The sequence below is a fragment of the Shewanella sp. MF05960 genome, from assembly GCF_050849305.1.
In the GTDB taxonomy this organism is placed as follows: domain Bacteria; phylum Pseudomonadota; class Gammaproteobacteria; order Enterobacterales; family Shewanellaceae; genus Shewanella.
Genome location: NZ_JBOZPS010000004.1, coordinates 115344 through 230686, shown reverse-complemented (window position 1 = coordinate 230686; position 115343 = coordinate 115344). Strand labels below are relative to the sequence as shown.

General features: G+C 41.2%; 101 protein-coding genes, 3 tRNA genes and 1 pseudogene (1 of these 105 only partly in view). 56 read left to right on the top strand and 49 right to left on the bottom strand.

The features are described 5' to 3' along the window. The first annotated feature begins 464 nt into the window (after positions 1-464). Together ACROAE_RS05855 and udp are read left to right on the top strand one after the other, a co-directional pair. The gene (locus ACROAE_RS05855; RefSeq protein ID WP_432400064.1) at positions 465-1640 is read left to right on the top strand and encodes a type III PLP-dependent enzyme; all 1176 of its coding nucleotides are present in this window, start codon (positions 465-467) and stop codon (positions 1638-1640) included. A 335-nt stretch (positions 1641-1975) separates the two neighbouring features. Continuing rightward, a complete protein-coding gene (gene udp, locus ACROAE_RS05850) occupies positions 1976-2734 on the top strand; it encodes a uridine phosphorylase (protein ID WP_432400063.1) in 759 nt (252 codons plus the stop codon). A 95-nt stretch (positions 2735-2829) separates the two neighbouring features. Here udp and ACROAE_RS05845 read toward each other — a convergent pair whose 3' ends face one another. Further along, the gene (locus ACROAE_RS05845) at positions 2830-3582 is read right to left on the bottom strand and encodes an outer membrane protein OmpK (RefSeq protein WP_432400062.1); all 753 of its coding nucleotides are present in this window, start codon (positions 3580-3582) and stop codon (positions 2830-2832) included. A gap of 375 nt (positions 3583-3957) precedes the next feature. Here ACROAE_RS05845 and ACROAE_RS05840 point away from each other — a divergent pair, with 375 nt between their 5' ends. The 3 genes from ACROAE_RS05840 (at position 3958) to ACROAE_RS05830 (ending at position 6414) form a co-directional block, all read left to right on the top strand. Then, on the top strand, positions 3958-4419 hold the full coding sequence (locus ACROAE_RS05840; protein ID WP_432400061.1) for an NfeD family protein: 462 nt from the start codon (positions 3958-3960) through the stop codon (positions 4417-4419). A gap of 127 nt (positions 4420-4546) precedes the next feature. Further along, the gene (locus ACROAE_RS05835) at positions 4547-5476 is read left to right on the top strand and encodes an SPFH domain-containing protein (RefSeq protein WP_432400060.1); all 930 of its coding nucleotides are present in this window, start codon (positions 4547-4549) and stop codon (positions 5474-5476) included. After that, entirely contained in the window at positions 5476-6414 is a 939-nt protein-coding gene (locus tag ACROAE_RS05830) for an SPFH domain-containing protein (protein WP_432400059.1), read from the top strand. Before ACROAE_RS05835 ends, ACROAE_RS05830 begins: the two co-directional genes overlap by 1 nt. Before the next feature lie 263 nt (positions 6415-6677). Here the strand turns inward: ACROAE_RS05830 and ACROAE_RS05825 are convergent, their stop codons facing one another. Beyond that, positions 6678-7550 carry a LysR family transcriptional regulator gene (locus ACROAE_RS05825; RefSeq protein ID WP_432400058.1) on the bottom strand — a complete coding sequence of 291 codons (873 nt, stop codon included), beginning with the start codon at positions 7548-7550 and terminating at the stop codon, positions 6678-6680. A gap of 191 nt (positions 7551-7741) precedes the next feature. Between ACROAE_RS05825 and uvrD the strand changes: the two genes are divergently transcribed. The 4 genes from uvrD to ACROAE_RS05805 all read left to right on the top strand — a co-directional run bounded on the left by uvrD (position 7742) and on the right by ACROAE_RS05805 (position 13187). Next, positions 7742-9931, top strand: a complete 2190-nt coding sequence (gene uvrD / locus ACROAE_RS05820) for a DNA helicase II (RefSeq protein ID WP_432400057.1) — start codon at positions 7742-7744, stop codon at positions 9929-9931. A 36-nt stretch (positions 9932-9967) separates the two neighbouring features. Continuing rightward, the gene (ubiA, locus tag ACROAE_RS05815) at positions 9968-10828 is read left to right on the top strand and encodes a 4-hydroxybenzoate octaprenyltransferase (protein WP_432400056.1); all 861 of its coding nucleotides are present in this window, start codon (positions 9968-9970) and stop codon (positions 10826-10828) included. Positions 10829-11069: 241 nt separating this feature from the next. Next, entirely contained in the window at positions 11070-11990 is a 921-nt protein-coding gene (locus ACROAE_RS05810) for an alpha/beta hydrolase (protein WP_432400055.1), read from the top strand. Between the two features lie 186 nt (positions 11991-12176). Then, a complete protein-coding gene (locus ACROAE_RS05805; RefSeq protein WP_432400054.1) occupies positions 12177-13187 on the top strand; it encodes a hypothetical protein in 1011 nt (336 codons plus the stop codon). Between the two features lie 93 nt (positions 13188-13280). Here the strand turns inward: ACROAE_RS05805 and ACROAE_RS05800 are convergent, their stop codons facing one another. The 3 genes from ACROAE_RS05800 to ubiD all read right to left on the bottom strand — a co-directional run bounded on the left by ACROAE_RS05800 (position 13281) and on the right by ubiD (position 16272). Next, positions 13281-13862, bottom strand: a complete 582-nt coding sequence (locus tag ACROAE_RS05800; RefSeq protein WP_432400053.1) for a nucleoside triphosphate pyrophosphohydrolase family protein — start codon at positions 13860-13862, stop codon at positions 13281-13283. Between the two features lie 151 nt (positions 13863-14013). Continuing rightward, on the bottom strand, positions 14014-14712 hold the full coding sequence (gene fre, locus ACROAE_RS05795) for an NAD(P)H-flavin reductase (RefSeq protein WP_432400052.1): 699 nt from the start codon (positions 14710-14712) through the stop codon (positions 14014-14016). Between the two features lie 78 nt (positions 14713-14790). After that, positions 14791-16272: a 4-hydroxy-3-polyprenylbenzoate decarboxylase gene (ubiD, locus tag ACROAE_RS05790; protein ID WP_432400051.1), complete on the bottom strand. Its 1482-nt coding sequence runs from the start codon at positions 16270-16272 to the stop codon at positions 14791-14793. 141 nt (positions 16273-16413) lie between these two features. Here ubiD and ACROAE_RS05785 point away from each other — a divergent pair, with 141 nt between their 5' ends. Next, positions 16414-17031: a hypothetical protein gene (locus tag ACROAE_RS05785; RefSeq protein WP_432400050.1), complete on the top strand. Its 618-nt coding sequence runs from the start codon at positions 16414-16416 to the stop codon at positions 17029-17031. Here ACROAE_RS05785 and ACROAE_RS05780 read toward each other — a convergent pair. The 3 genes from ACROAE_RS05780 to ACROAE_RS05770 all read right to left on the bottom strand — a co-directional run bounded on the left by ACROAE_RS05780 (position 17001) and on the right by ACROAE_RS05770 (position 22644). Continuing rightward, positions 17001-18329, bottom strand: coding sequence for a diguanylate cyclase domain-containing protein (locus tag ACROAE_RS05780; RefSeq protein ID WP_432400049.1), 1329 nt, complete (start codon positions 18327-18329; stop codon positions 17001-17003). The two genes, ACROAE_RS05785 and ACROAE_RS05780, sit on opposite strands and share 31 nt — an antisense overlap. Positions 18330-18332: 3 nt before the next feature. After that, on the bottom strand, positions 18333-19340 hold the full coding sequence (locus ACROAE_RS05775) for an ABC transporter substrate-binding protein (RefSeq protein WP_432400048.1): 1008 nt from the start codon (positions 19338-19340) through the stop codon (positions 18333-18335). 214 nt (positions 19341-19554) lie between these two features. After that, complete coding sequence (locus tag ACROAE_RS05770) at positions 19555-22644, bottom strand: CHASE domain-containing protein (protein WP_432400047.1); 3090 nt, start codon at positions 22642-22644, stop codon at positions 19555-19557. A gap of 174 nt (positions 22645-22818) precedes the next feature. On the opposite strand from ACROAE_RS05770, the gene ACROAE_RS05765 reads away from it, so the two are divergent. Together ACROAE_RS05765 and ACROAE_RS05760 are read left to right on the top strand one after the other, a co-directional pair. After that, positions 22819-25278 carry an EAL domain-containing protein gene (locus tag ACROAE_RS05765; RefSeq protein ID WP_432400046.1) on the top strand — a complete coding sequence of 820 codons (2460 nt, stop codon included), beginning with the start codon at positions 22819-22821 and terminating at the stop codon, positions 25276-25278. 9 nt (positions 25279-25287) lie between these two features. Further along, positions 25288-28407: an ATP-binding protein gene (locus ACROAE_RS05760; RefSeq protein ID WP_432400045.1), complete on the top strand. Its 3120-nt coding sequence runs from the start codon at positions 25288-25290 to the stop codon at positions 28405-28407. A gap of 1467 nt (positions 28408-29874) precedes the next feature. Here the strand turns inward: ACROAE_RS05760 and ACROAE_RS05755 are convergent. The 13 genes from ACROAE_RS05755 to ACROAE_RS05695 all read right to left on the bottom strand — a co-directional run bounded on the left by ACROAE_RS05755 (position 29875) and on the right by ACROAE_RS05695 (position 39187). Continuing rightward, positions 29875-30126 carry a transposase gene (locus ACROAE_RS05755; RefSeq protein ID WP_432400044.1) on the bottom strand — a complete coding sequence of 84 codons (252 nt, stop codon included), beginning with the start codon at positions 30124-30126 and terminating at the stop codon, positions 29875-29877. 20 nt (positions 30127-30146) lie between these two features. Further along, on the bottom strand, positions 30147-30299 hold the full coding sequence (locus tag ACROAE_RS05750; RefSeq protein WP_432400043.1) for a hypothetical protein: 153 nt from the start codon (positions 30297-30299) through the stop codon (positions 30147-30149). 683 nt (positions 30300-30982) lie between these two features. Continuing rightward, positions 30983-31252, bottom strand: a complete 270-nt coding sequence (locus ACROAE_RS05745; RefSeq protein WP_432400042.1) for an HPr family phosphocarrier protein — start codon at positions 31250-31252, stop codon at positions 30983-30985. 20 nt (positions 31253-31272) lie between these two features. Then, the gene (gene rapZ / locus ACROAE_RS05740; protein ID WP_432400041.1) at positions 31273-32136 is read right to left on the bottom strand and encodes an RNase adapter RapZ; all 864 of its coding nucleotides are present in this window, start codon (positions 32134-32136) and stop codon (positions 31273-31275) included. Further along, on the bottom strand, positions 32133-32576 hold the full coding sequence (gene ptsN / locus ACROAE_RS05735) for a PTS IIA-like nitrogen regulatory protein PtsN (RefSeq protein WP_432400040.1): 444 nt from the start codon (positions 32574-32576) through the stop codon (positions 32133-32135). Before ptsN ends, rapZ begins: the two co-directional genes overlap by 4 nt. A 2-nt stretch (positions 32577-32578) precedes the next feature. Next, the gene (gene hpf / locus ACROAE_RS05730) at positions 32579-32866 is read right to left on the bottom strand and encodes a ribosome hibernation promoting factor (protein WP_188953525.1); all 288 of its coding nucleotides are present in this window, start codon (positions 32864-32866) and stop codon (positions 32579-32581) included. 24 nt (positions 32867-32890) lie between these two features. Beyond that, positions 32891-34375 carry an RNA polymerase factor sigma-54 gene (locus tag ACROAE_RS05725; RefSeq protein ID WP_432400039.1) on the bottom strand — a complete coding sequence of 495 codons (1485 nt, stop codon included), beginning with the start codon at positions 34373-34375 and terminating at the stop codon, positions 32891-32893. Between the two features lie 408 nt (positions 34376-34783). Further along, entirely contained in the window at positions 34784-35515 is a 732-nt protein-coding gene (gene lptB / locus ACROAE_RS05720) for an LPS export ABC transporter ATP-binding protein (protein ID WP_160052698.1), read from the bottom strand. Next, positions 35512-36093, bottom strand: coding sequence for a lipopolysaccharide transport periplasmic protein LptA (gene lptA, locus ACROAE_RS05715; protein WP_432400038.1), 582 nt, complete (start codon positions 36091-36093; stop codon positions 35512-35514). Before lptA ends, lptB begins: the two co-directional genes overlap by 4 nt. Then, positions 36080-36640, bottom strand: coding sequence for an LPS export ABC transporter periplasmic protein LptC (gene lptC / locus ACROAE_RS05710; protein WP_432400037.1), 561 nt, complete (start codon positions 36638-36640; stop codon positions 36080-36082). The genes lptA and lptC overlap by 14 nt, the downstream gene beginning before the upstream one ends. Further along, complete coding sequence (gene kdsC / locus ACROAE_RS05705; protein ID WP_432400036.1) at positions 36637-37200, bottom strand: 3-deoxy-manno-octulosonate-8-phosphatase KdsC; 564 nt, start codon at positions 37198-37200, stop codon at positions 36637-36639. Before kdsC ends, lptC begins: the two co-directional genes overlap by 4 nt. A gap of 2 nt (positions 37201-37202) precedes the next feature. Beyond that, positions 37203-38180, bottom strand: coding sequence for a KpsF/GutQ family sugar-phosphate isomerase (locus ACROAE_RS05700; RefSeq protein WP_432400035.1), 978 nt, complete (start codon positions 38178-38180; stop codon positions 37203-37205). Positions 38181-38224: 44 nt separating this feature from the next. Continuing rightward, complete coding sequence (locus ACROAE_RS05695) at positions 38225-39187, bottom strand: calcium/sodium antiporter (RefSeq protein ID WP_432400034.1); 963 nt, start codon at positions 39185-39187, stop codon at positions 38225-38227. A gap of 188 nt (positions 39188-39375) precedes the next feature. Here ACROAE_RS05695 and ACROAE_RS05690 point away from each other — a divergent pair, with 188 nt between their 5' ends. From ACROAE_RS05690 to murA, 7 genes are all read left to right on the top strand, one after another. Then, the gene (locus ACROAE_RS05690) at positions 39376-40200 is read left to right on the top strand and encodes an ATP-binding cassette domain-containing protein (RefSeq protein ID WP_428848133.1); all 825 of its coding nucleotides are present in this window, start codon (positions 39376-39378) and stop codon (positions 40198-40200) included. Beyond that, a complete protein-coding gene (mlaE, locus tag ACROAE_RS05685; protein WP_432400033.1) occupies positions 40187-40972 on the top strand; it encodes a lipid asymmetry maintenance ABC transporter permease subunit MlaE in 786 nt (261 codons plus the stop codon). The genes ACROAE_RS05690 and mlaE overlap by 14 nt, the downstream gene beginning before the upstream one ends. A gap of 41 nt (positions 40973-41013) precedes the next feature. Continuing rightward, positions 41014-41487 (top strand): outer membrane lipid asymmetry maintenance protein MlaD, encoded by a 474-nt coding sequence (gene mlaD / locus ACROAE_RS05680; RefSeq protein WP_432400032.1) that lies wholly within the window; start codon positions 41014-41016, stop codon positions 41485-41487. Between the two features lie 10 nt (positions 41488-41497). Beyond that, positions 41498-42166, top strand: coding sequence for an MlaC/ttg2D family ABC transporter substrate-binding protein (locus ACROAE_RS05675; RefSeq protein WP_432400031.1), 669 nt, complete (start codon positions 41498-41500; stop codon positions 42164-42166). Beyond that, complete coding sequence (locus tag ACROAE_RS05670; protein WP_432400030.1) at positions 42163-42462, top strand: STAS domain-containing protein; 300 nt, start codon at positions 42163-42165, stop codon at positions 42460-42462. Before ACROAE_RS05675 ends, ACROAE_RS05670 begins: the two co-directional genes overlap by 4 nt. A 163-nt stretch (positions 42463-42625) precedes the next feature. Beyond that, positions 42626-42877, top strand: coding sequence for a BolA family protein (locus tag ACROAE_RS05665; protein WP_188953551.1), 252 nt, complete (start codon positions 42626-42628; stop codon positions 42875-42877). 15 nt (positions 42878-42892) lie between these two features. Further along, a complete protein-coding gene (murA, locus tag ACROAE_RS05660; protein WP_432400029.1) occupies positions 42893-44152 on the top strand; it encodes a UDP-N-acetylglucosamine 1-carboxyvinyltransferase in 1260 nt (419 codons plus the stop codon). Between the two features lie 102 nt (positions 44153-44254). Here murA and degS read toward each other — a convergent pair whose 3' ends face one another. Both degS and degQ read right to left on the bottom strand, forming a co-directional pair. Beyond that, the gene (degS, locus tag ACROAE_RS05655; protein ID WP_432400028.1) at positions 44255-45334 is read right to left on the bottom strand and encodes an outer membrane-stress sensor serine endopeptidase DegS; all 1080 of its coding nucleotides are present in this window, start codon (positions 45332-45334) and stop codon (positions 44255-44257) included. A gap of 176 nt (positions 45335-45510) precedes the next feature. After that, positions 45511-46860: a Do family serine endopeptidase DegQ gene (gene degQ / locus ACROAE_RS05650; protein WP_432400027.1), complete on the bottom strand. Its 1350-nt coding sequence runs from the start codon at positions 46858-46860 to the stop codon at positions 45511-45513. Between the two features lie 315 nt (positions 46861-47175). Here degQ and zapE point away from each other — a divergent pair, with 315 nt between their 5' ends. The 8 genes from zapE to rlmB all read left to right on the top strand — a co-directional run bounded on the left by zapE (position 47176) and on the right by rlmB (position 55109). Beyond that, entirely contained in the window at positions 47176-48288 is a 1113-nt protein-coding gene (gene zapE, locus ACROAE_RS05645) for a cell division protein ZapE (protein ID WP_432400026.1), read from the top strand. A gap of 259 nt (positions 48289-48547) precedes the next feature. Next, a complete protein-coding gene (rplM, locus tag ACROAE_RS05640) occupies positions 48548-48976 on the top strand; it encodes a 50S ribosomal protein L13 (protein WP_011638797.1) in 429 nt (142 codons plus the stop codon). A 17-nt stretch (positions 48977-48993) separates the two neighbouring features. Further along, complete coding sequence (gene rpsI, locus ACROAE_RS05635; RefSeq protein ID WP_432400025.1) at positions 48994-49386, top strand: 30S ribosomal protein S9; 393 nt, start codon at positions 48994-48996, stop codon at positions 49384-49386. A gap of 146 nt (positions 49387-49532) precedes the next feature. Further along, positions 49533-49718 (top strand): DUF2065 domain-containing protein, encoded by a 186-nt coding sequence (locus ACROAE_RS05630; RefSeq protein ID WP_432400024.1) that lies wholly within the window; start codon positions 49533-49535, stop codon positions 49716-49718. 72 nt (positions 49719-49790) lie between these two features. Then, the gene (locus tag ACROAE_RS05625; RefSeq protein ID WP_432400023.1) at positions 49791-51086 is read left to right on the top strand and encodes an adenylosuccinate synthase; all 1296 of its coding nucleotides are present in this window, start codon (positions 49791-49793) and stop codon (positions 51084-51086) included. A 146-nt stretch (positions 51087-51232) separates the two neighbouring features. Then, positions 51233-51850, top strand: a complete 618-nt coding sequence (locus ACROAE_RS05620; RefSeq protein ID WP_432400022.1) for a tetratricopeptide repeat protein — start codon at positions 51233-51235, stop codon at positions 51848-51850. A gap of 36 nt (positions 51851-51886) precedes the next feature. Continuing rightward, a complete protein-coding gene (gene rnr / locus ACROAE_RS05615; protein WP_432400021.1) occupies positions 51887-54361 on the top strand; it encodes a ribonuclease R in 2475 nt (824 codons plus the stop codon). A gap of 4 nt (positions 54362-54365) precedes the next feature. Beyond that, entirely contained in the window at positions 54366-55109 is a 744-nt protein-coding gene (gene rlmB, locus ACROAE_RS05610) for a 23S rRNA (guanosine(2251)-2'-O)-methyltransferase RlmB (protein WP_432400019.1), read from the top strand. 73 nt (positions 55110-55182) lie between these two features. On the opposite strand, the gene ACROAE_RS05605 is transcribed toward rlmB, so the two are convergent. Then, positions 55183-56616, bottom strand: coding sequence for an MFS transporter (locus tag ACROAE_RS05605; RefSeq protein ID WP_432400017.1), 1434 nt, complete (start codon positions 56614-56616; stop codon positions 55183-55185). Positions 56617-56913: 297 nt separating this feature from the next. Further along, positions 56914-57666 carry a DUF481 domain-containing protein gene (locus tag ACROAE_RS05600; RefSeq protein WP_432400016.1) on the bottom strand — a complete coding sequence of 251 codons (753 nt, stop codon included), beginning with the start codon at positions 57664-57666 and terminating at the stop codon, positions 56914-56916. A gap of 215 nt (positions 57667-57881) precedes the next feature. Between ACROAE_RS05600 and rpsF the strand changes: the two genes are divergently transcribed. Genes rpsF through rplI form a run of 4 tightly spaced genes read left to right on the top strand, consistent with a single transcriptional unit; the run spans position 57882 to position 59323 of the window. Continuing rightward, positions 57882-58277 carry a 30S ribosomal protein S6 gene (gene rpsF, locus ACROAE_RS05595; protein WP_432400015.1) on the top strand — a complete coding sequence of 132 codons (396 nt, stop codon included), beginning with the start codon at positions 57882-57884 and terminating at the stop codon, positions 58275-58277. Between the two features lie 8 nt (positions 58278-58285). Further along, positions 58286-58588: a primosomal replication protein N gene (priB, locus tag ACROAE_RS05590; RefSeq protein WP_160052670.1), complete on the top strand. Its 303-nt coding sequence runs from the start codon at positions 58286-58288 to the stop codon at positions 58586-58588. 12 nt (positions 58589-58600) lie between these two features. Further along, positions 58601-58828: a 30S ribosomal protein S18 gene (rpsR, locus tag ACROAE_RS05585; RefSeq protein WP_006083042.1), complete on the top strand. Its 228-nt coding sequence runs from the start codon at positions 58601-58603 to the stop codon at positions 58826-58828. Between the two features lie 42 nt (positions 58829-58870). Continuing rightward, the gene (gene rplI, locus ACROAE_RS05580; protein WP_432400013.1) at positions 58871-59323 is read left to right on the top strand and encodes a 50S ribosomal protein L9; all 453 of its coding nucleotides are present in this window, start codon (positions 58871-58873) and stop codon (positions 59321-59323) included. A 1332-nt stretch (positions 59324-60655) separates the two neighbouring features. Here the strand turns inward: rplI and ACROAE_RS05575 are convergent. Continuing rightward, positions 60656-62845: pseudogene (locus ACROAE_RS05575) on the bottom strand (S46 family peptidase); the annotation flags it as partial. Positions 62846-62975: 130 nt separating this feature from the next. On the opposite strand from ACROAE_RS05575, the gene dnaB reads away from it, so the two are divergent. Both dnaB and alr read left to right on the top strand, forming a co-directional pair. Next, on the top strand, positions 62976-64382 hold the full coding sequence (gene dnaB / locus ACROAE_RS05570) for a replicative DNA helicase (protein ID WP_432400011.1): 1407 nt from the start codon (positions 62976-62978) through the stop codon (positions 64380-64382). 122 nt (positions 64383-64504) lie between these two features. Continuing rightward, a complete protein-coding gene (gene alr, locus ACROAE_RS05565) occupies positions 64505-65623 on the top strand; it encodes an alanine racemase (protein WP_432400010.1) in 1119 nt (372 codons plus the stop codon). A 352-nt stretch (positions 65624-65975) separates the two neighbouring features. Here the strand turns inward: alr and ACROAE_RS05560 are convergent, their stop codons facing one another. The 13 genes from ACROAE_RS05560 to mobC all read right to left on the bottom strand — a co-directional run bounded on the left by ACROAE_RS05560 (position 65976) and on the right by mobC (position 84030). After that, entirely contained in the window at positions 65976-66446 is a 471-nt protein-coding gene (locus tag ACROAE_RS05560; RefSeq protein WP_432400009.1) for a chemotaxis protein CheX, read from the bottom strand. A gap of 358 nt (positions 66447-66804) precedes the next feature. Beyond that, positions 66805-67698 (bottom strand): sensor domain-containing diguanylate cyclase, encoded by an 894-nt coding sequence (locus ACROAE_RS05555; protein WP_432400136.1) that lies wholly within the window; start codon positions 67696-67698, stop codon positions 66805-66807. Continuing rightward, the gene (locus ACROAE_RS05550; RefSeq protein ID WP_432400008.1) at positions 67695-68123 is read right to left on the bottom strand and encodes a hypothetical protein; all 429 of its coding nucleotides are present in this window, start codon (positions 68121-68123) and stop codon (positions 67695-67697) included. Before ACROAE_RS05550 ends, ACROAE_RS05555 begins: the two co-directional genes overlap by 4 nt. Before the next feature lie 678 nt (positions 68124-68801). Next, positions 68802-69089 (bottom strand): pyocin activator PrtN family protein, encoded by a 288-nt coding sequence (locus ACROAE_RS05545; RefSeq protein ID WP_432337833.1) that lies wholly within the window; start codon positions 69087-69089, stop codon positions 68802-68804. 267 nt (positions 69090-69356) lie between these two features. Then, the gene (locus tag ACROAE_RS05540) at positions 69357-70775 is read right to left on the bottom strand and encodes a zincin-like metallopeptidase domain-containing protein (protein WP_432400007.1); all 1419 of its coding nucleotides are present in this window, start codon (positions 70773-70775) and stop codon (positions 69357-69359) included. Between the two features lie 251 nt (positions 70776-71026). Then, positions 71027-72085: a hypothetical protein gene (locus ACROAE_RS05535; RefSeq protein WP_432400006.1), complete on the bottom strand. Its 1059-nt coding sequence runs from the start codon at positions 72083-72085 to the stop codon at positions 71027-71029. Between the two features lie 424 nt (positions 72086-72509). After that, on the bottom strand, positions 72510-75764 hold the full coding sequence (locus ACROAE_RS05530; protein ID WP_432400005.1) for a type I restriction endonuclease subunit R: 3255 nt from the start codon (positions 75762-75764) through the stop codon (positions 72510-72512). 41 nt (positions 75765-75805) lie between these two features. Further along, positions 75806-76411, bottom strand: coding sequence for a hypothetical protein (locus ACROAE_RS05525; protein ID WP_432400004.1), 606 nt, complete (start codon positions 76409-76411; stop codon positions 75806-75808). 9 nt (positions 76412-76420) lie between these two features. Then, positions 76421-78256 carry a DUF262 domain-containing protein gene (locus tag ACROAE_RS05520; RefSeq protein WP_432400002.1) on the bottom strand — a complete coding sequence of 612 codons (1836 nt, stop codon included), beginning with the start codon at positions 78254-78256 and terminating at the stop codon, positions 76421-76423. After that, positions 78253-79611, bottom strand: coding sequence for a restriction endonuclease subunit S (locus ACROAE_RS05515; protein ID WP_432400001.1), 1359 nt, complete (start codon positions 79609-79611; stop codon positions 78253-78255). The genes ACROAE_RS05520 and ACROAE_RS05515 overlap by 4 nt, the downstream gene beginning before the upstream one ends. Then, a complete protein-coding gene (locus tag ACROAE_RS05510) occupies positions 79611-81680 on the bottom strand; it encodes a type I restriction-modification system subunit M (RefSeq protein ID WP_432400000.1) in 2070 nt (689 codons plus the stop codon). Before ACROAE_RS05510 ends, ACROAE_RS05515 begins: the two co-directional genes overlap by 1 nt. A 143-nt stretch (positions 81681-81823) precedes the next feature. Beyond that, the gene (locus ACROAE_RS05505; RefSeq protein WP_432399999.1) at positions 81824-83671 is read right to left on the bottom strand and encodes a relaxase/mobilization nuclease domain-containing protein; all 1848 of its coding nucleotides are present in this window, start codon (positions 83669-83671) and stop codon (positions 81824-81826) included. Further along, on the bottom strand, positions 83671-84030 hold the full coding sequence (mobC, locus tag ACROAE_RS05500; protein ID WP_432399998.1) for a plasmid mobilization relaxosome protein MobC: 360 nt from the start codon (positions 84028-84030) through the stop codon (positions 83671-83673). Before mobC ends, ACROAE_RS05505 begins: the two co-directional genes overlap by 1 nt. A 368-nt stretch (positions 84031-84398) precedes the next feature. Between mobC and ACROAE_RS05495 the strand changes: the two genes are divergently transcribed. Further along, on the top strand, positions 84399-84809 hold the full coding sequence (locus tag ACROAE_RS05495; protein WP_432399996.1) for a hypothetical protein: 411 nt from the start codon (positions 84399-84401) through the stop codon (positions 84807-84809). Here the strand turns inward: ACROAE_RS05495 and ACROAE_RS05490 are convergent. Further along, a complete protein-coding gene (locus tag ACROAE_RS05490) occupies positions 84798-85703 on the bottom strand; it encodes an Abi family protein (protein ID WP_432399995.1) in 906 nt (301 codons plus the stop codon). The two genes, ACROAE_RS05495 and ACROAE_RS05490, sit on opposite strands and share 12 nt — an antisense overlap. Positions 85704-85828: 125 nt before the next feature. Next, positions 85829-86989 (bottom strand): site-specific integrase, encoded by a 1161-nt coding sequence (locus ACROAE_RS05485; RefSeq protein ID WP_432399994.1) that lies wholly within the window; start codon positions 86987-86989, stop codon positions 85829-85831. A gap of 175 nt (positions 86990-87164) precedes the next feature. Between ACROAE_RS05485 and dusA the strand changes: the two genes are divergently transcribed. The 4 genes from dusA to ACROAE_RS05465 all read left to right on the top strand — a co-directional run bounded on the left by dusA (position 87165) and on the right by ACROAE_RS05465 (position 89362). Further along, positions 87165-88163, top strand: coding sequence for a tRNA dihydrouridine(20/20a) synthase DusA (gene dusA, locus ACROAE_RS05480; RefSeq protein WP_432399993.1), 999 nt, complete (start codon positions 87165-87167; stop codon positions 88161-88163). A 423-nt stretch (positions 88164-88586) separates the two neighbouring features. Continuing rightward, positions 88587-88904, top strand: a complete 318-nt coding sequence (locus tag ACROAE_RS05475; protein ID WP_432399992.1) for a hypothetical protein — start codon at positions 88587-88589, stop codon at positions 88902-88904. Continuing rightward, complete coding sequence (locus tag ACROAE_RS05470) at positions 88904-89035, top strand: hypothetical protein (RefSeq protein WP_432399991.1); 132 nt, start codon at positions 88904-88906, stop codon at positions 89033-89035. The genes ACROAE_RS05475 and ACROAE_RS05470 overlap by 1 nt, the downstream gene beginning before the upstream one ends. Positions 89036-89161: 126 nt before the next feature. Continuing rightward, positions 89162-89362 carry a PspC domain-containing protein gene (locus ACROAE_RS05465; protein ID WP_160052655.1) on the top strand — a complete coding sequence of 67 codons (201 nt, stop codon included), beginning with the start codon at positions 89162-89164 and terminating at the stop codon, positions 89360-89362. 80 nt (positions 89363-89442) lie between these two features. Here the strand turns inward: ACROAE_RS05465 and ACROAE_RS05460 are convergent, their stop codons facing one another. Beyond that, positions 89443-90180, bottom strand: coding sequence for an enoyl-CoA hydratase-related protein (locus ACROAE_RS05460; protein WP_432399990.1), 738 nt, complete (start codon positions 90178-90180; stop codon positions 89443-89445). A 36-nt stretch (positions 90181-90216) separates the two neighbouring features. Here ACROAE_RS05460 and ACROAE_RS05455 point away from each other — a divergent pair, with 36 nt between their 5' ends. From ACROAE_RS05455 to ACROAE_RS05445, 3 genes are read left to right on the top strand one after another with little or no spacing between them, the layout of a single operon-like run. Next, positions 90217-90705 carry a copper chaperone PCu(A)C gene (locus tag ACROAE_RS05455; RefSeq protein WP_432399989.1) on the top strand — a complete coding sequence of 163 codons (489 nt, stop codon included), beginning with the start codon at positions 90217-90219 and terminating at the stop codon, positions 90703-90705. Between the two features lie 12 nt (positions 90706-90717). Then, positions 90718-91689: a DUF2333 family protein gene (locus tag ACROAE_RS05450; RefSeq protein ID WP_432399988.1), complete on the top strand. Its 972-nt coding sequence runs from the start codon at positions 90718-90720 to the stop codon at positions 91687-91689. 2 nt (positions 91690-91691) lie between these two features. After that, a complete protein-coding gene (locus ACROAE_RS05445) occupies positions 91692-92426 on the top strand; it encodes a TIGR04219 family outer membrane beta-barrel protein (protein WP_432399987.1) in 735 nt (244 codons plus the stop codon). A gap of 70 nt (positions 92427-92496) precedes the next feature. Here the strand turns inward: ACROAE_RS05445 and tolC are convergent, their stop codons facing one another. Continuing rightward, positions 92497-93792, bottom strand: a complete 1296-nt coding sequence (gene tolC, locus ACROAE_RS05440) for an outer membrane channel protein TolC (protein ID WP_432399986.1) — start codon at positions 93790-93792, stop codon at positions 92497-92499. 386 nt (positions 93793-94178) lie between these two features. Between tolC and nudF the strand changes: the two genes are divergently transcribed. From nudF to parC, 7 genes are all read left to right on the top strand, one after another. Beyond that, positions 94179-94805 carry an ADP-ribose diphosphatase gene (nudF, locus tag ACROAE_RS05435; RefSeq protein ID WP_432399985.1) on the top strand — a complete coding sequence of 209 codons (627 nt, stop codon included), beginning with the start codon at positions 94179-94181 and terminating at the stop codon, positions 94803-94805. A gap of 39 nt (positions 94806-94844) precedes the next feature. Next, complete coding sequence (locus ACROAE_RS05430) at positions 94845-95282, top strand: DUF1249 domain-containing protein (RefSeq protein ID WP_432399984.1); 438 nt, start codon at positions 94845-94847, stop codon at positions 95280-95282. 34 nt (positions 95283-95316) lie between these two features. Next, positions 95317-96156 (top strand): 3',5'-cyclic-AMP phosphodiesterase, encoded by an 840-nt coding sequence (gene cpdA / locus ACROAE_RS05425; protein ID WP_432399983.1) that lies wholly within the window; start codon positions 95317-95319, stop codon positions 96154-96156. A gap of 32 nt (positions 96157-96188) precedes the next feature. After that, positions 96189-96761, top strand: coding sequence for a YqiA/YcfP family alpha/beta fold hydrolase (locus ACROAE_RS05420; RefSeq protein WP_432399982.1), 573 nt, complete (start codon positions 96189-96191; stop codon positions 96759-96761). A gap of 69 nt (positions 96762-96830) precedes the next feature. After that, positions 96831-98717 (top strand): DNA topoisomerase IV subunit B, encoded by a 1887-nt coding sequence (gene parE, locus ACROAE_RS05415; RefSeq protein ID WP_432399981.1) that lies wholly within the window; start codon positions 96831-96833, stop codon positions 98715-98717. 129 nt (positions 98718-98846) lie between these two features. Then, positions 98847-99938, top strand: a complete 1092-nt coding sequence (locus ACROAE_RS05410) for a PQQ-dependent sugar dehydrogenase (protein WP_432400135.1) — start codon at positions 98847-98849, stop codon at positions 99936-99938. After that, positions 99939-102242: a DNA topoisomerase IV subunit A gene (gene parC / locus ACROAE_RS05405; protein ID WP_432399980.1), complete on the top strand. Its 2304-nt coding sequence runs from the start codon at positions 99939-99941 to the stop codon at positions 102240-102242. 186 nt (positions 102243-102428) lie between these two features. On the opposite strand, the gene ACROAE_RS05400 is transcribed toward parC, so the two are convergent. From ACROAE_RS05400 to rsgA, 6 genes are all read right to left on the bottom strand, one after another. Beyond that, positions 102429-102620: a bacterioferritin-associated ferredoxin gene (locus ACROAE_RS05400; protein ID WP_160052643.1), complete on the bottom strand. Its 192-nt coding sequence runs from the start codon at positions 102618-102620 to the stop codon at positions 102429-102431. 194 nt (positions 102621-102814) lie between these two features. Then, entirely contained in the window at positions 102815-103774 is a 960-nt protein-coding gene (locus ACROAE_RS05395; RefSeq protein ID WP_432399979.1) for a D-2-hydroxyacid dehydrogenase, read from the bottom strand. Positions 103775-103798: 24 nt separating this feature from the next. Beyond that, complete coding sequence (locus ACROAE_RS05390) at positions 103799-104533, bottom strand: glycerophosphodiester phosphodiesterase (protein WP_432399978.1); 735 nt, start codon at positions 104531-104533, stop codon at positions 103799-103801. A gap of 42 nt (positions 104534-104575) precedes the next feature. Further along, the gene (locus ACROAE_RS05385) at positions 104576-107782 is read right to left on the bottom strand and encodes a mechanosensitive ion channel domain-containing protein (RefSeq protein WP_432399977.1); all 3207 of its coding nucleotides are present in this window, start codon (positions 107780-107782) and stop codon (positions 104576-104578) included. A 198-nt stretch (positions 107783-107980) separates the two neighbouring features. Then, a complete protein-coding gene (gene asd, locus ACROAE_RS05380) occupies positions 107981-108889 on the bottom strand; it encodes an archaetidylserine decarboxylase (RefSeq protein WP_432399976.1) in 909 nt (302 codons plus the stop codon). A gap of 55 nt (positions 108890-108944) precedes the next feature. Next, positions 108945-110003, bottom strand: coding sequence for a small ribosomal subunit biogenesis GTPase RsgA (gene rsgA, locus ACROAE_RS05375; protein WP_432399975.1), 1059 nt, complete (start codon positions 110001-110003; stop codon positions 108945-108947). 112 nt (positions 110004-110115) lie between these two features. Here rsgA and orn point away from each other — a divergent pair, with 112 nt between their 5' ends. The 8 genes from orn to mutL all read left to right on the top strand — a co-directional run. Next, positions 110116-110661 carry an oligoribonuclease gene (gene orn, locus ACROAE_RS05370; RefSeq protein ID WP_432399974.1) on the top strand — a complete coding sequence of 182 codons (546 nt, stop codon included), beginning with the start codon at positions 110116-110118 and terminating at the stop codon, positions 110659-110661. 130 nt (positions 110662-110791) lie between these two features. Continuing rightward, positions 110792-110867 (top strand) — tRNA-Gly (locus ACROAE_RS05365). Between the two features lie 249 nt (positions 110868-111116). Continuing rightward, a tRNA-Gly gene (locus ACROAE_RS05360) sits at positions 111117-111192 on the top strand. A gap of 525 nt (positions 111193-111717) precedes the next feature. Further along, a tRNA-Gly gene (locus ACROAE_RS05355) sits at positions 111718-111793 on the top strand. A gap of 713 nt (positions 111794-112506) precedes the next feature. Further along, a complete protein-coding gene (locus tag ACROAE_RS05350; protein WP_432399973.1) occupies positions 112507-112962 on the top strand; it encodes a hypothetical protein in 456 nt (151 codons plus the stop codon). 173 nt (positions 112963-113135) lie between these two features. After that, on the top strand, positions 113136-113594 hold the full coding sequence (gene tsaE, locus ACROAE_RS05345) for a tRNA (adenosine(37)-N6)-threonylcarbamoyltransferase complex ATPase subunit type 1 TsaE (RefSeq protein WP_432399972.1): 459 nt from the start codon (positions 113136-113138) through the stop codon (positions 113592-113594). A 7-nt stretch (positions 113595-113601) separates the two neighbouring features. Next, on the top strand, positions 113602-114942 hold the full coding sequence (locus ACROAE_RS05340; protein ID WP_432399971.1) for an N-acetylmuramoyl-L-alanine amidase: 1341 nt from the start codon (positions 113602-113604) through the stop codon (positions 114940-114942). A gap of 1 nt (position 114943) precedes the next feature. After that, positions 114944-115343: the 5' portion of a DNA mismatch repair endonuclease MutL gene (gene mutL / locus ACROAE_RS05335; protein WP_432399970.1), read on the top strand. Its footprint extends 1478 nt past the window's final position; the window shows 400 of its 1878 coding nt (coding positions 1-400); its start codon is at positions 114944-114946; its stop codon lies beyond the right edge, outside the window.

The following is a 115343-nucleotide window of genomic DNA, read 5'->3' as shown; positions in this document are numbered from 1 at the left end:
GCATAAGTTAGTGATCTAAGTATGGTTGGTTTTTGTGACTGATTCATACTTGATAATGATAGGTTATTACATTTGTTTCAATGTGTTATTGATTCATGCGGGTTGTTTGGTAAATATGGTTCAGGCATCAATTTTTGGATTTTATTTAAAGTAAATGTAATAATTGTGTTAATCTGGTCGCAGTAAAACAAAAAAAGAGTTGCTACTTTTAGCGAATATTTCGTTGTTTTAAAATCTATTTTATTGAACAGAGTCTATACTTTTTAAGGTTGTTGAACTCGGCATTAATTTTGTTGACTAATTAAATAGGTTATTGAGTGTTATGACATTTATGCAGGAATAAAAAAGTAGAGTTTTTGCATAAAAATTCGTTGCGTATCGGTTAAAAATATCGTTTACTGCGCATGTTTTTATAAACCAGAAAACGCACTTTTATTGCCCAACTAACAGGAGGCACTGGCCTAATGAGCCAATTTCAATCGATTGATGTTGCAGATTATTATGACAAGGACACGTTTGAGCGCATTAAGGCATTTGCTGAAGATAAGCCAACGCCGTTTGTAGTTATTGACACCCAAATCGTTGCGAAACAATACGATGACATGGTTAATAATTTTCCTTTCGCAAACGTTTATTATGCGGTTAAGGCAAATCCGGCCAAAGAAATTCTTACTTTGCTGCGTGACAAAGGCTCAAACTTTGACATCGCCTCTATTTATGAGCTTGAGATGGTCACATCGATTGGTGTTTCTGCTGACCGTATCAGTTACGGCAACACCATTAAAAAGCGCGTAGATGTGCGTTCTTTTTACGAGCAAGGCGTGCGCATGTTCGCTTCAGATTCTGAAGCTGATTTACGCATGATTGCAGAAGAAGCTCCAGGCGCTAAAGTGTATGTGCGTATTTTAACTGAAGGCACACACACCGCCGATTGGCCTTTATCGCGTAAGTTTGGTTGCCAAAACGAAATGGCATACGATTTATTGGTATTAGCTAAAGAGCTTGGATTACAACCGCATGGTATTTCGTTCCATGTTGGCTCACAGCAACGTGATATCGGTGCGTGGGATTCGGCGATTGGTAAAGTGAAAAGTATTTATGACCGTTTAAAAGAAGAACACGGCATTGTGCTTAAAATGATCAATTTAGGTGGTGGTTTTCCTGCCAACTATATGGATAAAACCAATGAACTTGGTGTTTATGCACAACAGATTAAGCACTTTCTAGAAGAAGATTTTGGTGATGAATTGCCAGAGATTATTTTAGAGCCTGGTCGTTCATTATTGTCAAATGCCGGTGTATTGATCTCTGAAGTGGTATTGATTTCTCGTAAATCAAATACAGCACTAGAGCGTTGGGTATTTACTGATGTGGGTAAATTTTCAGGGTTAATTGAAACCATGGATGAAGCCATTAAGTTCCCTATCTATACTGATCGTAATGGTGAGTTAGATAAGTGTGTTATTGCTGGCCCAACCTGTGACAGTGCCGATATTATGTATGAGCACTACAGTTATGGTTTACCGGTTGATTTAGCCATTGGTGATCGTATGTATTGGTTAACAGCCGGTGCTTATACTACAACTTATTCAGCTGTGTGTTTTAATGGTTTCCCACCGTTAAAAGATTACTATTTGTAATCAGTCTGGTCGCTATTAAAAAAGGACGCTTAGCGTCCTTTTTTGTTTTAGCGAATGAATCACGGTTTAATTCAAATTGTGTTACAAGGTTAATTTGATGTGAATCACGTTAATGGTTTTTAAGTTAGATAAATAGCTTGTTGTTTTTCACCGTATTCAACTATGCTCAAAGCCATGATTTTTGTGGGTTTTGGTCATATATTGGTAATAATTTAACGAAACTATATTAACTATTATGAATTTATATGTGATCAAGTTAACCTTATCCTCCTAAAGACTAGGTTAAAGTCTGGAATATAAGAATTTAATATTCAAAAATGAAAGGGGTTTTCAAAATGTCCGATGTATTTCACTTAGGATTAACTAAAAAAATGTTAGATGGCGCTACCTTAGCAATCGTTCCTGGTGATCCAGAACGTGTTAAGCGTATTGCTGAGCTAATGGATAATGCAACGTTCCTAGCTAGCCATCGTGAATACACAAGCTACTTAGCTTATATTGATGGTAAGCCAGTTGTTGTTTGTTCAACAGGTATCGGTGGACCGTCGACTTCTATTGCTGTTGAAGAGTTAGCACAATTAGGTGTGAGAACGTTCCTACGCGTAGGTACCACAGGTGCAATTCAACCACATGTTAACGTGGGTGATGTGATTGTGACTCAAGCTTCAGTGCGTTTAGATGGCGCAAGCTTGCATTTTGCTCCGCTTGAGTTCCCTGCAGCCGCCAACTTTGATTGTACTACCGCTATGGTTGCAGCATGTCGCGATGCCGGTTTAGAACCGCATATCGGTATTACAGCTTCTTCTGACACGTTCTATCCTGGTCAAGAGCGTTACGATACCGTTTCAGGTCGCATTACTCAGCGTTATGTTGGCTCTATGAAAGAGTGGCAGTCAATGGGCGTGCTTAACTATGAAATGGAGTCAGCCACATTATTCACTATGTGTGCAACTCAAGGCTGGCGTGCAGCATGTGTAGCAGGTGTGATTGTTAACCGTACACAACAAGAAATTCCTGATGAAGCGACAATGAAGAAAACTGAAGTGAGTGCAGTTTCTATTGTTGTTGCAGCAGCGAAAAAATTATTAGCATAATGTTATTGAGTCATACGTTTACCATGCTTGCTAAGGCTAGCGTAAACAGTAAAAAAGGTGCCTAGGCACCTTTTTTGTTATCTTATTTTCGCCATTTAGAAATGATACTGGGCAATAATAGAGTATGTATTTTGATCAACACCATTCACACCGTACTTGCTTTGCCAGTAATCGTATTCAAATCCGACTAGCAATTTGTCCTTTTTGTGCTCGCCAAATAAACTTTTACCTAAATCGTATTTAATCTGTGGATTAATGTGTAGGTTTTCATCGTAACCAGTGTTGTCTGCAACAAATACCCAATCAATAAAGCCATCGATAATGATGTTTGCATCACCGATTGGCATGTCGATTCTAAATACTGGCGTAAACTGCCAACCATCGCTGATATTGCCATTGCTAATAGCATCACGGCGATAAGTATTGAGCTGCAAGTAAGTGAAAAATGGCACATCAAAGTCAAGCCCCACACCGTAAAGCATGCTTTCTACAGGGCCATCGCCATGCTCGTACGTTAAGGCAACAGACATATCCTTAATCGCACCAAACTCTACTGGCTGACCAAGGATTTTACTGGCACTAAAACGCGGTGAAATTTCACCATAATGGCTGTTATCGTCACCACCATTGTTGCCGTTAAAGTTAATAAAATCGTGAAACACAAACCAATCGCCATATGTCCAGCCACCTGCGGTTTCTAATGTAATCGTGGTTTGTCTTTCTGATGGTGCGAGGTCATAGTTTTCGCCATGCAAGACAGTTGCACTTACATCCCACCACTGGATAACATCATTTGCAAACACGTTTGGTGAAAGTACTAGCGTGGCTAAAAGGCAGATTTTTTTCATTTTTATTCCGGTTCGTAACATGGTTGTGATGCCATAATGATTGTAAATTCAGCTTAATCGAGATGAAAAGGCAACTGGTATTATTCCCGATCGTGCACAATGGGACGCAATATATTCAAAATTGATAATCAGCACAATAAAAACTAAGGAAGCACAGCTGATTTCAGCGTTTTGTAGACAGAAACATCTTACTTTACACTTTTTACTATTGCGATGTGATGTGAAACATTGGACTAAATTATTGATACTGTTATGTTAACGGTGATTGATTTATTAGATGAGCTGTTTGTGATGAACTTTGACATATTATGTCGCAATAATAAAACGCAACTGATATAGTAAATGCACGGCATACTCATTTATTGAGGAGGATTTATGGAGCTTTCTAATCCGATCACAGTCTGGTTAGTGCTTGGGCTGTTATTAATGATATCGGAAATTATTGTTCCGGGCGGCATCGTCATTTTGCTTGGCGCTGCTTGTATTATTGTTGCATCGTCATTAGCGTTAGGGATTATCGACGGCTTTGTACAAAGCATGACGCTATGGTTTATGGCATCAATGGTGCTACTACTTAGTTTTCGTCATGTCACTCAACGCCTTGTCGGCGGTGATGCTCATGTGGCCAATACTGACGAAGAAGTTGATTTGTATAATCAGGTTGCCACGGTTAAAGAAGCTATAGGGCCAGGGCAGCAAACTGGGCGAATTCATTGCCTAGGTTCTGATTGGACTGCTTTGGGTGACGGTACAGAAATAAAAGTGGGCACCAAGGTCAGAATTATATGTCGCGATAATATTGGGTTTGTGGTTGAGCCTATTATCGATTCAGTTTAGAAGTGACTGTTTAGTTATGGTTGTTTAGTTATGATCGTTAGAAGTGACTGTTTAGTTATGGTTGTTTAGTTATGATCGTTAGAAGTGATTGTTTAGGGATTCGTCAAATTACAAAAAGGAAGTGGATATGTTTGTGTTAACCATCGCATTTTTATTTATTATTTTCATATTATTCAAATTGATGCTCATAGTGCCCATGCGCGAAGTGCATGTGATTGAGCGCTTAGGTAAGTTTCGTACCGTGTTAGCTCCTGGGTTTCATTTTTTAGTGCCATTTGTAGACAGAGTGGCTTATCGACACGATACCCGTGAAGAGGTACTTGATGTACCGCCACAAAGCTGTATCTCTAAAGATAACACTCAGCTAGAAGTTGATGGGCTGGTGTATCTTAAAGTGATGGACGGCAAACTAGCCAGCTACGGTATTGAAAACTATCGCCGCGCGGCAGTAAATCTAGCGCAAACTACCATGCGTTCTGAAATTGGTAAGTTAACCTTATCGCAAACTTTTTCAGAGCGTGACAGTTTAAACGAATCGATAGTGCGTGAAATTGATAAAGCTTCAGACCCTTGGGGGATTAAAGTATTGCGTTATGAGATTAAAAATATTACTCCATCGCATAATGTTATTCATACCCTTGAAAAACAAATGGAAGCAGAGCGTCGTAAGCGTGCTGAGATTACCTTAGCCAACGCTGAAAAAGCGGCGATGATCAATATGTCGCAAGGCGAGCGTCAAGAAGCGATTAACCTGTCAGAAGGTCAAAAACAAAGACGTATTAACGAGGCCATTGGTACCGGACAAGAAATATCAATTGTGGCCAATGCTAAAGCTGAAGGCATGGAAATGATATGCAAAGCGTTGACCATCAATGGCGGTAATGATGCCATGAACATGTTGCTTAAAGAGCAGTTTATTGGTCAAGTCGGCAAGATTTTATCTGAGGCCCAAGTGTCTGTTGTGCCTGCTGAGATGGCCAAACTTGAAGGTTTTTTTGAAGGCATGGAGCAAGTCACTCATGCGGTAAGTCATTCACCAGCGAAAGGAGCACGCTAATGTCGATTAACGGAATTGATACTGATTTTATTGTGATGGTGATTTGGGGTATTATTTTTGCTATTTTCGTGTTGAAACTATTTCAATCGATTCGTTTAGTGCCCACTAAATCTGCCTATATTGTAGAGCGTCTAGGTAAGTACCACAGCACCTTAGATGCTGGTTTTCATACCCTTATCCCTTTTGTTGATAAAGTGGCTTACATTCATGATTTGAAAGAAGAAACCATTGATGTTCCACCGCAGGAATGTTTTTCGAGTGACGAAGTCAACGTCGAAGTAGACGGCGTGATTTATATTTCGGTTACCGATCCAGTTAAAGCCAGTTATGGCATTACTGACTACCGTTACGCTGCGATTCAGCTCGCTCAAACAACAACCCGTTCGGTTATTGGTACGCTAGATTTAGACCGTACTTTTGAAGAGCGTGATTTAATCTCGGCTAAAGTCGTCGAAGTGCTAGATGAAGCCGGTTCTATGTGGGGAATGCGCGTTCACCGCTACGAGATTAAAAATATTACGCCACCAGAAACCGTTAAAAACGCCATGGAAATGCAGGTTAATGCCGAGCGTGAGCGCCGTGCGTTACTCGCTAAAAGTGAAGGTGATAAACAAAGCAAAATTAACCGTTCAGAAGGTGTGATGGCAGAAACAATTAACCGATCTGAGGGTGAAATGCAGCGCCGCATAAACGAAGCTGAAGGTAAGGCGCAAGAGATTTTAACCTTAGCTAAAGCTACCTCAGAGTCGATTGAGCGTTTAGCGGTAGTGATTTCATCTGAAGGCGGACAAAGTGCATTGCGTATGCAGCTCGGTGAGCAATACATGAAGCAATTAGATGGTCTAAGCAAAAAAGATAGCCGCATTGTATTACCAGGCAACTTGGTCAACTTTGAATACTGGATGGACAGCATTGGTTTAAAAGACGATAAAAAATAGGTTGTTAAAAAATAGGTGGTTACGATGCACCATTCAGTAGGTTATCCGCTCGGTACAAACGCTGTATTGTACTGATGATATTGTACTGAGGATATTGCACCAATGAAGCTATTTAAGCTGATGTGATGAATGTTGTCACAGAATGATAAAAAGGGGCCAGCAGCAATGCTGACCCCTTTTTTGTATTTTTAAGCCCCCGTTTTAATCCCTTAGTTTTCGATACGTTGACCTTACTGGGTTAAGCTGGGTTTAGCCGAGGTGTACTATTTAACGATATCGCCAAGATGTTCAACAAACACTTTGGCAACCGGCGAGGGGGCGCTATCTTTGGGTGAGAGAATATTAATATCGGTAAATCCAGCGCTTAACTCAGGCAGTACGTTAATGAGTTGCTGATTTTCTACGGCATCCACAGCAATAACTTGGGGTAGGAGAGTAATCCCAGCACCGCCGAGACAAAAGTGATACAAAGAATTGTAATCACTGCAAATAATTTTGTAGTTGGCACTCACGTTTGTGTGCTGGAAATTCCATTGATGCTCTAAAACACCTTCGGTATCACGATAACCAAGTAATGAGTGGTAATGTAAATCGTCAATGGTTTCTATCACAGATGATTTTTCTAGGTAAAGGCTGCTGGCATACATTTTTCGCTCAAACGTCATGAGCTTTTGTTTGCTAATATTGCCTTTAGTGACTTCTCCTGCATTAATCATGCAGTCTAAATTTAAGCGTTTTATGTCTTGATGCTGTCCTGGCACAATAAAGACTTCTAATTGAACCTGTGGATAGGCATGCACAAAATGGGCGATGTGTTTGTCCATCAACTTATCAACAAACGGTTGTAAGCCAATTCTTAATTTGCCTTGTACGTCGTCGTGACGATGTTTAAATACGTCTCCAGCATGGTTAAGTTGACTAACCAGTGGCGTTATTTGGGCCAAATAACGTTTGCCCGAGGCGGTTAGGTTCATCACTCGAGTGGTACGGGTAAATAGTGGGGCGCCAAGTTGTTTTTCTAAATCAGCAATGCGCCGACTCACCAGAGCGCGGCGGGTATCAAGTGATTTGGCCGCCTTAGTAAAGCTACCTAGTTTAGCCACGGCAATAAACAGTTCTAAATCTTTGATGTTCAATGTGTCAGCCTAAGTCAGTCTCTTATTTTGTATAGTAATTTTCGTGATTGTCATTGTCAATTTAGTCCTAATGCAGCTTTAAGCCTTATCACTCGCTGTATTCTAGGTTTCTCGCCCCAAATAGGTAAACTATTGCACGGCTTTCCAACGCTAATTGATATATAATACATCGCAGATTTCTGGGAGGAAAAATGGACGTATCATCATTATTAGACGGCCTAAACGATAAGCAGCGTGAGGCAGTTGGCGCGCCACTTTCAAATATGTTGGTGTTAGCGGGTGCCGGCAGTGGTAAAACCCGTGTATTAACTCATCGTATTGCGTGGTTAATGCAAGTAGAACAACAAAGTCCATATTCTATTTTGGCAGTCACCTTTACCAATAAAGCGGCAGCAGAAATGCGTGAGCGCGTGGAAAAAGTGGTCGGTACTAACATGGGCCGCATGTGGATAGGCACCTTCCATGGGTTGGCCCACCGTTTATTGCGTACCCATTATCAAGATGCTAATTTACCGCAAACTTTCCAGATTATTGATTCTGACGACCAGTTACGTTTGCTTAAACGTATTCTTAAGAGCCTTAACTTAGATGAGAAGCAATATCCTCCTCGTCAGGCTCAAGGTTACATTAACGGTAAAAAAGACCAAGGTTTACGCCCTAAGCATATTGATGCGGGTGGATTTCCTATTGAGCAAAATTTACTGAATATTTATAAAGTTTATCAAGAGTCGTGCGATCGCGCAGGCTTGGTTGATTTTGCTGAAATTCTGTTACGTGCTCATGAGTTATGGCTCAATAAGCCACACTTATTAGCGCATTATCAAGAGCGTTTCCGCCATATTTTGGTTGACGAATTTCAAGATACTAACGCCATTCAATATGCTTGGATCCGCGTATTAGCGGGTAATACGGCTAACGTGATGATTGTCGGTGATGACGATCAGTCTATTTACGGATGGCGCGGCGCACAAATTGAAAACTTGCACCGTTTCTTGAAAGACTTTTCTGGTGCACAAACTATCCGCTTAGAGCAAAACTATCGTTCAACAGCGAATATTTTGAACGCCTCTAACGCCGTGATTGCCAATAACCCTGACCGTTTAGGTAAAGAGTTATGGACCGAAGATAAAGATGGCGAACCTATTTCAGTTTATTGTGCCTTTAATGAAATGGACGAAGCCAAATTTATTGTAGCGCGCATTAGTGACTGGCAAGAAAAAGGCGGCAGCTTAAGTGAATGCGCTATTTTATATCGCTCAAATGCGCAATCACGAGTGCTCGAAGAAGCCTTTTTACACAAAGGCTTAGCTTACCGCATTTACGGTGGTTTACGCTTCTTCGAACGCCAGGAAATTAAAGATGCGATGGGCTATATGCGTCTTATCAATAATAAAGATGATGATGCCGCATTTGAACGTGTGGTGAATACACCAGCACGTGGAATTGGCGATCGCACCTTAGATATTTTGCGCTCTACTGCCAAACAGCATCAGTTAACGTTGTGGCAAGCCAGTGTGCACTTAATTGAAGAAAAAGTATTAGCCGGCCGTGCAGCAAATGCAGTGCGTGGCTTTATGGAACTCATTATTTCGATGCGCACAGATACTGCCGATATGTTGCTGTATCGAATGGCTGATAGCGTGATTGAACGTTCCGGTTTACGGACCATGTACGAAGCTGAAAAAGGCGAAAAAGCCCAAGCGCGTATTGAAAACTTAAACGAATTAGTGACTGCTGCCCGCAGTTTTGAAATGCCAGAAGAGCTTGAAGATATGGGCGAGCTTAATGCCTTCTTATCACATGCGGCATTAGAAGCTGGTGAAGGACAGGCCGATGCCTTTACTGATGCTGTGCAATTAATGACATTGCATTCAGCCAAAGGACTTGAATTCCCGATGGTCTTTATGGCGGGTGTTGAAGAAGGCTTATTCCCGAGCAAGATGGCGTTAGATGAGGGCGATCGCTTAGATGAAGAGCGCCGCTTGTGCTATGTGGGCATGACTCGTGCGATGAAAAAACTGTACATCAGTTATGCAGAATCTCGCCGTATTTATGGTCGTGAAGATTATGCTAGCCCATCACGCTTTATCAATGAAATTCCTGAAAAGTTTGTTGAGCAAATTCGTATCCGTGCTCAGGTTAAGCCTTCTGTTAGCCAGCGTTTCCCATCGCGAGCGGCAGATGCAGTGGCGACTAAAAAACCTCATGGGTTTAATGACACCGGTCATAAAGTGGGTTCTAGAGTGAAGCACTTTAAGTTTGGTGAAGGCATTGTCACAAGCTTTGAAGGCTCGGGTGAAAAAGGCCGTGTACAAGTCAATTTTGTTGATTTCGGCAGTAAATGGTTATTGGTATCACTCGCTAAGTTAGAGCGTTGTTAAGCTGTCAACATGCGAAATCATGGAGATATGACATCGATGTCATTGCAAGACAAACTTCGTGCTTATGCACGATTAATGCGAATCGATAGACCCATAGGTACGTTGCTTTTACTCTGGCCTTGTTTAATGGCGTTAGTATTAGCAGCGCAAGGCATGCCTTATATTACTGTACTGCTTATTTTTATTGTGGGTGTGGTCATAATGCGAGCCAACGGCTGCATTATTAATGACTATGCTGATCGCAATTTAGATGCACATGTGGAGCGCACCAATATGCGCCCATTGGTGTCGGGCGAAGTCAGTATCAAAGAGGCGCTTTGCTTATTTGTGGTGCTTGGGTTAGCCGCATTTAGCTTAGTGTTATGGCTTAATCCGTTGGTAGTACAGTTGTCGGTCGTTGGCATTATACTGACGATTATGTACCCGTTTATGAAACGGATTACCAATATGCCGCAGATGTTTTTAGGCATAGTGTGGAGCTGGTCTATACCGATGGCCTATGCCGCACAGCTGGGAGAAGTCCCCGTTGAGGCATGGTGGTTATTTATGGCTAACTGGTGTTGGACGGTGGCTTACGACACCATGTATGCCATGGTCGATCGTGATGACGATTTAAAGGTCGGGATTAAGTCTACTGCGATTTTATTTGGCCGATTCGATAGGCAGATTATTGGTTTATTTCAACTTGCTGCGTTAGGGTGTTTTATTATGGCTGGCGTGTTGGCTGAGCGTGGTGTGATTTACGCTTTAGGCATTGTGAGCTTTATTGGCTTTGCCGTTTACCAACAAGGGCTTATTTATCGTCGTGAGCGCGCGCCCTGTTTTAAAGCCTTTTTAAATAACAACTGGGCTGGAATGATACTGTTTATTTCGCTATCGCTGGACTACATGCTTTAACGTAATGTGGTAGATGGATTATGGCAGGGATGCTAAATAACCTGAGCTCGGGATAATAAACGCCTTTCAAACAGTCCTTTGCCCTGCTAACTGCGTTGAATCGACTTACAATAGGCTAGCTATTGACGCGTCAGTTCGCCTTGTTAGCAGAACAAATGACAAGCTTGAAAGAGAGAAGGGGTAACATGTTGATTTTGAGTAGTATAAGTTCATCCCTTAATCCGAGCTCAGGTTAAATAACATGATATACCGCTTTATTGGCCTCTTGCTGTGTGGCTATTGCTTAACTAATAGCTCATTTGCAAGTGCTGACGGCAGCGACAATGTGCAATCAAAACCAGCGAGTCAGTGGGTCGATGCTTATGCTTCGGCCGCTGCGGTTAATATTCCTCGCACCCTTCAGTTTACCCTTAAAGATGGTGGCCGTGATTATCAGGTGATGATCAAATTACCTAAAGATTATCAAAAAAATAGCACTCACTTTTATCCTGTTATCTACATGACCGATGGCATGTACAGTATGCAAGTGGTTTCCGGCGCAACACGATTTCCGATGAACAGTAATATGATGCATCAAGCCATTTTAGTCGTAATAGGCTATCAAAAGGGCAGTAAAGGGGCGTCTAGTCGTATTCGAGATTATACTCCAAGCCATGATCCGAGTTGGAAACTCAACACCGGTGAGGCAAAACGGCATGTTCGCTTTATACGCGACACTGTCATGCCTTTTGTTGAGCATTATTATCGTGTTGATACCCAGCAAAATACCTTTATGGGGAATTCGCTCGGAGGGTTATTTGGTGCATATGTGTTACTGGAGCAACCTACATTATTTACCAACTATGTGCTGGGCAGCCCTTCTTTGTGGTTTGATAACAAGCACTTGTTACAACAATTTACTCAAGGCTTTAGCCAAATACCCGCCATATCCGCTAAGGTCTTTATTGGTATTGGCGAATTAGAAAGGCCGCCTTATACTCACGATAATCATCACATGGTGGCCGATGCTCAGGCGTTTTATCAAATACTCCTCTCTCATCCCTCTGTCGAAGCGGACACATTGCAGCTAAAACTCTTGGTGATCCCTGAAGCCGATCATTCAATGGCGTTTCCAACAACAGCTATCCATGGTTTATCTTGGTTATTTAAACGCGCTGATTAGCTCAAGCGACTAGATAAAAAACTCATTTGTATTGGTCATTTCCTGTAACAACTTTGTATGCAATCAAAATCCTTACTGGTCACTTTTATTGTTATGTTAATAACTTGTTTAAATAGATGTTGCCCCAATATCTATACTTAGCACACAGTATTAATGTGATTAAAATAGACCAAGGAAGAGTATTGAATGAGAGCAGCTGTAAAGTACCGGTTAATTTTTTTAGTCTTAATGATATTCAGTTTCGTGATAGGTGTTAACTGGACGCCAGAGACGTTAGCTAGCGATGCTGACAAAAGAGCTTTGTACTTTATTTGTGCACTGTATTTTGTATTTCTGCCCTTAAGTTATTGGTATTGCATTATTAAAAAGGGCGCCCAAAAACTGTGGAAGTTGATTGTTGTTTTCAGTTTAAGCAGCCTTGTTGCGCGGTTAAGTTTCCCAGCTGAAATTGCCCATTACTTTGAATTTATTGCCTGGTTACGCTACCCGATTATTGCCGTGTTGCTGGTGATTGAATTATATTTGATTGTGAGTGTGGTGCGCGGGTTATTAAAGGTACGTAAGCTTAAAGGAGATCCACGAGTTGGCGCCGTTGAAACTTATCGTGAAGGCGATGATAAAAGTTTAACGATTGCGCTTATTATGGCGAGCGAAGCGACAAACTGGTTTTATTCTATTCCGTGGTTTTCACGCAATCATCCGCCAGCAATTGCCAACATTAACCTTAAGAGTGCCGTGCGCTGGCATGTGTGGTTGATGTTAACCGGCTGTATTATTGCATCATGTAGCAGTTATTTTTTACTGGTGTCGTGGAGCGAGTGGGTGGCCATTATTGTCTCGAGTATTATCGGCTACACCTTAATGTCGATAGTTGCTAATCATAGGCTGTCGCGTTATTACTCGTTGTATTTAATGAGAGATAATCTGGTTATTAATAACTCATTATGGGGATTTATGGTGGTTAATATAGCGGATATTGCTGATGTTACTGAGCAAAAACCAACAGAGTTAAACCAAGATGGAGCGGAGACAATGAGTATCGGCCGCGGACAAAGTAATGTCACTGTTACGCTAAACCGTCCGGTTATTTATCATGGCGGTATGGGGCAGTTACCCGAACCGATGACAGTGATACATTTGAGTGTAGATGAGCCGCAGCGCCTAATTAACACACTCAACGATGCTAAATTGTCGTAAGCGGCATAGCACTAAATTTCCATAAAAAATGCGCTTTTAAAGCGCATTTTTATGGTTAATTCTACAAGACTGAATAAACGAGTCTTGAATATTTTACTCATTAACCACTAACGTCGTTAAGTCTGCTGGGCGGTAATAAACAGATTTCAGCACCTTACCTTGACGCACAACTTTACCGGCCATATCAACATCTTTAGCGCACTTGGCAATAATAAACTCACCTTTCACACTGCCCACAATTTCGACACCTTGCTTAGCATAGTGAGCAATTGTTTCATCTAGCTCTTGCTGGTTACGGCACACTTTACTCATGTTGCTAGAGTGAACTTCATCCCAGCATTGAATGAAGTCGATTTCACGGTTTTTAGCCACGTTAAGCAGTATATCTATAAGATAGCTTATCTCGATGCGATCGCTTACCTGAGCCGCGCCTAGGTGGACTAGACGGCCCATTAACACATACACCGAGTCTACAATCGCATCGGCTTGCTCAATGCGCGAGTCTGCTTCAGCTAACTCGGTCATTTCTTCAATAATTAATGAGGTGTGCAGCGTATCGGCTTTATCATCTAAGCTAGCACTGTCGTTAACCGGTAAATCAAAGGTGCTGCGAAACTCAAAAATATCGCGATATAAATGGTCATAGATTGGTTGAGTTAATTGACTGAGTTTCATAGGATTACCTTAATGATAAATGTGACATAATTTTAAATAAATGAGTCGTGGAATACAAAGCGTTAATCGAATAAAAAAACCGGCAAGTTTGCCGGTTCTATGACGATTTACTGACAGGTTTAGTTAACCTTAATGCTTATCCGGATATAGCTTACTTAATGAATGCGAAAGCATCGCCGTATAAGTGGGCTTCTTCAACACCAAGTTCGCGGAATAACTCACGTGCTGCGCCAACCATATCAAAGCGACCAGCGATGTAGATGTCGTAACCGTTTAAGCTAATAAAATCATGCTTAATTTGTTCTAGCAGGTTGGCTTGTTTGCCCTGCCAAGTGTCGCTAACTATTTCAACAATTGGGATAAACTCTAACCATTCGTGGTCTGCATGCCATTGACGTGCAATGTCTTGGTAGTACATGGCCTCTTCGTTACGACAACCCCAATACAATTTTGTATTAATGGTTTCGCCGTTAGCAATTTGCTGTTCAACAATACTTTTTATGTATGAAAAACCCGTGCCGCCAGCAATTAAAATGCGAGGTCTGTGGCTGTCGCTGCGTAAGTATGCATCACCAGCAGGTGCTTCAATGTCGATATGCGTTGATGTCTTTAAGCGTTCTACCACTTGCATTGGGTAGCTTTCACTTACTGCTGCACCGATATGTAATTCGATTAACGCAGAATTAGGCGCAGAAGCGATAGAAAAAGGACGTTTGTCTTTTTCACCCATGACTACACACAAGTATTGACCAGCCTTGAAGTCAAAGGCGGTTTCTGGTTTTAGCAACACTTGATAAACAGCGTCATTAAACGGGGTGACTTTTTCAATCTGACAACGAATGGTTTTCATCTAACGTCCTTTAAGGCCTTTTTAATTTTTATCAATCACTTATTTATAGCCAATAGCATCCTAATTGGATCACTCTGGTTACAGCGTAGGTCTTTCATCAATGCCAAGATCATCCCAAATTTGGTCTACTTTTTGTTTGACCTCAGGGTCCATCACAATAGGCGTGCCCCATTCTCGGGTGGTTTCACCTGGCCACTTATTCGTTGCATCTAAGCCCATTTTTGAGCCTAAACCAGCCACTGGAGAAGCAAAATCTAAATAATCGATGGGGGTGTTATCAACTAGCATCGTGTCGCGCGTAGGATCCATACGGGTCGTAATGGCCCAAATAACATCTTGCCAGTCACGGCAGTTAACATCTTCGTCAACGACAACAATGAATTTAGTGTACATAAATTGACGCAAGAAAGACCATGCGCCCATCATGACTCGTTTAGCATGCCCAGGATATTGTTTGCGAATTGATATTACCGCCATACGATACGAACAACCTTCTGGCGGTAAGTAAAAGTCGATAATCTCAGGGTACTGTTTGCGTAAAATAGGCACAAATACTTCGTTTAATGCCACGCCCAACATGGCTGGCTCATCGGGTGGACGACCTGTATAGGTACTGTGATAAATCGCATCTTTACGATGAGTAATGTGAGTTACGGTAAATACTGGGAATGAGTCGGTTTCGTTATAGTAGCCAGTGTGATCGCCGTATGGACCTTCTACTGCGGTCTCATCTGGGTCAATATAGCCTTCAAGAATAATTTCACTGGTGGCTGGTACTTCAAGATCGCAACTAATAGCTTTACACACTTCTGTACGTTCGCCGCGCAGTAAACCCGCAAAAGCATATTCACTCATGGAATCTGGCACGGGAGTCACAGCACCTAAAATAGTGACAGGATCGCTGCCCAATGCCACTACGACAGGATAACGCTCACCAGGATGGAGCTGTTTAAAGTCTTTAAAATCTAACGCGCCGCCACGATGATCTAACCAGCGCATAATGAGCTTATTTTTGCCCAACAGCTGCTGACGATAAATGCCTAGGTTTTGACGTTTTTGACGTGGGCCTTTGGTAATCGTTAATCCCCATGTTACCAGCGGGGCAACATCTCCTGGCCAACAATGTTGTATAGGTAAACTGGTGAGGTCGACTTCATCGCCGGTTTTAACCACTTGTTGGCAAGGTGGATTACGTACTGTTTTAGGCGGCATGTTGAGTGCTTGCTTAAACATGGGGATTTTAGCTATAGCATCTTTAAAGCCGCTTGGCGGTTCTGGCTCTTTTAAAAAAGCCAGTAATTCGCCTACTTCACGCAGTGCCAATGGATCGTCTTTGCCCAATGCCATGGCAACGCGTTTGGGGGTACCAAATAAGTTTACCAATACTGGCATGGTGTTATTTTTAGGATTTTCAAATAGCAGCGCGGGACCGCCCGATCGTAAAACGCGATCAGCAATCTCAGTCATTTCTAAATAAGGGTCAACAGGGTAGCTAATACGTTTTAGCTCGCCATTTGCTTCTAAATGATCGATGAAGCTGCGTAAGTCCTTAAAACTCATGTTTACCGCCTGAATATCAAATCCAATATGGCGCGCACTATAGCATTTTTCTAATTTAGGGTTAAGCCAAAATGGAGGATATCGACTTTATCTCGACTTAGCGTAAAATGAATGCAGTCGATGACGACGTTGAGGTGACCCATGCAAAGAATTAAATCCCCATTATTGCTGAGTGTTGTAGCGGTAAGTGCTTGTTTATTAACTAGCGTATTAGTACCTGTTCATGCAAAAGCGCCTGTCGATAATGATCGACTTACCCGCGAGTCACATTCGGTAGGTAACCAACATGATGGACGACGCCATTCACAGCATCGTTCTCGCCATCGAGATCCCTGGCGTTTGGGCTTAGGCCTAGGGTTAAGTCATGCCTGGGGATGGAGTAATGGTATGGGTGTTCACAGTGGCTGGGGCATTAACAGTGGTTGGGGCCCTACTATTGGGGTGAGTTGGCCTTATGGTGTTAACTCTCGCTATGATTATCGTCGACAAAACGAAGGTTTTTATCCTTACCGTAGCGTTAATATTGTGCCAACAACAGGTTATCGGGTCGTTGATGAGCCTATTATTGTGCCTACTCGCGTGTCTGCGCCACAACAAACAACCATAGTCACTCAGGTCAATAAAGGTTTACGTAGTTTGCCGCAGAACGCTAAAGTCATTCAACGCGACAGTGGCACAGTGTATGAGTGGCAAGGGGTAGAGTATTATTTTGACTGGAATACGCAAACTTACGAACTGGCTAACGTTGATATGCCATGATCGTCCGCGTAATAACAATACTCTATACTGTTGTCTGCTTTAGCTTGGTACATGGCCGTATCTGCTGCGCTGATTAATTCTCTGCTACTTAATCCGTGTTTTGGTAGCACGCTAACGCCAATGCTGGCGCCCACTTCTAAGGTGTGAGGCCCAATGTTTATCGGCTGTTTGATGAGATTTAAAAGCTGAGTTAATTTTTGGTCGATATCGATAGGTTCAGCAATCAAATCTAGCCATACCACAAACTCATCGCCGCCGAGCCGGCCAACAATATCGGTGGTTCTTAGGTTGCTCATTAACCGCTGAGCGAGGGTAACAATGACTTCATCTCCTACGCTATGGCCTAACGTGTCATTGATCTGTTTAAACTTATTTAAATCGATAAACAGTAATGCTGCTTGATCGTCGGAACGTAAATCTCTGGCAATGGCACTGTCGATTTTTTTAATAAAAGCGCGTCGATTATAGATACCGGTTAACTCGTCATGTTCAGCCAGAAAAATAAGCCTGTCTTGCTGCTCTATCAGTTTATGAGTTTGCCGGTCGACCTCTTGTTTCAGGCTGTCTTTTTTGACTGTAATTTGAGTGAGCGAGTGTTTCATATTATTAAAATTCCCCGCTAATGCAGACAATTCATCATCGTCACTAAATACAATCCGGCTGGTTAAATCACCAGACGCAAGCGCCTCCATACCTTGATTTAATGAATATAATCCGTTTCTAAAGCGGATTAAGGTCATAAACGACCATGCTGTGATTAATGTTGTTAATAACAATAAAATAGCACCAACCATCCACAATAAGCTTTGTTGTTTAATCTTTGCTTGTTTAATCGATAACTGATGTAGGCTAAACATCTCTTCTGTCATCTCTTCAATAATCATGCTGTATTTTGTTTTAAATAATCGCTCTGCTGTGGGGTTGACTGCATCATCGAGTTGTTTGCTGTGATGAGTATTTTGTGTGTTAATCAATACTCTGACATTGGTGTTGAGTCGATTGATATTTTGGATGATGATTTTTTGCTGCACATCCCAATCAATATCTTGCGATAACTCCGCGGCGAGCTCTGCTTGACGGTTATTGAGTTCAATAAGCCCTTGTTTATCTGAATATTCTTGATATAACCACAATTGACTGCGTAAGCTGTCGATACTGAGTTGCAGCTTCATTGAGTAATTAAGTTGACGATAAATTTTTTGCTGATAATTATGAACTTGAATAAGCGACAAACCAACAATCAATGTCAAGATTGAGCATAATATGGCGGTCCATTTAAGGCGCTTTGATAACATCATAACTTACCAGCCTGCCTCTTGATTATTAAAGGTTTCAAGTAGTTGCCGGTCAAATACTTGTCTGAAATCGACTCGGTTTTCTTTAGGCACTAATTGGTTATCAATCGCCCACTGACTTTGAGTTTGAATGTTAGAAAACAATGCGTTACTGAGTGACAATCTAAAAGTATAGTCGGCCCATGAGTATTCGAGTTGCGATGGTGTAATATTCAAGACTTGGCTAAGGATCTTTTGAGCCTGTTTTGGGTGTGTGTGAATATATACCGTGGCATCAGTAATCGCTTTAAGCAGTGCAAGTTTATGATGTGTATCAACACTGGTATTTTTAAGTCCAATTAAATTAAATGACAGATGATATAAACCACGGCTATTAATCATTTCTGGGTTTTGCGAAAGATGTTCTGACAGCATATAACTCGATGGCTCCCAAGCCGAAATAATGTCTACTCTATTATTGAGCAATGCAGGTATGAGTTGGTCTGAGGTTAAATATACGCGCTCGATAGGCAGGTGAGTTTTATTATACATAATTAATAGACTGTCTAAAAAAAACTCACTGGCACTGCCTTTAATAATGCCAATACGGGTATTGGCAATATTATCAAGTTGTCGATACTTTTCTGGGGTTAAGCTGAGTAATTTAACGTCATTATCAGATTCAACAAAGCTCGCAATTACCGAAAAATCAGTGCGGTTAAAACTATTAAACATCACTACCGTTTCAGACGATGTTGCAAAATCAACCTGTTCGTTAATTAAGGCATTAAAGCAATTTACTCCGCCATCAAATCGGACCAGTTCAACATTGAGATTATTATCTGCAAAAAAGCCCATTTTCTCAGCAATAAAAAAAGGCGCTGATAATGGAGTATTAGATACGGCAATTGTGATGGTTTCTTTTGACGTAGCCTTTAGCGATGTTGATTTAGCTGAAAAATCACAGCTAACGATACAACATAAGGCGCTAATGCTAATAATGATAAAGACACACTTTTTAAATGCTACGGTCATTAATTATGTTCAATCAGTATGGGGTATGATTAAGTGTAGTAATGGTAACAATTTTTGTGGGTAAATATTTGTGTTATTTAGTCTTTATTAATAAAACCAAACAACAACACTAATACTTTAGTATTGGTTAGCTATCATATTATGCGACTTATTGATTTTTATCCGTCTGTGGAATTGTAAAAGCCCTAGCTGGCAGTGTTATCGTCGCTTCATTTTATGACTTTGTCTGATACTTTTGCAGTAACGTTGGCTGAATATTATTGAGGATCGCTTCTGCTTGTTGGAATTTAAGGTTTTTGATTGAATGTGCTAATAACTCATAATCAGTTGGCTCAAGTATTTTAAGAATATGAGCTATTTGAGGGAAAGTATTGGTCGCATTCATATTAAATGTGCCAATCTCTTCTCGTAATATGTTAAATAACCTCAATACGTCATCGCTAATGTCTGTTGACGGTTTAACGCCTGACTCGTTTGCTACAGGCTGTTTGTCTTGCAGTTGAGTGAGTAAACCCTGCGCGATAGGCAATGTAAGGTTTATTTGCCCAACAAGAGCGCTGTAGCCTTGTGCTAAATCGTAATTTTCAGTGGTTTTTATCTCTGTTTCCTGTTGCTTGGCAAAGTGGGCTAGTTCAGTAAAGCCCAATGTGGCAGATGAGCTTTTAAGGGTATGAAACATCATTTTGAATTCAGTGTTAGCCTCTGTCGATAACACATCTAATGCTGCATATTGAGTGATATCTTCCATAAACAGCTCTAGTGCTTTCAGATAGACAGTTTTGTTATAGCTGAGGCGAGATAACGCGCCCTGATAGTCGATGTTCTGCTGCTCGCAATAGCTTTCAATACTGTTATTACTAACATCTTCAATACTGATATTACTCGTGTTTTCTACAATGTCATCACTAGGGTCATTATTAGCGGTTAAGATGCTGGCGGAGTCACTCGGTGCAATGGGTAATACGTGCTTAGCACTTAATTCTTTTACTGTTGTGGTCATCAAAGGTAAATTGGTGTGTCTTACTGCGATACTTTTAATTTCAATAAAAACAAATTCAACATCGTCAATACGGATTAATGTGGCCGACATCCGCACGGGTAGTGATGGGATATTCATGGTATGAATATTATATTCAAGTTCCTTATTGCTGCCATTAAGCAAATTGAGTTTTAAGTCTTGCCACGTTTGCTCGCTGTTGTGCACCAATATACTGTCGATATTTTGGCTTTGCATGTCTTTACTGCTGTAACCTAAAATCTGCTCAGCATATGTGTTGCTGTGAACAATATAGCCCTCTCTATTGACCCACAATAAAATGTTCTGCGAACAATCTACTGCACTGTTGATTAAATGCAGCTGCTTTAATAAGCCCTTTTTTTCGGTTAAGTCTTCTACAACAAATACAAACCCCGTTATGCCTAATGTGCGTTGTTTTATTGCTGAGACATGCAAATATATCTGTTTATGGTCGCCATACTTTTGCTTTATCGCGCACGACAAGGTGAGATGCTCTTGCAGTTGTAAATGCTGATGTAAAAAACTGAATATTTTTTTACTGTCTTGAGGGATAACCTCTGGCGCTTTGGTGTTGCCATTTTCATTATTGAGTTTTTCATTATTGAGTAATCCAACGTCCTTTATCAGCGTCGTTAGGTTGCAACTACCGACCATTTCATCGTGACTAAAACGCAGGGTTTTTTCTGCACCGCGACTAAAAAAGGACATTAGCCCAGATGAGTCGGTGGCAATAATAATCACGTTGCTGTTGTTTAAAATATTTTGTTGAAATAAAGCTGCTTGCTCAATTTCTAAATTACTTTCATCTACTTGGTTTTTCAGCTCACTGTTATGTTGTTGCAATTGACCTTGTAGTAATTTGAAGTTGGACACATCGTTGATAGTAAAGCTAGCACCTAAAAAATGATTGTTTTTTAATAGTGGTGTAATGGTTAACTCAAGCGACCGAGCTTCAGTTTCGTTGTTGAGCTGGTAGCTAAACTCAATGTTACCGACTTGCTGACCGCGGGCTACTTTTTTAAAATAGGCAATTAACGTGGCTGGCGATATGCTTTCCCTTAAGTAGTTAATGATAGGCTTTTTGGAAGACCCCGCCTCTAAACCAAAAATAGTTGCAGCAGAATGGTTCCAATTTAAGATGGCAAAACTACTGTCTACACCGATTAAACACTCTGAGGAGTTGTCGATAAAGGAAGATAAGGATATTTTTTGTCTAATATTGTCCATTCTTCGTGTGATATAGCGTAAAAAACCGTGGAGTATCACAATCAATAATAGCGTGGAGCCCAGTGTAATCATCAACACTCGTTCTGGGTCTGCTAAGTTAAGATCTGTTATCCATTGTGTCGATGGGGTGAACGTGATTTGCCAATGGCGACCATAAATTTGTATTTGTTGTTGGTGCATATGGCTATTGTCTATTGCTGGCGGCTCTATTGCTAATGATGCTGATGAATCACTTGTATCGGCTAAAGAAGACGTGAAAAATTGCACATTGTTGGTTGGGCTAATATCGGTTATATCAAGTTTTATACCATTATGTTGATCCGTTAATGTCGCTAGAATTTCATTGATCAGCAAAGGTGTATAGACCCAACCAAGCACTTCTGGTGGCGCTAAACTAGGTGTATTAAGCGGTTCAAAAATAGGCAGTAATAATAAAAAACCATGGTTCACTTTATTGTCTGCTTGCACTAGGGTGATGGGAGCTGAGAGTGTTGCACTGCCTGCAATAGCTGAAGATAATGCTGCTCTGCGGCGCTTTTGCTCTGAACCAATATCTAACCCTAGCGATTCTATATTAGGGCGTTCTGGCTCAATATATTGCACAATAAATAAAGGGTCTTGTGGCTCGTCTAGCTGTTTAAATGTGAACGCTTGTTTTCGATCAAGCTTTGCTTGCTGTAAAAAAATATTTAAATCTTTTTTGGCCACAACTTTTATCACACCAAAACCCCGAGCGCCAGGGAACTCCCTGGCATAATCTCGACTTTGGAAGTAAGCTAAGTTTTGTGAGTAGTGAAAGTTATCCAGGCCAACAGTATTGATTGCACCTCGTAATCCTTGTAAGCCATATTCAAATTTATTAACTCGTTCGACCACCTCTTGACTGACTTTATTTAGGTGTTGAGTTAAGCTGTTTTGTAGCAATACAGTATTACGTTGCTCGGTATTGTGTTTAAGCGTAAAAGCGATAAACAAGCCAATAATTAAGAGTAAAATAGAGGTTAGGTTTGCCCATTTGTATGTATTGAACTGTGCATCCATTTTAAACGTATTAGGCATAATGCTACCTGTTTTGAATGTGCATTGCTGAATGAATGCTGAAAAAGCTTAATGGATTTAACCCTAACCGTTTTCTACTGACTAATACAATGTAAAAATAGACTAAGTCGTTAAAAACCTAACAATATGTATAGGGTAAATGGATGTTAAGTCACCAAATGGAGAAAGGCGATCATGTTGTTGTCGGGTTTAGCTAACACCGTATATCGAATTTTGATTATCGATGACGATATTCAAAATATCTTTGTTTTAGAAGATATTTTATCACCTCTTGGCAATATTTATTTCTCGGAGTCTGGCAGCAATGCTTTGGCTTTAGTGGATAAAATTAAGCCTGATGTCATTTTGCTTGATATTGAAATGCCCGATATGGATGGTTGGCAAGTTTGTCGCGCCCTCAAATCTAATCCGCTTTACAGTGATATTCCGATTATCTTCATTACGGGTCATACTGAACCAGAATTCGAAAAGCTGGCACTAGAAAGTGGTGGAGTCGACTTTATCACCAAACCCTTTAATGCCTCTATTTGTTGCCTGCGAGTGCATACTCAACTTAAATTTAGGCAGCAAAACCACCTGATTATTAAAGCAAAAGAAGAGTTACAGCAACTGGTTAACCAAGTGCCTATGCTGATTACCTATTGGGATGATGAAGGTAATAACTTATTTAGTAATGATTATTCTGGCGCATGGTTTGACAACTTAGCTGGCGAGGTCAATGGCAAACACATTTCCAGTCTATTTCCAAACGAGCTCAGTCGTGCTGTGCTGATGCATCAGCGAGAAGTCACTACCGAACCATTGAAATATATCGTAACCGTGACGGATAAACCGGGCATGAGTTTTTATGAAGTCTTTCAGTCCAAAATGAAATCAAGCGCTGGCGTCGATGGTTACTTGGTTACAGTGGTTGATGTGTCCGAAGTTAAACATGCAAAACAAGCCTTATACTCAGAAAAAGAACGTTTACGGGTCACGTTAAATTCTATCGGCGACGCTGTGATTGCCACAGATACTAAAGGGCTCATTACCTTTATGAACCCGATAGCTGAACGCATGACAGGCTGGCGCATTAAAGATGCGCTGCACCAAAAGATTGAAAATGTGATGCAATTGCGTGACGCCAATACTCGGCATACGTTGCTCAATCCACTTTACATTGCGCTGCGTGAACAGCGTATTGTGGCGATGGCATTAAACAGTCAGCTAACGGCCAGAGGCGGTCAAGTCTTTGCTGTTGAAGATTCCGCAGCACCTATTCGTAATGAAAATGGAGAAGTGATCGGCGCCATTATGGTATTTCATGATGTGAGTGAAACGATGGCGATGGCGATGAAAATGAGCCATTTGGCAAACCATGATCAACTCACCGATTTACCCAACCGGATTTTATTGCAAGACCGCTTAAGTGTAGCCTGCTCTACAGCGCAGTCTTTTGGCACCAAAGCGGCGGCATTACTCGTCGATATCGACCACTTTAAATACTTAAATGATTCACTTGGGCACCAACTGGGTGATGAAATGATTTGTTTAATGGCGCAACGTCTGCGCTCGTTAATTCCGCCTTCGTATACACTTGCAAGACTGGGTGGCGATGAATTTGTGATTTTGATGAGTGACACTCACTCTGTAGAAGCGTCATCGGTGTTGGCCTCTAAATTAGTCGAGGCCATGCATGAGCCCTTTACCTTGGCGGGACAAAAATTCAGTGTGTCGATCAGTATCGGCATTAGTGTTTACCCAAATGATGCTGCCGATGCCGAAGAGTTAATGCGTCATGCTGATGTAGCGATGTACAGAGCCAAACAAGAAGGCCGAAATCGGTTTAGCTTTTTCTCACATGACTTAGAAAGTAGCATTCGCGAACGGCACCAGTTAGAAACCTGCTTACGAAATGCCATCGCAAATGATGAACTGCTTGTGCATTATCAGCCCAAGTTTGATTTAGCCACTAAACAGATTGTTGGCGCCGAAGCCTTAGTCAGGCTGGTGGGCGCAGATGGCGTCTATATTTCACCGATAGAATTTATTCCGTTAGCCGAAGAGACGGGACTGATTATTAAGCTGGGTAAGCAAGTGTTATTTAAAGCCTGTGCAGAAGCAAAGCGCTGGCTTGATATGGGGCGAATAATCCCTGTCTCGGTTAACGTTGCCGTGGCACAATTTTCCGATCCTAATCTTGCCAATATGATTGAAAAAGCCTTAACAGATTATCAGTTACCTGCCGATTTACTCGAACTTGAAATCACAGAAACGGCGTTAATGATTGATGCCGCTGAAATGCAAACCAAATTAAGTCAGTTAAAGTCGTTAGGTATTAAGATTTCGATTGATGATTTTGGTACTGGGTATTCGAGTTTATCTTATTTGAAAAAGTTTAATGTTGATGTAATGAAAATTGACATGTCATTTGTGAAAGACATGCTCAATAATAAACATGATTATGAAATTGTAAAAACGATTATTTCATTAGGAAAATCAATGTCACTGGCGTTAATTGCTGAAGGTGTAGAAACTGAAGGGCAGCGTCAGGCACTACTTGAGCTTGAATGCACTATGGGGCAGGGTTATTTATTGAGCCGTCCCTTATCTGCAAAGGATTTTAATGCGTTTTTGGTAGCAAACGAAAGCTAAAGGAAGACTATGTTCAAACAATGGTTTGATAGGAGTAATACGGCGAGATACCAAACATTGTCTTACTTAGGTTATTTTGTTATTGGCTGCTGTTGTTTGATGTTTTATTTGGTGTTTTCTCATTTTGCCAAACAAACGATTATCGATAACAATAAAAAAACGTTAGTACAGTTGAGCCATACCGCTTCACAAGAAATGACCAATGTTTTTGATGTTTATGCTAATAAGGTGTCATTTTTACATTCTACTTCCTCTGTTATTGGTATCAGTCGAACCATGCAGCATGGTGATATCGACCCAATAGATGGCACCACTACAGCGCAATGGACGCGCCGTTTGCAAGATATGTTTACCGCATTTATTGAAACTAACCCAGAAGTACGTCAATTACGCTTTATTAGCCGTTCAAACAATGGCCATGAAGTCGTTAGAGTTGAGCGGCGTAATGGCAAGATTGTAGTCGTGCCTGAAGGCTTGTTACAAGAGAAAGGCAATACTGATTATTATTCGGATATTGCAGCATTAAATGCTAATGAACATTATATTTCTGATATCAGTTTAAACCGCGAGTATGGGGTAATTGAAACGCCAATTTGGCCAACTTTTAGAGTCGCAAGGTCAATGTTTGACGATAACGGTGATTTTTTTGGTTTTGTTATCGCTAATATTGACGCCAGTTTATTGCTTGAACAGCTACAAAGAGATTTTAAACATTCGTTGTTTGACCTGGTTATTTTGAACTCAAATGGTTACTTTATTTCGTCACCGAATCAGGCACTGCGGTTTGGTTTTGACTTACAGATCCCTCATGCCACATGGCAAGCACAAACCGGCAATACTCCATTACCGACGTTAGGCAACATTCAATCCGTTAAAATGGGCAAACAACATTATTGGTCTATTGGTGAAACCATTTCTTTATCGAGTGGTGAAGATCGGCAGTTAACGGTTATAGGCTTATTTCCAGAAACAGCCGTTGATACATTATGGCAACCGCAACGCAATATCATGCTGCTGTTGATGCTGGTTATTTATGGCATTATTGTGGCAATTATTCTGGTATATCAAAAATACGTGAATAAAATTATTGTGCTGTATGACAATCAGTCATTGTATCAAGCGATTATTGCCGGCTCGTCAGATGCCATTATTAGTATTGATCGCCAAGGGCTGATACTCAGCTGGAATGAGTCGGCAACATTTTTGTTTGGTATTGCACAAAGCCAGGCAATCAAGAGCAATTTATTAGATATTATTGATGAAACTGCAAATGAGACCGGTGATGAAAAGAAGCTAAGCCCACGTTTAATTGCTGAGGTGTTTGATGCCAAAGAACATACGATGGTTACGGTAGAATCGGCATTTAACGGGTTGCAAAGTAAAGTGCTGACAGTGAGTTTATCACCTGTGATTGCCATTAACTCAAAGCAAATAAGCAGTATCTCTGCGATCATTCGTGATGTAACTGATTCGCGGCGCAGTGAGAAAAAAATTCTGCAGATGAACGAGTCCTTAGAACAACAAGTCATTTCACGGACTCAAGAACTTGAAGCCGCTACGGCGGAAGCTATTTCTGCTAATCGACTTAAGAGTGAGTTTGTGGCCAATATTAGCCACGAAATACGCACGCCATTGAATGGTATTGGCGGCTTGGTTGAATTACTCAAACGTGATTATTTATCTGAGAAACAGCTCAGTTATTTAATGATGGCTAAAAATAGTATTGCCACACTAACAGTGTTGATAAATGACTTACTGGATTTATCTAAAATTGAGTCGGGTAATTTACAGGTTGAACTGGATTCTTTTGATTTACTCGAAAACGTCTGCGGCGTCATTAATATGATGTCGATTAGAGCAGAAGAGAAAGGCTTGATTTTATTGCTCGACAGCGTTGAGCTAAGGCACAGGAAGTTAATTTGTGACCCTTATCGAATCAAGCAGGTTTTGGTTAACCTTATTGGCAATGCGATTAAGTTTTCTGTGCAAGGGCATGTGATTGTAAAGGTCAGTACGCGTGCTTTTGATGACCAACCCGACAATATTAATGTTGAATTTTCAATTACTGATAATGGTATTGGTATCACGAAAGAGCAGCAGAAAAAATTATTTAAACCTTTTATTCAAGCTAACGGCTCAATTACGCGTGATTTTGGCGGTACTGGATTAGGCTTATCTATTTCTAAGCAATTAGTCACCTTGCTGGGTGGCGATATTGGCGTGAGTAGCGTGTTGGACCAAGGAAGTACCTTCACGTTTAACGTGTGTGCTAAACAAAATCGCGACCTATACAACAACCCCATAGTGTTACCAATGGCTAATCAAGCTGTGCTGATTTTTATTGCTGATAAACTAACGGCCAGCATGATGCAAAAACATTGTGAGTCGTGGTCTGCCAATGCGACCCTCATTCAATCGTATCAGCACCTTGTCGATGAATATGCACTACAACATGCAGATGTAGTGATTGTTGATAACAGTTTAGTGACGGGAAAAACGAAGCAATGGCTCGAACATTACCAAGCCTCAAAAGGTGCTTTGTTGCTAATGATTGGTCGCGATGAAGTAGACGTTACAATGCTTGAAAATGCTCATTGTAAGCACCTAATTAAACCTGTACTACCGATTCAACTGATGGATGTTTACCGTAAACTGTTAAGTGAAAACAGTGAAAATACTTCTTTATTGGCACAACCTGATGACAATCATACTCCGGTAGTCAAAGATAAAAAGTACAGCGTTTTAGTGGTTGATGATAACCAAATTAATCGGATTGTAGCCGAAGGGTTGTTAGAAGAATTACCGGTTATTGTCCATACTGCTAATAATGGCGCCGAAGCAATAACCTTTTTGCAGAACATCAAACATAAAAATGAGTTGCAGTTAGTCTTAATGGATGGACAAATGCCGATATTGGATGGCTATAAAGCTACAGAGCTTATCCGCAACGGAGATGCTGGCGACGTTATGGCTGAAGTGACTATTATTGCGATGACAGCTGATGCAATGGCTGGCGATCGCGAAAGGTGCTTAACCATAGGGATGAATGATTTTATTTCTAAGCCGATAGACAAAGGGGCCTTTTTACATAAAGTGATGTATTGGCTAGAACAAACAGAAACGCATTAGCGAGTATTGAAATTGACTATTTTTAAGGGGATTAACACCCCTTTATAGAGTGATAAAAATAAAAGCCCCAGAGCATCCTTTGCTTTGGGGCTTTTGTTTGCATTGCTTGCGCTTTTTTGTCGTTATTGCTCAAGTCTCTTTATCCTTCTTAGAGGATATTATTGATGACCTAAAGCTCAATTCTGCCAATGGCATGAATAAAAATGACGATATTGGATATAGAGTCTGGGGACCCAATAACGCCTGAACTGTCTCATTAATGACTCGTGTTCGTTACAGCAACACACGGCGTTAACGGTAAAAAATAAAGCGGCAATGATGCAAGATATTGTGCGCTTATTATTAGTTTGTTTGCTGTGTTATCGACATGCTGGGGGCGAGTTGATAATACGGTCAAACATCCTTGCCATAACATGGGTAGAGCGGCGTTAAATGAACCTCACTGCATCTACTCGAATAAAAATGACGTTATTGGATATAGAGTCTGGGGACCCAATAACGCCTGAACTGTTGCGTTAGTGACTGTGTTCGTTACAGCAACACACGGCATTAACGGTAAAAAATAAAGCGGCAAGGATGCAAGATGTTGTGCGCTTATTATTAGTTTGTTTGCTGTGTTATCGACATGCTGGGGGCGAGTTGATAATACGGTCAAACATCCTTGCCATAACATGGGTAGAGCGGCGTTAAATGAATCGCACTGCATCTACTCGAATAAAAATGACGTTATTGGATATAGAGTCTGGGGACCCAATAACGCCTGAACTGTACCGTTAATGACTATGTTCGTTACAGCAACACACGGCATTAACGGTAAAAAATAAAGCGGCAAGGATGCAAGATATTGTGCGCTTATTATTAGTTTGTTTGCTGTGTTATCGACATGCTGTGGGCGAGTGATAATACGGTCAAACATCCTTGCCATAACATGGGTAGAGCGGCGTTAAATGAATCGCACTGCATCTACTCGAATAAAAATGACGTTATTGGATATAGAGTCTGGGGACCCAATAACGCCTGAACTGTAGCGTTAATGACTGTGTTCGTTACAACAACACACGGCATTAACGGTAAAAAATAAAGCGGCAAGGATGCAAGATGTTGTGCGCTTATTGTTAGTTTGTTTGCTGTGTTATCGACATGCTGGGGGCGAGTGATAATACGGTCAAACATCCTTGCCATAACATGGGTAGAGCGGCGTTAAATGAACCTCACTGCATCTACTCGAATAAAAATGACGTTATTGGATATAGAGTCTGGGGACCCAATAACGCCTGAACTGTCGCGTTAATGACTGTGTTCGTTACAACAACACACGGCATTAACGGTAAAAAATAAAGCGGCAAGGATGCAAGATGTTGTGCGCTTATTATTAGTATGATGTTGTTGCTATTTGCTTTGTATTATCAGTTCGCTGGGGGACCAACCGACAACACACTCATACATCCTTGCCAAAACGGTTTTGGCTTAACTTGCCATTGTTTGTAATTGTTGACTTAACTGAGTAATTTTTTCCTGTAAAAGAGCGATCTCTGACATTATTGCACCGCGTTTTTCAGTTTTATGGCTTTCGCTATATTTGACCCATTTATATACAGTTTTTGATGACACACCATATTGTTTGGCGACATCAGATAATAGGCGGTTATGTACCTTAACTTCGCTAATCACTTGATGTTGAAAGTCCATTGGATAGTGTCTCGCAGTTGAAATACTCATCTTATTTATTCCTTAATGCTTTATTTGTATTTGCTTGAACGGGATTCAACTTCATCCCACTGGCTGCAACCAAGATGCGCTAAGAAAAAAATGTTTTGACGGCATTGTCCAATCAGCTTAGCGACCATGCCATTAACTGATTTGATGTTCTGACCTAGGTTCATTTTACTCATCGCTATCTCCTACAAATGACAATGGACTGCTTAAAAATTAAACTACTACTTAGTAGGTATCTTCTCTCTATATGAAAACTGTGTGCCAACTGTTTAAATTAATTTAAATTGTTTAAAAACAAGTGTTTATAGTTATTATTGTGTTTTGCAATATTGGGTTGTTTGTTTTAATTGGTGCAATTGCACTAATTTGGTGAACTAGCCTTTGGGTGATGGCTGTTTATTGAGAGGCATTATGGCGGTAATTTATGGCAGTAAAAGGTTATGTAAATGACAAAATGAGGACATTACGTTTGTCATTCATATGAGGATAAATAACAGTGCGCCAAGGTTCCTTGAAGACACGCTTAAAAACTGCTTAAGAGCGTCATTCTCAACGTTAAAGAATAAGTGTACTTTAGTCGGCGCACGACTGAAGAGGGGGAAATACTAATCCGCATTAACAAGTGACCACACTGAATGTTTCCAGCGGTTTTTGATTAATTTAAAAGGCATTATATTCAATTTGAGCGGTTAATCATTTACCGTGAAATGTGAGTCGTATGCAATGAATGGTAATTGATGAATAGTGGGCTGTAAGCGGTTAAATAAATTCAGTTTAACTTGAATATCATTGTCAAAAAATGCCACGAGAGAGTACAACTGACGTTTGTTAAGTGCTGTTAGATAATCAGTGCGACGCGTTAGCCGCCTTCATCGAATTTATCGTTAATCAAATTACACACCGCCTCTAATGCCACTGCTGCGTCTGGACCTGTTGCTGTGACAGTGATCATTTTTCCGATGCCACTTTCCAACATGAGCAGTCCTAACACGCTAGCGGCACTGGCTTGTTTGTCTGCTTGAATTAGGGTGATTTCAGCATCAAAGTCAGCAGCCAGTATCGCTAGTTTTGTGGCTGCTCGTGCATGTAAACCTAATTTATTTGAGATGGTGACTTGGCGCTCAAGCATGGCTAGCACTCCACATAGGACTAAAGCTGATCTTCACTGATATTTAGCTCTCTGTGGCGGGCGTTGACTGTGTGTTTACTGCCTTGTCTAAATCGCTTAGCGAGTTGGTCTGTGATATAAACTGAGCGATGTTGTCCGCCTGTACAGCCGATGGCGATGGTTAAATAACTGCGATTATTACGCTCTAAATGTGGCATCCAGGTTTCGAATAGATTTTCGATTTGCCAAATAAACTTATTCACCAGAGGCTGACGGCCAAGAAACTCTTGCACAGGCTCATCAAGACCTGTTAATGGTCTTAATTCTATTTCCCAGTGCGGGTTAGGTAAAAAGCGCACGTCGAACATAAAGTCTGCTTCGGTCGGCATACCGTGTTTAAAGCCAAACGATTCAAAATTAATCACTAACTCTTTATCAACACTGCCAAGCAATATTTGTCTTACTTGATCGCTTAGCTCGTAAATATTGAGTGCCGATGTATCGACATAGTGATCAACCATTTTGGCGATAGGTTCGAGTAAGCGGCCTTCTAATTTAATCGCTTCTTGTAATGAAATATGGTTTTTAGATAGTGGGTGTAATCTGCGTGTTTCGCTGTAGCGTTTAAGTAAAACTTTGTCGCTAGAGTTTAAGAAAAAACTGGTAATTTCGGTATCAGGTTGCAGTATTTCAAGTTGTTCTTGAAGCACTTTGCCTTGTTCGGCAATATTGCGCACATCAACACTAATCGCTACTAGGTCATTATTGCCTTTTAACTGAGCCAATAAGGTGCCAATTAGCGGCAATGGCAGGTTATCAACACAGTAATAGCCTAGGTCTTCTAGTACTCTTAATGCTACTGATTTACCTGAGCCTGACCGTCCTGATACGATAACAAGTTTCATGCCGTAATTACCTGATAGAGTTCTGTTGAATCGTGGATTTTACGCAGCTGTTTTAGTACTTGTTTGTCGCTGAGTTTTTGGGCCATCGAAGATAAGGTGCTTAAGTGTTGTTGGCACTGATCTGCAGGAACTAATAATGCAAATAAGATATCGACAGGTTGTTTATCGATGGCATCGAACGAAATGGGTTCTTCGCATTTTACAAAGATCGCAATAGGGTGATCGATTGTCGTTAATCGGCCATGAGGTATTGCAATACCATTACCTATACCTGTGCTACCCATTTTTTCTCTTGCGATAAGGCTTTCAAACACCTCTTGCGAAGACAGGGTCGGGTACTGGGCAGCGACTAAATCGCTGATAAGTTCCAGTACCTTTTTCTTACTGCCCGGTGTGGCACAGGTGGTGCATTCCGGCTGCAGGATGGTACAAAGTTCCATCGTTAGTGTTTTGTATACTTCTCTTTGTGTTTAATTACCTGACGATCGAGCTTATCTATCAGGGCGTCTATTGCTGCATACATGTCTGTATGTTCTGACATTGCAAAAATTTCTCCGCCCTTTAGGCTGACTTTAGCTTCTGCTTTTTGTTGTAATTTTTCTACGTTGAGTACAACGTGAACATTATTGATCTGATCGAAGTGCCGTTCAAGCTTTGAAAACTTTTCCTGAACGTATTCACGTAAAGATTCGGTTATTTCAACATGATGCCCTGATAAATTGATCTGCATTACACTTCTCCATTGTTGAGTGATTTATAAACTCTTACGTTGGTTTGAGGGCGGTATCATCATTGCCTCACGGTATTTTGCAATCGTACGACGAGCAACGTTTATGCCCTGTTCGGCCAGTAGTTGAGCCATTTTGCTGTCGCTAAGCGGCTTTTTCTGGTTTTCTGCAGCAACCAACTTTTTAATAAATGCACGGATTGCTGTCGATGAGCACTCTCCGCCATCATCAGTGCTGACATGACTAGAGAAAAAGTATTTTAATTCAAACAACCCTCGTGGGGTGTGCATGTATTTTTGAGTGGTCACGCGCGAAATGGTCGATTCATGCATTTCTACGGCTTCAGCAATGTCATTTAATACCATAGGTTTCATGGCTTCTTCGCCATATTCGAAAAAACCTTGTTGGAATTGCACAATGCAATTGGCTACTTTTAACAAGGTATCGTTACGGCTTTCAATGCTTTTGATAAACCATTTAGCTTCTTGCAAATGACCTCGTATAAACTGAGTATCAGATGGGTTTTTACTGCTGCGAGCCATTGCTGCATATTGCTGATTAACACCGATTTTAGGCATGTTATCTGGATTGAGTTCAACAACCCAACGGCCATTCTTTTTAAATACTGTGACATCAGGGATCACGTATTCGTCATCGACGGCAGTGATCAATAAGCCAGGACGCGGATTAAGAGATTGAATTAAGGTAATGGCATCACGTAACTCATCTTCTTTTAAACGCGTTTTACGCATTAATAATCTAAAGTCACGCCCAGCGATTAAATCCAAATAATCTTTGATGAGCATTCGCGCATTTTCAATGTGCGGAGTTGAGTCTGCATATTGTGACAGTTGAATGAGTAGACATTCACTAAGGTCACGTGCAGCAACACCTACGGGGTCAAAATGTTGAATTCGCTTTAACACCGCTTGAACCTCATCAAGCTCAACATTTTCATCGCCCATAGCTTCTAGTATTTCTTCAGTGCTTTGGGTTAGATAGCCGCGTTCATCTATTGCGTCAATGATGGCTGTTGCGATGGCAAGGTCGGTGTCTGAAAATGGCGTTAAGTTTTTTTGCCACTCTAAATGTTCATATAAGCCTTCGGTGGTTTCCCCTTGAAAAGGCATATCATCGTCACGCATGCTGGCACTACCAGACCCTGACATCGGTGAGGCGGTATAGACTTCATCCCAGGTCGTGTCCATGGGCATGTCGTCCATAGTTTCTTTACTGATGGATTCTGTGGTGTCGATGGTTGAAGTATCTTTTTCGACACTCACATTACTGTTGTCACTGAAGTCTGTGTCTGATTGATCGCGACTTTCTTTTAAGGGATCTTTAGCTTGAGAAAATTCATCTTCTATTTCAAGCAATGGATTTGAGTCCAGCGCCTGTTGGATTTCTTGCTGTAGCTCCAATGAAGATAATTGCAGCAAGCGGATGGCTTGCTGCAATTGAGGGGTCATAGTGAGATGCTGACCCATTTTAAGTTGGAGTGACGCTTTCATTTACCGCTTATCCCTAGATGATTTCCATAAAAATAACAATCTCGAAAAACTGTAATGGGGTGTCACGTACGTCAATGACATTTCACGCAATTTAGGTATCGTTCAATGGAATGAATTAGATAGGCTAAAAGGCGTATACCCAATCAACTTGAAGATACGTGTTTCAGAGCTTCACCGTGTTTTCAATACTAGGCGCGTTAATGCGGTAATGTAGGCACCTTATAAATTAACGCAACAACGTAGTGGGAACACGGTGAAACTCCCAAGGGGCAAGTTTTACACGCGTTCATGCTGTGTTATTGATTTTGGAAAGGGAACGACCATTAACCGCAATCAATGCCTTGCCTAAACGCGTGTAAATTCTTGCTGAAATCGAGTATCTTCAGGTTGTTTGGGTATATAACTTAACTATAGCTTGAATTGTTCACCTAAGTACACAGCTCGAACTTGTTGATTGCTCAAGATCTCTTCAGGTGTTCCTTCGGCAATTAAATTACCTTGGCTTACGATGTAAGCTCTTTCACATACATCGAGTGTTTCGCGAACATTATGGTCAGTGATCAGTACACCTAATCCACGACTTTTTAGCTGCTGGATAATTTTTTTAATGTCGATAACCGAAATCGGATCAACCCCCGCAAAAGGTTCATCAAGCAAAATGAATTTAGGGTTAGCAGCGAGTGCTCGGGCAATTTCGACTCGACGGCGTTCACCGCCAGACAATGACATGCCTTGGCTGTCGCGAATGTGAGTAATGTGAAACTCTTCCAGTAAATGCTGGAGCTGTTCAATACGTTCGTCATTACTGAGTTCTTTGCGGGTTTGTAACACCGCCATGATATTGTCGTGCACGGTGAGTTTTCGAAAAATACTGGCTTCTTGTGGTAAATAACCAATCCCTTTACGGGCTCTAAGATGCATTGGGTCAGCGGTGAGGTCGTCATTATCAATTAATATACGGCCTTTATCACTTTTGACTAACCCTACAACCATGTAAAACGTGGTTGTTTTACCGGCACCATTAGGGCCAAGTAAACCGACAATTTGCCCCGTTTTTACAGTTAAGCTGACGTCTTTTACGACTTGACGCGCTTTATAGCTTTTGGCTAGGTTTTCAGCTGTTAAGGTAATTTGGCTCATGGTTTTATCTGCTTGTTGACAGGGATCTCAGGCAGCTTTTGTTTTGGCGCTGACTCGTCTTGGAAATTTTCTGGTTGAATAATCGTGATGACGCGATCTTGGCCTTTACCGGTACTCTCAGCAATTAACTCTTGGGCTTTAATGTTGTATTTAATTAGGTTGCCCGTGACTTGGCTGCCTGCTTGGTCTAGCTTGGCATTACCGGTTAACGTCAGAGTTGTTGTGGCGAGATCGTAACTGATTTCGTTGGCACTGGCGGTACCGATGTTACCGTCGTCGAGTTCTTGAGAAAATGTCGCGGGTTTGCCCGTCGCGATTAAGCGTTTTGATACGCCGTTTTTGGGGGTAAATGCGCGTAATTCGTCGGCATTAATATTAATCGTGCCTTGCACAATAGTCACGGGGCCATTAAAGACAATTTGATTGTTTTTAATGTCGGCAGATTGGCTCACTGCAGCAATTTTCAATTCTTGTTTGAGATCACCTTGTTTTGCCATTGCTGGAATGCTCAGCATGCAAAGTAAGCCACTTAATAGTAATGCGGCATTGGCGCGAGGATGTCGATTATTGTGACTCATATGTTCCTTCTACTTTGCTTAGTAGCGATAATTTTTGCGTATTCAAGTCAGCATGTAGGCCTAAGCCTTGGATCATAAACCCTTTACCTTTGATATACACCATCTCTTGTGAGCTGCCTATCATGGTCGTTAAATCTAGGGTGACTGCTTGTGTGGTCACTGACTGTAACGGTTCTTCAATATCAATTGCATCGATAATAACATTATTTTCTAAGCTGACTTTATTGCTCTGTTTATTTAATTGTCCTTTGTCAGCACTGAGTTGCCACTGTGCTTTACCATTTTCTGGGTAAATTAAATAAACGGGATCAGTAAAGTGGGTGATATCGCTGGAAGCATAATGCTCCATATGCTTCGCGGTGACTTTACTGGCAATCAAACCTTGTTCATTGTATTCGGTTGTGCGTAAGTCGTTGGCGACAAAGTCCGGACGCTCAATACCTATCACTTTTACGGCATCCATTTCACTGCGTTTTACTTGCGTTTGCCAATACAACACAAGGGCAAGGCCGAAAAATGCCGCTATCGCGATGGTAACTCTGTTCATATACTCATACCGTGGGCACTGGTGAATTTGTCTTGGCTTAATAATAGTAAATCTGTGAGTTCACGCAATGCACCATGGCCACCATTGAGACTCGTCGTCATATGGCAATGTTGTTTAACAAATGGGTGACCGTCGGCCACACAAACCGCAAGACCCGCGGCTTTCATCACAGGTAAATCGACCATGTCATCACCAATGTAAGCCACTTCGTCTGGGGTGACATTATATAAAGACAATAACGCTTCAAATGGTTCAAACTTATTATCGATGCCTTGATAAATGTGTTTAACCCCCAGTGCAGTCATACGGGTTTCAACAATTTTAGATTTACGGCCTGTTATCACGGCGACATGAATGCCGCTAGTGAGGGCAGATCGCACGCCATAACCATCGCGAGTGTGGAAAGCTTTTAACTCTTCGCCGGCATTACTAAGGTAAATTCGGCCGTCAGAAAACACGCCATCAACATCGCATATTAACAATTTGATTTTTTTAGCACGTTGCCAAATATCATCGCTGATTGGTCCGTAAAAACCTGAGTGAGTGGTTGTGTCTGACATGGTTAAATAACTCCTGCTTTAACCATATCGAGCATATTTAGCGCGCCGATCGGTTGATGTTGTGGGTTAACGACAATCAGTCCGTTAATATTTCGTTCTTCCATGATTTGCAGTGCTTGTGCCGCTAAAATACCGCTAGGGCTAGTGACACAATTTTTGGTCATTACCTGCGAAATAGGTGTGGTGCGTAAGTTAACTTCGGCATCGATAATGCGGCGCAAATCACCATCAGTAAAAATACCGACTAGGGTGTTCGTTTTATCGACTATGGCGGTCATGCCAAGGCCTTTTTTCGATATTTCGTACAGTGCTTCAGTAATGCAGATGTCATCGCTGACGCTCGGTAAGCTTTCACCCTGATGCATCACATCTTCAACTTTTAATAATAATTTACGGCCTAATGAACCACCCGGATGCGATAGGGCAAAATCATCTCGAGTAAATCCTTTTGCTTGCAGTAATGCAATGGCGAGTGCATCACCCATCGCCAAGGTCGCGGTGGTACTTGACGTTGGCGCTAATCCAAGTGGGCATGCTTCTTCTTGGACTTGAATACAAAGATGGATTTTTGAGAGCCTTGCCATATTGGATTCTGGTTTACCAGTAATCGCGATGACCGGAACGCCCATGCGTTGAATTACAGGCAATAAGGTCAGGATTTCGCTTGATTCACCAGAGTTTGAGATGGCCAATACGATGTCATTTCTGTCTAATGCGCCTAAATCGCCATGACTTGCTTCGCCAGGGTGTACAAAAAAGGCTGGTGTGCCTGTGCTGGCAAATGTCGCCGATATTTTATTACCAATATGGCCTGATTTACCCATGCCCATGACAATAACTTTGCCCTTGCATTGCATAATGAGTTCGCAAGCCTGGCCAAACTCTACCGAGTCAACATATTGATATAAATTATCTAATGCCGCTTTTTCAATATCGATGACTTTGCGGCCCCATTGGCGAAACTGAGTTTGATCTACCATGCTTGTCTCTCTTTTGGCTTAATACCTAACCTTTATGCTCCAACTTAATGGGATTGAAATACAACAATTTGGTACGCAATAAAGGTGATTAATAATAGGACGCCATGCCAACGAGTCAGTTGTTTTTTGGCGCCACTGGATAAGACTAAAACGGCTAACGCTGCGCTTGTGCCTAATACCATGTAGAAATCTCTCCCACTGGCTTGTGCATCTATCACCCCAGGGGCGATAAGCCCTGGTATCGCGAGTACCGCTAATATATTAAATAAGTTAGATCCAACGATATTGCCTATTGCTAAATCATCTTCTTTTTTTAATACCCCAGCAATACAGGCGGCAAGTTCTGGCAAACTGGTCCCCACAGCAATAATGGTTAAGCCAATGACCAAATCAGAGAGCCCATAAAATTTGGCAATCCCGACTGCACCATCTACCATCCAACCGGCTGATAGTGGGAGTAATATAATACCAACTATAAGCCAAATGATAGCACGAAAGGTGGGGACGTTTTTAGGGATCTCAGATTCGATATCGTCATCTAAAGCATCTGGGGTTTTATTGTGAGTGGCTTGCCAAATGAAATAGCCCATTAATGCAAAAAATAATATCGTGAGCATGATGCCTTCTGCACGAGTTAACAAGCCATCATGTAAGGTGTAACCGGCAAAGACGGTGGCGGCTAACATTAATGGGATTTCACGTTTAAGTGTTTTGGAACCGACGCTAATCGCGCCCAGTAATGCGGTTAATCCTAAAATTAAGGTAATGTTGGCAATGTTTGAGCCCAAAACGTTACCGACAGCGGTATCACGCATGCCGTCCATTGAGGCTGTTGCAGCCACGAACATTTCCGGGGCTGAGCTGCCCATCGCGACGATAGTCAGTCCAATCAACATGGGTGGCAAGCCTAAATTACGTGCAAATGCTGCTGCTCCGTAAACAAATCTATCCGCGCTCCACACTAAAACAGCAAGGCCTGCAATTAACATTAGGATATTAACTAACATGAGATTCCTATGATGATAAATAATTAGCGGGCATTTTCGCTGGATTTTCACTAAATTGAAAGCATTGCACACTAATTGTATTAACAATGAGCATTGGTTATATGGATATAGTTGTCGCTTAGTGGACAATTACAGTACAATTTGCGCTTCATCTTTTTCTAAGGAAGGTTGTTATCTCCTCAACACCGATGCCTGATATGAGTAAATCAAATAATTCCCCTTTGGTCGAAATAAACCATTTGGCGTTTAGCCATGGTTCGCGAGTGATCTATAAAGATATTTCGCTAACGATACCTAAAGGTAAAGTGACGGCCATTATGGGCCCAAGTGGGATAGGTAAAACTACCTTATTAAAATTGATTGGTGGGCAACTCAGACCTGACAGCGGCCAAATTTTATTTGATGGCCATGATGTTCATAAATTAAAGCGCGAAGAACTCTTTGAGCTGCGCAAGCGTATGAGTATGTTGTTTCAAAGTGGTGCTATGTTTACCGACCTTAACGTGTTCGATAACGTCGCATTTGCATTACGAGAGCATTCGGGATTACCTGAAGACATCATTCGCTCGATTGTATTGATGAAACTGCAAGCGGTAGGTTTACGCGGCGCAGCATATTTAATGCCAAACGAGTTGTCTGGTGGTATGCAACGCCGAGCTGCATTGGCGCGTGCCATTGCGCTTGAGCCCGAAATGATTTTGTATGATGAGCCTTTTGCAGGGCAAGACCCGATTTCTATGGGGATGCTGGTGAAATTAATTCGTGAGCTTTCAGATACGTTAAAGCTCACCTCTGTTGTGGTATCGCACGATGTAGATGAAGTGTTGGGTATTGCTGATTACGTTTACGTCATCGCAGAGAAAAAAGTCATTGCACACGGAACACCAGAGCAACTTCGTTTGTCTGATAACCCGCAATTAATTCAGTTTATCCAAGGCGCGCCAGATGGTCCGGTGCCATTTCATTATCCTGCCGAGGATTATCAAGAGGAGTTATTGCGTGGGCGTAATTGATTACATTGCCGACATCGGCAAATACGCACTAAAAATGGTGTCAGGCCTTGGCCGTGCGGGCTTAATGCTGTGGGGCGCTATTGTACGAGTGCCTAATATCAAGAAAGGTTTACCATTATTAATCAAGCAAATTTATGTGCTTGGTGTTCGTTCAATGGTGATCATACTGGTATCGGGTTTATTTATTGGTATGGTGCTGGCATTGCAGGGATATAACATTCTTGTTGGTTTTGGCACTGAAGAAAGCTTAGGTCCAATGGTCGCGCTGAGTTTACTTCGTGAATTGGGTCCGGTGGTTGCTGCACTGTTGTTTGCTGGTCGTGCCGGTTCTGCACTCACCGCAGAAATCGGTCTAATGAAATCCACCGAACAGCTATCGAGTTTAGAAATGATGGCCATCGATCCACTGAGGCAAATTATCGCACCGCGATTTTGGGCTGGGGTCATCAGTATGCCTTTGCTTGCATTAATGTTCAGTCTAGTGGGCATTTTTGGTGGTCACCTGGTGGGTGTCGAATGGAAAGGTATCGATAGCGGTGCTTTTTGGTCTATTCTTCAAGCATCGGTAGAGTGGGAGCAAGATATTGTTAATAGCTTGATTAAAAGTGTGATTTTTGGCGTAGTTGTCACTTGGATAGCCTTATACAGAGGTTATGAAGTACAACCGAATCCAGAAGGCATTAGCCGTGCAACAACATCTACCGTTGTACAGGCCAGTTTAGCTGTTTTAGCGCTGGACTTTTTGCTAACCGCAATCATGTTCGGAAATTAAGGTTTTTTCATTGTTTAGTTTAATTGAAGTGGTTTAAGAGTATGTTGACACGGAAAATTGAGTTACTAGTAGGCGTGTTTTTATTGTCTGGTTTGTTGGCTTTTTGTGGGTTGGTATTTAACGTTGCCAATGTCGAAGTAAAGTCAAATGACCAAACTTACACATTAGTTGCCGAGTTTAATAACATCGGCGGGTTAAAAGTACGCTCTCCTGTGAAAGTCGGTGGTGTGGTGGTCGGTCGAGTGACAGACATTACCCTTGATACCCGTAAATTGATCCCTGTGGTCACATTGACTATGGATAAGCGCTTTGATCAGTTTCCTGAAACCAGTAGCTTAGCTATTTTGACATCAGGGTTATTGGGCGAGCAATTTATTGGCTTAACCCCAGGCTTTATGGATGATGACATTGTTATGCTTGCGAATGGCGATAAAGTTCACGACACGCGTGGTGCATTGATTTTAGAAGATTTAATCGGTCAGCTTTTGTACAGTATGTCGTCTAAAGATAAATAGGAGCTCTATAATGAAAGCACTTTTTAGTCGTGTAATTGCGTTATGTTTGGTGGGCAGTGCGGTAATAAGCTCTGCAGCGATAGCGGCCAATGACGAGATAGATACCACAAATCCATATGTGATGATCAAGCAAGTTGCCAATAAAACCTTTGATCGTTTTAAAACAGACAGAGCAATCATTGACACTGATTTAAGTCACCTGAAGGTGATTGTTAACGAAGAATTAATGCCATATGTTGATTATAAATATGCTGCATACAAAGTGATGGGACAGTATTTACGTGACACCACGCCAGATCAGCGTGATCGCTTTGTTGAAGCATTTGAAGGCTATCTTGTGGCAACCTACGCGCAAGCGTTGACTGAATACACCAACCAAGCTGTTGAGTTCGATCCTGCCAGTGATTTCAGCGAAGAAAAAATTGTTGAAATTAATGTGCAAATTATTGAAAAAGGTCGCCCACCGATCAAAATCCAATTTAAAGCACGTCGTTTAAAAGACAACACCTGGAAAGCATTTGACCTCGTGGCCGAAGGCGTAAGTTTGCTTGCGTCTAAGCAATCTGAGATCTCTAATTTGATCCGTCAACAGGGTATTGAAGCTGTTATTTCAATGTTAAATGACAAAACTAAACAACAAATTGACCGTCAACCAGCTAAAGAAGCCGCTGCAGCGTGATTACCTTTAATCAACAAGAGCAGCAGTGCTTTGTTAGCGGCCGCTTAACGCAGGTTGAAGTAAAACAATTATGGCCAAAACGCCAAGAGTTGTTTACTGCTTCAACCCAAGTGATAGACTTGGCCGCCTTAGAATACGTCGACAGTGCTGGAGTAGCATTACTGCTGGCATTTGTTAGATTACATCACTCTGGTAATAACGAACAAAGCGCATCTCGCCAACTGGTTAATCCCAGTGAACAGCTCATCAAAATGATAGAGCTATATGATTTAGACGCTTTTTTTGGCAAGGCTTAGTGAGTTAGCACTGATTGTTGCATCACTCCCATTGCTGAATAATCAGTTATACAACTGGCCAGTTTTATCTGTATTCGTTTGATAAGTAATAGTCTGATAAATATTAGGTTTATAAGCACGAGTCTTATAAACAAGAGTTTTATAAGTAAAGGTAATAGATTTCATGGATTGCAAAGTTATTGAACAAATTTTGACAGAAGCACTGTCTTTGACAGAAGCTCATGTAACGTCAGACGGAAGCCATTATAAAGTGGTAGCAGTAGGAGAGTGCTTTGATGGCCTGAGCCGAGTTAAGCAGCAGCAAGCGATTTATGCTCCATTATCAGAGCAAATTTCCAGTGGCGAATTACACGCACTCACTATCAAAACGTTTACGCCGACCCAGTGGAAGCGTGAAAAACTTTTTAACATGTAAGTACTGAGATTCACTGTGGATAAATTAACAATTATAGCCAGCAAACCGCTTGCTGGTGAAGTCGTGATCTCTGGTGCAAAAAATGCTGCCTTGCCTATTTTGATGGCTGGCGTATTAGCTGAAACAGATTTTATTGTTTCAAACGTGCCTAATTTACGTGACGTCAACACCAGTTGTGAGCTTTTACGCTGTCTTGGTGCAGAGGTTGAGCAACTAGAGGGGAGTCGTGTTCGTATTTCAACGACCAACTTAAATGAGTATTGCGCACCGTATGACCTAGTCAAAACCATGCGTGCTTCAATCCTTATTTTAGGGCCATTATTGGCCCGTTATGGTACTGCTGACGTCTCTTTACCTGGAGGTTGTGCTATTGGCGCTCGCCCGGTTAACCTTCATTTACACGGTTTAGAGCTTATGGGCGCTAAAATCGAAGTCAAAGAGGGCTACATAAAAGCGCGTGTTGATGGTCGCCTCAAAGGTGCTCATATCTTTATGGATATGGTGAGCGTTGGCGCTACTGAAAACTTATTAATGGCAGCGGCATTAGCAGACGGCACCACCGTGATTGAAAATGCTGCCCGCGAACCTGAAGTGACCGATTTAGCCAATTGCTTAATTGCCATGGGCGCTAAAATTACTGGTATAGGCACAGCAACGTTAAAAATTGAAGGTGTTGAGCGTTTATCGGGTTGTGAATACCGTGTAATGCCAGACCGGATTGAAACCGGTTCTTTCCTTGTTGCTGCTGCGGTAACTCGCGGTAAAATTCGTTGTGTATCTGCAGACCCAAGTGCATTAGAGGCTGTGCTTTCTAAGCTTGAGGATGCCGGCGCGACGATTACAACAGGTGAAGATTGGATTGAGCTTGATATGCACGGTAAGCGTCCAAAAGCTGTGAATATTAAAACTGCACCTTATCCTGCTTTTCCGACAGACATGCAAGCACAGTTTTGTGTATTAAATGCTCTGGCAGAAGGAACGGGTAGAGTCACTGAAACGATTTTTGAAAACCGTTTTATGCATGTTCCAGAAATGAGCCGTATGGGTGCCAATATCGAGCTTGAAGGCAATACTTGTATTATTCATGGTATTGAACGTTTAAACGGTGCTCAAGTCATGGCGACCGATTTACGTGCTTCAGCCAGTTTAGTGATAGCAGGGTTAATGGCCGACGGCATGACAACGGTAGATCGTATTTATCATCTCGACCGCGGTTATGAACATATTGAAGCTAAGTTCCAAGGCCTTGGTGCTGAAGTCGTTCGTGTGAAGTAACAGGTTCTATTGCTGTACTAAAACGCGACTAAAAAACTGCCACAAAAAAGCCATTCACTGAAAAGTTGAATGGCTTTTTTATTGCTAGGGCAATGGTTGCAATTATTCCGGTTCGTCAGCTTTCTCGGCAATTATCACCGGTAAAGTCTGCTTTTTTCCTTCACGAATAATCGTCATGTTCACTTTTGTACCTGGAGTGGTTTCTGCAATACGGTCCAGTAGCATTTCTACACCGGGTACATCTTCTTCATTATATTGAGTTATCACATCTCGTGGTGCTAAACGTGCGCGAGCGGCAGGACCATCGGGGTCAATACCAGTCACTAATACACCTTTTAAATCAGGCAAGTTAAGAATTTGCGCCACCACAGGGTTTAATGGTTCGCCAGAAATCCCTAGGGCACCACGGATAACGCGTCCATGTTTAATTAATTTATCCATAATGCTGTGAGCTAACTTTATCGGAATAGCAAAACTAATCCCATTACCGCCGTTATCACCGCCAACCTGAAATGCAGCGGTATTGATACCGATTAACTCACCGCTAGTATCAATTAATGCACCGCCAGAGTTACCAGCATTAATCGCGGCATCAGTTTGTAAAAAGTCTAAATAACCTGAGCTTAAGCCATTACGACCTGTCGCGCTAATAATGCCTTGAGTAATGGTTTGGCCAATATTGTATGGATTGCCAATGGCCAATACCACGTCACCAACTTGAGCGGGGTTATAAAGATTAAAGGGTACGACAGGTAAATTGTCACCTTCGATTTTAAGCACTGCTAAGTCTGTTACGGGATCAGAACCAACGACTTCGGCGGTAAACTTACGGCCGTCTTGCAGCGCAATCACAATCTCATCTGCTTTTTTTATCACGTGATAATTGGTTAGCACATAACCATCTTTACTCATAATAACCCCAGAGCCTAAGCCCTGCAGTGAACTTGAATTTAATGGGTTACGCTGATCAATGCTTAGGCTATAAATATTAGCGACTGCGGGTGCCGCACGGCGAACCGCTTTGGCAAATGACAGTTCTGAACCGCCACTATGTACCGTTGATAAACCACTATTGAGGGCGTTATTGGGTAACACTGATGTAATAACTAAAAAAACAGCTGCCATGATGAGGCCAAATACCGCAGCTTTAACTATATAGATGCATGTGTCTTTAAAATTCATGGCCTGAGATTTGTTGAAGAAAATGAACTTTATATTAACATAACTCAAAAAATTAAGCATCGACCAAACTGGGGCTGATGCTTAATTATTCAAGTCACATCACAGTCATTAACACCTTGATAGTTAATGACTGTAGACAGAAACGTGCTCGCTACATTTGTGTCAGTTGATTAAGACTAACGTAACACTAGGTAGAGTAAGTTATTGTCGCGAAGTATCTTTAATGCCACTGAACTTTGGTTTTCTTTCAGCGCCTCTTTTAATGCTTTTAAGCTCGAAATTTTACTGCGATTTAAGCCGACAATTAAATCTCCTTTTTGTAATCCACTCAATGCTGCGGGTGAGCCTTGGGCAATATCTGTGATCTCAATACCTTTCTTACTGTCTTCTAAAGTTGCACCTTGTAGCATAGGGTGCACATTGCCCGCTTCAGCTTCTACTTTGTCAGCTTCACCTAGAGTCGCTTTAATCGTTTTATTATCGCCATCACGGATAATACCAAATTCGACTTGTGCTCCAGCGCCCATGGTGGCAACTTTGGCGCGAAGTTCTTGGAAGGTTTTAATACTGCGGCCATTAAGGCTAACAATAATATCACCTGCTTTTAATCCAGCTTTGTCTGCTGCACTCTTTGGAATGACTTCATTAACAAATCCACCATGTTGAGTATCTAAGCCAAACGCTTTAGCCAGTTCATTATCAAGATCTCGCCCTGAGACACCTAATACTCCGCGACGCACTTCGCCGTGTTCGATGATTTGCTCAACGAGGTTGTTAACCATATTTGCTGGTATCGCAAAACCAATGCCGACATTACCGCCATTAGGTGCAACAATGGCAGTGTTAATCCCAATGAGTTCACCTTTTAAGTTCACTAATGCGCCGCCAGAGTTGCCACTGTTAATGGCCGCATCTGTTTGAATAAAGTTTTCGAGCATTTCAATGCCTAAACCGCTGCGACCTAATGCACTGACAATACCTGAGGTGACGGTTTGCCCTAAACCAAAGGGATTACCAATGGCCACGGCAAAATCACCCACGCGGATATTGTCTGAGTCAGTTTGACTAATGGCGGTCAGATTTTTGGCTTCGATTTGCAGCAATGCAATGTCAGACTCTTTATCTGCGCCAATCAGCTTTGCTTTAACTTCACGGCCATCATGTAAACCAATTTGAATATCATCCGCGCCATTAATGACGTGATTATTGGTGATAATGTATCCTTTCGCTGCATCGATGATGACACCAGAACCTAACCCTCTAAAAGGGCGCTCTTGCACTTGTTCCTGCGGAGCGTTAGGCCCAAAAAAGTAACGAAATACATCGGGTACGCGTTGTTTTGATACTTGAGTACCTGAAACCGCAACAGATACCACAGCAGGAGTAGTGCGTTCTAACATAGGTGCAAGACTTGGCATTGCCTGGCCATCAACAGATTGTGGAATCGCGGCTTGAGACACTGCTGGAAACATCGTTAGCGATGCGGTCAATAATGCTGCAGAAAGTAAGCTTAATTTGGTTTTCATGTATTGGTAGCTCCTAGATGCCTTCAGTTTGATACTTAAAATATGTGGTTTGAAAGCATGATTTCAAAGTTAAATATCGTTAATCAATTTGGTTGTTGTTCATTCGGTTGTTTGTGCTGGCTGTTTAATCAATAGTGATGCTTAAATAGCGGCAAATAAATTCGGTTATGCTGAGTTATTTATTCAGAGTAAAGCACTAAACGTTAGTTCCATATTGATTAACAAAGCTTAATTTGATCGTTTATAGCGGTTACTCGTATTGAATATTTAATGTTATTATCCGCAGCAATTATTTGATGTAAGAGAGTCGTAATCGTGTCGCAGTTAACTCCTTGGCAGCATTATCAGCAAGACCTTACCCGAGATGATTTTTCACATGATGCCGCACAAGAACAGGCAGTAAAATCATTACAACGAGTTTACGATGAACTGATTAACGCAAATAAACCGGCGTCGGGATTATCTAAGTTTTTTTCGGCGGTGGGTGTAAAAGGCAAACCTATTCCGGTTAAAGGCCTGTATTTGTGGGGCGGCGTTGGACGCGGAAAAACCTACCTAATGGATACGTTTTACGATGCCTTGCCTGGCAATCGTAAATTGCGAGCTCACTTTCATCGTTTTATGCATCAAATTCATCACGATCTTACTGACTTAAAAGGTGTGCAAGATCCGCTGATCAGCATTGCAAAAAAAATGGCTGGCCAGTATCAGGTGATTTGTTTTGATGAGTTTTTTGTCTCTGACATTACCGATGCCATGTTGCTGGGCACATTATTTCAAGAATTGTTTAAACAAGGCGTCGCGCTAGTCGCAACCTCAAATATTATTCCTGATGAGCTGTATAAAAATGGCTTACAGCGTGCACGGTTTTTACCTGCTATCGCATTAATTAATCAACACTGTGAAATTCTCAATGTTGATTCTGGCATTGATTACCGCCTACGTACATTAGAGCAAGCCGAGATTTATCACTATCCGTTAGATGAGCAAGCTGACATTAACTTGCTGCATTATTTTGCCCAATTAGCGCCAGAATCTGAAGTGCAAACCGCTGCGATTGATATCGATGGCCGAGCGATTACGATTCGTCAGCAATCACAAGGTGTACTGCTAATTAATTTTAGAGACATGTGTGATGGGCCGCGTTCACAGCGTGATTATATGGAAATAGCTTGCCAGTATCATACTGTGTTGCTCAGTGGCATAGAACAAATGGGTGCGCAGCAAACGGGCGACGATATAGCCAGACGATTTTTAGCCATGGTAGATGAGTTCTATGAACGTAATGTCAAACTGATTGTATCTGCTCAAATTGAGCTTGAAGACATTTATACCGATGGGCAGCTGACTTTTGAGTTTAGGCGTTGTCGTTCACGTTTAATCGAAATGCAATCGAGGGATTATTTGGCCTTAGAGCATTTACCTTAAAGGTGTTCTCTGCATTTAAGCGCTGGAGATTTCATCGTGAATTTGAATAGAGTAATTTATTTTGAAATATCTTAAAAAGCAGGTGATCTTTGGTTTCTCTTTGCGTATAATCTGCGACCTGCCCGCGTTAATCCGCCAATTTGGGCGGAAGTTGTAAGCCAATATTCATGTTCGAAGGGGCAAGAATCGGTAATTTTGTGTTGATTGCAACCTGCAATCGGCATGTGAGACAGAAAATTAACTTTGGGTTTTTGTAATAATGAAGACTTTTACTGCTACACCAGAAACTGTAACTCGTGACTGGTTTGTTGTTGACGCTGAAGGCAAAACTTTGGGTCGTATCGCAACTGAAATCGCAACTCGCTTACGTGGCAAGCATAAGCCAGAATACACTCCACACGTTGACACTGGTGATTACATCATCGTTATCAATGCTGAAAAAGTGACTGTAACTGGTAATAAAGCTGCTGGTAAGATTTACTACTCTCATTCAGGCTTCATTGGTGGCATTAAGCAAATCAGCTTTGAGAAGCTTCAAGCTCATAAGCCTGAAATGATCATCGAGAAAGCAGTTAAGGGTATGTTACCAAAAGGTCCTTTGGGCCGTGCTATGTTCCGTAAACTTAAAGTTTACGCTGGCACAGAACATAACCATGCTGCACAACAACCACAAGTTCTTGATATCTAAACGGGAGGAGTAAGCAAATGTCTGCAACTCAGTACTACGGCACTGGCCGTCGCAAAACATCTACAGCTCGCGTTTTCGCTAAAGCAGGTAGTGGCAATATCATCGTAAACCAACGTCCTTTAGATGTATATTTTGGTCGTGAAACAGCTCGTATGGTTGTTCGTCAACCATTAGAGTTAGTTGAAATGACTGATAAGTTAGACATCTATGTAACTGTTAAGGGCGGTGGTACTACTGGCCAAGCTGGTGCAATTCGTCACGGTATTACCCGTGCACTTATGCAACTAGATGAAGCTTTACGTCCTACTCTACGTAGCGCTGGTTTTGTTACCCGTGATGCTCGTAAAGTTGAACGTAAGAAAGTTGGTCTACGTAAAGCACGTCGTAAGCCACAGTTCTCTAAGCGTTAATTCGTTTTTTGGATTCAAAAAACCCAGCATATGCTGGGTTTTTTATTGCCTAAAATAAACATAATAAATTGTACCGTTTAGCGCATAATCGAGATCAATAGATTAACTTACTTAATGGCAATACTACTTTATTTGAGGCTTTTAGCATGAGTTTACAATTACTAATGACCGCTTTTGGCCTAGTTTTAATTATTGAAGGACTAGGGCCGTTACTTTTTCCTCATAAATGGCAAAAATATTTATTTGAGCTTTCTACACAAAAGCAAAATGTTCTCAGACGCTTAGGTGGAAGCCTTGTTACTGCTGGAATTGTTTTATTGATTATTTTTTAATAAAACACTTGCCTATAACCCCCTAAAATCTGTTAAAATTCTATTTTATACCACAAGACGTTGCAGCTAATAATGGGCAAAAATGTAGTCGTACTCGGCACTCAATGGGGTGACGAAGGCAAAGGTAAGATTGTCGACCTTTTAACAGAACAGGCAAAATACGTAGTTCGTTACCAAGGCGGCCACAATGCCGGTCATACTTTGGTAATTGATGGTGAAAAAACCGTTCTTCATCTTATTCCGTCAGGGATTTTACGTGATAACGTAAAATGCATTATCGGTAATGGTGTGGTTGTCGCTCCTGATGCGTTGATGAAAGAAATCAACATGCTGAAAGGCCGCGGTGTACCTGTAGAAGAGCGTTTACTTATTTCTGAAGCGTGTCCGCTTATTCTTCCATTCCATTGTGCACTTGATATCGCTCGCGAAAAAGCGCGTGGTAATAAAGCCATTGGTACAACAGGCCGAGGTATTGGTCCTGCATATGAAGACAAAGTCTCTCGTCGCGGTTTACGCATCGGTGATTTGTTTAATGCAGAGCTTTTTGCGACGAAGTTACAAGAAGTCATGAAATATCATAACTTCATGTTAACTGAGTACTACCAAGCTGAAGCTGTTGATTACCAGCAAACTCTTGATGATGCATTAGCGATTGCTGATTATCTGAAGAGCATGTGTACTGACGTCACTGAAATGTTAGATGTTGCGCGTAAAGCGGGTGAGCCAATCTTATTTGAAGGCGCACAAGGTACATTATTGGATATCGACCACGGTACATATCCATTTGTAACTTCATCAAATACTACAGCAGGTGGTGTAGCGACAGGTTCAGGTTTTGGTCCTCGTCACTTAGATTACGTGCTTGGTATTATGAAAGCGTACACTACTCGTGTAGGTGCTGGTCCGTTCCCAACAGAACTTGCTAATGAAATCGGTGATTATATCGGTGAAAAAGGCCAAGAGTTTGGTGCAACTACCGGTCGTAAGCGTCGTCCAGGTTGGTTAGATGCAGTGGCAATGCGCCGTGCAGTTCAAATCAACAGTGTCAGCGGTTTCTGTTTAACTAAATTAGACGTTTTAGACGGCCTAAAAGAAGTTAAAATTTGTGTTGGCTATGAATATCCTGATGGAACAGTGTCAAAGGTTACCCCTTTAGCTGCTGAAGGTTATGAGCTAGTGACGCCGATTTATGAAACGATGCCTGGTTGGAGCGAAGTGACTTACGGCGCAACTTCAATTGAGCAATTGCCAGAAGCGGCAATCAATTATATCAAGCGTATCGAAGAGCTTTTAGAAACGCCTATTGATATTATCTCTACTGGTCCGGACCGAAATGAAACCATGATTTTGGTTAATCCGTTCAAGTAAAGATTAAGAGGCCGCGATAAGCGGCCTTTTTTATGAGTACTGCTAAAATAGTATTGAGCATGCCGCGTCTTTTCTCTGAGGGTAACACTCAAGAAATGCGCTATACTGCCGATGGATAAGTCATCATCGTGTTATTGAGAATCCTTATGTTGCGTATATCTTTAGTCCTTTTTAGCCTAATCTCGGTCAATGTATTCGCATTAGATGAGGCTGTCGATATTTATAGCGATCAACAACTGATATCACTTATCCAATCGAACCAGTATTTACAGCGTGTTAAAGCAGACGATTGCCAATTAGTGCAAGATGTTGAGGCGCGTGCAGAAGTTTTACAACAACCCTTATATCAATTTTTATGGGGTGAAATGTTAATTAATGGTGTTTGCGTAAAAGCGCATCCGTCTCGCGGTATGATGTTATTACAAACATCAGCTGAGCAAGGTAGCTCTGAAGCCATGGTAAAATTGGCGGATTACTATTATCGCGGTAAACTAGTGGTGAAAGATCCTAATCGCGCAGTGCAATATATATTGCCTGCAGCTGCTAATGGTAATTTAGCCGCTAAAATGATGTTAGTTCGCTTATTTGGCGAAGGTTACGGTAGCCCGACCGATTATGAAATGGGTTATCACTGGTTGTATAACAGTATATTTGATAACGATGCCGAACAGAAAAAGGCCTCGTCTTTATTGCAGGTGTTAGCTGCAAAAATGCCCGCCAGTGTAGTGGCCAGGGCTCAGCAGCCTCAGCTGTACAAACGTTAAGGCTCCACAGTATGGAGCAAATTATTTGGAAATTGAATGATCAACGATCCTCATTTTGATAGAGAGCAAGACAAGTACGACAATCCTATTCCTAGCCGCGAGTATATTTTAGAGTACTTGCGCGCACAAAAGTCTCCTGTTACCCGCGACAAAATAGCCGAAGCACTAAAAATAACCGAAGAAGAGCCATTAGAAGCACTTCGTCGTCGTTTACGTGCGATGGAACGAGACGGCCAATTGGTATTTACTCGTGGCCAAAGTTACGGTTTACCTGAGCGCATGGATTTGTTGTCAGGTAGTGTCATTGGGCACCGTGATGGTTTTGGCTTTTTTAAGCCAGACGAAGGTGGCGATGACTTATTCATCAATAACCGTGACATGCTGATGTATTTTCATGGTGATAAAGTATTGGCTCAAAAAGCGGGTACTGATCGCCGTGGACGTCGCGAAGCACGGATTGTGCGCTTGGTGCAAGAGCGCACCGCAGCACTCGTTGGCCGCTACCACGTAGATGGTGGTATGGGCTTTGTGGTTGCTGATGACCGCCGTATTACTCAAGAAATTTTAATCGATAACAACGATCGTAATGGCGCTAGAGCTGGCGACGTTGTCGTGGTTGAATTAACCCGTCGTCCAGGCCGTTTTGTTAAAGCTGCCGCCAAAGTAACTGAAGTGCTGGGTAAAACCATGGCGCCAGGTATGGAGATCGAAATTGCATTGCGTAATTACGATTTACCGCATACCTGGTCGGCGATTATCGAGAAAAAACTAAAACGTATTCCAGACGAAGTCACCGAAGAAGATAAACTCGGTCGTGTTGATTTACGTCATTTACCGCTTGTCACTATTGACGGTGAAGATGCGCGAGATTTTGACGATGCGGTATACGCAGAAGCTAAACCAAGTGGTGGCTGGCGTTTATGGGTCGCGATTGCTGATGTCAGTCATTATGTTAGAACCGATTCAGCACTCGATGTAGAAGCGCGTGCACGTGGTAATTCCGTTTATTTCCCGTCGCAAGTTATTCCTATGCTGCCAGAGAAAATCTCTAACGGTTTATGTTCATTAAAACCGCATGTCGACCGTTTATGTATGGTTGCCGAGATGACCATTTCTGCAGCGGGCAAGCTATCGGGCACTAAGTTTTATCCCGCGGTGATGCATTCACATGCACGTTTTACTTATACGCAAGTTGCCGACATGCTTGAAGGCGGCTCGATTGCACCAGAACACGAAGCATTATTTCCGCATTTATTGTGTTTGCAGTCGCTGTATCTAACTCTGGATGAGCGCAGAGCTGAGCGCGGCGCAATTGCGTTCGAAACATTGGAAACGCAGTTTATTTTCAATGAAGATCGTAAAATTGATAAAATTGTACCAAGAGGTCGTAATCAGGCGCATAAGATCATCGAAGAGTGCATGATTTTAGCCAACGTAGCGTCTGCAAAGTTTGTTAAAAAGCATAAAGGCGAAGTGTTATATCGTGTTCATGAAGCGCCATCTGAACAAAAGTTAGCAAACTTTAAAGAGTTTCTGGCTGAACGCGGGTTAAGCATGGATGGTGGTTTAGAGCCCACGCCAACAGATTACCAAAACATCATGTTGAAAATTGCTGATCGCCCAGATTTTGAGCTTATTCAAGTGATGTTACTGCGATCAATGCGCCAAGCTATTTATAGTCCTGATAATGAAGGTCACTTTGGTTTAGCATTAGAAGCTTATTCGCATTTTACTTCGCCAATTCGTCGCTATCCTGATTTGATTTTGCACCGAGTCATTAAATATTTACTCGCAAAAGAGCAAGGCCAAGTGGGTGACAAATGGACTCAAGATGGTGGTTATCTCTACCAAATTGAAGAGTTGGATTTATTGGGTGAAGAATGTTCAACAACTGAGCGCCGCGCCGATGAAGCAACCCGTGATGTCAGTGACTGGTTGAAGTGCGAATACATGCAAGACCATGTTGGCGATACCTTTGAAGCGGTCATCGCATCGGTTACCAGCTTTGGTTTGTTTGTGCGCCTTAATGAATTATTTATTGATGGCTTGGTCCATATTTCAAGCTTAGCCAGTGATTACTATCAATTTGATCAAATGCGTCAGCGTTTAATTGGTGAGAATACTCGCCAAGTCTATCAAGTGGGTGATGAGGTCACGGTTAAAGTGGCTGCAGTGAATTTAGACGACCGTCAAATTGATTTATTGATGGTAGGTGACAACAGTAAAGGTACAGGTAAAACCGCGCGTAAAGGCAGTAAGCCGACAACTGCTCGCCAACGTGTTAATGCTGAAGGTGCTAAGTCAGCACGAGGTAAATCATCTGCGAAGTCTGATAAACCTAAATCTGACAAGCCTAAAGGCAGTAAGCGTCGTTCAAGCGGAAAAGCTTCATCTCCAGCGGCAAAACCCGCGGCGGTAAAAAAACCTTCTGCAGTTGCACAAAAAACAGATGCAGCAAAACCAGATTCTAGCGTTAAGAAAACCCCTGCCAAGCGCAGCAAGAGAAAGTAATTAAATGAAAAAACAAGATACCATTTTTGGCATTCATGCCGTTCAAGCCTTATTAGCCAATAGCCCTGAGCGAGTCATCGAATTGTGGCTATTACAAGGCCGTGACGATGAGCGTTTAATGCCATTAATTCAAACCGCTTCAGAGTTTGGTACTACGCTGCAGCGTGCCGCACGTAAAGTGTTAGATGAAAAAGCTGGTAGCTCGCAGCACCAGGGCATTGTGGCTCGTGTTAAAGCCACTAAACCATTAACCGAAAATGATTTAGATGCGTTATTAGATAAAACAGACGTACCATTTTTACTGATATTAGACGGTGTAACTGATCCGCATAATTTAGGTGCGTGTTTACGTAATGCCGATGCTGCAGGTGTACATGCTGTTATTGTACCGAAAGATAACTCAGTAGGCTTAACCTCTACCGTGAGCAAAGTGGCTTGCGGTGCGGCTGAAACTATCCCATTATTTCAGGTGACCAATTTGGCCCGCACTATGCGCCATCTTCAAGAGAAAGGTGTGTGGATTGTAGGAACTGCAGGTGAGGCTGATGGCAATGTTTATCAAGCTGATTTAAAAGGCCCGTTAGCGATTGCTATGGGCGCGGAAGATAAAGGTTTACGTCGCTTGTCACGCGAAAGTTGCGATTCATTAGTCTCTATCCCAATGTCTGGCAGTGTTTCAAGTCTTAACGTGTCTGTTGCTACAGGTATTTGTTTATTTGAAGCGGTAAGACAACGTCTAGGCGCATAAGCGTTTTGTGCAAATAAAAAACGGCGATAATCATCGCCGTTTTTTTATATTTGAATCTTTATATTATTGAATGTTAGCGCCGACTCATCTCGTTATCGACGTCTTCATCATCAATATCTTCTTTTTCAATATCAAGCTCATCTTCGTCATCAATGGCATTCGCATAAGCGGCGTTATAGTCCGGTTGATCTTCTGCATCATCTTGCTCATCGTCAATGATATCGTCGAGTCTATCAAAGGCATCATCAGCGGGATAAATCATCTGTTCGTTAACCATTTCAACATTCACCCTTGGATCCAGCGATGCTGCTAATGGTGAGCTGACTAAGTCACCACCGGCCATCACATAATCACCTGTAGAGTGTTGTTCTGCTTTCTGACGAAGATTAATCCACATTAACCGTGCTAATAAGGTAAATGAGCATATTGCCATAAAGCCATAGAGCATTTGATCGCCGAGCACTTGCATGAGCCCAGATGCGACTAATGGGCCAATACTGGCACCAATACCAAAGGTGACTAAGATGGTGGCTGACAAACCGACACGCTCGTGTTGTTCGACTCGTGAGTTGGCTAAGGCTGTCGCTAATGGGTATAGCGTAAAGGCTAGTATGCCAAATAAGCTGGTGAGTATGAGCGAGTAAACGGAATGAAACGGCACTATGGTGATAATTAATACGAGTACACCAAGTAACGCACAATTAATTCTAATCAGTAAGCTGCGCGAAATAATGTCAGACAATTTGCCCATTGGCCATTGTGCCAATAGGCCTGCGAAAATGGTACACGACATATACATCGCGACATGTTCAGGATCGATCCCCTTTGCGGTGGCGTAAGAGGGAGCAAGACCATAAAAACAACCAACTATCATACTTCCCAAAGCAATAGTTGATAATGCCTGTGGTGCACGTTGCCAAAAGTGACCCATTTTTAATGGCGCTGGAGTAAGTGGTTCTGGGTGGATTCTGCGAGTGATGGAAATGGGCACGATGCACAGTGCAAAACAAATGGCGATCAATAGTAGTGGTTCAATGCCAAGTTCAGGGTATAAGCTAATTGCACCTTGACCGGCCATAAGCCCGAGGTAAGAGACAATCATGTAACTGGCAAAGACGGTGCCGCGCTGATTGGTTTCTGCTTGCTCGTTTAGCCAGCTTTCTAAAACCATATATTGACACATCATGCCCATGCCAACAGCAAGACGTAATATTAACCACACGGTTAGGTTGTCAATCAGTGCATGGCCTAATGCAGATGCCGTAACAATCCCTGCACAGGCGACAAAAGCACGAATATGGCCCACTTGTGCTATCAGTTTATGGCCCACTTTGGACCCACAAACAAGGCCAATATAGTAGGCCGACATCATGCCGCCTATCCATATTTGAGGCACATGCATATTCGTTAGGCTTAAGCCTAAATAAGTGGTGAGTAAACCTGCAGCGAGCACCATCAAAAAAGTGGTGCTATATAATGATGCAAAACTGCGTAGTGGGCTGTCCATAACTGCGCCTCGATAGTTTCAGTAAAACGGGTACACCTTACTGAATGAATGGCTTGTTTCGTTTCATTTCACTTATGCTAAATAACCGGTACATAGGATAATCAAGGTCTTTCAAAAACGCTCTGTCCTGCTAACTGCGTTATTCTTTATCATAAGAAGGCTGACAATAGGCTAGCCATTGACGCGTCAATTCGCCTTGTTAGTAACACAAATGACAAGCTTGAAAGTAAGTTTACGTTAACGTATTGATTGTTAATGTCGTTAACTCGTCCCTTATCCTTATTTCAGGTTAAATCATTATTGAAACGTATATAACAAGTTGAAAGTTGTCACTGTATCGGTATTTTTACTGTCTTCAGGGACCACTTCAGTGTACTTGATGTTCATGCCTATTTTAAATGCCCAATCTTGAATAAAGGTATTTTTATAACTCATATCAAGGGTTAACGTATTGTTCTCTAAACCGGTTTCGGCTGTTACGTCGGCATTAAAGCTAGTGTATTCTTGTAATTTTACATTGTACTTGGCAGCAGAACGCAGAATGACATCACGATTTTCATCTGGATACGGGTCTTCGGTACTGGCTTGTGGTTGGTCGTAACGATAACCAGGGCCGGCTTCAAGGCTGAGTTTAGTTCTGCTGTTTTTAATTAAATCAAAACCATAACCGCTTGAGATAGTGGTTATGCGGGTATAAGAGCCAAATTCGTTCCACGTAAATTCACCACGGCCGAATACATAACCTCGGTCTAACTTATAGTTTGACTGTAAAAACAGTTCATACTTTTCTGCCGTCGATTCACTGCCATCGGCGGCATAATAAGCTTTGACCGTCGCTTCTTGCTTGGTTTTTAACGTGTCATAAGTTAAATAAGTACGGCCGTTGAAGTTTTTAGTTTCGTTGTTGCCGCTGTTCAATTGTAAACCAGCTTCAACTTCGGCATTAAAACTCGTCGTCGGTTCTTGATAATCGGGTGGAACTAAAGCCCATGCTGGAGCAGACAATAAGAAGAGGAAGCATGTAGTAACTAGATTTTTTAAGGTCATCATTAAATTGCTTTATTCTGTGATGGCGTAAACGCAAGGTTTTTGACTGCCGACATCATACCTGCAATCAAGTTTGCTGAAAAGAGAGTTATTACTTGAGTTTCACTCTATGTTTATGTATTATCGCGCGCTCAAATCAGTCACTTTAATTCGTTCCTTGCCTCCACATTGGTCCGACTGAGCCAGAAAAGAGGCTACTTAACCGTAAGGAGCAATAAATGCGTCATTACGAAATCGTATTTATGGTTCACCCAGATCAAAGTGAACAAGTCCCAGGTATGATTGAGCGTTACACCGGTGTTATCACCGCTGCTAACGGAACAATTCACCGTTTAGAAGATTGGGGCCGTCGTCAATTGGCATACCCAATTCAAGACCTACATAAAGCTCACTATGTTCTTATGAACGTAGAAGCATCTGCAGAGTCTATGGAAGAGTTAGAAACAGCTTTCCGTTTCAACGACGCTGTTCTGCGTAACATGGTAATGCGCACTAAAGTTGCCGTTACTGAAGCTTCTCCTATGGCAAAAGCAAGAGACGAACGTGATTCACGTCGTTCACCTTCTGATGACCGTAGCAATGAAGAAGAAAGCGCTGAAGAAAACGCTGAATAATTTATTCTGTGAATAACCACTTAACTTTGTTTGGTACGGTTACCCGAACTAAACGATTAAATAGCCCTAGCGGGATAAACCATACGGTTATTACGGTAGAGCATAAATCACAGCGATATGAAGCAGAGTTATTACGTAACGTATACTGCATTATACAGGTGATATTAAGTGGTCCACGCTTTAATAGCGTAACAGATAAATTACAAGCAGGTGTGCAGGTTGAAGTAGAAGGGTTTCTTTCACTACAACAAGGGCGAAATGGTCAAAACCGTTTAGTTTTGCATGCTGAAAATGTCGAATTGAAAACTTAGGAGACTGTCAAAATGGCACGTTATTTCCGTCGTCGCAAGTTCTGCCGTTTCACCGCTGAAGGTGTTGCAGAGATTGATTACAAAGATATCGTTACTTTAAAGAACTACATCACTGAAAGCGGCAAGATTGTTCCTAGCCGTATCACTGGTACTAGTGCTAAATACCAACGCCAACTAGCTCGCGCTATCAAGCGTGCTCGTTATCTTTCTCTACTGCCATATACTGATTTACATCAGTAATATTGCAGTATTAATTCCTAATCGAATAAAGAGGATTTGATAATGAACGTTATTCTGCTAGATAAAGTTGCAAACTTAGGTAGCTTAGGCGACCAAGTTTCTGTTAAAGCTGGTTATGCTCGTAACTTCCTTTTACCATATGGTAAAGCGGTTGTAGCAAACGCAGCAAACACTGAAGTATTTGAAGCTCGTCGTGCTGAATTAGAAGCTAAATTAGCTGCTGAATTAGCTACAGCGACTGCACGTGCTGAAAAATTAACTGCATTAGAATCAGTTGTTATTGCTTCTAAAGCAGGTGATGAAGGTAAATTGTTCGGTTCAGTTGGCAACCGTGATATCGCTGATGCAGTTACTGCAGCTGGCGTTGAACTTGCTAAATCTGAAGTCCGTTTACCTTTAGGTGCTTTACGCACTACTGGTGACTTCGAAGTTGAAGTACAAGTACACGCTGAAGTTAAAGCAGTAGTTAAAGTTTCTGTTGTTGCAGAAGCTTAATTACCTTTAGCTCCATAAAAAAACACCGCCTCAGGGCGGTGTTTTTTTATGGGCGATATTTATACCACTCAATATAAGAAATACTTGATTTAGATTTTAACGCAGTTATTGAGTTTTAGTTTAGAACGTTGAGCGAAGAATAATTAACGATGCTGTTCTTTAATCATGGCAAATATTGAGTGTCTCAAGAAACTAAATGTTATAAATGACAATATATTTATATTGATTGGAATGGCGTTAGACATCTATCGTATGGAATCTGTTACACCCTCGGAATGAACACCTTGCGATGTTCATTCCATACAGATTATTTAATGATTATTCGACTTCTGATCATTGTTTTTCTTCTGCATCACTCACTGCTTGGCTCGATATATTATCAGTCTGTACTTTAGGCTTCGCTTTTGATTTTGCATTGCCTGTAGATATTTCAGTATCAACTTTCTTTTGCTCTACCGTTTGAGCCGTTGCTTCAGCAGCCTCCTCAGTTAAGGCTTCAACGGTTACTTCAGTGGACGTTTCGGTTTCTATTGAAGTTAGTGCTTCCGTTGGTACTTCGGCTAACGCTTTAAGTGGTGCATGAGCTTTTAGTTCAGTTTCTACTTCAACTTCAGTTTCTACTTCAGTTTCTACTTCAGTTTCTACTTCAGTTTTTATACCAGAGGTTGTTTCAGTAATGACTTCAGACGCCGCTTCGGTTACTGCTTCTGTAGAAGTTTCGGCTAATTCTTCTGCTACGGTTTCCGTTGATGCCTCAGCTACGATTTCCTTTGGTATTTTGCCTTCGGCTGTCGTTAACGTTTTAGCATTAGTATTAACGACCTTTTGAGTAACGACCTTCTTTGGTGCTTCGACAGCAACTTCAGTTGTCGCTTCGGCTACTGCTTCAGTTGTCGCTTCGGCTACTGCTTCAGTTGTCGCTTCGGCAGCTGCTTCAGTTGTCGCTTCGGCTACTGCTTCAGTTGTCGCTTCGGCAGCTGCTTCAGTTGTCGCTTCGGTTACTATTTCAGTTGTTGCTTCGGCTACTGCTTCAGTTGTCGCTTCGGCTACTACTTCAGTTGTCGCTTCGGTTAATACTTCAGTTGTTGCTTCGGTTACTACTTCAGTTGTTGCTTCGGCAGCTGCTTCAGTTGTCGCTTCGGCTACTGCTTCAGTTGTCGCTTCGGCTACTGCTTCATTTGTCGCTTCGGCTGCTGCTTCGGCTGCTGCTTCAGCATTCGCTTCAACGAGTGCTTCTGCTTGTGTTTCTACTGAAGCATCAATTGGCATCTCCGTTATCATTTCTGTTGCGATAATAGTGGTGGTCGGCGTGATCACTTCTGGTATGTCAGAGTTTCTGGTCAGTGATAATTCTTTAATTAAGTTATCAGCGTGGTCAACTTTATCCATCATCCATAGTATGTAGCGAATGTCGACGTGGACAGCGCGGGTGATGGTTGGGTTAAAGAACCAGTCTTTAGTGATAGCTTCGTAGGTTGAGTCGAAGTTAAGTCCGACAAGTTCACCTCTACCATTAAATACTGGCGAACCTGAGTTACCACCGGTTGTGTCTGCGCTGGATAAAAAGTTAACCGGTACAGAATTGAAATCGGCAGGTTTGTCTAAACAAGACATAAACTGGCAGCTGCTCTGCTGTTTATATACTGAGGTGACACGGTGATCACCTAAGTCACCCGACTTAATAGCGGCCAACAATTTAGCCGGAACATTATAAGGTTCTTTACCTGTGTGCTTTGCCAACAACCCTTCTAAGCGAGTAAAAGGCTGTTTGTAGGTGGCGTCTTTAGACAGATAACCATCGACCATGCCGTAAGTGATACGTAAGGTGCGATTTGCGTCTGGGTAAACGGGCCAGTTATTAGACTTGTAATAGTTAATAATAGCTTTCATGTATTCAGGGCGTGCTGACGACAACTTACCGTCGAGTATTTTTTCGCGTTTCTCTAACGCCATATTGGTGTCGTGGATCGCAACAGCTAAACGAATAAAGGGATCTTCACTGGTTTCAAAATCTATGGCTGTCTTTTTCATCCAAGCAAGACGCTTTGTTTGGTCTGTGAGCTCTGTTAAAGCATATAAGGCTTCAACTTTAACTTCTAAGGCTTCAAAGTTGCCGGTAATACTCAGTGCTTTATCAAACACTTTATTTCTAAGTGGCTGCCTCACATAAGCTTGTAAATCTTGTAACCACAACGTTTTATCCACCGCAGGGTCAAAGCTGCTATCAATACGTCTTAGTGCAGCTTTAAACATTTTCATGTCTCTAAGCTGATATCCTGGTTCACGTTTGTCGTTGGGTTTCTTTCTTTCTTTTGCTAAACGATACAGTTTACTGGCCGTATTAAGCATTTCGCTCGATTGGGCATTTTTAAAGAAGTAGTTTGTTTGTGATTGCTCGTGCTGCTCAGTCAGTAATGCTTCAAGATTACTGATCACATCTTGATTGGCAGTAGGGTCTTTTTTTAACCACGCTAAAAAGTCATTTTCACGTTGCTGTTTAATGCCGACAATATCGGTGGCATTAAAGCCATCGAGAAGGCCATTGAACTTTTTCATGCGATTGGCCATCGATGCCATCGTACCGGCATATTTCAAGGCAATTTCTTTATCAATCGCGCCCATAAAGTTAATGGTATCAATTTGTAATTGATAGCGTTTAGCGTAAGTAGGGTAAATCCAATCACTGGCAAATTGCAGTTCGCTGGTGAGGTTGTATCGGCTGGTTGAACCTGGGTAGCCCGCGACAAAAATACCGTCTCCGGCTTTAACGCCGTCAGCATTAATTTTTAGGTAGCTTTTAGGTTGATAGGGCACATTGTCTTGATTAAACGTCGCCGGTTTGCCGTCTTTACCGACATAAGCGCGTAAAAAGGTAAAATCACCAGAATGACGTGGGTATTCGTAATTGTCGATGTCACCACCAAATCCACCGACCGTTTCGGGGGGAGCATAAACCAAGCGCACATCGCGAATAATCAGTTTTTTAGTGAGGTAATACTCGAGACCATGGTGAAAGTCATCGACTTCGCAGCGGTAGTTACTGTCGATTTCACACTCTTTCACTAATGCTTTGCTATTGGTTTGGATCTGCTCGAAACGGGTTAAAGGCTCGTCGCTTAAGTTGGTGAGTACTTTGCTGGTGACGTCGGTCACTTCTTCAGTAATGTAAAGGCGCTCATTAGGCCCCGCCGACGGTTCTTCTGCTTGGGAATGTGCTAAAAAGCCATTTGCCAAATAATTATGTTCTTTTTTGCTGTTATATTGAATCCCGCGATAGGCACAATGATGGTTTGTGACAACTAGGCCTTGGGGCGATACAAAACTGGCGGTACAATAGCCCAAGCTGACGACAGCGTTCATTGGGTATTGGCCTAAGTCGGCAAGCTGAGATGCAGGAATATCAATGCCACGTTGTTGTAATTTGTCGGCAATGGACAGCATTTGGTAAGGCTGCCACTGTCCTTCATCAGCATAAGCGAAACAGGATGCCAGCACTAATGCTGCAACAAGTGCAATACGCATGTATTTTCCTTAAATTATTAATTTATTAACCGTTGACTGAGGCGTCGTTTTCATTCTAAATGACTGCATTTTAAGCTTAGTCACGGTGTTATACCATATTTTATAAAGTCGTTGTAAATTGGGAGCGTTAATGTCACAACAAGGTGCTTTTAAAGCCAGAAATAGGCAAAAAGATGCAGAAGTAAATGCATTAAAACTGCCTCCACATTCGATTGAGGCTGAACAGTCCGTTTTGGGCGGCTTGATGCTCGATGCTGAAGCGTGGGACCGTGTTTCTGAAGCGGTTGTGCCTGAAGATTTTTATTCTCGCTCACATCGAATGATTTTTAATGCGATGCAAAAGTTAATGGAGTCTGGGCAGCCGCTCGACTTAATTACCGTCTCTGAACAGCTCGAAATCGAAGATCAATTAGACGACGCTGGCGGTTTTGCTTATTTAGGCGAAATTGCCAAAAATACCCCCAGTGCCGGTAACATTTTATCTTACGCTGATATCGTGCGTGAACGTGCCGTGGTACGCGACATGATTGGGGTAGCACATGAAATTGCTGATGCGGGTTATAACCCAGAAGGTCGCGACTCAAGTGCGTTATTAGATTTAGCCGAAAGCAAGGTGTTCAAAATTGCCGAAATGCGTACAAACGCCAATGAAGGCCCTGAGAACATCAAAAGTATTCTTGAAAAAACTGTCGACAGAATCGAGCAACTTTATAACAACCCACATAATGGTGTGACGGGCGTATCGAGTGGTTTTGGCGATTTAGACAAAATGACGGCCGGTTTCCAAGCGGGCGACTTAATCATTGTGGCGGCACGTCCATCGATGGGTAAAACCACCTTTGCGATGAACTTGTGCGAACAAGCCGCGATGAATGAAGACAAGCCTGTGCTTATTTTCAGTCTCGAGATGCCGTCAGAACAGATTATGATGCGTATGCTGGCCTCACTTGGCCGCGTCGATCAAACTAAAATCCGTACCGGCCAATTGGATGACGAGGATTGGGCACGTGTTTCATCTACGATGGGGATTATGCTTGAACAAGGCAAAATGTACATTGATGATGGTTCAGGCTTAACCCCAACGGAAGTGCGCAGCCGCGCCAGACGTATTGCCCGTGAACACGGTGGTTTGTCGATGATTATGATCGATTATTTGCAGTTAATGCAGGTGCCATCGTTAAAAGATAACCGTACATTAGAGATTTCAGAAATCTCGCGCTCGTTAAAAGCCTTAGCAAAAGAGCTCGAAATTCCGGTTATTGCACTATCGCAGCTTAACCGCTCACTAGAGCAACGAGCAGATAAACGTCCTATTAACTCAGACTTACGTGAATCGGGTGCGATTGAGCAGGATGCCGACTTAATTATGTTTATTTATCGCGATGAGGTGTATAACGACAACTCTGAAGATAAAGGCACTGCTGAAATCATTATTGGTAAACAGCGTAACGGTCCTATTGGGCGTATTCGCCTTGTATTCCAAGGGCAATTCTCTCGATTTGATAACTATGCTGGACCACAGTTCGAAGAAGATTAATTATTGATTATCAATTATTTAATTTTACTTCGTGGTTATTTATGATCTTCAATTAGCGATAGAATATCTTGGTTTTACTCGTAACATGCGTCATGTTTTTATTGTTTAAATAAGGCTCTCTATTGAAACCGTTTCCTCGTGCAGAAATCAGCCGTTGCGCATTACAAAGTAACTTGGCGCAGCTGCGTCTTATCGCCCCTAAAAGTAAAATCATGGCGGTTGTAAAAGCCAATGGTTATGGTCATGGTTTGTTAAATGTGGCTGAAAGCGTTGGAATATTGAATTTTGTCGAAAGCGTTGGCAAATATCATGGTGGTGCCGATGGGTTTGGTTTAGCAAGGCTTGAAGAAGCATTACAGCTGCGCGCTGGCGGTGTCGAAGGTAAGCTTTTATTATTAGAAGGCTTTTTTCGTCAGTCTGACTTACCTATACTGGTCACTCATAATATTGATACTGTGGTTCATCATGAATCGCAATTGCAAATGCTTGAGACCATTAAGCTTGATAAACCGGTAACGGTGTGGATAAAAATTGATACCGGTATGCATCGTATTGGTTTTACTTTGGATCAATTTGACAGTATTTATCAACGTTTATTGCAATGTCCACAGGTGGCTAAGCCTATTCATTTAATGACTCATTTTGCCTGCGCAGATGAGCCAGATAACAAGATGACGCAAACACAAATGAATGCGTTTGAAGAGCTCATCAGTGGTTTAGACGGCGACCGTACTCTGGCAAATTCTGCCGGTACATTATTTTGGCCATCAAGCCAGGCAGATTGGATAAGACCAGGAATCGCACTTTATGGTGTCTCTCCGGTTGTGGGCGATAAAGGCACTAATCATCGGCTTATTCCAGCCATGGAGTTAGTGTCTAACATTATTGCAGTGCGTGAGCACAAGGCCGGTGACAGTGTTGGCTACGGTGCATTCTGGACCGCCAAGCAAGATACTCGATTGGGTGTCGTCGCGATTGGATATGGTGATGGTTACCCGCGCAATGCCCCAGAAGGCACGCCCGTTTGGATTAATGGCCGTAGAGTCCCCATTGTGGGCCGTGTGTCTATGGACATGTTAACGGTAGATCTTGGCGCCGATGCGCAAGATAAAGTGGGCGACAGCGTACAACTTTGGGGTAAAGCATTGGCGGTTGAAGAAGTCGCGGAGCATATCGGCACGATTGCTTACGAGCTAGTGACCAAATTAACTCCTAGAGTGTTGGTAGAGTTGCTCGATTAGCCGTTGTAAATAACCTGAGCTCGGGATAATAAACGCCTTTCAAACAGTCCTTTGCCCTGCTAACTGCGTTGAATCGACTTGCAATAGGCTAGCTATTGACGCGTCAATTCGCCTTGTTAGCAGAACAAATGACAAGCTTGAAAGTGAGGGTGGGTAACATTTTGATTTTAAAAGCATAATTTCATTTCTTATCCCGAACTCAGGTTAAATAGCATAAACATGTGCTAAAAATGGCCAACTTACCATAGTAAGTTGGCCATTTTTATGTGTTCTTTAGGTCAATGCACTAAAATAATCGTTAATATAAAAATCATCGTTAATAATTATTATCCCTAATGTAGGCTCGCCAGCGTTATTTTGCATCTTCGAAACAAATTTCAATAAAAGCATTACCGTATTCATGTGTAAAAGGCATCATGATTTTTTTGCCGCGTGCTTTGTGAGAAATCGTATGGTTTTTGCCTGACACTACCGCAGGTGTTGCCATATCAAAGTCATAACCTTTTTCGCTGAGCAAATTCTTTGCACCGCCAGTCACCATATTGGTGATTTCACCGACTAAGTCAGTCACTTCATCATTAATAGTGTTAGGTTTTTCACCGAGCATTTTATTCATGATTTCAAGAATTAAGGTTTGCTCAAAGGTAATAGACAGCGAGCCACGGGTTTTAGGACCCACCATACCAATCAAGCCAGATACGTCTCCTTTAGCAAGGTCATGGTTTTTGAGTTGGGGTTTACCGGGCTTAAGATCCATTGTCGCCATAGTTGAGATTACATTGATCAAAGAAACAAGAAATGGGTTAATGAATTCAACGTTCATAGGCAAAGATGTCCTCTAGATTAAAAATGCTAAATCAGTTTCATGTAAATTATCGGTGTTTACCCCAGTATTATATCTGCACGTTAGCTTAAATATACACCGATTAATATTTAAGCTAATTCTTATGAATACACACTATATCAGTAAAGTGAAATACAAGTTAAAGCTTAGAACACAAAAAACAAATTGAAAGAGACATAGCTCGTAAAAACAATTTTTATACAGAGATTTGGTGTTGTAGATAGATAAGCTGACCGGCAGTGACTGTTTATTGTGTAAGTTGCTTCGTTATCGAGTACATACCGTTTTAGTAAGCCAAATATTGATATATCAAAAGGTATGAATCAGTTTTACTCTATTAGCAAGATGCCTTTATTGGCCAAAGTACAACCTTATTTCTCCCTGTTGTTTTAGCTTTGTAGAGTGCTTCATCAGCTTTAACAAGCATGCTGTCTAACGACATTTCGGGATGGCCACAATTCGTCGCAATACCCATACTGACAGTGACTTGTATATTATTTTCATTAAATGAAATGTTCATTTCTTCGACTTTTTGGCGCAACCTTTCACCTGATATTCTGGCGCCTTGAAGATCGGTCTCTGGTAAAATTATGATGAACTCTTCGCCTCCAAAGCGTCCAATGATATCGATATCGCGTAAAGCCTTAGTACATATAGCGGCAAATCTTTGAAGGACTTTGTCACCAGCAATATGACCAAACCTGTCATTAACGTGCTTAAAGAAATCGATATCAGCAATTAATAGCGAAAATGGACGGTTGTTTTGAAGACATCGAGCTAATTCTTGCTCGGCTAACGTAAAACATTGGCGACGGTTTAACAGCCCTGTTAAGGTATCTGTTGTTGCTAGGCGCAGCAGCTCTTCTTCATGTATTTTACGTTCTGTGAGATCGAGTCCTATGCCTTGGTAACCTAATGGTTGTCCATCATTGGAAAGAATTAAGCGGTCAGTCCATTGGTACCATCGCACATTTCCAGCAATATCTTTACCACTATGTTCATGCGAACAGATAGGATTTTCGGGCGTGATACCCGCTAAATGAATTTTAGCCCCCTCAACATTTTCAGCGTCCATGACATCATAAATACTCATGCCGATAATATCGTCTGCATTAGCACCAAAATAACTGCATACTTCAGCATTCACCAGTGTAACGATGCCGTCAGTCGTGTAACGGTAAATTAAGGCGGGCATATCTTTGACCATTGCGTGGTAAAATGCTTTTTCTATTTGCAGATCTTTTCTATTCGCTGGATGGTGTCTGATATAACAATGAACACCAGGACTTCTAATAAATTGTCATTATGATCAAATACCGGCGAGTAGCGCAGCGATAATGATAATACTGCGCCATTATTGTTAATAGTGAGCTTTACCGTCTGGTCTACTTGGGTTTGGCAAGCAACTAACCATGGACAATCGTGCAATGAACCTTGTATACCGTTGACAATATGTTGCCATTGTTGACCAGTAAGCTTATTGGCGCTATTGAGTGGTTGAACATCGTTTTTAGCAAGAAATTTTTTGAATAGTAATTCTATTTCAGAGTCGATGGCGATAATGGAAAATTGTTTGTTTAGCCTGACAATCCCATGCTGGATGACGTTAAGCGTCATTGCTTCATCTAAATCATTACTCTGTGAGTTAAGGTTCATAAATTGCCTTGTTGATGCCCAGTCAAAGTGATAAAAGTCGATAATGATGTGTTAGGCCTGATTAGCGATCAAGGTACCCTATATTGTCCTTAAGTAACTAAGCAATTTTTTGAATAGCCATATTTTATTGAATGAAATTGTATTAATCATAAATGTTAAAAACAACTATTCAACTTAAGGCTATTAACGGTAATAATATAACTCACTTATTTAGAAGGGACTTTCAACCCCTCCCATAAACGAATGATTCACTGTATAATGCTCAGCGATTATTGCAGACATTTCAAGCGTGCAAACAGCTCAATGATGTTGATGTTATATCAACGATATTGAAGTTACCGTGTGGTATTGGATAAAAGCCTTACTTCGGTATTCAACTCGGTTTTAACCTCTCACATGACTTTACACGTGCACGATTAACCCAGATTATGAGTAAAATAATTCAGTGAATACAACGCCTAAGATCATGACCTCAACAGATACCCTCGATCGTACTTTTTCAATCGCGCCGATGCTGGATTGGACATATTTTTGATTTAAATCTCTGTTTTAGATGGGTTTTTATTTTTTGTTTTGTTTTTGGGATTGTTTTTGGGCTTTGTTTAAGGTTTGGGGGTGAAAAAATAGGTACTACCATCCATCAGAGCGATGGAGGTAGTACAGACTTTGACATACTGACTAACGATACTGATACTCAGTCCATAAAGCTCGTGCTTCGTTTGTTCGTATATCTATGTATTTCACAAGTTCACTCAAATGAACAACGTAAGGGGATTTTTGGTTCATACCCATTTTGAAACAAGGAAAAGGTAGCTCATTACTTTTCGCTTTACGTTTAGCAGTATTGACAGAAATTCCCAAATATTGTTCAGCTAATTCATCTATAGGTATCAAAAGTCTATTGCTAAACTGAGATAACAAAAGGTGGTGTGTCATAGTGAAATTACATTTTAGATCTTTTTTCATTTTAGGCCCTTTTTGGAAATCGGGCCGGGTGTTGGCTAATAAAAAATATCAACCTTGTGATAAGTCCATTATATCACAATGAAAACTTTATCAATTCTTAACGTTACTGTCTATATTCTTGTGCGATTACTTGTTCATAAAAAATTAACTGCTCAGCATCATCCTCAAATATGCAATGCAAATGTTATTACTAGTTTTAGATCAAAAGCACTCTGATACAAAAAATCCCATAGGGATTTTCTGCGTTTTTGAGGGATGAAGATTACTTTACATTGACAATCGAGTTGATGAACTTGGCTTTTCTAAACGAGGCTTACCGGTTGAAGTATCTGGTTGAGAACAGTTAAACAATTTCTGTTTTATTTCTAGCTCCGATAATTTTTGTTCAAGGTTTTGTGCCGTTGTGCCATAGATTTTAACGCTTTTCTCATCAGTGAAAACCTCAATACCTTTTGGAATACGTTTAAATCCAACGACTGTTTGATTTCTAAGTGGGATCATCGTGCCGTAAGTATTGGCTTGAGTATCTAAAAAACCACGCAATTCTTGACGATATTTGGGTCTAAAATCAACGTGTAGGTCTAGTTGATTAGAAACGGTGTAACTATCTTGATTAGCTAGTTTTAATTTATGCTCTACCACTTTATCTGAGATGTATTGTTGTGCTTCTTTTGCTTGCTTACAGACACTCAGTAGCACTTTTTTCTTATCAGAAAAGTGGCTTGCCCAGCCTTCCAGATAACGAGCGTGAGAGTTAAAAGTCTGTAATCCTTCCTCCAAACACATAAACATTGTTGCTGTTTCGGCTATCAGCTCCTCTTTAGCATATTCCATACTTCCAAAAGGATTATTTACATCACGAGCTAATTGCCTTGAAGTCGAATGACTTAATTCGTGCAAAATAACAGCGAAATATGCTTTATCTGATACAAATTTATGTCTAGGCGGAACGATTATTTGATGCTCGCGTGGTGAGTAAAATGCTCTGTCCTCATTTTTCTCAATAACAGGAACTCCCATACAATCGATGATAAACAGAGCTTTTTCTACAAAATGTTGATCTTGCATTTCAATGCTCATTACTTTTTTTTCTAATTCTTCTTGTTGACTAAAATATGGCCTTTCATCAATGAACCACTTGGGGAGTAAGTGTTTAATCCTCTCAATTGGAAAAACACTATAATATTTCAATGTACTTTTTCTTTGATAATTATTATCACGCAGCTCTTTAAAAGACATACCTTTTGTTTCTCGATTAAACTGACTTTTACTGATCTGCTCACCATCTTTTTTGAATGTTTCTAAATATTTTACTACTTGAGAATCAAGCTTAATACCTTTGAGTATTTTGTCAGGGTCAAAATTTTCGGACTTTGGCGGAAGGGCGTTTTTATCAAGCTCAAGCAATGCTATTTGTTTAAAAGTGGCATAAATTGGTACTTTCGTAGCACTATCGTTTTGTGCCTGTAGCAACATTATAATGTTTACACCGTTATAATTATTATTGTGAAAATTTTTTGGTAGTGCATTGAGCTTTGAATGGTAAAAACTTATCTCAATATCACTATCGGAGCTTGGTTTTTCGCCCTTGGGCTTTGAAAAATAATCGAATAATCTATCTAGTATCTGATCTTGCTGGCTCTTTTTTTCAGTAGTGTCAGACGCACTAGGTCTTGTTTGTTTCATAAGTAACTCCTTAGGTTTATAGGGTTACTTATGTCATATCACTTCTTTGTGCTTTGAAAAGTTTCAGTCGAGAGAATGACTGTTTATTACTGAAATACAAGAGATTTTATTTTTTAGTGGCTGATAATTTTGGGAGTTAAAACTTGCATTTCTTTAGTTGGTTTGGATTTAGAACAGAAGCTGAATCAACTATTAACTGTGCGATAAGTAACGTAGTTTTCGTCTGTTACTGCTAAAATCCATACTACGTCTTACTCATCATAAGTACCTAACTCAAATAATTTAGCTACAAGACTACCCATTTTAATTTGATGGTTAGGTTTTTCTTGTGCTGGTGAGTTTAATCCCTTACGTTCATCACTTGTTTGATTATCAGTATCACAAATAGGCGAATTAGCCGTTATTTGTGTTTGTTGAGCCTCAGGAGCATTTTCTTCAATCGCTTCGCTTTGAACTGGTTTTAAAGTGTTTCCAGTTGCCTTTGCCGTTTTAGATTTATCTTGCTGCATCTTCTCTGCAAACGCAGTATCGACATTTTTGATGTTAAATCTGGAAAATTGCATTGTAACGCCGGGTAAATGGCACACTTCTTTCTCATAGTCCAAAACGTGCTTTTCTTTTAAATTATTAAACGCCACTGATAATTTTTTGTTTTGATCACCTTTTATTCCTAAAATGTCGGTGATGTAGCGCTTGGTGAAAAATGGCTGTTTTAAGTTTCTCAATGACTGGATGATTAGAAAAATAGGGACTTGAGTTTTACGCTTAATAGCAACAAAATCAGTAATCTGAATGAAAGTTAAAGATTTACCTCGCTCGTTAAGATAGTCAATAAAGTCTTCGTGAAAATCAAAGCGTAGGGTGTTATCCAATTCGTTTATGAACAGATCTTCAAATACAGTGATTGGTACATCATCCACATAAAACTGTGCAACTCGGAACTTATTAATGAACCTTTTAACTTTTTCTATCAGTTGGGCAATGGTGTAATTACCCTTCATTTTTAGTTGTTTAAAGATTTTAGTACCTTTGTTTAAACTCAGGACTACGCCTTTGTCATTATCAGTATTGTTTGGCTGAAGATAGTAATTGTGATATTCAACCAGAAGCATACTGAACAGTGGTGTTTCAACGAATGTATCACAGTGATGCTCTTCAAGCTGATAGACCTGCTTAGACAAATTGTGTTTTATGGTTTCGATGTTCTGTTTTTCGTTGTTTCTGAAAAATCCGACTTGAAGAAGTTCTGTAGGTAATACAATGGCTTGGTTAGAAAGAAACTCATAGTGTGTCAGTGGGTTATTGCTCATAGGTCTACTCCTTAGTTAGTTTAACAAGAAACCTTGAGTCAATGATTATCCGTGATACGTTGAAATTATTAACTGTTACAATGCATCTGTTATAATTGAGTAAGAACCAAGTTGTCTCTTGGTTTTTCTTGTTTTAATGCCAATGTTGTACCGCAGATTTTAAAAACATCAATAGCAGAAAGATTAAAAACCCCAGAAATATTTTTGTGCTGTTTGAACCAACTTGTAATGAGTTACACTCCATCTAAGTAATCTCTCTTTTAAATTGAAGATTTATCTATTGATAGAATGCTATGGAGTTGCTCAAAAGAATGCTATGGAGTGAGAGTGGAATCCTATGGAGTTGAGTTATTTTAAAATTATTATAGATTTGAAATATATTCACCACCTCGAACAAAATGCCAAGGTGATGAATTATCGTTATTTATCGTTGAGCCTCTGCCGACTTATTTAACCCCTTCATCAACATATCAAACATCAATCCAGCAAAGCCTTTTGCAACGGCTTCGTTGGACAGTAGTTTCATTGCCATATCGTTATGAACGTCCATACTTTCAATAACTGCATTGTTGATTGAATTAGGGAACTCTCCCAGCATAGCTTGTTCTTTGGTATTGCTGCGAAGCTGATCCATCACCGTGTCATTTTCAGAAATCTTTCCTGCTATGGCATTAGCGTAATTGAGCATATCGTTTTCTGATAAACCATCTTCAATGAACAAATCATTCATTCTCTCGATTATTTCGTTCAGCAATTCGGTTTTAGGGTCTTTGGGCGTAGCTCCAGACCCTTCCTTACTTTGCGGTATGTAAGATTTTGGCTCTTCACCTATTTTATGGCCTAACTGTAAGCCCGCTTCTCGCTGCTCGTGCAAACGATAATGCGTCATTGCTATGTCAGTTAGGTCTATGTCATCTTCCATTACATCAAAGCGTAGAAGGGGGTGTAAATGCTTGGCAAAAATGCTGAGTTTTTCAAGCTCATAATCATTAAAATCGACAATCTGAGAACTAAACTCATAGTATCGATAGAACGATATCAAATCCTTCTTAAACACCTCCAAAACATCTCTAGCTTCTTTTGCGTGTTTAACACTATTCTCAGCAAACTTAATTGCTTTATCATTACGATCTAACTTAGCTTTCGATAAGTCTGTTTGTGCTATTTGCAATACATAGCTAGCTTCTTTGTAGCGCACACTAAAACGCTCTACCGGTGCTTTGCACAGATTAGCCAATTTTGCTTGATTAGCTTGCTTGCTGTTATAGGCGGTCACAAAAGCTTCTACCTCAAACCATTGGTAGATCCCAACATCAGCCAGCTTTTCCATAATCTCGTAGACGATATTAGGATCAGATACCCCAGACAACTCAGCCGTTTGAAAGTACACTTTAAACTCTTTCAATACGTCTTCAGGATCGTTCACAAAATCCAATACGAAGGTCATATCTTTGCCTTTATAGGTACGATTTAACCTAGACAGTGTTTGGATACATTCCACACCTTTTAATGGCTTATCGACATACATAGCGACTAACTTTGGTTGATCAAACCCTGTCTGAAATTTATTTGCCACAAGCATCACTTGATAGTCATTAGTATCAAACGCTTTACGCATATCCCGACCACGTAAGTTCGGGTTCATATTATTCTCAGTAAATGATTGATCCGGCAAATCAGGATCATTTACCTCGCCAGAGAACGCCACCATCGCATTGATATTTTCGTAGCCTTTAGTATGTACATACTTCTCAAACGCTAATTTATACCGCACCGCTTCTAAACGGCTACTGGTAACAACCATCGCTTTAGCTTCACCACCTAACAGGTGCTTAATCTTGCTATTGAAGTGTTCAACGATCGTTTCAACTTTTTGGGCAATATTATAAGGATGTAGCCTGACCCATTTTGCCATTTTTGAAGATGCTTTTTTGCTGTCAACTTCACGGTCACTTTCTGGCTGTCCGTGTGCCAATTGATAAGCAACTCGGTAGCTAGTGTAATTCTGCAATACATCAAGAATAAAGCCTTCTTCAATGGCTTGGCGCATTGAATAAACGTGAAAAGGCAACGGCTTATTTGCATCACTGGCTGGTGCATCTATGTCAGGTTTTCTACCAAATAACTCAAGCGTTTTAGCTTTCGGGGTCGCAGTAAAGGCAAAGTAACTAATATTTTTTGAGCCTTTACGGGCTTCAAGCGAAAGCCGCAGCATATCTTCACTGTCTAATTCTTCATCACCTTCTAATTGCTCTGTCATTAGCACTTCACGCAACTTCCGTGCTGTTGTACCCGTTTGGCTCGAGTGTGCTTCATCAGCAATTACGGCAAAGCTTCTACCAGCAAGAGTGGAGTCCTTGCGAATAGCTTCTAAAACGTGTGGGAAGGTCTGAATAGTGACAATAATGATAGATGTACTGGCTTTTAACTCACCAGCCAACTGGCTTGATTTACTGCCCTGTGCTTCTTCTCGGTTAACACGCGCAATCATTCCTTCATTATGATCAAATTGATAAATCGTATCTTGTAACTGGCTATCAAGCACTGTTCTGTCAGTAATGACGATCACTGAGTCAAACACCTTATCACCGACTTTTTTAACCAGATCAGGATGATCGATTTCAATCGATGGCGAAGTGTAATGCTTTGAAGCTAGCTGATGTGCTAACCAGGCAATTGAATTAGACTTACCAGAACCCGCACTGTGTTGAATGAGGTATTTTTCCCCCGTACCTTCTACATCAACAGTATTTAGCAGTTTTGATACAACAGCCCACTGATGATAACGAGGAAAAATAAGGGTTTCTTTAATCTTAATTGAACCGTCTAACTGTTCTTCATCTTTTACTTCAAGGTGAATATAACGGCTCAAAATGAGTAGCAGATTATCTTTTTGGAAAATCTCATTCCAAAGGTAAGCGGTTGCATAGTTATCCGAACCATCAGCAGATAAAGAGTCTGGAGTGTCATTGCCTTGCCCCCCCTCAGCCGTGCCTTGATCAAAAGGTAAAAAGAAGGTTTTTTTACCTGCCAAACGAGTGGTCATTGCTACGTTGTATTGGCTAACCGCAAAATGGACTAATGCACCACGCTTAAACGTCAGCAAAGGCTCAGGTTTTTTCGTAATAGGGTCTTTTGGTTCCCTATCTTTCATATACTGGATTTTAGCGTTGTTTAAAGATTGCTTAAATTCAGATTTAAGCTCACAAGTCGCAACAGGAATGCCGTTCACAAACAAGGTTAAGTCTAAGCGACCATCATAACCATTGGGAGAATAAACTAACTCTGGCACCACTCGCAGAATGTTTTGTTGATAGCGGGCACTGGCATCGGGATTTAAATTATGATCAGGCTTAAAACTGCATAAATTCAACTTAGCACCACGATCTTTCACCTGATTACGCAAAACCCATAATGTGCCTTTACCTTTTAAATCACGCTCTAATGATTTCAGCAAGGCATCTGCTGTCGCTGTAGGATTACGATCGGTTTCAGGGTAGTGCTTGGCTAATTTATCCCATTGCTCTAGCTGTGAGGCTTTAACAAAAGTAATCACATCTTCAGGGTAAAGTGCCAATAGCTTGTTGTATTTATTCGACTCGCCTAGCAACCAGCCTTGAGACTGCATTTGCTCAAGAATGTCGTTTTGGAATATTCGTTCTTGTGTGGCATTTGACATTGTTACTCATCCTTGATTTTTAGTTTTTGACAGATCAATGGCTAGGTTTCAGTCTTATAAACTGGTTGTGAGTGAACGTATAACATTGAGTCGTTCCATTCGATGATTTCAACTGATGGGTTGGCAGCTTGTACAATTTTTTTCAGTAAAGCTTTTTGTATTCTATCTGCTCTTTCACCAAAAATTAGTTCTTTGACTTTAACTGGAATAAAGTTTCCTTTTCCTACAAAAACTCTAATTTCGTCTTCATATTGCCAGAAACCAGCTTTAAAACTCAGTACATCCTTTGCTCGTTCAATGGTCGTATCCTTTGACGCACTCAGGTGTGAATGAGAGCCATAAATCACTTCCCGTAGATCTTCTGTATCTTTAAACTCCACACCTATTGCTATACCACGGCAACCATTACCATAGTGCGCCCACATCAGCGGGTTATTACTGTATTTTGACAAGGAGCAAAACTTTAGTGACTTTTGATGTTGTTCCAATGCATCGAGAGACTCTTTGGGTATATCTTCATCTGAAGTGTAAAAGCCTTCCATTGGATCGTTCATACTTTCAAACGTTGCCGCATACATTCTTTGATTAACTAATATATCCAAAACAAACTGGAAGTTGTCTAGAGAACGAAATTTATATAGAACCACTATTACCTCCTACAAGCACCAAATCTGCTCAGCTATTTGACGATACAAATCACGTCTAGTTTGAACATCAACAATCTTCATTTCTATGTGCGGTTGGAAAGCCAAGCCATATTGAGAAATTAACTTATTGAAGTTGGGATTGTTCTTGTAAGTTAAAGGATGCAGTGACTTCACTAATAGATTTTCTTTTATGTAATGAGGTACTTTGTCTACATAAGGCTTATCGTTGTATGACTGATTTGTGCCTCTTGGCAGTAATACCAATGCACCAATGCTGTTACGAGTATCATTAAAGTCATTTATCTGCTCAAACTCATCACGATGATTATCAAAATTGTTTGCCCACAAATGTTCAATTTCATACGGTTTGCCATTTGCAGCGTGATAGTAAGTTGCAAAGTCAGTATTTCCACCTCCTAGGCAGTCAACATAACCTGATAGTCGAGACAGTAGATATTTTACAAAACGACCATTTTGACCGTGCAACCTGAACGATTCAAAACCATTCAATTGCTCCTCCATTTCAGTGAGTTTTCTGTCAAAAGTAGTAATTAGCTCGTCATAGTCTTTATTACGTATCTCTTTGACTAAGTTATACATCGTGTAACGGATAGAACTTGCCGAGAAATTACGGAAGTTTATTGAACGCCGTACACAGAATATATCTATGAATTTGGCTACCAAATTCATTTTTTGGTTAGCTAAAGCCATTGAGTCTGTTGTTTTGAGTGGTGCAAGCATCAAAGGGTAGCTTAGTGAGGTAGCGATCCCCCATTGATAGGTATAGTGTATTGAGTCTAATTCAGGTGTGAAGCTTTTTTCAGCCTCTCGAATGCGTTGATAAGCATTAACATAGTATTTGAACTCGGTGTTAATGAATGTATCAAACTCAGATTCACCTGCTTTTGCTAAACCCATTCGAGTTAGATTTTCTCTAACCCAATTGTGAAATCGAGTGCCTATTTTCTCGAAATCTTCATTGATTGAACCTGCTTTACTTTGCCTGATTGACTCGGCATATTTTGCTCTTAACCAAGCTTGAATGAAGCGTTGGTCTTCTTCTTTATCAAACGCTTTTAATTCAATAATGGTTTTTTTCCAAAACTCATTTGAATGTTTTCGCTTTGCATCATCACGATACTTGGAAAGTAAAAAGCCTTTTAGCATTTCTGTAGGAGTAAGGTTTAAACCTCTATCGTTCATCGTTTCAAAGATTGTATATGCGTTTTCATCGCTATAAGCAACAATTTCGACCAAAACAACAAGCCAACGTAACCAATCAAGAAATAACGGTAAAACTTCAACATTAATAATATCAACGGGAAAAGCATCACAAATATTGTGATAACGTTCTACCATATTTACCGTAGAAGCGTCTGCGTCATCAGGCGGCGTATAAGCACCTGTATTAAACAGGGCATCAAGACAGGCAGTTCGTTCTGGGACATTAATATTAAAAGACTTTTGCCCAAACTGCTCAGAAAAAATCATTCCTGAAATTGGCTCATTCAAACCTAGTTCTTTTTGCTTATTATTGAGGTAAATAAGAAATAGGGTTAACGAAGTCAAGCGTTGCTGACCATCAATAATGCTCTTCTTACCGCCTTTTTCGCTTAATACAAAAGGTCCTAAGTAGTAGCTGTTGTAATCGGCAACATCTTGTCGTTGATGTGTAGGTTCATAGTTGTCTAAAAAAGCATTGCATAGGTCTGTCACCAACAGCTCAATGTGAGTTTGCTCCCAACTATATTCACGTTGATAGTAATCAACTGTGTACTTTTTATTATCGAGCACTTCTAAAATAGATCGGTTATTAGCTTCAATTTTGTTTTCTAAACGGCTCATCCTTGAACTCCTTTTGGTTGCCAATCACGCACATCAATTTTGCCCGTTACTACTGCTGAGATGAGTGCTGTCTTCCGTTCTTTCATAAGTTCGATAGCGGTGCTTGCTTGCTCTACAAGTTTGTCAAAATGGATACATTTTTCATTCAAATATTTAATAATTTCTTTTACTTCATACTCAGGTGGAATAGCAACGGCAAATGAATTGTATTTCTCAGCACTTACATTTTGAATGGTAGCTTGTATCTGTGAACTACTGATCCACTCCCAATAAAAAGTGGTCAATGTGTTAAAATATACCCAGTCAGCACTAATCTTCCTAGAATCAATACTCGCTTTAATTAAGTAGCCTGCAAAACAACATTTTCCCCAAAAGTCTCGATATATAAAGCTTTTACCAACAGTGCCTCCACTTCTTGCTAAAAGAATATCACCATCTGTAAGCATATATGGTTGAGCCAGAATTTGAGGCAAAGACCTAAATGTGTCTTCTTTTAAAGAGCCGTCTGCTCTTACATCAGTAATTCTAATGAAACGAGGGTTGTCGCTATTGGTTTCTAAAGCGGCTTCATTAGCGCCATAAAGTAAGGGTTCACTAACCAAGTATTTTAATCTACTCACATCCCAATGCTCTGGCACTTCACCCAGCCACTCCACACCAGAGTCTTTCATTGGTACTTCAGGCTGCCCTTTATAAGAGATGCCTTTGGTCACCGCGTGAGAGATCACCGCTTGGCGTTTTTCTTTTAATAGCTCAATCAGCTTTTCTTGCTTCGCGATTAAGGTGTCGATCTTGGCTGTTTCGTGATCGAGGAAGTTGGCGATTTTTTGTTGTTCTGTTACTTCTGGCGCAGATATTTTCAATGAAGCTACTTTTTCTTGATTAATATTTGGCTGACCACCGCCTGAAGATAAGCGGATAATGTCTTCTTTGAATGCCAATAACCAATAAAATAGATACTTATTTTTTATCTGTTTAGAAGCCCCCATTACGCAACAGGCTTGATTTGTGGTAGCTTCCACACCAAAGATGCCTAATCGTCCAATTGTTGCGCCATACATAGCAATAGCTATAGAGCCAACGGGATGTTTCCTCAGTGTAGGGTATGTATTTAGAGCCTCGTCAGAGAGTTTCTTCTTTGTGTTAGTAATTATCTTTTCACGTAATTCACCAGTAGTTACCCAAGGAACATTACCGTTGAACCATTCTTCATTACTAGTGGGTGGTGTTGTCCCTGAACCTATTTCATTGTATGCGTGTGCTAACTTCCACATAGACCAACCGATGGGGATTTCTCCTAACCATTCAACTCCTGCATCCTTATACTCAGGATATGCTTTATAGCGACCAGTCATTATGAATGCACCTCGTTCAGTAGCTGCATAATCTCAGCCGATACCTCATCAAGGTCCGCATCAATGTCTGCTAATGCTCTTGGTGGTTCATAAACATAAAAATGGCGGTTAAAGGGGATTTCATAACCGACAATACCCACTTCACCATCTTTAGGGTCTGTCTTGCTGGTATCAATCCACGCATCAGGTACGTGCGGTAAGACTTCACGGGCAAAATATTCATTAACTGACTCGGTAAGTGGTACGTTCTCGTTATCACGTAAGTCGGGATTAGCTTCAATTTTACCTTTTACTTTACACACTACAGCTTCATCATCGTGCTCACTCAGGTGTTTAACGATCATTTTTTGTTGAGCCGCAGAAAGCTTTATCCCATCCAGTTTTTTAATCAGGGCTTTTAGGAAAACATCACGAGACAATAACCGTCCTTGCTCGTCAAGTTGGTCTGTAAACGAGGCAAGCGCTGCAAGAATGGCATTTTGTGCTGAGTCATCGAATTTTTCCCACGCATTATCCGCTTGTAATGCTGCAAGTCGAACGTGATCTTTAGGGTAAACGGCCAGTTTAAGCGGGCGCTCTACGGTAATACGTCTGTAACCAAAAGCTTGGTAGTCGAAAATTTTGCTAAAATCCGTATTTGATCGAGAGCCTACAAACTGACCGTAGGTTTTAACGATGGTTTCAATTCCATCTTCTGTGAGCTCTTTGCGCTTACTGCCAAGGGATTTACGCATAGCGGCATAAAATATGTTTTCTACAACTTCATCTGACTCACCGCCGCCACTACGACCACGACCACCTGTTTTAGCGCGTTCTTTTGATGCATTGATAAGCTGAACCTTACCTTTGCGGTTAGCTTGCTTGTGAGAAGATAAAACCCACACATAAGTTGAGATACCTGTGTTGTAGAACATATCGGAAGGTAGTGCCACAATAGCTTCAAGTAGGTCATTTTCTAAAATGTAACGTCTAATTTCACTTTCACCGCTACCTGCGCCACCTGTAAAGAGTGGCGAACCATTCAGAATAATACCAATTCGTGACCCGCCCTCGTGCTGTGGGCGCATCTTACTAATAAGGTGCATTAAAAACAGTAATGAGCCATCTGAGACACGCGGTAAGCCTGCACCAAAACGACCTTCAAAGCCTTTCTCTGTGTATTCGGTGTTAATAAATTTCTGAATTTTTTTCCAATCAACGCCAAAAGGTGGGTTTGACAGCATATAGTCAAACTTATCGTTACGGAGCAAATCGTTAGAGAGAGTATTACCTAACTTAATGTTGTCGACCTTTTGCCCTTTAATCAGCATATCCGCTTTACAGATAGCATAAGATTCAGGGTTTAACTCTTGACCAAAAGCTGAAAGTGATGCTTTTTCATTAAGCTCGTGGAGATATTCCATACCCGATGATAAAAAGCCACCTGTTCCAGCTGTTGGGTCGTATATAGAACGCACCAAGCCCGCTTGAGTCAGCACATCATCATCGTTACTGAAAACCAATGACGTGGTTAAACGAACTATGTCCCTTGGAGTAAAGTGCTCACCAGCCGTTTCGTTAGAGCTTTCAGCAAAGCGCCTGATTAACTCTTCAAACACTAAACCCATACCGTAATTACTAATGTTTTCCGGCGATAATGGCGCATTAGCGAATTGCTTAGCAACTTTATAAAGTAGGTCTGCTTCAGCTAATTTATCGATGGTATTGAAAAAATCAAAGTGCTCAAAAATTTCACGCGCATTTGGACTGAATGATCGAATATAGCTTTCTAAGTTATCGGCTATGCCTGTTTCACCAAGACGGTGTAAGTCCATTTTTGAGGTGTTGTAAAAACTTAATTGGGCTGTATGAATAAGTAACTTATCTTGAGCCTCCAAGGCCATAGCCTTAACTGCTTCATATTTAGCAAGTACATCAGGCTTAGTGGCTTCAAGAACACATTCTAATCGTCTAAGTAGGGTGAACGGTAAAATGATACGCCCATATTGCGATTGCTTAAAATCACCGCGCAGAAGGTCTGCAACAGACCAGAGAAGCGCTGCTGTTTGAGAGAAATTATTATTATTCATATCGTTAGACATAGGTATTGTGTACTTAATATTAAAAAATTAGCATAACTATATCATCAAATATTCAATTAGGTTGCTGATTCCTTCTTGGTTTTTAAGATTTAAAACTATCAATTCAACACATTGCCTAATTGGCTTTAATTTTAATTATATTTAAAGTTATGGTGATGCTGTTTTTCCTTTTTCAAATTTCTGCTCTTCACATCTTGGGGATTGATTTCCATTTCTGATTTTAATGCTTCTAAACACGCTGCCCGACCATCAATATCACTGGTTAAGGCGCTTATTTTTTGCTCTGTGCGACTCACACGCTTGTTAAGTGAGTGAAAGGTTTTGTGATGGTAAAATTGTTCTAACTGTTCTGGCGTTTTCTTCTCTAGCTCATCAAGTATAAAACCCGATTTTAGAGCACTGGCATAGCCTAAATAAGCGTGGTTATTTTTGTCTAATTCCAATTGTTTGATCAAATCTTGATGTACTGTCGCAAAATCAGATATCTTGACTAACTGACTGGTGATAGTGGTTTTTAATTCATCTATGTTGAGTGGTGATTTTATCTCTTTTAGATCTGCGTAAGTGAGTTGGTTGGGGTAATCTGGCTTTACAAAAAACAAAAGTTTAGGGTCTTTCTTGTAAGCGGCTTTCATCATTCGCTTTAAAAAATCAGGGGTTGAGTTTTTTAGGGTTGCGCCTTGCCAGCCATTTTCAAGGGCGATATTGATTGAGAGTGTCAAATCGTGATCGTTAGGTGTTGATGGCCCAAATCGAATTGAGTCTCTTGTGCTGGATAATTTTAAATTGTAATTATACGGTCTTGCTTCGATATTTTTTTTGCTGAAATAAATGAGAATGTCATCATTAGCTTTGTTTTTTCGTTGTTTATAATATCGGTTGATTTGCTCAATCTGAAAATTCAACATTTTATGTTGTAGCTTGAATGTTGAGCTAAGTGTTGGCGGTTGTTCTAGGGAATGAATGAAGTTAGGGAACCGCTTTTTGATTTTCCCCAGAGTCATAGAACTTGATATTTTACCGCCCGAAATTGTTTCCCCTTGGTAATTGAAGGCTATGCCCTTGTTCTTGCCTGATTTAGTGTGTTTGAGTATCTCAACGCTAATGCCTTGTTTTTCAATTTGCTCAATGAAATCAGTTTCATCGTCACTGGATTTATAGAGATTGAAGATGGTTTGCTTGATCATTTCGATCTTTTGGTTTACTTGTGCCTTGTCTAATAGGTTATGTTTAATTTGCTCATAAGCATTTTTCTCTGCACTTTCTGCTTTACTTTGATAATGACCTTCCATCAGCAAGTCATATGACTTACGCTTTAACTTCGTCAGTGTTGAATCTTGTTTTTTTGCTTCATTAATATTTTGTTCGTGTTGGTGAACAGCTTCAATTTGACGGTTTTTCATTATCTTAGCCATTGGATTATTGGCAGGGCGGATCTCATCAGATACATTATTTCCGGTTAATGTCAGGTTATATTTAAGTTCTATCAATTCGCAAGATTGACGCATTTTTCGTTTTGAGTTTTTGACTCGCTGATAACTGCCATTGCTACTAAACATTGATCTCACAAAATGAAAGTGTAAACGTCCACTGTCTGTTTGCGGCCATATCACGTATGGAGTGTTTTCCATATCGTATAGCTCTGACAGTAGCTCTATGCTGATTTGTGCTAATTGCTCTTGGCTAAAGCGAGCGTTGTCTTCATCTTCAAAAGAAATCACCTCGTGAGCGTAGAGCTTGGTTTGACGCTTGTTCGTAGACTGGCTTTGATTGAGCTTAATTTCATTCACAAACTCACGCATAAAGTGTTGATATTCCGCTGGTTCAGAAATGTCGATAATGCCTAAATTGGATATAGCTTGAAGCAATCGCGGGCTATTAGGTGAGTTAAGGTATTCTTTAGCTACCGTGTTATATCGAATCACATTGTTAAGTTGCTTGATGGTTGTCCCTTCGTGAAGTAATTTTGCAATTGCCATTATTTACCTCCTTCCACAACAAAGCTTTTCAGCACTTTATTTTTTAGTGAAGAGATCTGCATTGCCAACTTTTTTAGTTGGTTTGTTTCCTGTGGCGTAATTGTTTTGTTGATATTGGCGATTTTAGTCACTTGATTAATGTTATTTCCACAGCGTTTTAGCTCTGTGAGAATCTCAAGTAAATAAAGATTGTCTTGAATAATAATTTTCGGCGGATCGATTTTTTTCTTATTCAAAAGCTCTTTAATCATATTGAGCCAAGTTAAGGCTTTGAGCTGGGATTTAACTAGTAATAGAGCTGATTTATCTTCTTCACTACAACGAATTATGATTTTTGTACTGCTGTTCCTTCTATTCATATATTCCTCCTTAAACTACGAATACAGTGAGTTTTAAGATTGTTAATAAGATACGGAAGAGGTTTTTTAATCGAAGATCGCTGTCTTAAAACAGCTATAAAATATCGAATGGAATGAGATTTTTTAGTTGGTTTTAGAAAGTGATCAACACTCATTTTTTAAATCGTTTTCTGATTTAAAACAAGTGCTTTGGGGGACCCAAGGCTCAACTTGCATCATCTTTATTGTCTTAAACTCTTATCTATAACAGAGCATATATTTTGGCGATGTCAAATGAGCAGATCTAGGATCGTTACTGCTCAAGTAGTAGTAAGGTCTTGTAATACGTTTTTTCTGTGGTACAGCATTGATAAGCACAGGAGAAAATTATGAACAAAAAAGAACAAGAAAATAGATTAGAGTCGAAAGCCAAGAATGAGCTGCAAAAAATACAACAATTAGCTGAGTCTGACTTTGTCAAAGGTAAGTTGAAAGAGATGATGAATAACAAACTGCGAAAAGATATTGTTATTCGTGATGACTTGCTTAAAGGTGGCGCTGAACCGTCTCAAAAATTGACGGATAAAATAGATGACCGTCAGCAAGCCCTTGATGATTTAGCTTCCATCATTGATACACATCAGACTCACTTGTTAAGCACGTATGACGTGGCTAAAGCTGCCATTTCTGAGCTGAGAAAATCCAACCCTAAAAAAGCCAACGAGCTAGAAAACTCATTGGCCTTAAAGATTAAGCAGAGTGGTTCATCAGTAATTAAGACAAAACGATTAAGACGTTAACTTGGTGAGCATAAATAAATCACCGGACTGTGTATCTATGATGTCGAAGCCATCTTTATTTAGTTGTTTTAACTTACTTCGAAAGCCTCTTTTGTAGCGACTGTAAGGTTCGGTTAAATTTGTAATATCTTTTCGCTGGCACAACAGTAAATAATTTTCAGATGCTACTCGTTTTGCTTCTGATTGCAGCATATGAACCTCAAGCCAGTCTACTTTCTCAGATGAAAGCCAATGAATTATTTCAATGATTTTATCAATTTGCTGGTTTATGTAACCAATGGCTGACTGTGAATCAGTCACGCTTTTGTGTTTCCAGATTGGTGAGTTATGAGCGATATCATTTCGTAACTCACGTAAAGATGAAATTTCAAGCTGGACTGTGGCGTTAGTATGACCTTTTGGTAAATGTGGAAAAACCATTGGCATACATTGGGGCCATAGAGCGGTTTTATCGCCATTGATAGAAAAACATTCTCGAAGCAAGTTGTCCCAGAAACCAAAGTCCATTTTTGCTACGAGCAAATCGTGCATTGTTAGTCCTTTTGGTGGTGTCTTTTTAGATAGTTTTTTCTTGATTCGAAGGAGCTCTGAGCTGTGCCATTTTATGTTGTTTGTATCTCTTTGTTCGTCCTGCCATCGCTTTCTTGTTCTTGTGGCAATTTTGTCATACCAATCGGGTGCAATGACTTGAGTTGCATTATTATGGATAGAGTTTCTAAGTGCTACTTCTAATGCACTGAGTAAAGGATGTATACTCGCTGCCACTTTTACTGACCAAATATACGCACCGTGAAGCTCAATAGGAGTTGTTGTCTTGAACACCTTCTCATACATTGAGAGTCGTTGGTGGGGCAGGACATTAGAAAGAGCTGCATAAGTAATGGTATATGGCATTCGGTTTCTTCTAGTTTTAGTTGACAGTTATGGTAGTGTTGCTTAGTATACTTATATCAGCTTGTAGATGACCACTGATTCAAGCCACTACATAAGCAACCGTTTATCGGAGAAAAACCTCAATCTTATGATTGGGGTTTTTCACTTTTTGACGTTTGTATAACTTCTTCTTTCAGATACTTAGCGTAACCTTCTTTACCAAAATCTTTTATGTCAATTTTGGCGTAGATATTATGAAGTATGTTGATATTCTTGTGTCCAGTAATACGAGCCACGATGTTAATCGGTAGTCCCATTTCAGCCAATCTGCTTGCAGCTTCACGGCGAAGGTCGTGATAGCGTAGATCAGTAATTCCAAGGCTTGTCCTAACTCTTTGCCATCCAGCCGATATCGATTTAGGATTGTATGGGAAAATTAATTCTGGTTTCGCTGGATCTTTTTTTTGCTGCATTATTATGTCATAAGCTCCCCCCAAGAGAGGTATCTCGTTGTCATTGCCTGACTTATTTCTGGGGTCTTTTCTATCTCGTATAATAACTGTTTTATTTTCGTGGTCTAAATCTGTCCATTTTATTCTTGTGATTTCCGAAACACGCATTGCTGTAAGTAAAGATATTTGTAAAACATCAGCGAATGGAATTTTTGCAGATCTATGCTTTGAACGTTTGACTAAATGTTCTTCCATCAATTTTATTTCTTCTCGTGTTGGTCTTCTATCTCTTACGTTAGATCTACCAATGAGCTTCTGATTGATTAAAGATGGTATAGCTTCAAAGTGATAGGCTGAATCGGCATTAACCTTAAAAATCCCTTTTGCTGAGTCCATTACTGACTTTAAGTAAGTCACATCGTGATAGATCGTTTGTGGTGAAGGATTTGTTCCTTCATTGATCCTTTCTTCGCAGTGTTTAATTAAATCATCAGCCCTTAAATTACTGGCTAAAATTGTAGATATTTCATAGTTTAAAAGACCATTTAGAACGTAAAATTTTGACCTGCCTACGGTGTCTGAAATTCTTGGGTGTTCAAGATACATTCTAATTAATTCACCCACACTGACCTCTTTTAGATCGGTATCTGAACGATATATACCAGCTTTTACTCGTTCATATTTTTCTTCTAACTGTTTCTTAATTGTGTTTGACCAAGTTTTAGCAAGTGCTTTCGTTTTAAAAGTTTTTGACAGGCTTTCTGCGATCTTACCATCGTGAAATTGGTTTACTTTTGCCCTGTAAGAAATATTGCCTGTTTTTCCCACTCTTTTTTCAAAAACTACGGATGCCATTGTAGTATAATTCCTTATTGTAATTTTTTGCATAACCAAACTAGTTTGGGATTGGTTTTGGGTACTTTTTTGGGATTGATTGTTTCGCAAAATATAGCAAAATACAACAATATAAACAATATTTCTGTTTTTTAAGTTATGTCTTTTTTCTTGTAAAGTGTTGAATTTTAATAATATGAATGAAAAATATTTATCTAACAGATTTTCTGTTGCCCCGATGCTTGATTGGACTGATCGTCACTATCGTTACTTTGCGCGTCTATTGTCGGCTAAGGCGCTGCTTTATACTGAAATGGTGACAACCGGTGCGATATTGCAAGGTAAGGGCGATTATTTAGCCTATAACACTGCCGAGCATCCATTGGCCCTGCAACTTGGTGGCTCTAACCCCGTTGATTTAGCCGCATGTGCCAAATTGGCTGCAGATCGTGGTTATGATGAGGTTAATCTCAACGTAGGGTGTCCGTCAGATCGGGTTCAAAATGGTCGTTTTGGTGCTTGTTTAATGGCTGAGCCCGCCTTGGTGGCAGAGTGTGTCGATGCGATGAAGCAGGTTACTGATATTCCAATTACCGTCAAAACCCGTATTGGCATTGATGAACAAGACAGTTATCAATTTTTAACCGACTTTATTGAGACGGTCAACGCTAAAGGGTGTACTGCATTTACTATCCATGCTCGCAAAGCGTGGTTACAGGGGCTAAGCCCAAAAGAGAACCGTGAAATTCCGCCATTAGATTATGAGCGCGTGTACCAATTAAAGCGTGATTACCCGCAACTCAATATCAGCATTAATGGCGGTATTAAAACACTGGAAGAAGCCCAGTTACATTTAGCGCAGTTAGACGGGGTGATGGTTGGCCGCGAAGCGTACCAAAATCCGTATATTTTAGCGTTGGTAGACCAGCAATTGTGCGGCCTTGATAGCCCTGTTATTACTCGCGAGCAAGTAATTGAGCAGATGCTCCCCTACATTGAGGCCCATTTAGCTCAAGGTGGTCGCTTGAATCATATTACCCGTCATATGATAGGTTTATTCCAGGGGTTACCTGGCTCACGTGGTTGGCGTCGTCATTTAAGTGAAAACGCTCACAAACCTAATGCCGATATTAATGTGGTACTAAAAGCGGCAGAGTTTGTTGATGCCCAGGCATTAGCAGAGTCACAGGCTTAATTCGATTACCTAATACCTAATACCTAATATCATTGCGCTTTAACAAGTGAGTCGTCACTTATCACTGCGGATTGGTTTAATATGCTCTTCGCTCGACTCTCCCTTAAAAGCGCCTTTCTTTAGGCGCTTTTTTGTTTTTGATTATTCACAATGGATGTGGTTTTTCCTGTCGTATTCCTTCCATATTTTCTGTTGATTTAATGTACTAGTCATTTTCGCCAACTTGGTGGTTAATTTTACTACCTGTTGGTTTTTTGAACTCGATGAGTTTATGTTTTGTATTCAGTTGTATAAAATAAAACTGTTTTTTATCAGTATCTTGCGGTTGATTTTAAAAGTTGGCACGCAGCTTGTAATACCCATAGTGTAATCAACTAGACGGGTGTTTAGTTGCCATTAACCAACACAAGAAAGGATGCCACCATGTTTACATTAACTTCAAATAAATTAGTTCGTCGTACTGTTCAATTATCTATTGCTGCTGTTGTACTGGCTACTGCGAGTGTATCTGCGCAAGCTGATGAAATGTCGGTGAGTCACACGCTTAATGCACTTGAGCAAAATATGACTCAAGCAAGCCAAGAAATGATTTCAACCGCTAAGCATGAGTTTATGCTGTCTTTACAGACTCAAATTGCACAACAAGTATTTGAAATCAACTCAAGCTTTGCTGAAGTGACATTTGCTGAACCTGAATTGAACAAAACGGCAATTGCAGCGAAAACTGCAGAGAACAAGTAATGGATTGGGTGTTAAATATAGGCTTGGTGCTGCCGTTAATGTTGTTGCTATTAATGCCGGTAATCAGTTTTGCATTGTTTGCTACGTTAGTGCGCTACGTGAGTCAGCGGGCTGATATGGCCAGACATTAATGACCAAGCTTAATAGATAGCAGTAAGAGATGTTGTTCATTGCTAATACGCGAATCATGAAAGTGGTCAGCAAAAATGAATACAGAATATCGATGTGTCAGTAGGCAATGTTACAGGAGATAAAATATGAATCGTTTAATCAGTCGATTACAAGATGAAGCACGGATTGTGTGTGGTGTATCGGCTAACTTAGCCAAGCAATACGGTTGGTCGTTATTATGGACTCGTGTTGTGACCATTGGCTTAGTGGTGACTAATCCGAGTATTAGCCTCGCTGCGTACTTTATTGTTGCTGTTGTTATGAGTCAAAAAACATCACGCTTTTAATGCTCAACCCTTGTTAAGTCGTCTGGGTTGAGCGGGGTAATTAGCCCCGCAACTAATGTGTAAGGCTAATGAAGTGGTCGTTATTTGTTTAAAAAGGCTTTAAAACGTTGTTTAGCCTCATCACTTTGTAAACGCTCGGCAAACTGCACCAGTTCTAATTTCATTTGGGCTTTTACTTGAGCCTGGTTATGACGTAACAGCTGTTTTGATGCTTGCATAGATAAAGGTGGCTGGGCCGCCAATTTTTTTGCTTGCGCAAGGCTGAAGCTCATTAGCTCATCTGCGGCAACCACACGATTAATCAAATTTAACTGCGCAGCGGTTTGTGCATCAAACGCATCACCTAATAAAATCAACTCTGCGGCTTTATGTTGGCCAACAATCGATGGCAACAATATACTTGAAGCGGCTTCTGGTACTAAGGCTAAATTGACAAAAGGCATTTGGAATTTGGCTTTATTGTCGGCATATACTAAATCACAATGCAGTAGTAAAGTGGTACCGATACCGACTGCAGCACCAGTCACTGCAGCAACGACAGGTTTTTTCAGATCCAGTAAACAAAACAAGAATTTAACCGTTGGATGATTATCATCTAATGCACCACTTTGCAGGAAATCTACGATATCATTACCAGAAGTAAAGCAGTCATCAGTGCCATGAAACATAAAGGCGCGAATGTCGTTGTCGGCTTCGCCTTGGATCAGGTATTCTGTTAGTTGTTGATACATTTCTAGATTGAAGGCATTACGTTTTTCTGGACGATTAAACCCAATGATGCGTACGCCTTGATCATCTCTTACCTGAATATAACTCATTCGTGATTTCCTATAGTGAATGCGAGTGTGGTTTACATGGAGTTTAAGACATTGAAAGCAATATTCAAACACCTGTTTAACTTTTTAGTGTTATCATCATTGTCATTCGCAGCGTCGGCTAGCATTGTTCTTGTTGATGGACATGTTAGAGCTATGCCTGCGAGTGTGCCAAATACTGCAGCTTATTTTACGCTAGAAAACCACACAGCAAATGCAGTGACATTAGTTGCGGTCAATACACCCGCGGCTAAAGAAGCACAGTTACATACGATAATTGAAGAAAATGGCATGGTAAAAATGCGCCAAGTTAACGGTTTTTCAATACCGTCTCATGGTTCGCTAACACTGCAACCTACTGGCGACCATGTCATGCTGTTGTCGTTAACAGCACCGTTAGTGGTTGACGATAAAGTGCCACTAAATTTAATTTTTGAAGATGGTCAGCAACTTATGATTGAGTTACCTGTCTTAAAACAGGCTACAACTCAAGAAGGTGAGCAAGCTGACCATCATCACCATCATTAAGGAGTGATATTGATGCAAGTTACAAGGAATAAAATATTAGGCGTAGTTGGAGTACTTTCTTTAGTGCTTTATGGTGTGAGTGTTTGGTGGAGTATTGAGCCAGATCCAATCAAACCGATTTCGGCGCAAACGGATAATTCGAAAAAGATCATCGGCTATAGTACTACTAGCTCATTGATTTTAACCATGGAAACCCTGCTCGATAAGCCAGGCGGATGGTTATCAAATGATGTTATGCCCCCGTCAATAATGATGGATAACATGCCTGCATTTGAATTTGGTGCGTTAGAACAGGTGCGCGATTTAGCGCTAATTATGCGTAAAGAGTTTAGCCGCTCACAGTCTCAATCGACGGCTGATAACGACTTACTTGCCGCGCATTCTAAATTAAACATCGAAAACACCAGCTGGCTTGTTCCTAGTGCAGAGGGTGAATACCGTGAAGCGATCAAATTACTGAAACTTTACCGCGCTAAGATTAGTGACCCGAATAACAATAACGCGCAATTTTATGCTCGTGCCGATAACCTAAATGAATGGCTAAAAGAAGTGCAAAAGCGTTTAGGCAGCATGTCACAACGTTTATCTGCAAGTGTTGGCCAAGAACGTTTAAATACTGATTTAGCCGGTGATAGCTCTGCCCGTCAATCAACACCAGGCGCCTCTAGCAGCGAAATTAAAACCAGCTGGTGGAAAATTGATGACGTATTTTACGAAAGCCGTGGTTCTGCTTGGGCGTTACTAAACTTCATGCGTGCAATTGAAGTTGATTTTGCTGATGTGTTAGAAAAGAAAAATGCTGAAGTCAGTTTACGTCAAATTATTCGTGAACTCGAAGCAACCCAGCAGACAGTGTGGAGCCCTATTGTGCTCAACGGAAACGGTTTTGGTTTAGTGGCTAATCACTCGTTAGTGATGGCGAATTATATCTCGCGAGCTAACGCTGCGGTTATTGATTTAACTAACTTAATTTCTCAAGGATAATGATGAAAAAGACTCTTCTTGCCACCGCTGTAGTGGGGTTATTAAGCATGTCATCGGCACATGCGGCAACTGTTGTGGGTTTTAAAGTCGGTGCGGATTATTGGTTGGCTGACACGACTAACTCATTCAATGATGACGATGGTGTCGCGCACAGTTTTTCTGACGACTCGTCGCAGGGCAGTGTTTGGATTGCGGTTGAGCATCCTTTCCCGTTTATCCCTAATGTCAAAATTCGTGAAAACCGCTTAGAATCAAGTGCCGGTTTAGACAATGTCGATTTTACATTCAATGGTCATGCATTTGAAGGTGAAGTGTCGGTAACCAACGAGCTAAACAACACAGATTTTGTGCTGTATTACGAAATTTTAGACAATGATTTAGTGTCAGTTGATTTAGGTGCTGCCTATAAAAAAATGAATGGCTCGTTACGCGTTGCTGACGCAGGTCATCCTGAGGAAATTGATATCGATAGTGGTATCTTTATGGGTTATGCCAGCGCGCAAGTCGGCATGGCTGGTTTAGGTTTATTTGGTTTTGCAGATGTATTATTTGGCGTTGATGAATCTAATGTCTATGACTACGGCGTAGGCTTAGGTTGGCAGTTTGACAATTTAGCTGTCGATACTCTAGTGCGCGTGGGTTACCGTGATTTTAACTTTGATGTCAGTGATTTTTCTGATGTGTCACAAAATACTCAATTTAAAGGCGCTTTTGCGGGCGTTGAACTGCGTTTCTAAGTATTTAACTAAAGTCCAGCTCAATAAAAAACCGCCAACTGGCGGTTTTTTTATGGTTAACAAACGGAGATTACTGTGCAATCAAACCGTTGTTAATGGCAATAACATCATCTTCATTTAACGTACCCGCAGCCTGTTTTAGCGCTAGGATTGAGTTAATGTAGCCATAACGAGCTTCAGACAACTGACGCTTTGAATCGTATAAGTCGCGAGTACGGTTAAGTACATCAACAATGGTACGTGTACCGACTTCAAAACCCGCTTGAGTGGCTTTTAATGCACTTTCAGATGAAATAACTGATTGCTCATAGGCTTTAATAGAACTAATCGATGCCGTCACGTTATTGAAGTTGTTACGGACATTTTTAGTTACACTACGGTGCGTTTGTTCTAATAACTCGCTCGCTTCAACATAGGCAAATTGCGCTTGCTTAACCTGCGAGGTGACCTTAAAGCCTTCAAATAATGGAATGCTTAATGTCACACCAATATTGGTGTTGTCATAATCAGGGCCAGGAGTTTGATCCATACCTTTGTTGTAACCCGCATTAAAGTTTAAAGACGGCATGTGACCCGCTTTGTACAAGCTGATGGTCTCATTGGCGATATCTTTAGCGATACGTTGAGTCATTAAATCAATACTGTTGGTCTCAGCCATTTTCAACCATTCAGCTGAAGAGGTTGGTGCTGGAGAGCCGGCTGAAAAGCGGTTGGTGTCTAATACGTTGATTGACTTGTGGTCGATACCGGTAATTTCACGTAATGCTTCATAGCTGTTGTCTAGCGTATTTTGTGCAAGAATTTCAAGCGCTGAAGCTAGGTCATATTGCGCTTGAGCTTCATGTACGTCAGTAATGGCTGTTAACCCTACGGCAAAGCGTTGTTTAGTTTGCTCTAATTGGCGTTCAATCGCCGCTTTTTCAGCACCCTGGAACTCATAGTTGTCTTTAGCGGTTAATACATCAAAGTATGCGCTAGTAACACGAGTAATCAGTGATTGAAGCGTTGAGGCGTAAGCCGAATCAGCTTGTGATGCAGCCATTTCAGCCAAATCTAAACCAACCCATGCACTATGGTCGTATATCACTTGAGATAAGCTAACACCACCAATGATTCCGTCGTTATCATCCGCTGGATCGTTCCATGCTTTTGCATAACCCACATTGGCACTAATCGTTGGTAGCAATGGTGCGCGGTTTTCTTCAATGCTTTCATATAACGCATCACGTTGTGCTTTGGCTTTTAAAACGATAGGGTCGCTAGTCAGCGCTTGCTGATAAATTTGCAATAAATCGTCAGCCTGCGCTGCTGGTGCGGCAATAGCAAAAGCTAATGCTGCGTATAATGAACCAATTTTGAATTTCATTTGCTGCCCTTTTAGACAATGCCTCATCAATTTGAGGTGTTAAATAACTGATTAATTTGGTCATGCCGCACAGTTAAGCTTAAGGTAGATAGCAAAGCAAACTTAACGTGGCAATCTGTCGGAGCATTGTGCTCAATTTTTTCAGTGCTCAATGTGGTAAAAATACTTCACAATACGCAATTGTATTGTGCACTATTTTTATATCTACCATGCACTCTAAATAGTATTGATTTTTTGTTTTTCAAGTCAAATTTGAAGTGTAACAGATTTTATTTTATTTAAATCCGTTTGTGTTCGTAATCAGTGTGCCGTTTAGTTATTAATTATGTGATTTTAACCTGTTAAAATACACTTATATGAGCATTTTTTAAGCCACAAGGAACATTATGTCTGACCATTTGAGTACATCGACTTTTAATGCCGATTCCGATTTTGAGCTGATTGCTAAAAAAGTCCTCTATAAAGGTTTTTTTCAGTTAGATGAGTACACCTTTAAACATAAATTATTTAAAGGTGGCTGGAGTGGCGAGGTTACGCGTGAGGTTTTTGAGCGAGGTAACGCGGTTGTAGTGCTTCCCTATGATCCAATTCGTGACGAAGTCGTGTTAATTGAACAAATTCGCCTGCCAGCATTAGCAACTACTAAATCAATCTGGCTTCTTGAGTTAGTGGCGGGTATGATTGAGCCCGGCGAATCACCAGAGCAAGTAGCAACGCGTGAATTGGCAGAAGAAGCGGGCTTAACATTACAAAGTTTAACGCCAATAAACAGCTACTTAGTGAGTCCAGGCGGCACCACGGAACGATTTTATTTGTTTTGGGGGCACGTTGATGCCACTAAAGCATCTGGAGTACATGGGTTAGATCATGAAGATGAAGATATCCGAGTGCACGTTGTTAGTCGCCAGCAAGCCTATGATTGGGTGAACGATGGCCGCATCGACAACGCCTCTACAGTACTGGGTATTCAGTGGTTAATGCTGAACTACCAAATGATCCGCAATACACTTTAAGCGTATTAGAAACAAAGATTTGCAGATAGGAACGATTGAGTGACAGTGTCAAACCACAATAAAAAGCAAAAGTATCAACCGAATGTCAGCGCATTTTTAGCAGTGTGCGGTCGTAATTACGCGCATATTTTAAAATGGTTACCTGAACAGTTTAGCCTCAATGAGCCTTGGCCGGTTGAGGGTGAATTTGGCACTTTGATAGTCAATATTGTTGAAAACACTAAATACACTCAGTTAGTTGAAATTTCGCGCCCTATACCAAATGGACATTTTTTTAAATCTCCAAAAGCACTTGTTCGCGTCTATCACGATGCTCAATTAGCAGAAGTGTTAACTAGCCAACAGATTTATCGTTTAAAGCCAGTGTATGATTATCCTAATATACATATGCATCATAGCGATGAGAAGTTTCAAGTGAATGCATTCCTTGAAGATTTATTGAAGATTGGCGCTCGGAGAGTGGCTTGCCAGTCATAGTTTATTTACTATTTTATTGTGTTAGGGATCTTTAGTGCTTAAAGACGCAGTACATTATTCTGTTGCTGAAAATGAACCTGTGCGATTAGTCCAAGTGACTGATCCGCATCTTTTTGCCGATCCTGAAGGTCAGCTATTAGGTGTTAACACCACAAATAGCCTTCAAGCAGTGTTAAATACGTTCATTGCAACCAAATATCCCGCTGATTTATTACTGGCTACCGGTGATATCAGCCAAGATTATTCGCCTGAGTCCTATCAACATTTCGTTGATAGAATTGAGGCGCTTAATCTTCCTTGTCATTATTTACCCGGTAACCATGACGACCCTCGCTTAATGGCCTTGCGTATGCAAGGTGAGAAGGTCTTTGGCCAACAGCTTATTGTGGTTGGTGCATGGATTATTTTAATGCTCGATTCAACAGTACGCGGCAAACCCGGTGGTTACATGGGTGATCAGCAATTTGCACTGATTGATGCCGCCATCAAAGCTCACCCAAACAAGCATGTATTGTTAGTAATGCATCATAATCCCATAATGATGGAATGTGCGTGGCTTGATCAGCATTGTATGATGAATGGTGCCGACTTTTTAGCGCGTACCAGCCGCTACCCGCAAGTTAAAGGCGTATTATGGGGCCATGTTCATCAACAAGTCGACAAAGTCCATGTTGGGCCACATGGTGATATCCCATTAATGGCAACACCGTCTACGTGTATTCAATTTAAACCACTTTCATCTTATTTTGCTTTAGACCAAGTACAACCCGGTTATCGTTTGCTGGAGTTGGCAGGCGATGGTAGCATTCGCACTAACGTTTACCGCGTGCCTGGAAATCGCTTTTCACCTGATAACGAAGCGAATGGGTACTAATTAAGATGTAATTTACCGACTCGCGAGGAAATATGCTGCTTTATATACATGGTTTTAATAGCTCGCCGCAGTCGGATAAAGCCGTTCAAACCGCTCAGTATATCAATCAACATTACCCAAACGTCGCATTTCATCAACCGCAACTGCCTTCTTCACCGCATGCCGCGATGACACTGTTATGTGAATTAACTGAGCAAGCTAAGCGACAAGAGCAAGCATTACGCTTTATTGGCTCATCTTTGGGTGGTTATTTTGCCAGTTATTTAGCCGAAACCTATGGTGGTAAGGCTGTTTTGGTTAATCCTGCCGTAAAACCCTTCGAATTATTTGAACAGTTTATCGGGCCTCAATATAATCCCTATACCAATGAACATTATCAGGTGTTACCTCAACATCGAGATGATGTTGCGCTGTTTGATACTAACGTGATTCAACACCCTGATCGTTTTCTGGTGCTGTTGCAAACTGGTGACGAAGTGTTAGATTATCGACAAGCATTACATAAGTACCACAGCTGCGAATTACATCTAGAACCCAATGGCGACCACAGTTTTGTCGGCTATGAACAACAATTAGACAAAATTTGTAATTTTATTCAGCTGTAGCGTTTTACGTTATAAATAATGATCAATTTGAGCTAACTTTGGCTCCATTTAACTCCAAATGTGTGGACTATGACCAACCAATATACTTCAGATGCTATTGAGGTCCTTAATGGACTAGACCCGGTAAAGCGCCGTCCTGGTATGTATACCGACACCACCAGACCAAATCACCTTGGGCAAGAAGTAATTGATAACAGCGTCGATGAGGCGTTGGCAGGCCATGCAACTAAAATCGAAGTTATTCTGCATACCGATAACTCATTGGAAGTCACTGATGACGGCCGTGGTATGCCAGTGGATATCCACCCAGAAGAAGGTATTCCTGGGGTCGAGCTTATTCTGACCAAGTTGCACGCTGGTGGTAAGTTTTCAAACAAAAACTACCAATTCTCTGGTGGTTTGCACGGCGTGGGTATCTCAGTTGTGAACGCTTTGTCTACGCGTGTTGAAATTACCGTACGCCGCGATGCTCAAGTGTACGACATGGCATTTGAAAACGGCTTTAAAGTTGAAGAACTTGTGGTAACCGGAACGTGCGGGCGCCGTAATACCGGTACGCGAGTGCATTTTTGGCCAGACGTGAGTTACTTTGATTCACCTAATTTTTCAGTCAGTAAGCTTATTTATTTACTGCGTGCTAAAGCCGTGTTGTGTCCCGGTTTGCGCATTAAATTTACCAATAAGCACACCAGTGAAGTTCATGAATGGTTTTATGAAAGCGGGTTAACCGATTATCTTCAAGAAGCGATAAAAGACTCGTTAATGTTGCCAGAAGTCCCTTTTGTCGGCAGCTTTAAAAGCGACTTAGAAGCCGCGGATTGGGCAATTACCTGGTTACCAGAAGGCGGTGAAAGCCTTAATGAAAGTTATGTAAACTTAATTCCTACACCGCTTGGTGGAACTCATGTTAATGGCTTTAGACAAGGTTTACTTGAGTCTATGCGTGAGTTTTGTGAGTTCCGCAATTTGATCCCCCGCGGGATAAAATTATCGCCAGATGACATTTGGGATCGTGCTGCATTTATTTTATCGATTAAAATGCAAGACCCACAATTTGCCGGGCAAACCAAAGAAAAGCTCTCTAGCCGTCAAAGCTCCGCCTTTGTGTCAGGGATTGTCCGTGATGCTTTTTCTCTGTGGTTGAACTCCAATACCGAGCTAGCCGAACAATTAGCTGAGCTATGCATTAATAATGCTCAACGTCGCTTAAAAGCCGCTAAGAAAATTGCTCGTAAAAGAGTGGTATCTGGCCCAGCGTTACCGGGTAAGTTAACCGATTGCAGTGGCCAAGACCCAATGCGTGGAGAGTTATTCCTCGTAGAAGGTGACTCTGCTGGTGGCAGTGCAAAACAAGCCCGTGACCGTGAGTTTCAGGCAATTATGCCGCTGCGAGGTAAGATTTTAAACACCTGGGAAGTTGATGCTTCACAGGTACTTGGCTCGCAAGAAGTGCATAATATTTCAATTGCGATTGGTTGCGATCCCGACAGTGAAGATATTTCAGAACTGCGATATGGCAAAATATGTATTTTAGCCGATGCTGACTCGGATGGATTACATATTGCGACGCTGTTATGTGCATTATTTTTGAAACATTACCGCGTGTTAGTTGAAAAAGGTCATGTGTATATCGCCATGCCGCCACTTTTTCGTATCGATCTTGGCAAAGAAGTGTTCTATGCGTTAGATGAAGCAGAGAAAAACGCTATTTTAGATCGCATTGCCGCTGAGAATAAAAAAGGCAAAGTACAAGTCACGCGATTTAAAGGTCTGGGCGAAATGAACCCATTGCAATTGCGCGAAACCACGATGGATCCTAATACACGCCGTCTAGTGCAACTGACAATCGATGATGCCGACGAAACATGGTCGCTAATGGATATGCTTTTGGCAAAAAAACGTGCGTCTGACAGAAAAATTTGGTTAGAAAGTAAAGGTGATTTAGCATTACTTTAAGTACATTAGTAATAAGACAAGCAGTTAAATGCCAATAACAATATTAAGATAAGGCAAAAGAGAATTAACATGCAGTATTTCAACCTTCGATCTTATTTGCATATAGGCAATAAATTCACGTTTGCGTGGATGATGTTATTAGGGCTATTTCCAGCCTCGATAGCGTTAGCCTCTCAGTCGGTAATGATTACTGTCACTAAAGGTTTTGGGCTCAGTTTGTATGCCTCCGACTTAGGAGATATTAAACAAATGACGGTGGGTGACAACGGCACGCTATTTGTGGGCTCGCAAAAAAGCGGCACCGTGTATGCGCTTGTTGATAGCGATCAAAATGGTCAAGTGGACAAACGTTATTTAATTGCCCGCGGCTTAGAATACCCTGAAGCATTAGCGTTTCATGATGGCGCACTGTATGTCACCGAAGAAGATCGCATTATTCGCTTTGAAGAAATTGAGTCTCGTTTACGTCGTCCTAGCCGTGCCCGCGAGGTGTATTCTAACTTACCCAATTTAGATAAAAAGTATACTCGTTCAATGCGTTTTGGCCCTGATGGTCGCTTATACGTGTCAATTGGCTCTCCATGTAATGTGTGTGAAGCATCATCGCCTTTTGGCAGTATTGTCGCGATTAATGTCGACACCGGCGCCAGTGAGCAAGTCGCGTTTGGTTTACGCAGTGTCACCGGTTTTGACTGGGCACCAGGTGATAAAAAATTATGGTTTGCTGACTTAGGCCGCAATTGGATGGGCGATAATATCCCCGCTGATGAAATTAATCGTGTTGACATTAAAGGCAGCCACTTTGGATTTCCTTATTTGCATGGAACCGACGTCGTTGAGCCCGCATACGACAAACCTAAAAATTTGAATGTCATAGTGCCTGAGTTTGAATTGCCAGCTCATGTTGCTCCAACAGGCCTTAGTTTTTATCGAGGACAGCAATTTCCAGAACGTTACCAACATAAGATTTTTGTTGCTGAAAATGGTTCATGGAATCGCTCGAGTAAAGTGGGTTATCAAATCGTGATGCTCGACATTGAAAACAACAAAATTAATCAACGTGAAACCGTGGTGAGTTTTTTGGACGGAGAATTTCCCGTCGCTCGTCCGTTTGATGTGATCAATGCGCCAGATGGTGCAATGTACATATCAGATGACTTAAAAGGTAATGTTTACCGCTTGTTTTATAACGCACCCGAACTATCACAGGAATCTAACTAAATGAGTGATTCGATTGAATTAAGCCTTGATGGCGTAGAGCAAATGCCGCTGAGGCGCTTTACCGAAGAGGCTTATTTAAATTATTCAATGTACGTCATTATGGACCGCGCCTTACCGCATATTGGTGATGGCTTAAAACCGGTTCAACGTCGTATTATTTATGCCATGAGCGAGCTGGGTTTATCGGCACAATCTAAACATAAAAAATCAGCTCGTACTGTGGGTGACGTTTTAGGTAAATATCACCCGCACGGCGACAGCGCCTGTTATGAAGCGATGGTACTGATGGCGCAGCCATTCTCTTATCGTTATCCGCTCGTTGATGGCCAAGGTAACTGGGGTGCTCCCGATGACCCTAAATCGTTTGCGGCGATGCGTTACACCGAAGCAAGATTGTCTAAATTTTCGGAAGTTTTACTGTCTGAATTAGGTCAAGGCACCGTTGAGTGGGGCGCCAACTTTGACGGCACCATGAAAGAGCCCAAAACCTTACCTGCAAGATTACCGCACATTTTACTCAATGGTATCACCGGTATTGCTGTGGGCATGGCCACCGATATTCCGCCGCACAACGTGCGCGAATTAGTGTCGGCGTGTATTGAGCTGTTAGACAATCCGAAAACCGAATTGGGCCGCTTGATGGAGTTGGTGCCAGGCCCAGATTACCCAACAGAAGCTGAGATTATTACCCCAAAAGCTGACATCGAAAAGATTTACGAAAGCGGTAAAGGCTCAATTAGAATGCGCGCGGTGTTCAGAGAAGAGCAGGGCGAAATCGTTATCACTTCGTTGCCACACCAAGCCAGTAGCGGAAAAATTTTAGAGCAAATTGCTAACCAAATGCAGGCTAAAAAGCTGCCTATGGTGTCTGACTTACGTGATGAGTCGGACCATGAAAACCCTGTTCGTTTAGTGATTGTACCGCGTTCAAACCGCATTGACTGTGACCAGTTAATGACGCATTTGTTCGCCACCACCGATTTAGAAAAAAGCTTTAGAGTTAATTTAAACGTACTAGGTTTAGACGGCCGTCCACAAGTTAAAGGATTAAAAACCTTATTAACTGAATGGTTAGAGTACCGGGTCAGTACGGTGACTCGTCGTTTGCAGTATCGTTTAGACAAGGTGTTAGCACGGTTACATATTTTAGAAGCGTTAATGGTCGCGTTTTTAAACATTGATGAAGTGATTGAAATTATTCGTTTTCATGACGAACCTAAAGCGGAGCTAATGGCACGCTTTAACTTGTCAGATAAGCAAGCTGAATCGATTTTAGAATTAAAGCTACGACACTTAGCCAAGCTTGAAGAATTTAAGATTAAGGCAGAGCAAGACGAGTTAGCCGCTGAGCGCGACAAGTTAGAGTTATTATTGAGTTCTGATCGTCGCTTAAAGACGTTAGTGAAAAAAGAGTTACTTCAAGATGGTGAAACTTATGGCGATAATCGTCGCTCACCTATCATTGAACGTTTTGATGCTAAAGCACTAACAGAGCAAGAGCTTACCCCGACAGAATCGGTCACCGTGGTGTTATCTGATAAAGGCTGGGTACGTTGTGCTAAAGGTCATGATATTGATGTCGAGGGATTGTCTTATAAATCGGGCGACAGTTACTTGTGTAGCGCGATGGGTAAGAGTAACCAAGCTGCGGTATTTATAGACTCTACAGGGCGTGCATTTGCCACCGACAGCCATACGCTGCCGTCTGCACGAAGCCAAGGTGAGCCTATCACTACGCGCTTTAATATGGCGCCAGGCGCGACCATGCAACATGTGTTGATGGGGAACGACGAACAGTTCTTCTTGTTAGCCACAGATGCAGGTTATGGTTTTATTTGTACTTACCCAGACATGGTTAGCCGTAATAAAGCGGGTAAAGCATTATTAAGCTTGCCGACTAACGCATTGGCATTAACGCCTAAGTTAATTAGCAAAGGCAGTGAGCAGTCTTTGTTAGCGATTACCTCGGAAGGGCGAATGCTGATGTTTAGCGTTGATGCATTACCGCAGTTATCAAAAGGTAAGGGCAATAAGATTATTGGTATTCCGACAGAGCGAGCCAAAAATCGTGAAGAACTACTGTTGCACCTTAATGTTGTGCCGCACAATACCGCTGTCACTTTATGGGCGGGTAAGCGCAAGCTTACCTTGAAACCAAGTGATTTAGAGCATTATCGCGGTGAGCGTGGCCGTCGTGGCGCTAAATTACCACGAGGATTACAGCGTGTTGACAGTGTTGATGTGGAAATTGGCGCGTTAGCTGATGATGGCATCCAAGACGATAATATTGAGATTCAAGATTAAATCACGACACTAAGAGTTAAGCTTTTAGTTTAGCCCTTAGTTTAGTTCTAAGTTTGGACTTTAATTTGACCTTAGCTTAGCCCTTAGCTTAGCTCTTAGTTTTGACATAAAAAAATGCTGCTCAATGAGCAGCATTTTTTTATGAAACGTAAAGCGATTTAACACTTAATGACAGTTAAGCAATGCTTATGCGACTTCATAAAAATTAGGTTCGTATTCAAGCTGTGTTTGAATAATTTGATTGGCCATACGCGCGCATTTGCCACATTGATCGGCAACGCCAAGACGTTTTTTTACATCAGCCAATGAACTGTCACCTAAGCTAACAGCGGCTTTGATTTGAGAATCAGTAATGGCATGACAAAGACAAACGTACATAAAGAAAGCCTCTTCGCTCAAAAGTTTCAATGCTAAAGAAAGTAATCTAATTCTAAATGAAAACAGTTATCATTGGCAATTACTTTTTTATCTTTATATTGATCATTTTTACGACGATTTGAGCAGACTCTCATTTTTAGCGGCAAAATCCCTCGTTCAGCCACTGGCTAAGGCTCCTAGATCATACCTCGAGATCAATAACCTTGAACCGGATCGACCACATACTGTAACGGCTCAGACTGATGCCATAATGCATAGTTTTGACAAAAAATATCGACAACTTGAGTTGGAAAGCTTGGAGCAGAAATATGAGGCGTGATAGTCACATTTGGACAATGCCACAGTGGGTGTTGTGGCGGCAGCGGTTCTTGCTCAAACACATCTAATATTGCATGGCGTTGTGGAAATTGGGTTAATTCGTGCTGTAAAGCGTCAAGCTCAATCGCATTACCTCGGCCAATATTAAATAACATTGCTGTTGGCTTAAGCAGCGCAAGGGTTGTGCTATTCAGTAAATGTGTTGTTTGTACAGTATTGGGCAATACACTGACAACCACATCTGCAGCAGGCAAGTGCGTTGCCATATTGTCGATGTTATCAAGTTGATTAAACGGCTCAACAACGCTACCACGCCTATTTAAGCCGGTTACCGTCATTCCAAAATGACGGGCGGTACTGGCAATATGTTGGGCAATTGAGCCAGTGCCCAAAATCAGCATATTCAGCCCTTGTAAGCTGCAAAAAGATTTAGGTTGCCACAGTTGCTGTGTTTGTTGCAGTTGATACTGCGAATGATGGCGATAATGACTGAGTAAATAACCAAACACATATTCACTCATTAGTGGGCCAAATACACCACGGATATTAGTTAGGGTAAAGTCTTGCCTAAGTTGTGGTGACATTAATGCGTCAACCCCAGCAAAGGTAGACTGTAACCATTTAAGTGTTAGTTTGTTAGTTGCTGCACTTGCCGTGGGGAGGGTTAAATAAGGTGCGGCTAAATGAGGTTCAGCAAGCCAAATATTAGCTTGCTGTTCACACTGTTGTCGATCATCGCTATCATCTAAAATGGTTAAATTAGGCAGTTGTTTTTGTGCCAATAACTCACGATATTGCTGATTATGTTGAGTGAGTAATAACAGTGTATTCGTCATAGATGTTAATCAGTCGCCTTGGCGTTAGTCAAACCAAACTAGCGAAGTGTTGGTTAAGGGTAAAGTTGCTGCTGCAATGGCTTTATCTGGATAATTACTAAAAATGCCATCAACGCCCAGTGCTTTTAATGCTTGGATATCATCACTATTGTCTACCGTGTAAACATACACCTTTGCGCCGCGACGGTGAGCATCATCAACAATGGCCTGGCTAATAAATGCCACGTCAAGATGCAACGAGTAAGCCTGTAAATCGGTGACAACTTGCGCTAAGTTTAATGGGATCCCCCCGAGTAACGGTGCTATCAATGCCTGCGGCAGGTGTTGTTTTATTTGGGCTAAATATAAGTGATTAAACGATGATATCAACAGTTGTTGGGGACTAAAACCTAGCTCGTCTAGCGCTCGTGGGTACATAGCCACAAAAGGTGCTACACAGCCTACGCCTTTGATTTCAATGTTTACAATACAATTACCTTGCGAGACGGTGTTGATACGCGCAAGTACATCCCACAAGCTAGGAATGGGTTGTCCGCCAACCGTTATGTGGGCTAAATCGGCTTTAGTGTTGAGATGAATAAGACCGTGCCCAGTCGATTTGCCTTCTAAGCGACGATCATGAAAAACCACTAATTCGCCTTCAACACAATGAACGTCTAACTCGATGGCTTTCGCGCCTAATTCGATAGCTTTATCCATTGCAGCTAATGTATTTTCTGGTGCGTAGCCACTGGCGCCACGGTGAGCAAAAACAAGCATAATATTCCTTATATTAACCTCATCTCTTGTCCCGAGCTGATGTTAACTGTTAACGAGCTCTGATGAGTCTTTTGAACCGTGTTTGATATGAACTTCCATTTGTGGATATGCAAGTTCAATATTGTTCTCTTTTAATTTTTGGCTAATTTGCTTATGCAAGCTATGACGAAGTGGCCAACGAACAGACATGTCTTTAGCGTACGAACGCACTTCATAATCTTGGGTGTGCTGGCCAAAACCTGCAAACCAGACTTCGGGTTCAGGAGTCGAAAGGGATAACTCACATTCACGCACAGCTTGATGCAGTAAGGTTTCGACTTTTGCGGGATCGGCATCACGCGATACCGATACGGTCACAATGACCCGAGTAATAGGATCAGATAAAGACCAGTTAACTAATTGCTCTGTAATGAATGCTTTGTTGGGCACAATGATTTCTTTACGATCCCAGTCGACAATGGTGGTGGCACGAATTTGAATTTTACTTACTGTGCCGGTGAGATCGCGAATGGTCACGGTATCGCCAATGCGGATCGGTTTTTCGAATAAAATGATCAAACCAGAGATAAAGTTCGCAAAAATCTCTTGTAAACCAAAACCTAAACCTACTGAAAGCGCTGCCACTAGCCATTGTAATTTAGACCATTCCATCCCTAGGGTTGAAAAGCCAAACAGCATGCCAAAAAACACCACTAAGTAGCTGCTTATTGTGGTGATAGCAAAGCCGGTGCCAGGTGATAAGTCGAGCCGTTGTAATAGCATTAACTCGAGTAAGCCGGGGAGGTTTTTGGCGATAACCGCAGAGAACCCCACTAAAATAATGCCAAATAAAATCGACTTTAAGGTGATGGGCACTTGTTGTTCAATACCATTAACTGTGCTGCTGGTGGTCCACAAGGTGATGCCGTCTAAAAATGAAAAAACCGCGGTATGCGTTTGCGCTAAAATACCTAATAAACTGGCAAAAAAGGCTAAAATCAAAATGGATCTGACTAATCCTAGCGATTGACTTGAGATCGTTTCTAAATCAACTACAGGTTCTTCGTAAGTTTCAATCGGTTCATTGTTCAGTTCGCCCCGTTCACGTTGTGCTAGGCGCTCTGCACGCTTGGCTTTAGCGCGGTCAAAAGCAATTAAGCGGCGCTCGATGAGCATCCAACGCTTTATTAGCTGGTAAGTCAGTAAAAATCCTAGTCCTAACAGTACCGATATTTGTAGCTGTAATAGCAGTTGGAACGCAGTAAAATAATAACCAACACACGCCAATATAGCGCTAAATACGGGAGTGACAATGAGTATTGCCCACACAGCTTTTTGCACCACTTCAAGGTTATTCGCATTGGGTTTATTTTTACGGTATTGGCCAATCAATAACATCACATCTTTGTAGAGCACAAACAGCACCACACAAAATACGATAAACGCACCACGCCCCAGGCTGTTGCGCACAAGTGAAGTCTCGAGCGCTTCTGTAAAGCCCATTAAGCCAATTAACGGCGCTGAAATCATCACAAACGATGCCATCGTTTTTTGAGCTTGTTGGACAATTTTTTTCGGGCGTCTGAAATGGCTAATTAATATGCCTTTATCGACAGTTAGTAAGTAGAAAAAACGATAAATAAGGTAGCTTATTCCTATCGCTGTCACACCAGAACCTACTGCATAAGCCACATTGTGCTCAGAGCGCATAAAAATGACTCCGGCAATAATAATTGGTAATGGTTTAATTAAGGCATAAACAACACTGATGATCAGTGTTTTGATAGTGTATTTAAATTTGTCTTGGGTAACGTTACCGACAAATACCGAGTAACGGCCAATAGCTTGGTTAAACTTAGGTGTTAGCATGTCTTGCGCCATTAAACAGCACAATAATAAAATGCCCCACCAAGCCCATAAATTTCCCTGATTAGACCAGGCTTGTTGAATAGCCTCATATTGACTCGGTTGCACTAACCATACGCTGCTTTGGCTTAGGTCAATTAACCATAACCCTCCAATACTAGGCGCATTAGGCACCCAAAAAAGATGTTCGTTAAGGGTGTTTTTTAAGGTGTTGTGCAGTTGGTTTAATTGCTCATATCCAATACGTAATTTAGCAAACTCAGCAAGGTATTGATCGTAACCTTGTAGAAGCTGCTCTATTAAGATTTGCTGTGATTGCAATAACTTAACTTGGGTTTCATTGAACAGGGTACTGTTATCAAGTTGCTGGGTATTTAACGCTTGCTGCTGTTCTAACTGATAACGTTTAAGGCGTGCATCGGCCAGTTCTGTTTGCAGTTTATCTAAGCTTGGTGGTTTGGGTAACGACTGCAACATTTGTAAAAAGCGATCACCAAAAGCGGAGTTGGTTTTAACCCAGGTAATTTGCTCAAGCACATTCGACAGCTGTGCATTTTGAGATTGGTAGCGTTTTTCAATCCGTTGTTGGCGTTCAACGATTGAGTTGTGATTGCTGGTTAAACTTTGCAATTGCTGCGCATATTGCTGATTTGTTTTGCTTAACTCTTGCGATAACGGGTCGGCTAACTCTTGTTCATCAATTAAGTTATTGGCAATGGTGTCGGCTGTTTGTTGCTGACGATATTCAATATTGTGTTTATTAATTAATTCAATAAAGCTTTCTTGTTGGCTTAAAGACAGTCGATTTACTTGTTGCTGAAGCTGGGATATTTCCAGTTGCTTTGGGTTGGCTAAACGCTCAGCTTGCAGAGTCGCAATATGTTGAGTCAGCAGCTCAGCTTGTAACTTATTACGTTTACCAAGAGGTGTGTCTGCTGGTGCTTGCTGAGTTTTATTGTGTTGGGTTAATGCATTTTCGGCTTGAACAATTAAGTCGGGTAACTGAATTTGACGCTGAGTAATTAATCGTAACTGTTGGTTTAAGTACGACTCGGTTTCTTTTAATTCAGACAGGTGAAAATACGCCATCGATGCTTGCTGATTAAGGTCAATATCGGCGTCGAGTTTAAGCGTTGTTTGCGCGTCGCGTAATTGTTGATTGAGCGACAGTTTGGTTTCGTTGTTTGAACGCTCAACGTTATTGTAAGTTTGTTGTTCAATTTGCAGCTCGTTAATACTGCTTTCGAGCTCAGCAATCTGTGTTTGAATATCAAGTGGCTGATTATCAGTTTGAGTATTCAAACCAAGACGTTTGTCTAGGGTGATAGGCGTGTTGGCATAAGTCGATGCCGACATGATGTTGATAATAATAAAACACAGTAAAAAAGACGCTAAACGTAACATAATACTAGGCTCAAATTGGAGTCTGGCAATGGTAACAAATTTACTTAATTATATTCTATTTTTTTGGTGTTGCAGTATGCGATAACACAGGGCTTTTGTTTGAATTGATATGAAATAAAGTCATGTTTAACAAGTGGCTAAAAAATAAAGCCGTATTTTAACAAAATACGGCTTTATGAGGCAGTTGCTCGGTAGGGCTTATTTAGCGTCTACTTGTTCTTCATCAGATTCAGCATCTGTTAATGCTTGAGTCAATTTCGCAAATGGTTGACCCATGCGAGTTGACTCACCAGGTTCAACGCCGTCGGCAAAGGTTTCAATTGCATCTTGTGTAAACAACATCACCACAGTGCTGCCGAGTTTAAAACGACCCATTTCAGCGCCTTTTTCTAAGGTTAATGCCTCTGGACCTGTGGTTGGGTAATCCCAACTGAAGACTTGCTTGCCGCCTGGTGGAGTGACCGTGCCTGCCCAAATGGTTTCAATACTGGCAACAATTGTTGCACCAACTAATACCATCGCCAGTGGACCTGATTCGGTTTCAAAAATAGCCACTACACGTTCGTTACGCGCAAATAATCCCGGTACATTCTGAGCGGTTAATGGATTAACCGAAAACAGATCGCCTGGCACGTAGGTCATTTTAGACAAGGTGCCAGTGATTGGCATATGAATGCGGTGGTAGTCTTTTGGCGCTAAATAAATGGTAGCAAAGTCGCCGCCATCAAAACGCGCAGCATCAGCCTTAATGCCACCTAGCAGTGCTTCAGATGTATAGCTATGGCCTTTTGCTTGAAATATATTGCCAGCTTCAATCGGGCCGCATTGGCTAACCGCACCGTCAACAGGATGAGCCATAATATGGTCATCTTGGTCAATTGGGCGTAATTCTGGTTTTAATGCGCGGGTAAAAAAGTCATTAAAAGTTTTGTAAGCTTCGGGCTCGGGTTGCTTCGCTTCTGACATATCAATTTTATATTGTTTGATAAACCATTTAATGGCCGCCGTCGTTATCGCCCCTGCTTTTGCAGCCGCAAACTTACCCACTAAACGTGACAGAAAATGTTTTGGCAGCATGTATTGCAAAGCAATTTTAAATGAGTCCAATGTGTTTCCCTTTTTATTTTCTTGTTGATTCATATTCGTCATCTTCGATTATATATTATTCATCAATGGCACGAAAATGTCGTGCATGACGTTGTTCATCTAAACTGGCAATAATACGATGATAGTTGCTAAATCTGTCTTGGGTAATCTTTCCTGCTTCTAGTGCATCACGCAGTGCGCAGCCGGGATCGTCACCGTGTTTACAGTCTCGGAATTTACACGTACCCAAAAACTCTCTAAATTCGATGAAGCACCAACCCACACGTGTCGCGTCTAAATGCCACAGCGCGAACTCACGCACACCAGGAGAGTCAATTAAGTCGCCGCCACTTTTAAAGTGCAGTAACTTGGCTGTGGTGGTGGTGTGTTGACCTAAACCTGAGTTGCCAGATACATCACCTATTAATAACTCTGCCTCAGGCATTAACGCATTAATCAGTGATGATTTACCGACACCGGATTGACCCGCAAATACACTGACTTTTTCATTAAGCAGCGCTTTTATGTCTTCAACGCCTTCACCGGTATGGCTACTGACTCTGTAAACAGGATAACCAATGGCTTCATAACGGGCGAGTGCTTGCTCTATTTCGTCACGGTTTTCATCATTTAATAAATCGATTTTATTTAAAATAATGATAGGCGGTATATCAGTGTCTTCACTGGCAACCAGATAGCGATCGATAATTTGTGTCGTGAAACTAGGTAAAACGGATGACACAATTAAAATTTGATCGATATTAGAGGCGATAATTTTAACGCCATCATAAAGATCGGGTCGAGTGAGTGATGACTTACGAGGATGGACAGCTTCAACAATACCACCGATACTTGAACTGGCTTGTACTTCGGTAGCGAGTCTTACGATGACATTGTCGCCAGTCACTAAACTGGTTACAGCACGACGAATGTTACAGCGAGATACCTTACCGTCAGTTGTTTCAATGTCGGCATGTTGGCCAAAACGCGAAATCACTACTCCCGATTGTTCAGGGCCTAATAAATTGTCCTGTAATTCAGGCGCGTCATTATTATCGCTTCGTTTTAGTCGCTTAGTCTGATTCGCACGCATACGGCGTAATTGACCTTGGCTTAGGGGTTTCTTTTTACTCACAGGCTTATCTTCATCAAATAGGTGTTTTTTTGTGTCTCAAAAAAACAGTATGATACACACTCTTTTATAAAAAAGCCTGAATTAAGGCGATAGATAACATAAGGCGACATAAATGGCTGCTGATACGAATAACCTGATTTGGGTTGATTTAGAAATGACGGGTTTAGAACCTGATGTCGATAGAGTCATTGAAATTGCTACCCTAGTGACTGATCAAGAACTCAATATCATTGCCCAAGGCCCTGTATTGGCAATTTATCAAACTGATGCAGTGCTAGCAGGCATGGACGACTGGAATCAAAAACACCATGGTGAGTCTGGTTTAATTGACCGTGTACGCGCCAGTAAATGTTCAGAACAAGATGCGATTAAGCAAACCATTGAGTTCTTAGCCCACTATGTACCTAAAGGTGCATCGCCTATGTGTGGTAACAGCATTGGCCAAGATCGCCGTTTTTTAAATAAATACATGTTAGAGCTAGAAGAGTATTTCCATTATCGCAATATCGATGTGAGCACAATTAAAGAGCTCGTGCGCCGTTGGAAGCCTGAAACCATGAATGGCTTTAGCAAGAAAAATACCCACCAAGCACTCGAAGATATTAAAGAGTCGATTGCAGAATTGCAGTTTTATCGCAAAGAAGTATTTAAAATTTAACCAATCGAACAATTTTTTTTAAAAAGGGGGTTGCAGCATAGTAAAATTTACCTATAATGCGGCCTCAACTTTCTACAGAGCGCCAAACTCTGATTAATAGAAAGTTGAAATGAAATTTAAAATTTGAAATGCGACATTAGCTCAGTTGGTAGAGCGATACCTTGCCAAGGTATAGGTCATCAGTTCGAACCTGATATGTCGCTCCAAATTTCAGATGATGCGAGCTAGAATCAGTTGGTAGAGCGATACCTTGCCAAGCTAAAAGAGATAACAGCGTCATCGGTTCGAACCTCTCTTTGTTTAAAAGAAAGTTCGCTCCAAATTTCAGATGATGCGAGCTAGACTCAGTTGGTAGAGCGATACCTTGCCAAGCTAAAAGAGATAACAGCGTCATCGGTTCGAACCTCTCTTTGTTTAAAAGAAAGTTCGCTCCAAATTTCAGATAATTTTGATATGCGACATTAGCTCAGTTGGTAGAGCGATACCTTGCCAAGGTATAGGTCATCAGTTCGAACCTGATATGTCGCTCCAAATTACAAATGCTTTTTGATTTGCGACATTAGCTCAGTTGAGTTAATTGTAAGAGTTGATACCAATCTTTTTTGCTAAGGTATAGGTCATCAGTTCGAACTTCTCTTTATTTAGAGAAGACAGCTCCAAATTTCAATATGATTTTGATATGCGACATTAGCTCAGTTGGTAGAGCGATACCTTAGCCAAGCTAAAAGAGATAACAGCGTCATCGGTTCGAACCTCTCTTTATTTAAAAGACTGTTCGCTCCAAATTACAAATGCTTTTTGATTTGCGACATTAACTCAGTTGAGTTAATTGTAAGAGTTGATACCAATCTTTTTTGCTAAGGTATAGGTCATCAGTTCGAACTTCTCTTTATTTAGAGAAGATAGCTCCAAATTTCAATATGATTTTGATATGCGACATTAGCTCAGTTGGTAGAGCGATACCTTGCCAAGCTAAAAGAGATAACAGCGTCATCGGTTCGAACCTCTCTTTATTTAAAAGACTGTTCGCTCCAAATTACAAATGCTTTTTGATTTGCGACATTAGCTCAGTTGGTAGAGCGATACCTTGCCAAGGTATAGGTCATCAGTTCGAACCTGATATGTCGCTCCAAATCTCTCTTATTGTTTCAACATACCACACTCTAAAATCTCTAGCTTCAAAGCTATTCAATTTTGCGATTTGCAATATTAGCTCAGTTGCGCCCTTAGAAAATGCGATACCTTTTTGTTCGCCAAGCTAGGCGTCATAAAGCGGTCATCAGTTCGAACCTCTCTTTGTTAAAAGGTATGTCGCTCCAAATCACCTTTATTGCTCCAAATCACTCTTATTGTTTTAAAATCCCACACTCTAAACTTTCCAGCTTCAAAGCTATCAAATTTTGCGATATTGCAATATTAGCTCAGTTGCGCTCTTAGAAAATGCGATACCTTTTTGTTTGCCAAGCTAGAAGTGATAACAGCGTCATCAGTTTTAACCTCTTTTTGTAAAAAAAGGTCGCTCCAAATCACTCTTCAATTCAAAAAACGCTTGCTTACATGCCTATTTACTCCATATTCCCATGGCCCAATAGTTATACCAAATTTCTGCTGCATATTCGTCTGAAAATTTCTTCAGTTGTTATTTATTGCTTTCAGATGTGAAGAAAAATACTGTGCAATCAACAAAACGCGTGATCTATCGCTCACTTCTTCATGAATCTCTAAATTAGAAGCCTTTGGAGAATGAAAAACATGACATTGCTCAAGTAATTTGTGCTCGAAATCTTTGATAATCAATTCAAGATAATTTTTTAAGCTGTTAGAGCTTTAAACGAGGTAAGTGCTATGCGTATTCAACAATTGAGCGAACTACTTGATTATGTGGCCAAATGTCATCTCGATATGGAGAAGTTGTATAAGCGCTTAGATCGTAATGCTGACTCATCTCGCGTTAAAATGATGCTGACTTATTTTCAACAACATCAGAGACATATCTACGAGACACTAGAGAGTTACATAGAAGATGCGCCATCTAGAATTTTAAATACCTGGTATAAAGACATTACTTTTGAAGACTTTAGTAAACGTTGTGCTGAAGCATCTCTGCCAGCCAATATGCATGAAGACCAGGTGCTCGAGTTACATCTTGATCTCGAAAACCGTTTGATTGCATTACTTGAAAAAACGGCAAATAGTAGCCCAACAGAAGAAATTAAGAGCACATTAATGGATTTAGTCCGTGTGGCACAAACGCAGCAAAAACGTCTTGTTCATAGCACAATTCGTATGGATGACATTTAATCGACGCATTGATAATTTGAAATAACTTCCTGAAGTGTGAATTCGCCAGCTATCCCCAGTAGCTGGTTTTTTTTATTAACAAAAAATAACCGCCATAACAGTGGGAGTTAACCCATAACTTCTGGTATATTTAGCATTCTTGTAACTCTTTTTTACGGAAGCTGACTTTACACATGACATCCCTGTTTAAAACCCTTGAAAATGAACAAGCTACTGTTGCGCTAGGGCAACAAATTGCGCAGTGGATGATGCCTCCATTAACCCTTTACCTTACGGGTGATTTAGGGGCAGGCAAAACGACGTTTAGCCGAGGGATTATTCAAAGCTTAGGTCATCAAGGCGCTGTAAAAAGTCCAACTTACACCTTGGTTGAGCCTTACGAGTTTGCAAATATGGATGTATTCCATTTTGACTTGTATCGTTTGAGCGATCCTGAAGAGTTGGAGTTTATGGGTATTCGAGATTACTTTACTGACAGAAGTGTGTGCTTAGTAGAGTGGCCAGATAATGGTCACGGCTTGTTACCTAAGGCTGACATCCATTTGCATTTACGTTATAAAGAATCTCAAAGAGAAATCGAATTACAAGCCTTATCCCCTGCTGGGCAGGCCATTTTAAATAAAATTAAATAAAATAATAATGAATTTTAAACATACGTTTTTTACCTGTGTAGTAACCACGCTAGTGCTTTTGTTGCCTAATACCAGTTGGGCAGCAAATCAACTTGATAGCGTGCGTATTTGGGCTGCGCCTGAATCAACACGAGTGGTGTTTGATTTAACTCAAGCTCCCAAATATGACAGCTTTAGTTTAACGGGCCCTCATCGTTTAGTGGTTGATATCCAAGATGCTGGCTCAAAAATAAATTTAGATAAAATTGCCAATAACAGCAGTATTATTAAAAAGATACGTTTTAGCACTCCGCCTAAAAAGGGCATGCTGCGTTTAGTGATGGATTTAACCAAACCGGTTAAATCGAGTTTATTTACTCTTCCACCTACGGCACCTTATGGCAATCGTTTAGTGGTCGATTTAGAAGATGCTGCTGGTAGTTCATCGAATACGCAACCGTCTGTGAGTCGTTCTGCAAATCCGTCTTCTCGAAATATTATTGTTGCTATCGATGCTGGTCATGGCGGTGAAGACCCTGGTTCTATCGGTCCCTCAGGCATGCACGAAAAACGTGTGGTGCTCGAAATCGCTAAACGCTTGGCTCGTAAAGTGGACTCTACACCAGGGATGCGTGCTGTCATGACGCGCAGCGGTGATTATTTTGTGAATTTAAACAAACGTTCTGAGCTTGCGCGCAACAGTAAAGCTGACTTATTAATTTCAATCCATGCTGATGCCTTTACCTCTCCGCAACCTCGTGGCGCGTCGGTGTGGGTGTTATCTATGCGCCGTGCAAACAGCGAAATCGGTCGATGGTTAGAGCAAAAAGAAAAACACTCGGAGTTATTGGGTGGTGCTGGTGAAATTATTCAAAACTCTGACAGCGAACAGTATCTTGCGATGACGTTACTGGATATGTCGATGAACAGCTCAATGGCTATTAGTCATTCTGTTGCTGGCGATATTTTGCGAGACCTAGATTCAATTACGCATTTGCATAAGAGAAAACCTGAATCAGCCAGTTTTGCAGTGCTTAAGTCGCCAGACATTCCGTCAATTTTGGTCGAAACCGGCTTTATTTCTAATCCTGGTGAAGAACGCTTATTGTCTAACGGTAATCACCAAGAGAAGCTAGCTAATGCCATTTATAAAGGCGTGTTGCGTTACTTTGAGAATAACCCGCCTGCTGATACCTTAATGGCCAAAACGACGAGTTCGTCTAATACCAAGCACAGTGTAAAGCGTGGTGAATCGTTATCGATTATTGCGCAGCGTTATAAGGTGTCAGTTAGCAGCCTTAAACAAGCCAATAATTTAAAATCTGATGTGGTGCGTATTGGCCAAACACTGGTAATCCCTAGGGCTTAACATGGCTATTCAACTACTCCCACCACAATTAGCTAACCAAATAGCTGCTGGCGAAGTAGTTGAACGGCCTGCGTCTGTGGTTAAAGAACTGGTAGAGAACAGTTTAGATGCCGGAGCGACCCGTGTTGATATAGATATTGATAAAGGCGGCAGTAAGCTCATCCGTATCCGTGACAACGGCGCTGGTATTGCCAAGGACGAATTGGCCTTGGCGCTGTCTCGACATGCTACCTCTAAAGTGCATACTCTGGACGACTTAGAAGCCATTCTTAGTTTTGGATTTCGTGGTGAAGCATTAGCCAGTATTAGTTCCGTTTCTCGATTAACATTGACGTCAAAAACCGCTGAGCAATCTGAAGCTTGGCAAGCCTATGCCGAAGGTTCGCAAATGGATGTCAAAG

What these genes read in the sequence shown, in the direction of transcription:
- ACROAE_RS05625 (WP_432400023.1), top strand. Translation starts at nt 49,791, where the DNA reads ATGGGCAAAAATGTAGTCGTACTCGGCACTCAATGGGGTGACGAAGGC.
- ACROAE_RS05755 (WP_432400044.1), bottom strand. Translation starts at nt 30,126, where the DNA reads ATGAGTATTTCAACTGCGAGACACTATCCAATGGACTTTCAACATCAA.
- ACROAE_RS05760 (WP_432400045.1), top strand. Translation starts at nt 25,288, where the DNA reads ATGTTCAAACAATGGTTTGATAGGAGTAATACGGCGAGATACCAAACA.
- rlmB (WP_432400019.1), top strand. Translation starts at nt 54,366, where the DNA reads ATGAAAAAACAAGATACCATTTTTGGCATTCATGCCGTTCAAGCCTTA.
- ACROAE_RS05340 (WP_432399971.1), top strand. Translation starts at nt 113,602, where the DNA reads ATGAATTTTAAACATACGTTTTTTACCTGTGTAGTAACCACGCTAGTG.
- uvrD (WP_432400057.1), top strand. Translation starts at nt 7,742, where the DNA reads ATGGACGTATCATCATTATTAGACGGCCTAAACGATAAGCAGCGTGAG.
- ACROAE_RS05350 (WP_432399973.1), top strand. Translation starts at nt 112,507, where the DNA reads ATGCGTATTCAACAATTGAGCGAACTACTTGATTATGTGGCCAAATGT.
- fre (WP_432400052.1), bottom strand. Translation starts at nt 14,712, where the DNA reads ATGAAAACCATTCGTTGTCAGATTGAAAAAGTCACCCCGTTTAATGAC.
- ACROAE_RS05770 (WP_432400047.1), bottom strand. Translation starts at nt 22,644, where the DNA reads ATGCCTAATACGTTTAAAATGGATGCACAGTTCAATACATACAAATGG.
- rnr (WP_432400021.1), top strand. Translation starts at nt 51,887, where the DNA reads ATGATCAACGATCCTCATTTTGATAGAGAGCAAGACAAGTACGACAAT.
- tsaE (WP_432399972.1), top strand. Translation starts at nt 113,136, where the DNA reads ATGACATCCCTGTTTAAAACCCTTGAAAATGAACAAGCTACTGTTGCG.
- ACROAE_RS05745 (WP_432400042.1), bottom strand. Translation starts at nt 31,252, where the DNA reads ATGCTTGAGCGCCAAGTCACCATCTCAAATAAATTAGGTTTACATGCA.
- ACROAE_RS05800 (WP_432400053.1), bottom strand. Translation starts at nt 13,862, where the DNA reads ATGAAACTCAGTCAATTAACTCAACCAATCTATGACCATTTATATCGC.
- ACROAE_RS05775 (WP_432400048.1), bottom strand. Translation starts at nt 19,340, where the DNA reads ATGACCGTAGCATTTAAAAAGTGTGTCTTTATCATTATTAGCATTAGC.
- mlaD (WP_432400032.1), top strand. Translation starts at nt 41,014, where the DNA reads ATGTTGACACGGAAAATTGAGTTACTAGTAGGCGTGTTTTTATTGTCT.
- ACROAE_RS05695 (WP_432400034.1), bottom strand. Translation starts at nt 39,187, where the DNA reads ATGTTAGTTAATATCCTAATGTTAATTGCAGGCCTTGCTGTTTTAGTG.
- lptA (WP_432400038.1), bottom strand. Translation starts at nt 36,093, where the DNA reads ATGAGTCACAATAATCGACATCCTCGCGCCAATGCCGCATTACTATTA.
- ACROAE_RS05400 (WP_160052643.1), bottom strand. Translation starts at nt 102,620, where the DNA reads ATGTACGTTTGTCTTTGTCATGCCATTACTGATTCTCAAATCAAAGCC.
- ACROAE_RS05520 (WP_432400002.1), bottom strand. Translation starts at nt 78,256, where the DNA reads ATGAGCCGTTTAGAAAACAAAATTGAAGCTAATAACCGATCTATTTTA.
- ACROAE_RS05630 (WP_432400024.1), top strand. Translation starts at nt 49,533, where the DNA reads ATGAGTTTACAATTACTAATGACCGCTTTTGGCCTAGTTTTAATTATT.
- lptB (WP_160052698.1), bottom strand. Translation starts at nt 35,515, where the DNA reads ATGAGCCAAATTACCTTAACAGCTGAAAACCTAGCCAAAAGCTATAAA.
- ACROAE_RS05765 (WP_432400046.1), top strand. Translation starts at nt 22,819, where the DNA reads ATGTTGTTGTCGGGTTTAGCTAACACCGTATATCGAATTTTGATTATC.
- lptC (WP_432400037.1), bottom strand. Translation starts at nt 36,640, where the DNA reads ATGAACAGAGTTACCATCGCGATAGCGGCATTTTTCGGCCTTGCCCTT.
- ACROAE_RS05780 (WP_432400049.1), bottom strand. Translation starts at nt 18,329, where the DNA reads ATGATGTTATCAAAGCGCCTTAAATGGACCGCCATATTATGCTCAATC.
- ACROAE_RS05410 (WP_432400135.1), top strand. Translation starts at nt 98,847, where the DNA reads ATGATGTTATTAGGGCTATTTCCAGCCTCGATAGCGTTAGCCTCTCAG.
- ACROAE_RS05490 (WP_432399995.1), bottom strand. Translation starts at nt 85,703, where the DNA reads ATGCCATATACCATTACTTATGCAGCTCTTTCTAATGTCCTGCCCCAC.
- ACROAE_RS05485 (WP_432399994.1), bottom strand. Translation starts at nt 86,989, where the DNA reads ATGGCATCCGTAGTTTTTGAAAAAAGAGTGGGAAAAACAGGCAATATT.
- ptsN (WP_432400040.1), bottom strand. Translation starts at nt 32,576, where the DNA reads ATGGAACTTTGTACCATCCTGCAGCCGGAATGCACCACCTGTGCCACA.
- rplM (WP_011638797.1), top strand. Translation starts at nt 48,548, where the DNA reads ATGAAGACTTTTACTGCTACACCAGAAACTGTAACTCGTGACTGGTTT.
- ACROAE_RS05510 (WP_432400000.1), bottom strand. Translation starts at nt 81,680, where the DNA reads ATGAATAATAATAATTTCTCTCAAACAGCAGCGCTTCTCTGGTCTGTT.
- ubiA (WP_432400056.1), top strand. Translation starts at nt 9,968, where the DNA reads ATGTCATTGCAAGACAAACTTCGTGCTTATGCACGATTAATGCGAATC.
- ACROAE_RS05605 (WP_432400017.1), bottom strand. Translation starts at nt 56,616, where the DNA reads ATGGACAGCCCACTACGCAGTTTTGCATCATTATATAGCACCACTTTT.
- rapZ (WP_432400041.1), bottom strand. Translation starts at nt 32,136, where the DNA reads ATGAAACTTGTTATCGTATCAGGACGGTCAGGCTCAGGTAAATCAGTA.
- ACROAE_RS05845 (WP_432400062.1), bottom strand. Translation starts at nt 3,582, where the DNA reads ATGAAAAAAATCTGCCTTTTAGCCACGCTAGTACTTTCACCAAACGTG.
- ACROAE_RS05600 (WP_432400016.1), bottom strand. Translation starts at nt 57,666, where the DNA reads ATGATGACCTTAAAAAATCTAGTTACTACATGCTTCCTCTTCTTATTG.
- ACROAE_RS05560 (WP_432400009.1), bottom strand. Translation starts at nt 66,446, where the DNA reads ATGAACGTTGAATTCATTAACCCATTTCTTGTTTCTTTGATCAATGTA.
- orn (WP_432399974.1), top strand. Translation starts at nt 110,116, where the DNA reads ATGGCTGCTGATACGAATAACCTGATTTGGGTTGATTTAGAAATGACG.
- parC (WP_432399980.1), top strand. Translation starts at nt 99,939, where the DNA reads ATGAGTGATTCGATTGAATTAAGCCTTGATGGCGTAGAGCAAATGCCG.
- ACROAE_RS05450 (WP_432399988.1), top strand. Translation starts at nt 90,718, where the DNA reads ATGCAAGTTACAAGGAATAAAATATTAGGCGTAGTTGGAGTACTTTCT.
- ACROAE_RS05495 (WP_432399996.1), top strand. Translation starts at nt 84,399, where the DNA reads ATGAACAAAAAAGAACAAGAAAATAGATTAGAGTCGAAAGCCAAGAAT.
- nudF (WP_432399985.1), top strand. Translation starts at nt 94,179, where the DNA reads ATGTCTGACCATTTGAGTACATCGACTTTTAATGCCGATTCCGATTTT.
- ACROAE_RS05830 (WP_432400059.1), top strand. Translation starts at nt 5,476, where the DNA reads ATGTCGATTAACGGAATTGATACTGATTTTATTGTGATGGTGATTTGG.
- mobC (WP_432399998.1), bottom strand. Translation starts at nt 84,030, where the DNA reads ATGAATAGAAGGAACAGCAGTACAAAAATCATAATTCGTTGTAGTGAA.
- ACROAE_RS05455 (WP_432399989.1), top strand. Translation starts at nt 90,217, where the DNA reads ATGGAGTTTAAGACATTGAAAGCAATATTCAAACACCTGTTTAACTTT.
- ACROAE_RS05840 (WP_432400061.1), top strand. Translation starts at nt 3,958, where the DNA reads ATGGAGCTTTCTAATCCGATCACAGTCTGGTTAGTGCTTGGGCTGTTA.
- ACROAE_RS05690 (WP_428848133.1), top strand. Translation starts at nt 39,376, where the DNA reads ATGCCTGATATGAGTAAATCAAATAATTCCCCTTTGGTCGAAATAAAC.
- ACROAE_RS05385 (WP_432399977.1), bottom strand. Translation starts at nt 107,782, where the DNA reads ATGTTACGTTTAGCGTCTTTTTTACTGTGTTTTATTATTATCAACATC.
- ACROAE_RS05465 (WP_160052655.1), top strand. Translation starts at nt 89,162, where the DNA reads ATGAATCGTTTAATCAGTCGATTACAAGATGAAGCACGGATTGTGTGT.
- parE (WP_432399981.1), top strand. Translation starts at nt 96,831, where the DNA reads ATGACCAACCAATATACTTCAGATGCTATTGAGGTCCTTAATGGACTA.
- ACROAE_RS05505 (WP_432399999.1), bottom strand. Translation starts at nt 83,671, where the DNA reads ATGGCAATTGCAAAATTACTTCACGAAGGGACAACCATCAAGCAACTT.
- ACROAE_RS05530 (WP_432400005.1), bottom strand. Translation starts at nt 75,764, where the DNA reads ATGTCAAATGCCACACAAGAACGAATATTCCAAAACGACATTCTTGAG.
- rpsR (WP_006083042.1), top strand. Translation starts at nt 58,601, where the DNA reads ATGGCACGTTATTTCCGTCGTCGCAAGTTCTGCCGTTTCACCGCTGAA.
- ACROAE_RS05700 (WP_432400035.1), bottom strand. Translation starts at nt 38,180, where the DNA reads ATGGTAGATCAAACTCAGTTTCGCCAATGGGGCCGCAAAGTCATCGAT.
- ACROAE_RS05395 (WP_432399979.1), bottom strand. Translation starts at nt 103,774, where the DNA reads ATGACGAATACACTGTTATTACTCACTCAACATAATCAGCAATATCGT.
- ACROAE_RS05540 (WP_432400007.1), bottom strand. Translation starts at nt 70,775, where the DNA reads ATGAAACAAACAAGACCTAGTGCGTCTGACACTACTGAAAAAAAGAGC.
- ACROAE_RS05390 (WP_432399978.1), bottom strand. Translation starts at nt 104,533, where the DNA reads ATGCTTGTTTTTGCTCACCGTGGCGCCAGTGGCTACGCACCAGAAAAT.
- rpsF (WP_432400015.1), top strand. Translation starts at nt 57,882, where the DNA reads ATGCGTCATTACGAAATCGTATTTATGGTTCACCCAGATCAAAGTGAA.
- ACROAE_RS05725 (WP_432400039.1), bottom strand. Translation starts at nt 34,375, where the DNA reads ATGAAAGCGTCACTCCAACTTAAAATGGGTCAGCATCTCACTATGACC.
- ACROAE_RS05470 (WP_432399991.1), top strand. Translation starts at nt 88,904, where the DNA reads ATGGATTGGGTGTTAAATATAGGCTTGGTGCTGCCGTTAATGTTGTTG.
- tolC (WP_432399986.1), bottom strand. Translation starts at nt 93,792, where the DNA reads ATGAAATTCAAAATTGGTTCATTATACGCAGCATTAGCTTTTGCTATT.
- ACROAE_RS05420 (WP_432399982.1), top strand. Translation starts at nt 96,189, where the DNA reads ATGCTGCTTTATATACATGGTTTTAATAGCTCGCCGCAGTCGGATAAA.
- dusA (WP_432399993.1), top strand. Translation starts at nt 87,165, where the DNA reads ATGAATGAAAAATATTTATCTAACAGATTTTCTGTTGCCCCGATGCTT.
- ACROAE_RS05810 (WP_432400055.1), top strand. Translation starts at nt 11,070, where the DNA reads ATGATATACCGCTTTATTGGCCTCTTGCTGTGTGGCTATTGCTTAACT.
- ACROAE_RS05675 (WP_432400031.1), top strand. Translation starts at nt 41,498, where the DNA reads ATGAAAGCACTTTTTAGTCGTGTAATTGCGTTATGTTTGGTGGGCAGT.
- ACROAE_RS05750 (WP_432400043.1), bottom strand. Translation starts at nt 30,299, where the DNA reads ATGAGTAAAATGAACCTAGGTCAGAACATCAAATCAGTTAATGGCATG.
- ubiD (WP_432400051.1), bottom strand. Translation starts at nt 16,272, where the DNA reads ATGAGTTTTAAGGACTTACGCAGCTTCATCGATCATTTAGAAGCAAAT.
- ACROAE_RS05620 (WP_432400022.1), top strand. Translation starts at nt 51,233, where the DNA reads ATGTTGCGTATATCTTTAGTCCTTTTTAGCCTAATCTCGGTCAATGTA.
- rpsI (WP_432400025.1), top strand. Translation starts at nt 48,994, where the DNA reads ATGTCTGCAACTCAGTACTACGGCACTGGCCGTCGCAAAACATCTACA.
- udp (WP_432400063.1), top strand. Translation starts at nt 1,976, where the DNA reads ATGTCCGATGTATTTCACTTAGGATTAACTAAAAAAATGTTAGATGGC.
- ACROAE_RS05855 (WP_432400064.1), top strand. Translation starts at nt 465, where the DNA reads ATGAGCCAATTTCAATCGATTGATGTTGCAGATTATTATGACAAGGAC.
- ACROAE_RS05445 (WP_432399987.1), top strand. Translation starts at nt 91,692, where the DNA reads ATGAAAAAGACTCTTCTTGCCACCGCTGTAGTGGGGTTATTAAGCATG.
- ACROAE_RS05545 (WP_432337833.1), bottom strand. Translation starts at nt 69,089, where the DNA reads ATGAAAAAAGATCTAAAATGTAATTTCACTATGACACACCACCTTTTG.
- rplI (WP_432400013.1), top strand. Translation starts at nt 58,871, where the DNA reads ATGAACGTTATTCTGCTAGATAAAGTTGCAAACTTAGGTAGCTTAGGC.
- ACROAE_RS05460 (WP_432399990.1), bottom strand. Translation starts at nt 90,180, where the DNA reads ATGAGTTATATTCAGGTAAGAGATGATCAAGGCGTACGCATCATTGGG.
- ACROAE_RS05805 (WP_432400054.1), top strand. Translation starts at nt 12,177, where the DNA reads ATGAGAGCAGCTGTAAAGTACCGGTTAATTTTTTTAGTCTTAATGATA.
- ACROAE_RS05835 (WP_432400060.1), top strand. Translation starts at nt 4,547, where the DNA reads ATGTTTGTGTTAACCATCGCATTTTTATTTATTATTTTCATATTATTC.
- ACROAE_RS05785 (WP_432400050.1), top strand. Translation starts at nt 16,414, where the DNA reads ATGCAAAGAATTAAATCCCCATTATTGCTGAGTGTTGTAGCGGTAAGT.
- degQ (WP_432400027.1), bottom strand. Translation starts at nt 46,860, where the DNA reads ATGAAAACCAAATTAAGCTTACTTTCTGCAGCATTATTGACCGCATCG.
- ACROAE_RS05550 (WP_432400008.1), bottom strand. Translation starts at nt 68,123, where the DNA reads ATGAACCTTAACTCACAGAGTAATGATTTAGATGAAGCAATGACGCTT.
- hpf (WP_188953525.1), bottom strand. Translation starts at nt 32,866, where the DNA reads ATGCAGATCAATTTATCAGGGCATCATGTTGAAATAACCGAATCTTTA.
- ACROAE_RS05515 (WP_432400001.1), bottom strand. Translation starts at nt 79,611, where the DNA reads ATGACTGGTCGCTATAAAGCATATCCTGAGTATAAGGATGCAGGAGTT.
- ACROAE_RS05475 (WP_432399992.1), top strand. Translation starts at nt 88,587, where the DNA reads ATGTTTACATTAACTTCAAATAAATTAGTTCGTCGTACTGTTCAATTA.
- ACROAE_RS05665 (WP_188953551.1), top strand. Translation starts at nt 42,626, where the DNA reads ATGGATTGCAAAGTTATTGAACAAATTTTGACAGAAGCACTGTCTTTG.
- ACROAE_RS05535 (WP_432400006.1), bottom strand. Translation starts at nt 72,085, where the DNA reads ATGAGCAATAACCCACTGACACACTATGAGTTTCTTTCTAACCAAGCC.
- degS (WP_432400028.1), bottom strand. Translation starts at nt 45,334, where the DNA reads ATGAATTTTAAAGACACATGCATCTATATAGTTAAAGCTGCGGTATTT.
- dnaB (WP_432400011.1), top strand. Translation starts at nt 62,976, where the DNA reads ATGTCACAACAAGGTGCTTTTAAAGCCAGAAATAGGCAAAAAGATGCA.
- kdsC (WP_432400036.1), bottom strand. Translation starts at nt 37,200, where the DNA reads ATGTCAGACACAACCACTCACTCAGGTTTTTACGGACCAATCAGCGAT.